Consider the following 115,343-nt stretch of genomic DNA (forward strand, 5'->3'; position numbering starts at 1 on the left):
AGGTGATCTTATTCAGATTATCCAGCGTGGTCTGCACGTGCTGCATCGTCTTCTCGCTCTGCGCCAGGGTGCTGGTCGCCTGCTCCAGCAGCGGATTAATCGGCAGGTTATTAATCTTATCCAGCGCATCCATCAGACGCTGCTGGATCTGTGCCAGTCCACCGCTGATGGTCGGGATAATCGGATAGCCGTTAAACTCCTGTATTTTCCCGCGCGGGGGCGCCTTCGGATAGAAGTCGAGATCGATATACAGCGCGCCGGTCACCAGGTTACCGGTTTTCAGCGAGCCGCGCAGTCCGCGGTTGATCAGATCGTCAATGTGGGCGCGAATATTCGGATCGCCGCCAAGCTGATTAATCAGCCGTTGCGGTTCAACCCGCACTTCCACTGGAATACGATAGTCATCGTTCAAACGCTGCTTCAGCCCCGGAATAAAGAACGGCACTTTGCCGACGGTGCCCAGACGGATACCGCGGAACTCCACCGGCGCGCCCGGCTGCAGGCCGCGAACCGAGTCTTTGAAGAACATGACGTAATCGATATGCTCGGTAAAGACTGAATCCTGGATGCTCTTCTGATCGTCAAACAGATGGTATTCCGTTTTATTCGCCACCGGCTCGCCGAGGTCCAGTCCTTCAGGAATATCGAAGCTCACCCCGCCGCCAAACAGCGTCGACAGCGAGCCCATCTCGACGCGCATCCCCGCCGAGGTCAAATCTACAGCGATCCCGCTGTCCTTCCAGAAACGAACGTTGGTGGTCACCAGGCGATCGTTCGGCGCATTGATGAACAGCTGGTAAGTTATACGACGTTTCTGCGTGTCGAAGGTGCTGGTTTCCACTGACCCCACGCGATAGCCGCGGAACAACACCGGATCGCCCGGCGACAGCTGGCCCGCCTTGCTGCTTTCCAGCAGAATACGGATCCCCTTGGCATCCGGCGAGGCCAGCGGCGGAGAATCCAGTAGCGGATACTGCGCTGGCACCGAACCTTTCGTTCCCGGCTGCAGTTCAATATAGGCCCCGGACAACAATGTCCCAAGACCGCTGATCCCCTCGCGCCCAACCTGCGGCTTTACCACCCAGAAGACGGAATCGTTGTGCAGCAGCTTCTGCATCCCGGAATTGAGGCGGGCTTTGATTTCCACGTGGGTGAGATCGTCGGTCAGCGTCGCGCTCTCCACCACCCCAACGTCTACGCTGCGGCTCTTGATCCGGGTTTTTCCCCCTTCAATCCCTTCCGCATTGGTGGTGATCAGCGTGACCTCAGGCCCCTGATGGCTGTAATGATAAAACAGGATCCATGCCCCGATCAGCGCAGTGACGATAGGGAAGATCCACACCGGTGACCAGTTCTTCACCTTCTGCACTTTCGCTTCTCCGCTCTTATTTTCCATGTTGTTGTATTTCCTCATGGCTTGAATCTGGCTCACGATCCCACAGTAAACGGGGATCAAATGTCATGGCTGAAAACATGGTCATCACCACCACCAGCGCAAACATGACCGCGCCGATGGCTGGATAGATATTCATTAACCCTCCCATGCGGACCAGCGCAGAGAGCACGGCGATGACAAAAACGTCAATCATTGACCAGCGGCCAACAAATTCCACCACCTCATAGATCAGATGCATGCGCTCCGAATCTCGCGCGCCGTTGCCGTTGGCGTTCCAGCACAACCAGGCGATAGCGATCATCTTCAGCGTCGGCACCATAATACTGGCGATAAAGATCACCAGCGCCACCGGATAAGAACCTTCGCTCCACAGTAAAATCACCCCGGCCATAATGGTCGATGGCATTTTATCGCCCAACAGATCGGTGATCATGATCGGCATAATGTTGGCAGGGAGATAAAGGATAAATGACGTCACCAGCAGCGCCAGCGTCCACTGCAGGCTATTTTTGCGCCGCGCCGTTCCTTTACTGTTACAGCGCGGGCAGACGGTCTGATCGACCGGCAACACCGCCGTACAGCAGGCACAGGAGCGCAGCCCCTGACGGATACCGGTCACCCCGACCTTCAGCGGCTGGGTAATGGCCGGCATGGGGGCAATATCATCCCATAGCCAGCGGCGGTCGACGCACTGAAAAGTACGTAACTGCAGCAGGCAAAACATACACCAGGGAACAAAGCTCAGACCGATGCCGATATCACCGTAGGCCATCAGCTTGACGAAGCTCACCAGTACGCCGGCAAGAAAGATCTCCGCCATGCCCCAGGTTTTCAGTTGAAAGAGAATTCGCGCAAGGAACGTCTTCAGGCCGGCAGGCATTCTGACCCGATTAACCAGCAGCAAAATGGTGACCAGGCAAAACGCCGGCACTAATTGAACAAAGAGTAAAAAGAAAGTCCCGAGACTGGCGTAATCCTCGGTAAACAGTACGTTGGGAATTTCCAGCAGCTCTATTTCGCTACTGATGCCGCCCACTTTCATATAGATAAAAGGGAACAGGTTGGCCAGCAGCAGCATAAACAGCGCGACCAGCGCATACGCCGTGGGACGCTGGCGAGGCGCGTCCCACGTGGTGGTTAACGTTGTACCGCAGCGCGGGCAGGCGGCTTTCTGGCGATGCTCAAGCTGCGGCAAAGCCACCAGCAAATCACATTGGGGACATAGAATATGTCGCGCAGCATGATGATGATCGCACATGACAACTCCTCGGCTCAGGCGCCGTTCTTTAATCCTTCGAGATATTCCCAGCGTTCAAAGGCCGCTTCCAGCGCCTGCTCCGCTTCGGCCAGCTGCGCCAGCACCTGCTGCGTGCGATCGTGCGGTTGCCCGAAGAAATCGGGATCGGCAACCTGATCCTGCAGCGTCTGCAGTTCGGCCTCGAGAGCCTCCAGCTTCTGCGGCAGTTGTTCCAGCTCGCGCTGCAGGTTATAGCTTAGTTTGTTCCCGCCGCGTTTGACAGTTTCTGCTTTTGGCTGAGCGACTTCCGTCGTTTTTTTAACGACCGTCTGCTTTTGCGCCAAAGACTGGGCCTGCTGACCGCGGGCGTCGTGATAGCCGCCGACGTACTGGCCAATACGACCGCCGCCTTCGAAGATCCAGCACTCGGTCACGGTATTGTCGACAAACTGACGATCGTGGCTCACCAGCATCACGGTCCCCTGATAACCATCGATCAGCTCTTCCAGCAGCTCCAGCGTTTCAACATCGAGGTCGTTAGTCGGTTCATCAAGGATCAGCAGATTGCTGGGTTTCAGGAACAGCCGGGCCAGCAGCAGGCGGTTACGTTCCCCTCCGGAAAGCGCACGTACCGGGGTCATCGCTCGTTTCGGATGGAACAGGAAGTCCTGTAGATAACCCAGCACATGGCGTGGCTTACCGTTAACCATTACCTCCTGTTTGCCTTCCGCCAGGTTGTCCATCACCGTTTTATCCGGATCCAACTCCGCGCGGTGCTGGTCGAAGTAGGCGACCTCCAGCTTGGTGCCAACATGGATCCGCCCGCTGTCGGCCTGCAGCTGGCCGAGCATCAGCTTCAGCAACGTGGTTTTCCCGCAGCCGTTGGGGCCGATCAGGGCGATCTTGTCGCCGCGCTGGATCTGTGCGGAGAAATCCTTCACCAGCACTTTGCCGTCAACCTGATAGTTGACGTTTTCCATCTCAAAGACGATTTTGCCGGAACGGGAAGCCTCCTCAACCTGCATCTTCGCGCTGCCCATCACTTCCCGACGCTCACCGCGCTCGCGGCGCATCGCCTTCAGCGCGCGGACTCGGCCTTCGTTACGGGTCCGGCGCGCTTTGATACCCTGACGGATCCACACCTCTTCCTGGGCCAGCTTGCGGTCAAATTCTGCATTCTGCAGTTCTTCGACCCGCAGGGCTTCTTCTTTATCGAGGAGATACTGATCGTAATTTCCCGGATAGGTCACCAGCTTGCCACGATCGAGGTCGACAATGCGCGTCGCCATATTGCGGATAAAGGAACGGTCATGCGAAATAAAGATAATCGTGCCTTTAAAGGTTTTCAGGAAACCTTCCAGCCAGTCGATGGTTTCGATATCGAGGTGGTTAGTGGGCTCATCCAGCAGCAGCACGCGCGGCCCACTGACCAGGGCGCGGCCCAGCGCCGCTTTACGTAGCCAGCCACCGGACAGCGACGCCAGCTGCGCATTGGCGTCAAGGCCCAGCTGCTCAATCACTTCGTTAATGCGGCTGTCCAGCTGCCATAGTCCCAGGTTATCGAGCTGCTCCTGCAGGCGCGCCAGTTCATTTAAATTTTTGTCGCTCGGATCGGTCATCACCTGATGCGACACGTCATGGTAGGCTTTCAGATAAGCCGCCTGCTCGGCGATCCCTTCGGCGACAAAATCGTACACCGTACCAGCAACGTTCCGCGGCGGATCCTGCTGCAGACGCGCCACGATCAGGTCCTGTTCATAAATGATGCGTCCGTCATCCAGCCCCTGTTCGCGGTTGAGGATCTTCATCAGGGTAGATTTACCGGCGCCGTTGCGTCCGACGAGGCAGACGCGTTCGTTATCTTCAATATGCAGCTCGGCATTATCCAGCAGCGGCGCATCGCTGAAGGAAAGCCAGGCGCCGTGCATACTAATCAGTGACATTATTTATTCCTTTCAGGCTGCGGTAATCAGCCAGCAGTTGTGGATCTGACGGTTGCGGGCAAAATCCTGCGACAGCGTTTTTTGCGAAATCTCTTGCGCCTTCAGGCCAAGCGCCGCCAGCCCGTCATGATCCATACGGAAACCGCGTTTGTTATTCGAGAACATAATGGTGCCGCCTTTACGCAGCAGACGTTTTAGATCGGTCATCAGGCGAATGTGATCGCGCTGGACGTCAAACGCATCTTCCATTCGTTTGGAGTTGGAAAAGGTCGGCGGATCGATAAAGATCAGATCGAACTGCTCGGTGCTCTCCCGCAGCCAACCCAGCACGTCCGCCTGCATCAGGCGATGCGCGCGGCCGGTCAGGCCATTGAGACGCAGGTTGCGTTCCGCCCACTCCAGGTAGGTGCGTGACATATCCACCGTGGTGGTGGATCGCGCACCGCCGAGGCCTGCGTGGACGCTGGCGCTGCCGGTATAGGAGAACAGGTTCAGGAAGTCCTTACCTTTACTCATCTGGCCGAGCATGCGACGGGCGATACGGTGGTCGAGGAACAGACCGGTATCCAGGTAGTCGGTGAGGTTGACCCACAGGCGCGCGTTATACTCCTGTACCTCAATAAAGTCGCCCTTCTCCGCCATCTTCTGATACTGGTTTTTCCCCTTCTGCCGTTCACGGGTTTTCAGCACCAGCTTGTTAGGCGCCATGTCCAGTACGGCGATAGTCGCAGCGATGATGTCGAACAGACGCTGGCGCGCCTTATGCGCGTCGACGGTTTTCGGCGGGGCATACTCCTGGACCACCACCCAGTCGGCATAGCGGTCAATGGCCACGTTGTATTCCGGTAGATCAGCATCGTACAGGCGATAGCATTCGATTCCTTCCTGGCGGGCCCATTTTTCAAACTTCTTCAGGTTTTTACGCAGACGGTTAGCAAAATCCTCCGCCAGCATCGCCGGCTTGCCGCCTTCGCTCTCCGCCAGGTGATAATTCTTCTGCACGCAGTCCAGCGGGCCGTTCTTGGCTTTAAACTGCTTGTCGGCACGCAGCTGCAGGCAACTCAGCAGCTCCGGCGAAGCGCTGAATACCGACAGGTTCCAGCCGCCGAACTGACTTTTCATTATCCGGCCAAGCAGGCTGTGCAGAGCGATCAGCGCTGGCTCGCTTTCCAGACGTTCGCCGTACGGCGGGTTACTGATCACCGTCCCGTACGGGCCTTTCGGCAGCGGGTTGTTCAGTTGGGCGACGTCTTTCACGTCAAAATCGATCAGCTCGCCAATGCCGGCGCGGCGGGCGTTGCGGCGCGCGCGCTCGATTACGCGCGCGTCGACGTCTGAGCCGTAGAAGCGTGACTCATACGCTGCCAATCCCTGACGAGCGCGGGTTTGCGCTTCCGCCTTCACCTCTTTCCAGATGGCGTCATCGTGCTGCGCCCAGCCGCCAAAGCCCCAGTGGCCGCGGTGCAGGCCCGGCGCGCGGTCGGTCGCCAGCATCGCCGCTTCAATCAGCAGGGTACCGGAGCCGCACATCGGATCGAGCAGCGGCGTACCCGGTACCCAGCCAGAGCGCATGACGATCGCCGCCGCGAGATTTTCTTTGATCGGCGCCATTCCGGTACCATCGCGATAGCCGCGCAGGTGCAGGCCTTCGCCGCTCAGATCCAGCGAGATGTGCGCCGTCTCTTTGTTCAGCCAGACGTTGATCCGCAGATCGGGCGACTCACGATCGACGTTCGGGCGCGGTAGATTCTTACGGGTGAAGCTGTCGACAATGGCGTCTTTAACCTTCAGCGCGCCGTACTGGCTGTTACGGATCTCGTCATTGAGGCCGCTAAAATGCACCGCGAAGGTGGCGCCAGGGTTGAACATCTCCGTCCACGGAATGGCCTGTACGCCGAGGTACAGATCCAGATCGCTGTATACGCGACATTCGCCCAGCGGCAGCATGATGCGCGAAGCCAGCCGGCTCCACATCAGGCTTTGATACAGCAGGCGCGTATCCCCCTGAAAATGGACCCCGCCCTGGACTACCTGGCAGTCCGTCGCGCCAAGCCCTTCCAGTTCAGTTTTTAACAGCTCTTCCAGCCCACGAGCCGTACTGGCAAACAGAGAATTCATATCGTCACTTTTACTTAAAGAAAATTGGTGCGCATTATAGCCAATATGTGCCCTATGTCATAAAGTTATAGGCTTATTTTTGGAACCCGGAGGCAGCGTATGGTAACGCTATCGCGACTTTTTATTCATCCTGTTAAATCCATGCGCGGCATAGGCCTGACCCACGCCTTTGCTGATATCAGCGGCCTGGCCTTCGATCGCCTGTTTATGGTCACCGAAACCGACGGGACCTTTATTACCGCTCGCCAGTTTCCGCAAATGGTGAAATTTATTCCGGCGCCGCTGCATGATGGCCTTCACCTGACCGCACCGGACGGCAGCAGCGCCGTGGTGCGTTTTAGCGATTTCGCCACGCAGGCCGAGCCGACCGAAGTCTGGGGCAACCATTTTACCGCCCTCATCGCGCCCGCCGCCGTTAACCAGTGGCTCAGCGGCTTTTTCAAGCGCGATGTCCAGCTGCGCTGGCTGGGGCCGCAGCTAACCCGCCGGGTAAAGCGCCATGATGCGGTGCCGCTCTCCTTCGCCGACGGCTACCCTTACCTGCTGGCTAACGAGGCCTCCCTGCGCGATCTGCAACAGCGCTGCCCGGCCAGCGTAAGCATAGAACAGTTTCGCCCTAACCTTGTGGTCACCGGCGCGGCGGCCTGGGATGAAGATAGCTGGAAAGTGATCCGCATCGGTGAGGTGGTGTTTGATGTCGCTAAGCCGTGCAGCCGCTGCATTTTTACCACCGTCAGCCCGGAGCGCGGTCAGAAGCATCCCGCCAGGGAGCCGCTGGAAACCTTAAAGCGTTTTCGTACCGCGCTGGACAATGGCGATGTCGATTTTGGCCAGAACCTGATTGCCCGCAACAGCGGGGTGATCCGGGTGGGAGATGAAGTGGAAATCCTTACCCGCGGCCCGGCGAAAGCCTACGGGGCAGGTGAAAGCGACGATACCCCGGCTCCCGAGGCGCAGCAGCAGGCTACGGTTGCCATCGAATGGCAGGGTCAACAGTTTACCGGCAATAACCAGCAGGTGCTGCTGGAGCAACTGGAACAACAGGGCATTCGCGTACCCTATTCGTGTCGGGCGGGGATCTGCGGCAGCTGCCGCATCCGGCTGGAAGAGGGAGAAGTGAGTCCGTTAAAGAAAAACGCGGTTGCCGGGGATGGCACTATTCTCGCCTGCAGCTGTGTACCGAAAACAGCGCTACGCCTGGCGCCTTAAACCGCCTGCCCCAGACTGTAGCTGACCGCGCTCTGCGCCGGCTGCAGTCTGTCATTCATGATTTTAATGACATCGCCCAGCTGCATGACGCGGCCGGCAAGGGTGAGACCCGGCTGAGCCAACAGACAGAGCGCGGCGTTATCGCCCGGCTCCACCACCAGTAAATTCACCTGCTCGCCGGTATCGCTCAGCCAAACGCAGGCGGCGTCGCCGCCGCTCGGCTGCCAGTGATGGGTATGAGCGATAAAGTGCCAGCTTTTCGGCATCTGCGGTTTGAGAAAACGGATGGCGGTGAGCGCGTTAAGGACTAATTCCGCCCGCTGCTCTTTCGATAGCTCGAGATCGCGACATTTTTCTTCAAAAGAGAAATAGAGCGCGGCGTCATCAACGCAAAATCCCGAAGGGGCAAAGGCATCCGGAGTCAGCATGCGCCGGGCGAAGCGCGAGCGAAATAACATGCCATTGGCCAGATCGAGCATCATGCGGTCGTGCTCTTCATCGTAATACCAACGCCAGTTATCGTCAGGTTTAATCCGCATTTTTCCCCCTGTCCCCTTTCATACGCCTCTGCAAAGTTGTTGCGACTTACCGCAGAATATTTTCTAAAATTAAGAAAAGTCTAAAATGTTTAAATAAGCAACAGTGAGGGAATATAAAACAACCAGGGCCGGAAATAAAGCCCTGGGTGGGATTCAGAGGAGGAAAAGATTAGATGTGGGTAACAATTTCTTTAATCAGCGGCGGACCTTTAAAAATAAATCCAGAATAGATCTGCACCAGCGATGCCCCGGCGGCAATCTTTTCCCGCGCGGCAATCACCGAATCAATGCCGCCCACGCCGATGATAGGCAAACGGCCATTCAGCTCAGCGGAGAGCATACGGATAATTTCAGTGCTTTTTAATTGTAATGGACGACCGCTAAGCCCGCCGGTCTCATCGCAATGTTTCATTCCCTGAACCAGGGAACGATCGAGGGTGGTATTGGTTGCAATCACGCCATCAATATTATGACGCACGAGGCTATCGGCAACCTGGATCAATTCCTCAGGCAAAAGATCCGGCGCGATCTTTACGGCGACCGGGACATATTTTTGATGCTTCTGCTGCAGCTCGAGCTGCTTATTTTTAATACCGGAGAGTAAATCATCCAGCGCTTCGCCGTATTGCAGCGTGCGCAGCCCTGGGGTATTCGGCGAGGAGATATTAATGGCGATATACCCGGCGTACGGATAGACTTTTTCCATACAAATCAGGTAATCATCTTTCCCGTGCTCAACCGGCGTATCTTTATTTTTGCCGATATTGATACCCAGCACGCCGTCAAAATGCGCCTTTTTCACATTCTCAACCAGGTTATCGACGCCATGGTTATTAAAGCCCATGCGGTTGATCAATCCCTCGGCATCAACCAGACGGAAGATCCTTGGCTTATCGTTGCCCGGCTGCGGACGCGGCGTCACGGTGCCGATCTCAATCGAACCAAACCCCATCGCGCCCAGCGCGTCAATGCATTCCCCATTTTTATCCAGCCCGGCCGCCAGACCCAGCGGGTTTTTAAAGGTTAGCCCCATGCAGGTGACAGGCCTGGCCGGTACCTTCTGGCGAACCAGCATTTCCAGCGGCGTCCCGGTGACACGGCGTAATTGTTGAAAGGTAACTTCATGAGCGCGCTCAGGATCGAGCTGAAAAAGGGCTTTACGAACGAAGGGGTAGTACATGAACTCTCCTGGATTCCCGGTGTGCAAACCGGGGGCGTATTATGTGCGATCTGTTGCGGAAAGGGAATTGACCTGCGACAAAAAATCCCCCATCAGCGCAAACGATTACCTACCCCGCGCGCCATTATGCGCTTTTCGGCTATCTAACCGCGGATAAATCATTTAGGGAAATAATGGCCCTCTGTCACACTCACTATAAATGTTATCAATTATAGATAAATGCAAACATTTAGTTATAAGGAGAGAGAGATGCGCGTCATTACGCTTGCGGGCAGCCCGCGTTACCCTTCCCGTTCCAGCGCTTTGCTGGAATACGCCAGAGAGACGCTCACCGCCGCCGATATCGAAGTCTGCCACTGGCATCTGCAGAACTTTGCCCCGGAAGACCTCCTGTACGCTCGTTTTGACAACCCGGCGCTGCAGACGCTCAACGAACAGCTGGCCGGGGCTGATGGCCTGATCATCGCCACGCCGGTGTATAAAGCCTCGTTCTCCGGCGCGCTGAAAACGCTGCTCGACCTGCTGCCTGAGCGAGCGCTGGAGGGCAAAATTGTGCTGCCGCTGGCCACCGGCGGCACCATCGCTCACATGCTGGCGGTGGACTATGCGCTGAAGCCAGTGCTGAATGCCCTCAAGGCCCAGGAGATCCTCCATGGCGTCTTCGCTGATGACAGCCAGGTGACCGATTACCAGCATAAGCCGCAGTTTACCGCGAATCTGCAGCGGCGCCTTGATGACGCCCTGGAGACCTTCTGGCAGGCGCTGCATCGCCCCAGCAGCCGTGCGCCGTCGTTAACATCTCTGCGTGGGGTGGAGCATGCTTAATCCTCTCCGCGCCCTGACTCTGGGCGGACTGCTGCTATTCTCTATGCTGGGTCACGCCGCCCCGGCGGCGCCTGACGCTCTGCGCATCGGCTACCAGAAAGGCAGCGTCAGCATGGTGCTGGCGAAGAGCCATCAGCTGCTGGAGCAGCGCTATCCGCAAACCCATATCTCGTGGATTGAGTTCCCGGCCGGTCCGCAGATGCTGGAGGCGCTGAACGTCGGCAGCATTGATATCGGCAGTACCGGCGATATTCCGCCTATCTTTGCCCAGGCGGCTGGCGCCGATTTGGTCTATATCGGCGCGGAGCCGCCCAAGCCCAAGGCGGAGGTGATCCTGGTGGCGCAGGGCAGCCCGATTCATAACGTTGCTGAGTTAAAAGGGAAAAAGGTCGCTTTCCAGAAAGGCTCCAGCTCTCACAATCTGCTGCTGCGCGCCCTACAGCTCGCAGGTCTGAAATTTAGCGATATTCAGCCGGTTTACCTTGCTCCCGCCGATGCGCGCGCCGCCTTCCAGCAGGGCAATGTCGACGCATGGGCCATCTGGGATCCGTACTACTCCGCCGCGCTGCTGCAGGGCGGCGCCCGGGTACTCACTGACGGAACCGATCTGAAACAGACGGGATCCTTCTATCTTGCTTCCCGGCCCTACGCTGAACGCAATGGCGCTTTCATTGAAGGCGTACTCGACACCTTTACTCAGGCCGATGCCCTGACCCACAGCCAACGCGCGCAAAGCATTACGCTGCTGGCGAAAACGATGGGCTTACCGGAGGCGGTGATCGCCAGCTATCTGGACCATCGTCCCCCCACCGCGGTTACCCCGGTGAGCGCCGAAACCGCCGCTCGCCAGCAGCAGACGGCAGACCTGTTCTACGAGAACAAGCTGGTGCCAAAAAAAGTTGATATCCGGGCCCGCATCTGGCAGCCCACCGCCACACAAGGAGCGAAATCATGAGTCTGAATATGTTCTGGTTTTTACCGACCCATGGTGATGGTCGTTATCTGGGTACCGAAGAGGGTGCCCGTCCGGTCGATTATGGCTATCTGCAGCAAATCGCGCAGACGGCGGATCGGCTGGGCTTCACCGGCGTGCTGATCCCGACCGGACGCTCTTGTGAGGATGCGTGGCTGGTCGCGGCCTCAATGATCCCGGTGACGCAGCGGCTGAAGTTCCTTGTCGCCCTCAGGCCAAGCGTGGTATCGCCGACGGTGGCCGCGCGTCAGGCGGCGACCCTGGACCGGCTGTCAAACGGCCGGGCGCTGTTCAATCTGGTCACCGGCAGCGATCCTGCCGAACTGGCAGGCGACGGCGTCTTCCTCGACCACACCGAGCGCTATGAGGCCTCGGCTGAATTTACCCACATCTGGCGCAAGCTGATGGAGGGAGAAACCGTCACCTTTAACGGCAAGCATCAGCGCGTTCGCGACGCCAAACTGCTGTTTCCGCCACTGCAGCAGCCGCGTCCACCGCTCTATTTCGGCGGCTCGTCTGAGGTAGCGCAGGAGCTGGCCGCTGAGCAGGTCGATCTTTATCTTACCTGGGGAGAACCGCCGGCCCAGGTGGCAGAGAAAATAGCTCAGGTGCGAGAGAAAGCCGCCCGGCATGGTCGCCAGGTGCGTTTTGGCATCCGTCTGCACGTGATCGTCAGGGAAACCAACGAGGAAGCGTGGCAGGCGGCGGACAGCCTTATCTCCCATCTTGACGACGAGACGATCGCCCGCGCCCAGGCGGCTTTCGCCAGAACCGACTCCGTTGGCCAGCAAAGGATGGCGGCCCTGCACAACGGGCGACGCGATAAGCTGGAAATCAGCCCCAACCTGTGGGCTGGCGTGGGTTTAGCGCGCGGCGGCGCCGGGACCGCACTGGTGGGCGATGCCGCCACCGTTGCCGAAAGGATCAATGAATACGCCGCGCTGGGTATCGATAGCTTTATCTTTTCCGGCTATCCGCATCTGGAAGAGGCGTACCGGGTCGGAGAGCTGCTGTTCCCCCTGCTTGACGTCGCGGTGCCGTCCATCCCGCAGCCGCAAGGCCTGCGCCTGCAGGGGGAAGCGGTCGCCAACGAGTTTATTCCGCGTAAAGTAGCGCAAAGCTGAGGAGACCGTGATGGCAAAATCAACCCATCCCCTGTTGTTACGCCTCGCCCCCTGGCTGCTGCCGGTAGGGACGGTCATTGTCTGGCAGCTGGCCTCGTCCGTCGGCTGGCTGTCGACGCGGGTGCTGCCCTCGCCGGAGGGGGTATTGAAAGCGTTCTGGACCCTCTCGGCCAGCGGTGAGCTGTGGCAGCATCTGGCCATCAGCTCATGGCGGGCGCTGGTCGGCTTCGCCATCGGCGGCTCGATCGGGCTAATACTCGGCCTGATCAGCGGCCTGTCTCGCTGGGGCGAGCGTCTGCTGGATACCTCGATCCAGATGCTGCGCAATGTCCCGCATCTGGCGCTGATCCCGCTGGTGATCTTGTGGTTCGGCATCGATGAGACCGCCAAGATCTTCCTTGTCTCGCTGGGCACCCTGTTCCCGATCTATATCAACACCTGGCACGGGATCCGCAATATTGACCGTGGGCTGGTTGAGATGGCGCGCAGCTATGGCTTATCCGGCTTCGCCCTGTTCCGTCACGTGATATTACCCGGTGCCCTGCCCTCAGTTATGGTCGGCGTGCGTTTTGCCCTTGGTCTGATGTGGCTGACGCTTATTGTCGCCGAAACTATCTCGGCGAATGCCGGCATCGGTTATCTGGCGATGAACGCGCGTGAATTTCTGCAAACCGACGTGGTGGTAGTGGCGATCATTCTTTACGCCATCCTTGGCAAACTGGCCGACGTCTGCGCCCAGCTGCTGGAACGGCTCTGGCTGCGCTGGAATCCGGCGTATCATCTTCAGGAGGCTAACGCATGAACACTGCCCGTCTCAACCCAGGTATCCCGCTGCTGCTGAACGGGGTGACGAAACGCTATGGCGACAACACCATTCTTAACGAGCTGGATCTGCATATTCCCAGCGGCCAGTTTGTGGCGGTGGTGGGCCGCAGCGGCGGCGGCAAAAGTACCCTGCTGCGCCTGCTGGCAGGTCTGGAAAAACCAAACGCCGGCGAACTGCTGGCTGGCGCGACGCCCCTGGCGGCGATCCAGGACGACACCCGGATGATGTTTCAGGATGCGCGCCTGCTGCCGTGGAAAACAGTGATTGATAACGTGGGGCTGGGGCTAAAAGGCGCCTGGCGCGACGCCGCCCTGCAGGCGTTGGCCAGCGTCGGACTTGAAAGCCGCGCACAGGAGTGGCCGGCCGCGCTGTCGGGTGGGCAGAAGCAGCGCGTTGCGCTGGCCCGCGCGCTGATCCATCGCCCGCGCCTGCTGCTGCTGGACGAACCGCTGGGGGCGCTGGATGCCCTCACCCGTCTGGAGATGCAGGAGCTGATCGTCTCCCTGTGGCAGGAGCATGGCTTTACGGTCCTGCTGGTCACGCACGACGTCAGTGAAGCGGTGGCCATGGCCGATCGGGTGCTGTTAATTGAAGAGAAGAAGATTGGCCTCGATTTAAGCGTGGATATCCCGCGACCGCGGCGCACCGGTTCGGCGAAGCTGGCCGAGCTGGAGGCTGAAGTACTGGATCGGGTGATGAAACGCGGCGACAGCGAGCGTGCGCCGCGTTTGTTTAGTCATGGCTGACCGGCGTAACTGTCTGCTGTCTGAACGGGGGCATATCGTCATCCGACATGTCCCCGGCTCGCGCGTTGCACAGCCGGGCTACCAACGCCAAATCAGCCGTGTATTCCAGGTCGGGTAAGCATCGCGCCGCCCGACAACATCACCGCGCTAACGGGTAACCCGGACAGGGCGCAAGGCGCGCCGCAGCCCGGGGTTATGCCACCGTTACGCCAGCGCCTTACTGATTTTCTCGAACAGGTCGCCAGAGAGATTTTCCAGCCCCTTCAGCTGCTCCAGCGCGGCGCGCATCAGCGCCTGTCGCTTCTCATCATAACGCTTCAGACGAATCAACGGCTCAATCAGGCGCGACGCCACCTGCGGGTTACGCTGGTTAAGCTCGGTCAGCATCTCCACCAGGAACTGATAGCCGCTGCCATCTTCAGCATGGAACGCCGCCGGGTTGCTGCTGGCGAAAGCGCCGATTAACGAGCGCACACGGTTCGGGTTGCTCATGCTGAACGAACGGTGGTTCAGCAGACCGCGCACGGTTTCCACCACGTTGGCTGCCGGGCTGGTGGACTGCAGGATAAACCACTTATCCATCACCAGACCGTCCTGATGCCATTTGTCATCGTACTCCTGCATCAGCGCATCGCGGCACGGCAACTCAGCGGCAACCGCCGCCGACAGGGCGGCCAGCGCGTCGGTCATGTTATCTGCCTGGTGATACTGCGTCGCCACCAGCTTATCGCCCAGCGTCGGTTCCGCAAACGCCAGATAGCGCAGGCAGGTATTGCGCAGAGCACGTTTACCAATATCGGCGTGCTCCACCCGATAGCTGTCGAGCTTATTGGCGTTATAAACCGCGAGGAATTCGTCCGCCAGTTCGTTCGCCAGGGTGCGGGTGAGCGCTTCGCGCACGGCGGCGATGGCGATCGGATCGATAATCGCGAACATCTCGGCGATTTCGTTGGCTGACGGCAGGGTTAAGATCTCAGCGGCCAGCGCCGGATCAATCTTCTCATCCAGCAGGATGGCGCGGAAGGCATCCGCTACGTGCACCGGCAGCGACAGCGGCTGCCCCTGCTGATGGCGGTTGACGTTCAGCTTGATGTAAGTCGCCAGCAGGCTCTGCGCCGCATCCCAGCGCGAGAAATCATTCCGCGCGTGACGCATCAGGAAGGTCAGCTGCTGATCGCTCCACTTGTATTCCAGTTTCACAGGCGCTGAAAATTCGCACAGCAGCGCCGGCACCGGCTGGAAATAAACGTTATCGAAGACAAACGTCTGCTCGGCCTGGGTCACATTAAGCACCGGGTGTACCGGGTGACCGCCCTTCTGCAGGGGGATCACCTTGCCCTCGTTATCGTACAGCTCAATGGCAAACGGGATATGCAGCGGCTGCTTCTCGGCCTGCTCGGCGGTCGGCGGCGTACGCTGGCTGATGGTCAACGTATACTGCTCGGTCTCCGGATTATAGTCGTCATGCACGGTGACGATTGGCGTACCGGACTGGCTGTACCAGAGGCGGAAGTGCGACAGGTCGACGTTAGAAGCATCTTCCATCGCCTGCACGAAATCGTCGCAGGTGGCGGCGCTGCCGTCATGGCGTTCAAAGTACAGCTGCATCCCTTTCTGGAAGTTTTCTTCACCCAGCAGGGTGTGCAACATGCGGATCACTTCGGCACCCTTTTCATAGACCGTCAGGGTGTAGAAGTTGTTCATCTCGATAACCATATCCGGACGGATCGGGTGCGCCATCGGGCTGGCGTCTTCGGCAAACTGCAGCCCACGCATGGTGCGCACGTTGTTGATGCGGTTCACCGCCCGTGAGCCGAGGTCGGAACTGAACTCCTGATCGCGGAACACGGTCAGCCCCTCTTTCAGGCTGAGCTGGAACCAGTCACGACAGGTGACGCGGTTGCCGGTCCAGTTATGGAAATATTCATGACCAATCACGCGCTCAATATCGAGGTAGTCTTTATCGGTGGCGGTATCGGTACGGGCCAGAACATATTTGGAGTTAAAGACGTTGAGTCCTTTGTTCTCCATGGCACCCATATTAAAGAAGTCGACGGCGACAATCATATAGATATCGAGGTCGTACTCGAGGCCAAAGCGCTCCTCATCCCACTTCATAGAGTTTTTCAGCGAGGTCATCGCCCAGGGCGCGCGATCGAGGTTGCCGCGATCGACGTACAGCTCCAGCGCCACTTCGCGGCCAGAGCGGGTGCGGAATGAATCGCGCAGGACGTCAAAATCACCGGCCACCAGCGCAAACAGATAGCACGGCTTCGGGAACGGATCCTGCCACTGTACCCAGTGACGACCGTTCTCCAGCTCCCCTTCCGCCATACGGTTGCCGTTGGAAAGCAGGAACGGGTATTTAGCTTTATCGGCGATAATTTTGGTGGTAAAGCGCGCCAGCACATCCGGACGGTCCAGATACCAGGTGATATGGCGGAAACCTTCCGCTTCGCACTGGGTGCACAGCGCTTCGCCTGACTGATACAGGCCTTCCAGCGCGGTGTTCGCCGCCGGGCTGATCTCATTGACGATGGTCAGGATGAAATGCTCCGGCAGGCCGCCGATCACCAGCTGATTGTTTTCTTCTTTATAGTCACTCCACGGCTGGCCGTTCACCTGCAGAGCGATCAGGGTCAGATCTTCGCCGTCCAGGCGCAATGGCACATCAGACGCAGCCGCGTGGCGGGAGACCTTGCTCTCGGCCGTAACAACGGTTTTTGCGGCATCCAGGTCAAAGGTCAAATCGATATCGCTAATCAGATACTCCGGCGCACGATAGTCGTGGCGGTATTTGGCTTGGGGCTGTTGTGTCATAAAAAACCTTTAGCATCTTCGGTAAAGTGTCGTCCCAGTCTATTCCTGTTGTGTCAATCGCGCTATGCAGAATCTTCATCTTTTCAACGTGAAACACGGAAATCGCTACATTTTGTTAACACTCGCGGCACGAAATGCCCTCGACCCGACGCAAAGCTTGTGGTGTGATCCATGTTCAATATATTAAACTAGGCCTCGCAAATGACCGTCAGCGTCACCATTGCTCGCCATCGCGGGACAGAGTCGGGTAATAAAGGTATACTCCGCCTCCATTTTCCGCGTTGGTTTCGATGGAACGCTCCAGTGAGAGGATGCTACTGCGCACCATGACACAATTCACTTCTCCTGTACTGCACTCGCTGCTTGATACGGATGCCTATAAGCTGCACATGCAGCAGGCTGTCTTCCACCGCTACGGCGATGTGCATGTGGCGGCGGAGTTTCGCTGCCGCGGAGACGACCTGCTCGGCATCTATGCCGACGCGATCCGCGAGCAGGTGGAGTCCATGCGCGACCTGAGGCTGCGGGATGATGAATATCGCTGGCTGTCCACCCTTCCCTTTTTTCGCCAGGATTACCTCAACTGGCTGCGCGATTTTCGCTATGACCCGAGCCAGGTCACGGTCAGCAATGACAATGGTAAGCTGAACATTCGCCTTACCGGCCCATGGCGGGAAGCCATCATGTGGGAAGTCCCGCTGCTGGCGGTGATAAGCGAGTTGGTCCATCGCTATCGTTCACCAGAGATGGGCGTCGATCAGGCGCTCAACACGCTGGAACATAAGCTAGGCGACTTCGCCACCATGACCGCTGACCTCGACATGAGCGCCTTCCGTCTGATGGACTTCGGCACCCGCCGTCGTTTCTCACGCGAGGTGCAGGAAGGTATTGTGCGGCGTCTGCAGCAGGAACCATGGTTTGTCGGCACCAGCAATTACGATCTGGCGCGCCGTCTGAATTTAACCCCGATGGGTACCCAGGCCCATGAGTGGTTCCAGGCCCACCAGCAGATCAGCCCCAGCCTTGCCAGCAGCCAGCGGGCGGCCCTTGCCGCCTGGCTGGAAGAGTATCCCGACCAGCTGGGGATCGCGCTGACCGACTGCATCACTATGGATGCGTTCCTGCGCGATTTCGGTCCGGAATTCGCCACCCGCTATCAGGGGTTGCGCCACGATTCCGGCGACCCGGTGGAATGGGGAGAAAAAGCTATCGCCCATTATCAGAAGCTGGGTATCGATCCGCTGAGCAAAGTGCTGGTCTTCTCCGATAATCTCGACCTGGCGAAAGCCGTCGATCTGTATCGCCACTTCGCCTCGCGGGTGAAGCTCAGCTTTGGGATCGGCACCCGTTTAACCTGCGATCTGCCGCAGGTTAAACCGCTCAATATCGTGATTAAGCTGGTGGAATGTAACGGCAAGCCGGTGGCGAAACTCTCCGACAGCCCGGGGAAAACCATCTGCCACGATAAGGCCTTCGTCCGCGCCCTGCGCGAGGCTTTCGACCTGCCGCCGATTAAAAAGGCAAGCTAAAAAACATGGCCCGACGGCATTCTGCTATCGGGCCAATCAATATCACTCCTGCGGCAAACGGGCTCTGACGACCTCGGCAAAATACTCCGCGCCAGTTAGCAATATCTCATCATTAAAGTCGTAGCAGGCATTATGCAACGGTGTATTGCCCTGAGCATCTGAACTATCGCCGTTGCCTAAAAAGATGAAACAGCCGGGGATTTTTTGCAGAAAAGCGCCAAAATCCTCCGAAATCATCATCTGTGCGACGTTGCCGTCCACCTTCTCAGCCCCTACCACGTTAATCGCAGCGGTGACCGCTACATCAACGCATTGCTGCCAGTTCACCGTTGGCGCAAATTCATGGGTATAGCTGAACTGGCACGTCGCACCGTGCATCGCGCAAATCGCTTCGCTAATGGTACGCATTCGTTCTTCGAGCAGCATCTGCACCTCCGGTGCAAAGCTGCGCGTATCCCCTTTGATTTCGACGTGCGTCGGAATCGCATTGCGGATGCCATCGGTGTGCAGTTCAGTACAGGAAATGACCGCTGGCACGTTCGGATCAACATTTCGCGAAACAATTGTCTGCAAAGCCAGGATGATTTCCGCCGCAATGACCAGCGGATCTTTCGCCATATGCGGCCGCGCCGCATGCGCTCCCTGCCCTTTAATACGAATAATAAAGTTATCTTCACTGGCCATAATGCCACCGACTCGCGTGGCGATAGTCCCGGCTTTCATACCCGGCATATTATGCAGACCGTAGATTTCCTCTATGCCAAAGCGTTCAATAACGCCATCGTCCATCATCGCTCTGGCGCCATAGCCAGGTTCCTCAGCAGGCTGAAAAACAAAGCAGACCGTGCCGTTAAAATTCTGCCGCTGCAATAGCAACTGCGCCGCGCCCAGCGCAATGCAGGTATGACCATCATGTCCGCAGCCGTGCATCCGCTCGGCGGTCATGGAGCGGTAAGACCAGTCTCCCTGTTCGGTCAATTGAATGGCATCGATATCGGCACGAATAGCGATAACGCCCTTCCCGTCGCCGCATTTCAATCTCCCCACCACCCCGGTTTTGCCAATATCGCGGTGCACCTCAATGCCCATAGCTTCGAGCTTTTCGGCAATAAACCGTGAAGTATTCTGCTCCTCGAAGGCGCTTTCCGGATGGGCATGCAAATAGTGACGCCAGGCGATAAGCTGCTGCTTTAGCTGTTGCTGATTCATTCTCTGCTCCTGTAAACATTAGTCCATACGCTGGGCGCGCTGTAAAACCACCTGCAGCAGCACATTGGCGCCAGCAATCAGATCTTTGGCTGCGCTATGTTCTTTGACGTTATGGCTAATGCCATCGACGCAGGGGACAAAAATCATCCCGGCGGGACATACCGACGCCATAAATTGTGCATCGTGTCCGGCGCCGCTTGGCAAACGTCGGTAACTGAGCGCCTGACGCTCCGCCTCGGCTTCCACCGCATTGACGATCTCATCGGCAAAAATGACCGGATTAAAGCGCACCAGTGAGCGGCTGGTTATCTCCACGCCCTCTTCCTGCGACGTTTTCGCGACAAATTCGGCCAATTGCTGCTCCGCCAGACATAAGATCGCATTATCGGTATTGCGGAGATCCACTGACATGACGACATGGTTGGGAATGACGTTGATCAGATTAGGCTTCACGCTGAAATGTCCAACGGTAGCTACTTGATCGCCACCAAGGCTTAGCGCCAGCTCACGGGCAAAAACAGCGATTTTCGCAGCCGCCAGCCCGGCATCACGTCTCATGGACATTGGGGTAGTACCCGCATGATTCGATACGCCTCTCAGGGTAAATTCCTGCCACGAAATACCCTGTACGCCGGTAACCACGCCAATATCAATCTGCTCTTTATCAAGAATTGGTCCCTGTTCGATATGCAGCTCAACGTAGCTATCTACCGCCATATCTCCCGGCTGACGTTCGCCTTTATAACCAATGTTACGCAGCGCTTCATCGAGCGTGATACCGTCGAGATCTTTTGCCGCGAGCGCCTGCGCCAACGGATACTCGCCGGCAAACACCACGCTGCCCATCATATCGGGCTGAAATCGCACCCCCTCCTCGTTAGTAAAGAAGGTTACCGCCAACGGTCGTCGGGTGCGGATCCCGGCATCCTGGAGGGTGGCAATCACCTCAAGGCCGGCCATAACGCCGTAGTTGCCATCGTATAACCCACCGGTGGCGACGGTATCGATATGTGACCCCATCATCACCATCGGCAACGTCTCCTCGCCGTGATAAACGCCGGTGACATTGCCGATAGCATCAATTGACACGCTCAGGCCCAGCGCCTTCATGCGGGCTACAACAAAGTCCCTGCCGGCTTTATCTTCGGCAGTCGCTGCCAGGCGGCATACGCCGCCGCCTGGCAGCGCACCATGTTCGCCAAGTGCATACAGGGAATCGATAAGCCGTTGGCCGTTAATCTGCAGATAATGACTCATATAACATCTCGCTAATAATGGTGGTTAGTGGAACATGCCGTAAAAAATGGCAGATACGGTGATAAGACCGATCAGGGTGACGAAAACGTTGCTCGCTTTACCGCGCCAGGGGGCAAGCACCGGTAATTTATGAATGGCGTACATAGGCAACAGCAGCAGAATTGCCGCCCCGGTGGGACCGCTGATGCATTCGATAATACCGAGGATACTGGGGTTCTTGTACGCGGCGAACCAGCAGGTAAGCACCATAAACACCAGGATGACCGCGTCGACGAGGCGAATACCAGGTTTTTTCCCGCGTGCGGCGGCGGCCTCCAGAATCAGGTCGCGCAGCGATTCATAGGCGCCGATGTAGTGGCCAAGAAATGATTTAGTAATAGCGACAAAGGCGATAATCGGCGATAGCCAGGCAATAATCGGTGTATGGTACTGATTGGCCAGATAGGACAAAATCGACAGATTCTGGGCTTTGGCTTCCGCCAGTTGCTGCGGCGACAGGCTTAACACGCAGCTGAGAACAAAAAACAGCACCACCACCGTCATGAGCAGGATACCGTAGCGCTGGATCTGCGCACATTTACCCTCAGCGAGCGCCAGACCGTAACGCTGCTTCTGGCGCACCACCATCGGCGAAATGATGGGATAGTGGTTAAACGACATCACCAGTACCGGGAAGGTCATCCACAGGGATAACATGATCCCCTGCCCATCGCCCGTGGCGCTGAAGCTTACGGTTTGCAAAATTGCGCCGTTCCAGTGCGGAATCAGAAAAAGTGCCATAAAAATAAGCGAGATGATGAAGGGATAAACCAGGGTGCTCATCACCCGCATTATCAAACGCTGTCCGAAACGGACGATAAACATCAGCCCGAGGATCAGAACGATGGCCACCAGCGACCGGGGAGGCTCGGCCATCGCCAACTGGTGGGTGATAAAGCTCTGCGCGGTGTTGGTGATAGCCACCGCATACATAATCAGAATGGTATAGACGGCGAAGAAATAGATGACGGTAAATACTTTTCCCGCCAGCGCGCCAAAATGCTCGCCAATAACATCGGTAATACTGCTTTCCGGCGTATTGGAAGAGTAAATGAATCTCGCCAGACCGCGGTGAGCCAGATAAGTAATAGGAAAAGCGAGGACAAAAACAATCAGCAGCGGCCAGAAGCCGCCAATTCCGGCATTAATCGGCAGAAACAGCACCCCAGCGCCAATGGCGGTACCGAACAGGCCAAGGACCCAAACGGTATCTTCGCTATGCCACTTTGCGGGATCGGAATATCCTTTATTGATAATTATATTTTCAGTATTCATCGGTCAGGTTCTCTCTATGCATGACGCGAAAGCGCGTATGTTTTCGTTATGAGTCAGAACGCTTGTCATACCGAGGGCTTGTAGGGTAGGTAAGATGGCCCCCTTGTTATTGTCGATAGCGCTCAACCATTACGGCCAAACCAGACGATGTCTTCATAGACATCGGGTGATGTATCTCCTTCCGTGCTGATTAACAGAACCTGTGCATCGGCATTCAGGCGCAGCGATTCGGCAAGCTCGCGATACGCCGGTTGAGTCATCAGCGCATAAAGCACTCCTGTGCCAATAGCGCCGGATTCCCCGGAGACAAAAGGTTCGTCAGTACCTGGACGCGGAGCGGCCAACAGGCGCATGCCATTGGCCGCCAGACAATCGTCGGCGGAAATAAAACAGGTGGCATGGTCGCGGAGCATTGGCCAGCTGGTGATGTTAGGTTCACCACAGGCAAGCCCGGCCATCAGAGTTGACATATCCCCGCCGACGCTGTGCGGCAGTCCGTCATTAATGGTTGCCGAGCGATACAGGCAGTTCGCCTTGTGCGGCTCAACGATGATGATGGTGGGAGCCTGCTGCTGCATCTTTTCGATGAAATATCCCATGATGCTACCGGCAAACGACCCGACCCCGGCTTGTAAAAACAGATGCGTCGGCATCGACGCTCCGCTTTCTGCCAGCTGCTGCCAGATTTCAACAGCGAGGGTCATATAGCCTTGCATGATCCATGTGGGGATCTGCTCGTAGCCCTGCCAGGCGGTATCCTGGAGTAGAACCCATCCCTGCTCGCGCGCGGTTTTGGCCGCCAGCCGAACTGTGTCGTCGTAGTTCAGTTCAGTAATCGTGCATTCGGCGCCATGCCGGCGAATATTCTGCGCGCGTACCGGCGACGAGCCCTTTGGCATATACACCACCGCACGCAGCCCAAGCTGCTCAGCCGCCCACGCCACGCCACGTCCGTGGTTACCGTCGGTAGCAGTCACAAATACGATGTCCTTGATACGCGCCTTAATCACTGGTGAATTAAGCTCGGCAAAGCTCAACGTATTAATATCTCGCTCAAGCAGAGCGGCGAGATATTTCCCCATCGCATAAGATCCGCCTAATCCTTTAAACGCATTCAAACCGAATCGCTGCGCTTCATCTTTTATATGGATCGATCCCAGCCCCAGCCGCTGGCTTAAAAATTCCAGCTTACGCAGCGGCGTGACCCGGTAATCAGGAAATTTTTGATGGAATGCCAGCACTTCGTTCCCCACGCTTTCATTCAGCAGACTCAAGTCTGCTCCCTGGCCATAGGGCTGCCGCCGGGCGTTAAGTTGAAATTTAATTGTGTCCACTATTCAGGCACCTCTATTTTCATATCGTCCTGCGACGATAACGTTATTTGCGACCATTCCGCCTAAACGACGGGTGCACGGATCCGTGCGGCCTGAGACAGGACGGTCGCTTTAAATTGGTTAAGTCAGAATGTGAGAGGCTTTTTGTCGCGATATACCGCTTTCCCACTGTCTGTGATGGTACACTGCGCCAGGCGGTTAATTGGCGCAAAGTTGCCCATCGCGCCGCAATTTTCACTCTGTTTTATCATTCTCACGCAACAACGTTGCATTAGTGAGGTTGATCACAGGCTTGCAGGACGAGATATATGATGAAACTTGACGCATGGGATAAAAAAATTCTTACGCTCTTGCAGCGTAATAATCGCTTGTCGCAACGGGAGATCGCCGATCGGATCAGCCTGTCTCCTTCGGCAGTCAATCGGCGTATCGCTGCACTGGAGGATGCAGGGGTGATTAAAGGCAGTGTTAGCTTAGTGGACGCCAGTAAAGTGGGAAGACCAATCACCATTATGGTGCAGGTGACCATTGAGAATGAACGTCTCGATCTGCTTGAGGAGGATAAACAGCGTTTCGTAACCTGTCCGCAAGTGCAGCAGGTCTACTATGTCACTGGCGACTTCGATTTCCTGCTCGTGATCAACGTCCGTGATATGGCGGAATACGAAGCGCTAACCCGTGAACTCTTTTTTGCCTCGGGAAATATCAAGTCTTTCCGGACCATCGTGTCGATGCAAAATGCGAAGCAGGAAATGACGGTCATTATCGAGTAAGTCGTGTAAAAGTCGAAATGGGGAGCCAAAGAACGCCCCGGAGGTGTATTTATTTCCGAAATCCACCCTTCCCTGTGCGAAATCTACTTGTCTGATGGAAGATGACAGGTAACATAGATATCCCCCCGCTGTTGGGGGAAGAGACTTTTTTATTGGACTACATAGAGAGATTATTATGAGCGTTGTGCCTGTAGCCGACGTACTCCAGGGCCGCGTTGCCGTTGACAGCGAAGTCACGGTCCGCGGATGGGTGCGTACCCGCCGAGATTCTAAAGCTGGCTTTTCTTTCCTCGCCGTCTATGACGGTTCCTGCTTTGATCCTGTACAGGCCGTTATTAATAATTCTCTGCCCAATTACAATCAGGAAGTGCTGCGTCTGACCACCGGATGCTCGGTGATTGTCACCGGTAAAGTCGTGGCTTCTCAGGGTCAGGGTCAAAGCTTTGAGATCCAGGCGACCAGCGTGGAAGTGACCGGCTGGGTGGAAGACCCGGACACCTACCCGATGGCAGCCAAGCGCCACAGCATCGAGTATCTGCGTGAAGTAGCGCACCTGCGTCCGCGCACCAACCTGATTGGCGCGGTAGCCCGCGTGCGTCACACCCTGGCGCAGGCGCTGCACCGCTTCTTCAACGAACAGGGCTTCTTCTGGGTTTCCACCCCGCTGATCACCGCCTCCGATACCGAAGGCGCCGGCGAAATGTTCCGCGTGTCGACGCTGGATCTGGAAAACCTGCCGCGTAACGATCAGGGCAAAGTCGATTTCGACAAAGACTTCTTCGGTAAAGAGTCGTTCCTGACCGTTTCCGGCCAGCTGAACGGCGAGACCTACGCCTGTGCGCTGTCGAAGATTTATACCTTCGGCCCGACCTTCCGCGCCGAGAACTCCAACACCAGCCGCCACCTGGCGGAATTCTGGATGCTGGAGCCGGAAGTGGCCTTCGCCAACCTGAACGACGTTGCCGGCCTGGCGGAAGCGATGCTCAAGTACGTCTTCAAAGCGGTACTGGAAGAGCGTGCGGACGACATGCAGTTCTTCGCCGAGCGCGTGGATAAAGACGCTATCGACCGTCTGCAGCGCTTTATCACCGCTGATTTTGCCCAGGTGGATTACACCGACGCCGTCACCATTCTGGAAAACTGCGGCAAACAGTTCGAGAACCCGGTGTACTGGGGCGTGGATCTCTCCTCTGAGCACGAACGTTACCTGGCCGAAGAGCACTTCAAAGCGCCGGTGGTGGTGAAAAACTACCCGAAAGACATTAAAGCGTTCTATATGCGCCTTAACGAAGACGGTAAAACCGTCGCGGCAATGGACGTTCTGGCGCCGGGCATCGGCGAGATTATCGGCGGTTCCCAGCGTGAAGAGCGTCTCGACGTGCTTGACGCGCGTATGGCAGAGATGGGTCTTAACAAAGAAGACTACTGGTGGTATCGCGACCTGCGTCGCTACGGCACCGTGCCGCATTCCGGCTTCGGTCTGGGCTTCGAACGCCTCATCGCTTACGTCACCGGCGTGCAGAACGTCCGCGATGTTATTCCGTTCCCGCGGACGCCGCGCAACGCGACATTCTAAATTTTTCTGACATCAATCTGAAAGGCCAGCGCAAGCTGGCCTTTTTTTATGTCAATTACTGTTAGTAAAATTCAACAACCTTAAACATCAAGACCCGGAAATCACAATTATGTTACGCACTGTTTCGGTGCATCCTGGTGATGTAGATCGCACTTTATGTTCATAACTGAGCAAAACCGCTGATAAATTTGCTCATTTTTTGACCTTTACCCGCACATCTTGCAAAGACAGAGACTGAATAAAAAGAATACGAATTCAATACACAAAATGAACGAATTGCCGCTTAGCCAAATTAATCATAAATAATTCATATAGATAGATAAGTAATGGCGTTTGCCCTTATCCGGTGGAACGGAATTTTGATTAAGTTCACAAAGTTCCGTTAAATACACATTTAGTTACATGATTTTTCGTTTTGTTACTCATATGAGATATTCGTAGCATTTTCCGGCTAGCGAAACGTTGTCGCGGATGGAAAGATGCCTTCAGACACCAAACTCTCATCAATGGTTCTGTAAGTTTTTATTGACAGAACTTATTGACGGCAGTGGCACGTGTTCATATAAAAAATATTAATGAGGGTAATAAATAATGATGAAGCGCAATATTCTGGCAGTGGTGATCCCTGCCCTGCTGGTAGCCGGTGCAGCCAACGCTGCAGAAATCTATAACAAAAACGGCAACAAACTGGACTTCTATGGAAAAATGGTCGGCGAGCACGTCTGGACCACCAATGGCGACACCAGCAGCGACGATACCACCTATGCCCGTATCGGCCTGAAAGGCGAAACTCAGATCAACGATCAGCTGATCGGCTACGGCCAGTGGGAATACAACATGGACGCGTCCAATGTTGAAGGTTCCCAGACCACAAAAACCCGTCTGGCGTTCGCAGGCCTGAAAGCGGGCGAATACGGTTCATTCGACTATGGCCGTAACTACGGCGCGATCTACGACGTCGAAGCGGCAACCGATATGCTGGTTGAATGGGGCGGTGACGGCTGGAACTATACCGACAACTACATGACCGGTCGTACCAACGGCGTCGCAACCTACCGTAACTCCGACTTCTTCGGTCTGGTTGACGGTCTGAGCTTCGCGCTGCAGTACCAGGGTAAAAACGACCATGACCGTGCGATTCGCAAGCAGAATGGCGACGGCTTCAGCACCGCAGCCACCTACGCGTTCGACAACGGTATCGCACTGTCTGCAGGCTACTCCAGCTCTAACCGTAGCGTCGATCAGAAAGCTGACGGCAATGGCGACAAAGCCGAAGCCTGGGCGACCTCTGCAAAATATGACGCTAACAACATCTATGCGGCCGTCATGTACTCCCAGACTTACAACATGACTCCGGAAGAAGATAACCACTTCGCTGGTAAAACTCAGAACTTTGAAGCAGTTGTACAGTATCAGTTTGACTTCGGCCTGCGTCCGTCCATCGGCTACGTACAGACCAAAGGCAAGGACCTGCAGTCGCGTGCTGGCTTCTCCGGCGGCGATGCGGATCTGGTTAAATACATCGAAGTGGGTACCTGGTACTACTTTAACAAGAACATGAACGTCTACGCTGCGTATAAATTCAACCAGCTGGACGACAACGATTACACCAAAGCGGCTGGTGTCGCCACTGACGACCAGGCGGCCGTGGGTATCGTTTACCAGTTCTAATCTGCAGTACACCCCTTCGTGATATGCCTTCAAAGCAGGACTTCGGTCCTGCTTTTCTGTATTCGTGAGACAAAGATCGTCTCTTTCGAAAACCTTCGCGCTTTTTGTCGCAAACGGTTGGCAATTCGTTATTCTCCCGTTAACCTGATAGCGGATTTCCCTTCAGTAATCACAATGGAACCTCGTCATGTTTGAGAACATTACCGCCGCCCCAGCCGACCCGATTTTAGGTCTGGCCGATCTGTTTCGTGCCGATGACCGCCCTGAAAAAATTAACCTCGGAATTGGTGTTTACAAGGATGAAACCGGTAAAACGCCCGTTCTGACCAGCGTCAAAAAAGCAGAGCAGTATCTGCTGGAAAATGAAACGACTAAAAACTATCTGGGCATCGATGGTATTCCTGAATTTGGTCGCTGCACCCAGGAGCTGCTGTTCGGTAAAGGCAATGCGATTATCGCTGATAAACGCGCCCGCACCGCGCAGACACCGGGCGGTACCGGTGCGCTGCGTGTCGCCGCAGACTTCCTCGCCAAAAACACCGACGTGAAACGTGTGTGGGTAAGTAATCCGAGCTGGCCGAACCATAAAAGCGTATTCACCTCTGCCGGGCTGGAAGTGCGCGAATACGCTTACTATGACGCGGCTAACCACGCGCTGGACTTTGATGGTCTGCTGGCCAGCCTGAACGAAGCCCAGGCGGGCGACGTGGTACTGTTCCACGGCTGCTGCCACAACCCGACCGGTATCGATCCGACGCTCGATCAGTGGCAGCAGCTGGCGCAGCTGTCGGTGGAAAAAGGCTGGCTACCGCTGTTCGATTTCGCCTACCAGGGCTTCGCCCGCGGTCTGGAAGAAGATGCTGAAGGGCTACGCGCTTTTGCTGCTCTACATAAAGAGCTGCTGGTCGCCAGCTCCTACTCGAAAAACTTTGGCCTGTACAACGAGCGCGTCGGCGCCTGCACTCTGGTCGCCGCGGATCAAGAGACTGTAGACCGCGCCTTCAGTCAGATGAAGTCGGTGATCCGCGCCAACTACTCGAACCCGCCTGCGCATGGCGCCTCCGTGGTCGCCACCATTCTGAGCAACGATGCGCTGCGGGCAATCTGGGAGCAGGAACTGACCGATATGCGTCAGCGCATCCAGCGTATGCGTCTGCTGTTCGTCAATACCCTGCAGGAGAAAGGCGCGAGCCGCGACTTCAGCTTTATCAGCCAGCAGAACGGCATGTTCTCATTCAGCGGCCTGACTAAAGAGCAGGTGCTGCGCCTGCGCGAAGAGTTCGCCATCTATGCGGTCGCTTCCGGACGTATCAACGTGGCCGGGATGACGCCTGACAATATGGCGCCGCTGTGCGAAGCCATCGTCGCCGTACTGTAAGCGATAGTATTCGGTATAAAGAAAAAGGCCGCGAATGCGGCCTTTTTTATGTGTTCGCGTCATGTCTGTTACCAGACCGGCATCTCATCCTGCAGAAACGGGTTATTACGGCGTTCCTCACCCAGCGTCGACAGCGGACCATGGCCGGGAATAAAGGTCACATCATCGCCCAGCGGCAACAGCTTTTCCTTGATAGCCGCAATCAGCTGCCCATGGTCGCCGCGCGGAAAATCGCTGCGTCCCACCCCGCCTTTGAAAATCACGTCTCCGGAGATCAGCAGTCGGGAGGCGTCATCAAAAAAGACCACATGGCCCGGCGTATGGCCCGGGCAGTGCAGCACCTGCAGCGCCACATTCCCCACATTGACCACATCGCCTTCATTAAGCCAGCGATCCGGACGCAGCGGTTGGCAATCCTCCAGGCCGAACATCCGGCTTTGCGCCGGTAATCCTTCCAGCCAGAACTCATCCTCTTTTTCCGGACCAATAACCGGTACGCCATAATGCTGCGCCAGTTCAGCCGCGGCGCCAACGTGATCGAGGTGGCCATGCGTCAGCAGGATCTGCATCAGCGTGACGCCAGCCTCCGCCACCACCGCTTTGATACGTTCAGCATCGCCGCCAGGATCGACCAGCGCCGCCAGCCGGGTTTGCCCGCACCAGATAAGAGAACAGTTCTGCGCGAACGCGGTAACCGGAATAATACGATAGTTCATGACGCTCCTTTCGTTACCAGTGCCTTACGGGACCGGTATCAATATGCACAAAGTTACTACGTGGGTAATATCCTACACCACCTGCGCGCATAGATAACGCCGCTTTGCGAATATTGCTTAACGAAATACCTTCAATATGGAAATCCATCGCCTGCCCCTTGGTGTGATAGCTGTGTTTCGCTACACCACGGCTTCGTGCGCGAAGCTCATCGTTGGTATCAAGGGAACGATAGCCAGAGATAAGCTGGACAGGTTTGTTGGTGCCAAGTAGTCCCTGCAACCGATAAAGATGATCGAACAGATTTGGATCGATGGACTTAATTTTATTCGCGCGATAGTCACGGAAAAAATGGTTAAGTCTTGCTAATTCATCCTGAATATAGCCTCTGCCATCGAAAAACTCCGCCCTGAGCGATTCACCGGTATGCAGGTTATTCAGCGTCAAAATACGCGGACGGGGGGTCGAGAGGGTGGCAAATGCCGGCGCAGGGAGAATGGCGGCAGCACCCAGCGCAGCGCCACCCAACGCCAGCAATCTGCGGCGATTAGCGTCAAATTTGTCCATGATAATCAGGTCTACAGTCAATGAATCGTTATATACTTTTTCCGCTTTGCGCGATGCCAGGATCAGCTCGCTATCGCTCGCCACGACCGAGATGTTGCCCGGCAAAGGAGAGCGTTCGCGCTAACCGCGCTACGCATTGAGCGGAATGATATGTATATGCACTTCTGGCGCACGAAAGGCACCTTACCGGGCATTATTGCCAACGTCAAGGCAGCCTCACCCCAGGAAAATCGGGCGCTGCAGAGGTGCAGCGCCCTTTTTTACCCAGTGCTAGGACAACAAAATCCATTGAACTACTTCATTTACCTGATTAATTGTTCCGCTTTCGTCAGAATTTGTGCGCTGGATCGCGCGGTGATATCGTAATTGTAAATATCTGTTCGATATTGTGTACGTCCATCAGCGTCCACAAACGCCGTTAAGTAATATAAATTCACCGGTATATTTTGCCGAATATTGACATAGCGCGTATCCCCCTGCTTCAGGGCGTCGGAAATGCGCGTGTCATTCCAGCCCGCGTCCTGCAGCAGCATATTGGCCAGCTCCGAGGCTTTATTGACCCTGACGCAGCCGGAACTGAGCGCACGGACATCCTTCTGAAACAGATTATGATTCGGCGTATCGTGCAGATAGATAGCATCCGAACTCGGCATATTAAACTTGTAACGCCCCAGTGAATTACGTGCCCCAGGCGCCTGCTGAAAACGGAACGGTAAATTGTTCTCGGTGATGGTTGACCAGTCAACCCGGTAAGGATCGATGGTCTCTTTACTGTTCCAGCCGCGCATCACGGTGTAGCCATGCTGCTCCAGATAGCCAGGATTATTACGCACCTTCGGCAGAATATCTTTGCGCGCCAGGGTGGGCGGTACGTTCCACGGCGGATTGACCACTACGTTGTTCAGCGCGCTGCTCATCATCGGCGTCTTGCGGTCCGGACGTCCGACGATCACCCGCGAGGCCAGCACCTGACTGCCGTCCTGGTAATAGACCAGCGAAAACGCGGGAATATTCACCATGATACCGGTCGATAGTTTGCCTGGCAGCAGACGTAGACGCTGAATGTTCAGCGCCAGCACGCCAGCGCGCTGCGCCGATGAGACATTGAGCCAGTCACGGGTGGATTGGCCGATGACCCCATCCGCCCCCAGCCCCTGCATGGCCTGAAAGCGCTTAACGCCCTCCACCAGTTGGCGATCGTACACACCGCGCGCCGCGGGCTTGCTCTTTTTCTTCGCCGAAGGACTCACCACGTCGCCGGGCAGAACGATATTGGCGGAATTTTCCAACATCCCGGTACGCTGGAGGATCTCGCGCAGCGCGCCGATATCATTGCTCCATTCTCCCGGGCGCAGCGAGCCGCTGCCGGTCATCTGCGGCCATGGACGTGAATCAGCCACCAGCGCCAGCAGCGACTGGTGCATGGCCTCATACTGCGGATGACGCGGCGCCAGGCCGGCGATAAACGCCGGCAGGGAGCCATTATCCAGCGCCAGCTGCCACTGGTTAATCACCGACAGCGGCGGGGTCGCCATCTTGTACGGTGTCGAGCTATATAACCAGCGGGTCCCCTGGGTGGGGATGCCGCTGATAAAGTGCAGATAGCCCATCATGGCATCAGACAACACCACATCGCGCGCCATGCCGCTGACGGCAGGATCGGTCAGCAGACTGACCCAGGTGGTAAACTGCGGCTGAAAACCGGCGATGGCGATCTCCGCCAGCTGCTGCTGGAACGCCTGCACCGCCTCGCGGTTTTCCCACATCGGTTTCATATCCCTGGCGGCGTATAGCGAGACCAGCGGATTCATAAAGACGGGTTTGTAGCCAGCCGGCAATAGCGCTTCGATCTGGGCGCGACTGTTCGCCGCGGCTTCCATCGACAGCGGCTGCTCACCGGCCAGCTTCGCGACCGCCGGCGATTGCCCGTCGCTTTGCGACAGCGCGACGGAAAGCTCTCCAGGCGTAGCGGAGCTATCACCTGGTACGACTTCAGGCTCTGCGGCCTGGACATTGAACAGCGGAGCAAATGCCATTGCCAGGCTCAGACTGAGCGCTGACAATGGACGACCATACCGTTTCTTAAGCAACATCCCTTGCCCCCTGTTGTCACACATTGCCGCCCACAAATTCGTGGGCTTTAACACAGTATATAAAGACGAAAAGGCTTTTGCCTTACCTAATGTAAAGAAGCTTAAAGATTATACCACCCTGGCATAGCAAGCTGGATAGCAAAAAGGGCAACTTAACGTTGCCCTTTTCAGCGCTTACCCGCCAGTAGTGAGCTGCATCGTCAGGAGGCGTCGGCCGTTCCCGGCAGCGCTTCCGGCAGCGGCGCGGCAAACCCGCGCAGCCCCACGACGTGCACATGTTCGTGATTATTGAACACCTTACGCACCAGTTTATAGGTAGTGCCTTTTTCCGGACTGATGTTCTCCGGCGCTGCGATAATCAGCTGCATCTCCAGACGTTCGCACAGCTCGAAAAGGGTGGCGATGGAGCGGGCGTCGAGACGCGCCGCTTCATCGAGGAACAGCAGACGGCAAGGCGAGATATCCTTGCCGCGCAGGCGACGGGATTCATCTTCCCAACTCTGCACCACCATCACCAGAATCGACATCCCGGTACCGATAGCTTCCCCGGTAGACAGCGCGCCGGACTCCGCGCGCAGCCAGCCGTCGGAGCCGCGGTTAACTTCCACTTCCATCTCCAGATAGTTGCGGTAGTCGAGCAGCTCTTCACCGATGGTTTGCGGCGTGCGCTGCCCCATGTCGATCTGTGGGTTGAGACGCTGATAGAGCTTGGCCAGCGCCTCAGAGAAGGTCAGACGATTGCTGTTAAACAGATCCTGGTGCTGCTCATGCTGCTCGGAGAGCACGTCGAGCAGCATCGAGTGGGTCTCACGCACATTGACGTTCAGACGCACGCTGTTGACCTGGCCGAAGGAGACGCTCTGCAGACCCTGGTTGAGCATCCGGATACGGTTCTGCTCGCGCTGAATGGTTTTGCGAATAATGTTGGCCACGCTGCGGGAACTGATCGCCAGCTTCTGTTCACGGTTGGTCAGCTCTTCGGTCAGGCGGCTGAGCTCGATCTCCATCTGCTCGATCGCTTCCACCGGATCATCGGTGCGAATAATATCCTGACGAATACGCTCGCGCAGATGCTGGTATACGGCAACGAAGAACTGAATTTTGCGCTCCGGACGCTTCGGATCTTCCGAGATACGCAGCACGTCACGCAGATGTTCGTTATCGGCGACCGCCAGACGCAGCGCCCCCAGCGCCTTATCCGACATTGAGCGCAGCTCATCGGCGGAGAGATAGGCCAGCTCGCGGCGATGCAGACGACGTTCGACGCCGTTGTCTTTCACCAGACGCATCACCGCGCACCAGCCCGCCTTGGCGGTCACCACCTGCTCGCGCATTTCGCAGTAATCGCGCTCCAGCTTGCGCAGTTTACGGGTCAGGTTGTCCATTTCCGCTTCGCAGAAGGTCAACGCTTTCTCCAGCTGATTGCGTCGGGAGCGGTTATTGCTCAGCTGCATGTGCAGCTCATCGCGACGCGCGCGAGCACGCTCTTCCGCGCCGGCGTCGGCGCGCACGCCAATGTCCTGCAACTCTTTATACAGATCGTTGAGCAGCTCTTTCTTGGTGTCATACGAGCTCTTCAGCGAGGCCAGCACCTGATTGTACTGACTAAGCTGCGCCGCATGGGCACGCATCGCGTCGCGCGCGCGGCTGCGTTCGGACTCCGCCTGCTCCAGACGCTGGCGCAGCTTCTCGTTGAGATCGCTGTTGCCGCTGAGCATTTCCGCCGAATCGGAGTAGCTGAAGTGGGCCCTGCGCTGCACAACTTCCGCCAGGGCAAAAGCCTGCTGACGCGCATCGCGCTGGGTTTGCTGCGCATAGGCGTAATCTTCTTTCAGCTGCTCAAACTGCTCCGGATCGCTCTGCAGCACCGAAACAATAGGCTCCAGCTTCGCCAGCTGGTTACCGTGCTGCTGAATAAAGCGCGCGGCCTCCTGCGCTTCGTCCAGACGTTCCTGGATCTCGTCCACGCGGTCGGCCAGCGTATCATCCGCCAGCAGGTTCAGGCGCGGCAGCAGGCGGTTGAGCGCCGACACGCCCTCTTTCGCCTGCTCGTACTGCACACGGTTCTGTTGGTTATCGCTTTCATGGGCGCTCAGCGCACGCTCCAGCTCGCCGCGGCGGCTGTTGAGTTTGCGGATCTCTTCTTCCGGATCGTCCTCGAAAGCCACCGCCAGATGGCTGCCGATAAAGCGGCTGAAGGCCTGGTGCAGGCGCTGGGTTTTCTGCACATCGAACGACAGGGTCGCAAAACGCTCTGACAGCGATTCACGCTCGGCATGCAGGGTTTCAATGCGGTTTTCACGTGCCGCGCGGCCAAACAGCGGCAGCGACGGGAAGCGCGAATAACGCCACTGGCGATCGGCAATCTTCACCACCACCGCTTTTTCCAGCTCGTCGACGCTGAATACGCTGTCATCGAAGGACTGCGGATCGCCTTCGATCAGATAGAGATCTTCCGGGCAATCTTCCAGTCCCTCAAGCTGCTCGGCTACCCGCGACAGATCCGGTACCACGATCGCATGGCGCGACGGACCGTACAGCGCGGAGAAGTACGGCGCATCGTCCAGGCTAACATCATCGTAGATCTCGGACAGCAGAACGCCGCCGAACCGTTCCGCCAGGGCGTTGAGGCGCGGATCTTCCGAACCGCCCGGCTGGCTAAGACGCTCGATTTCTTCGTCGATGGCGCGCTTGCGGGCGCCGACCTCGTCACGTTCAACGATAGCCTCTCGTTCACGCTCCAGCAGCTGCTGCAGGTATTCGGTGACCTCCTGGCCGGACGCAAACTGCTCGCCGCTTTGCTCGCACAGCTGGTTAAGGCTGTTCTGCGCCGCCAGCCAGACCGGCGCCCGACGCATCAGCGTCTGGGTACGCGACTGCAGTTGCTCCAGCTCCTGACGCAGCGCCATGCGCTGCTCCTGAGCATTGGAGACGCTGTCGGCCAGCGACGCGATGCGCGCTTCCAGCTCCTGATGCAGCGTTTCCAGATCGTCGATATCGTAGCGTTTACCCTGGCGTTTGCAGAACTCGGCCAGCTGACGCTCAGCGTCCTGCTGCTCGCGCAGGCGCTGTTCAAGCTCGTTGAGGCGGCTGCGCAGCCCCTGCGCCTGCTCGGCCTGGTGGCGCTGGTTCACGCCGTCGCGCAGCAATTCGCGCGCTACGTCCCAGGCTTCATTGCGCGCCAGCGGGCCGTTAATCGCCGCCACCAACTGGTAAGCCTGTTCAAACTGGCTGTGCGCGGTTTGCGCCACGCTCATTTTCTGTTCCAGCGACAGCATTTTCTCCGTCGCTTCCTGCTCTTTCGCCTGGAAGGTTTCCAGCCACTCGTCGGCGCTCTCCGGGGTCAGATCCGGCAGATGGCACAGCGCCTTCGCGCGCTCCAGCGCCTGCAGCGCCTGGTTATACTGAATGGCGCGGGTCTGCTGCACATCGAGCGCCTGCTGATAGTCGGCGAGCTGGCTTTTCAGCTCATCCACTTCCAGCTCGGCGGCCTCAGCGCGGGCTTCGTTCTCTTCCTGACGATCGACGGCTTCCGCCACCACTTCATTCTGCTCTTCCAGACGGATCTGCAGCTCGTCGAGATCCGCTTCGTAGCGCTCGATTTTTTCCTGCTGACGCAGCGCAGTCTGCACCAGGTTCAGGTGATCGCTGGCGGCCTGGTAATCGGCTTCCAGATCGCCCTCCGCGCCGTTATGCTCCTGCAGTTCGCGCGCCATGTCGACGTGCTTATACTGCTCAGCCGCCAGCTGCGAACGCGAGGTGAAGAGATCGCGGCGATACTCCAGCGCCTTATCCAGGTGAATGCGCCTCTCGTTGGCGTGACGCATATAGTCCGCCGCCACGTAGTTGGTGGCTTCGCTGATCAGGTGTTTAAACAGATCGCGGTCGGACTGGGTAACGCGAATGGCTTCCAGCGTCATGCGGTTTTCCCGCAGCGCCGCTTCCATATCCTGGAACGCTTTACGCACGCCGCTGTTTTCCGGCAGCAGGTAGTCGCGCAGCGAGCGGGTAATGGTGCTGGAGATCCCGCCGTACAGCGAGGCCTCAATCAGGCGGTAGTACTTGCTACGATCGGAGGCGGAACGCAGGCGACGCGCCACCACGCCCAGATCGAACATTAGCGAGTGATATTCGGTGATCGAGTTGAACTGTTTAAACTGGACCCCTTCCATCGCCTCGAGTTTATCTTTCAGCTCGTTGAGGCTCACGACGCGCGCCTGGCGATCGTTCAGCGTTTCGGTCAACAGCTGGGTCGGCAGGATAGAGGTCGGCAGTCCCTGAATGGCGAAAGGTTTAATATCGACTTTACGATCGCGCCCGGCGACCTGCTGCAGGCGCACGCCGACCACCACGCGCTGGTGGCGGGAATTGATCACATCGAGTACCGAGTAACACACCCCGGCGCGCAGCTTACCGTGCAGGCCTTTATCGCGTGAGCCGCTGGTGGCCCCCGCTTCGGTGGTGTTACGGAAGTGCAGCAGGGTTAAATCCGGGATCAGCGCCGTGACGAAGGCCGCCATGGTCGTGGACTTACCCGCGCCGTTCCCCCCGGAGAGGGTGGTCACCAGTTCATCAAGATCAAAGGTCCGGGCAAAGAAGCCGTTCCAGTTAACCAGCGTTAGCGAGCGAAACTTACCGCGTTCAATCATTACTCTTCCTCCCCGCTATCCGGCTGGTTTTCTTCATTCTCATCATTGAGCTGCAGGTGATTTTCCAGGGCCATCGCTTCCCCGTCGCGGATCAGACGGCGCTGCGCTTCGCGCGGGTCGTCGCCGGCGCGCACATCGGCGCCAAAGCGGAATACCGATTCGGTAATGCGAAACTTGCTGCTATCGTGGCCCATAAACCACACCATCCCCAGACGGCGTAAGCGGTTAAGCGAGGCCCGCATTTTTTCCTGCAGCTTCTGGCGGTCCAGATCCGAACCGGTGGAACGGTTGTTCACCAGCTTCAGCAGCCTGGATTCATCGGCCAGGGTCAGCAGCTCGTCATAGAGCTCCTGCTGGGTAAAAATCCCTTCGTTCGCCAGGCGCTCCGGGCTGAGATAGAGATAGCAAAGAATTTTGCCCACCATCATATCCAGCTCGGACAGTACCGAGCGCGAAATCAGCGTGGTGGACCGCGGGCGCAGGTAGAAGAATCCCTCCGGCGCGCGGATCAGCTCGACGTTATAGCGAGCGTAAAACTCTTCCAGGTAATCCTGAAAATCCATCAAAAATGCGTGATTATCCAGCTCGTCGAGACCGATATGACGGCCCGCGCGCAGGGCGCTGTCCAGCGCCGGAAATAACGGATTGGCCAACGCCTGCGCCAGCTTAACCGGCATCACTTGTTCAATATTTGTCAATGACATGCGCCTGTACCTTGGCTCCGTAATCATTAATCGGCTGCCATTTTGCCGGCAGTCCGGTGAAATCTGCCTGGGCGACGCCCAGCTGTACCGCCTGATCCACGACGATCCGCGCCACGTCGAAGTGACGCCCGCGCGGATACTGCGCCAGGAACTCCCGTGCCACCAGGCCGAGATCCAGCGGTATTCCTTTCTCTTTATAGACCGCCAGCTGCGCTTCGATCAGCGCCGCCAGCTGCTCGCGAATTTCGTTAAACTCTTCAAATTCGAGGTCCGCCGGCAGCTCGCCGGTGACCTCTTCATCGCGCAGGGCCATCTCTTCATCGCGCATATCCAGCAGGCGGTCGGCGTTGGCGTAAGTTAGCGCCCACGGTTCATCAAAATAGGTCTGTACCGACTGGCGCAGACGCTGGGCGAAGACGCGGTTCTTATCCATATCGATAGCGGTACGGATAAACTTGTGCACATGGCGGTCGTAGCCGATCCACAGGTCAATCGCCTGCTGACCCCAGCTGACGATGCGGTCGAGCTTGCTTTGCAGATCGAACACCAGCCGATCGACAAAATGGAGATCGTCGCGCGCCATGGTCGAGTCCTGAATGCGCAGCAGGTTCGCCTGCAGCTTATCCCCTGCCGCATCCAGCGTATCCTGCAGTTCGCGCAGGGTGCCGGAGGTTTCCGACAGCAGCAGTTCACAGCTGGAAATCGCCGCGCGCCAGTCTTTATTCAACAACTGCGCGATATCGTCTTTCACCAGCTGCTGCTGCTCATCCATAATGCGCTGCGTCAGGTCGATGCTGTCGAAAATTTCCGCTACGGAATACTTCAGCGGCGCAAAAACGTTGCGATGCCAGTGGAATTCATCACCGCCCTCTTCCGCGGCGTCCGCCGCGCGCTTCAGCTCGCCGGCGACGATCGACAGCTGCATCGAGAGACGCAGCGTCGAGAATTCGCGCTGACGGATATAATAATCGGTGATCCCAATCCCCAACGGCGTCAGGCGATAGATCGCATTGCCTTCGGTAATTTCGCTGGTAAAGCGGTTCAGCAGACGCTGGCGCACCAAATCGTTGATCGCGTTATTGGCGCGCTGGCTGATGGTTTCGCTGGTCTGCTCAAACGCATCACTGACGTGGCGGAACGCATCCACCAGTTCACCCTCGCTCATTTCTCCTTCCAGTCGTTCACCATTCAGAGTGGCGATCGCCAGCAGGAAAGAGAGTCTGTCGACTGGTAGCGAGATTGAAAAATCATTTTTTCTGGCCCAGGCAACCAGTTCGGGGACTGTCTGGGAAAATTCACTCATACTTTATCCTTGCATCTGCGGCTATGAGCCTGGCTCTTAAGCGCGGTGACATGAATATAACGGCCCAGGCTGAGATACGGCTCCTGACGACAGTAGCGCGTCTCCAGCGCCAGCAGCGCCGCATAGCTGTCATGCTGTTGGCGTTTTTCACGCAGATAATCATGAAACACCCGCACGCCGGTTTTGCTGACGATCTGCCAGCCAATCTCTTCCAGCCAGTGATAAACCTGCTGTGGTTCACGCGGATAATCCGGCGACAGCGTGCGGTTTTTCTTTTTTGGCATGCCCAGTTGAACGTAATCAAAATTACCGGCAACCATATTGTGCATCAACAGGCCGTTAGCATTGTAGAACATCAATGACAGTCCACCGCCAGCACGCAGCGTCGACCACAGGGTATGCAGTATTTCCTGGGGCTCCGCCACCCACTCCAGCACCGCATGAAACAGTACCAGATCGACCGGGCTTTCCAAATGCTGCGCAATATCCTGAGCCGCGCATTGTACAAAATGCATGTTGTCGATCACACCTTTATCGGCGGCCGCCTGGCGGGCGCGAGCCACCATCTCAGCGGAGAGATCGCACAGCGTCACGTGATGGCCCAGTTGCGCGACTTTGATGGCCGTTTGTCCTTCGCCGCCGCCGGCATCCAGCACCCTCAGCGGTCCCGGCCCCAGCTGCGCCAACAGCGGTTCCAGATCCTGCCAGAGGATCGCCTGACGCAACTGGCCTTTTGTGGTGCCGTAAATATTGCGCGAAAACTTTTCAGCAATGTCATCGAAATTGCGATCCTGCACGAGTGACTCCACAAGCCAACACAAAACCGCTATTTTGTCATACCCGCGCCGAGAATGAAGCGATCTGTTATAAGATCCGAACATAACTTTGGTTATATGGTTAAAAAAGGAACCATCTGGCATGCTTTTCACGCTAAAAAAGATCGTCGGCGGCCTGCTGTTGCCGCTACCCGCCTTACTGTTGCTGATCGGTATCGGGATCGCGCTGTTATGGTTCAGCCGCTTTCAGCGTACCGGGAAGCTATGCGTGAGCCTCGGCTGGCTGCTGCTGACGCTGCTGAGCCTGCAGCCCGTAGCCGACAGCCTGCTGAAACCGATTGAAGATACCTACCCCACCTGGCGCGGCGAGCAGCCGGTGAACTACGTGGTGGTGCTGGGCGGCGGCTATACCTGGAATCCGGAGTGGGCGCCAAGCTCTAATCTTATCAATAACAGCCTGCCGCGCCTGACGGAGGGCATCCGCCTGTGGCAGGCGAATCCCGGTTCGAAAATGATCTTTACCGGCGCGGCGGCGAAAACGAACCCCGTCAGCACGGCGGAAGCCGGGGCGAGAGTGGCGGAGAGCCTTGGCGTACCTCGCAGCGATATCATTGTGCTCGATCGGCCGAAAGATACAGAAGAGGAAGCGCTGGCGGTGAAGCGCGCCATCGGCGACGCGCCCTTCCTGCTGGTCACCTCGGCGTCACACCTTCCGCGGGCGATGATATTCTTTCGCCATGCCGGCCTGGATCCGCTTCCCGCGCCGGCCAATCAGCTGGCGGTGACCTCGCCGCTCAATCCGTGGGAGCGGGCCATTCCTTCTCCAGTGTGGCTGATGCACAGCGACCGGGTCGGCTATGAAACCCTTGGTCGCGTCTGGCAATGGCTGAAAGGCAGCTCAGGCGAGCCAGGGCAGGAGTGATTTTGCAGCGAGGTCAAAACGGGCGCGATCAAAGCGCCCGGTGTTGACCAGACTATCCACCTCATCCCACAGCAGATAAAGCCAGCGACGCCAGACAAAGGCCTCGGAAACTGGCGCCTGCTGCAGGTAGCGCCACAGCAGCTGTTCCGCCTGGCCGCCTTCAGCAAGGCGGAACAGTTCATACTCGCGTGGCGCCCACAGCATCATCCCCGGCCCCACCATCGCCAGCAGCTGATCGCTGCGCGGATCTTTTAGCATGCTGCGCAGAGTGAAGTTGCCATGCACCAGCACAGCATTATCATTGAAATCGCGGAACAGCTCCGGAAGGCACTCGCGGGAGCGGAACAAAAGGCGCTTATCCTGCATGGTGAGACCGGTGTCCTGATACAGGTTCAGGGTGCTCCACAATATCTCTACCCGCTGGCGGTACCAGTTCGGCCACAGGTTTTCCTGGGTATTGTCGACCATTCCCACGCAGCCGCCACTGTCCTGCCGATGCCACGCCAGCAGCGCCTCGACGATTTGCTCCTGCAGTTGCTCCCAGCGCGCCGGGGTGCGCGTCGGCGCCTCCACCGGTACGCCGCGCAGGCGCTCAAGCAGCAGCACATCTGGTCCGGGATGTTCTTCGTGCGTCATGACGCCATAAACCACCGGCATACGCACCGTACCATTACGCGCCAGGGTCGAGATCTTCCATGCCAGCTGCCGCGCCACGCCGGGCGTGGTGAAACTTCGCGCCAGCAGCGGCATCGGGTTTCCCTGCGCATCGTACAGGAACCACAGCGCCGTAGCGGCTTGTTCACTGACACACTCCACCCGGCTTAGCTTTTCGCCAAGAAGATGACTGAGTTCGGTTCGCAACTGTTCCATTGTCGATTACCCCTATGAACACTACTGGTTTCATAATGAGCGCCCGCACCTGGGTTGTCATCGGATAAGATCAAAAAGGGGTAAAAAAAGCAAAAAACCGACGGGGATATCCCCTCCAGCAAGGAGGGGACAGAGGACTAACGCAGCTCAGCGCGGACGCGCTCCAGATCTTCCGGGGTATCCACGCCGGTGCCGGGCACTTCCGCCGCTACGGCGACATGGATTTTCTCGCCATACCACAGCACTCGCAGCTGCTCGAGCATTTCAATCTGCTCCAGCGGGCTCGGCGCCCAGCTGACATAGCGGCGGATAAAGCCGGCGCGATAGCCATAGATGCCGATGTGACGCAGCAGGGAGTCACCGATGGTCTCGCGGGATTGGGCAAAGCGATCGCGATCCCAGGGAATAGTCGCGCGGGAGAAATAGAGCGCGTAACCCTTGGCATCCATCACCACTTTCACCGCATTCGGGTTAAACGCCTCTTCCGCATCATGGATCGGTACCGCCAGCGTCGCCATTCCGCTGCTGCTGGCAGCCAGATTCTCCGCCACCTGGCGGACAATCGCCGGGGGGATCATCGGCTCATCGCCCTGAATATTGACGATAATGGTGTCATCGCTGAACGCGCACTTTTCCACCACTTCCGCCAGCCGTTCGGTGCCGGACTGATGGTCGGCGCGGGTCATACAGACCTCGCCGCCGGCGGCTTCAACCGCCCGGGCGACATCTTCGTGATCGGTGGCGACAATAATACGATCCGCGCCGGATTCGCGAGCGCGCTCCAGCACATGGACAATCATCGGCTTACCATTAATGTCCTGCAGTGGTTTTCCCGGCAGGCGCGTGGAGGCGAAACGCGCAGGAATAATGACCACGAAACTCATGAGTGACTCTCTTCTAGCGCCAGCGGACGCGCCTCTGTCTCCAGCAGCACCGGGATACCGTCGCGCAGCGGAAACGCCAGGCTATCAAGTTTGCAAATAAGTTCTTGCTTATCCTGACTGTAATACAGCTTGCCGTTACAGACCGGGCAGGCGATGATTTCAAGTAAACGGTGATCCATGTTTCCTCCTGATGGACCGGATAGATTTCTCAGCAGCATATCACAGGAAGGCAGGCGCCGGGATCAATCGGCGTCGATTTCCCACCCCTGCTCCTGGCCGACAAACAGCCCTTCCGGCAGGCGTCGGCACAGGATCCGCTCTGCCGATTGCCAGTGTGCGAAGTCGTTAATCGCCCGGCGCAGCCCCTGCTCCAGACCACGGGTGATCTTCACCCCCTCCTCCAGCCACAGAGCGAAGATCTCCAGCTCCCGGCTTTTGCGATGTATTTTACTGTCCATCCGCCCGACCAGTTTTCCCTGGTGCAGCAGAGGCAGTACGAAGTAGCCATACTGACGCTTCGGCGCCGGGGTATAACACTCCAGGCGATAGCTGAAGTTGAACAGCTGCTCAGCGCGTTTCCGATCCCAGACCACCGGGTCGAAGGGCGAGAGCACGGCGCTATGGCTGGCGGTCAGCTTACCGCCGGGCGCGGTCTCCAGCTGCGCCAGCGCCTCGTGATGCAGCCACATCTCGCCGAGTGCTTCCACGTTAACCGGCACCACCAGCCCCTCTTCCTGCCAGGCCGCCAGCAGACCCGGTAGCGCCGGCTGGCGCAAGCGATAGTAATCGGCCAGCCACTGGGCGCGGAAGATGCCGAGGCTACGGGCGCTATTGCGCAACATAATGGCCTCTGCGTCTTCGCGGGAGAGCGCGTCGCACTCGTCGTCCCAGTCCGGCATCACCCGCCGGGTTAGATCATACACGCGGTGAAAATTGCGCCGCTCCACCACCATCACTTCGCCGGCGGTAAACAGCCCTTCAAGGTGGCGCTTATGCGGTTTCCACTCCCACCAGCCGCTGGCGCCTTTGCGCGGGTGGGTAAAATCCGCCGAGCGAACCGGGCCGTTTTGCCCGATATGCGCCACCAGCTCGGCAATACTCCCGGCATGCTCCTCCATCCACGCGCGATGGTATTTCCAGCCCATATTGTCGGGATTCAACATGCGATGGCGCACCAGGGCGAAATCGCTGCGCGGCAGAAAGCAGGCTTCATGCGCCCAGTATTCCATTAGCTCGCCGTTGCGCAGCGACTCATCCAGCCAGTGCTGCGGATAGCTGCCAAGACGGCTGAACAGCACCAGGTAGGGGCTGCGGGCCACCACGTTGATGGTATCGATTTGCAGCAGCGACATCTGCTGGATGGTGGAAAGAATGTCTTTCGGGCGAGCGCGACGTCGGGGCTTCTTTAACAACCCCTGCGCCGCGAGATGGAGGTGGCGCGCCTCGTTAAGCGATAGTTGCAATACCGACATGCAGGTTCTCCGTCAGGAATTCCAGCACAGCGGCGAGCAAAGCCGGCGCGTCAGTTAACGTTGCGCCAACGTCGCTAAGTCCGCAAGCAACCGCTGTGCGCGTTCATCGGCCATTATGGCGTCGACCGGTAAATACCACCAGTTTGCAGCGGCGAAATCGCGACATTTCACGGCATCTTTCTCGGTCATCAGCAGCGTCTGATCGGCGGTCACCAGGGCGGCGACATCAGCCTGGCTCAGCGCCTGATGGTCCGCCAGCGCCACGGTTTTGACCGGCTGGACGCCGCAGCTTTCGATGGTGGCGAAGAAGCGCGGCGGATGGCCGATGCCGGCCATCGCCACCACGTTCGTGAAGGTGGAGACATCGCGACGTTCGCCGGTAAGCAGGTTAACCGCCATCCCTGGGCGCAGCCGCATCGGGATCTCACCCGGACGCGCCACGCCGCCGTTAACGATAACCGCATCAACGCTTTGCAAACGCGACGCCCGCTCGCGCATCGGCCCGGCAGGCAGCCACCAGCCGTTGCCAAAGCGGCGCACGCCGTCAATAACGACAATTTCTCTGTCCCGCGCGAGCTTATAGTGCTGCAACCCGTCGTCGGTCACAATCATCTGCAGATCGTGCGCGCTGAGCAACGCTTTTACCGCGTCGCTGCGCAGCGGAGCGACAGCGACCGGGGCACCGGTACGCTGATGGATCAACACCGGTTCATCACCCGCCTGCGCCGTACTGGTCCTGTCGTCCAACACCAGCGGATAGCGGTCGGCTTTACCGCCGTAGCCGCGAGACACGACGCCAACGCGAATACCGCGCTGCTGCAGCTGCTCCACCAGCCAGATCACCACCGGCGTTTTGCCATTGCCGCCAGCGGTCAGGTTACCAACCACCACCACCGGCACCGGCGCGCGCCAGGCTTTTTGCCACCCCAGCTGATAGCTGAGGCGAATCACCCCGCTCACCAGGCCATACAGCCAGGAGAGCGGCAGCAGCAGGCGCCACAGCGGCGATTCCCCGGACCAGATGCGCGCGATCATTCGCCGAATTGCATCTTATGCAGCTGGGCGTACACGCCCTTATGCTCCAGCAGGTCATGGTGCGTTCCGCGCTCCACGATCCGCCCGTCTTCAACCACCACGATTTCATCAGCCTGCTCAATGGTCGACAGACGGTGAGCGATAACCAGCGAGGTACGGTTTTTCTGCAGCTCATCCAGCGCCGCCTGAATGGCACGCTCGGACTCGGTATCCAGCGCCGAGGTGGCTTCATCAAGGATCAGGATCGGGCTGTTACGCAGCAGCGCGCGGGCAATAGCAATACGCTGGCGCTGGCCGCCGGACAGCATCACGCCATTCTCGCCGATGATGGTATCCAGACCATTATCCATCTTGTTAATGAAATCCATGGCGTAGGCCATGCGCGCGGCCTCTTCAATCTGCTCGCGGCTGTACTCTTCGGTACGGGCATAGGCGATATTGTTGGCGACGGTATCGTTGAACAGATGCACGTTCTGTGAAACCAGCGCCACCTGATCGCGCAGTGAGCTCAGCTTGTACTCGCGCAGGTCGTGGCCATCCAGCAGGATCTGCCCCTCGTCGACATCGTAGAAGCGGGTGATCAGGCTGGCAATGGTCGATTTACCCGACCCTGAGCGCCCCACCAGCGCCACGGTTTTCCCTTCCGGGATATCGAGATTGATATTGCGCAGCGCGGCCACTTCGCGACCCGGGTAGGTAAAGGTGACGTTCTCGAACTTGAGATTGCCTTTCGCCCGCTCAATGACCCGCGTACCTTCGTCTTTTTCCTGCTCGGAATCGAGGATCGCAAACAGCGTCTGGCACGCCGCCATCCCACGCTGGAACTGGGCATTGACGTTGGTCAGCGACTTCAGCGGACGCATCAGCGCAATCATCGAGGAGAAGACCACGGTAATGGTCCCGGCGGTCAGGGTGTCCATCACGCTCGGGAAGCTGGCGGCATACAGGACAAAGGCCAGCGCCAGGGAGGCGATAAGCTGAATGATCGGGTCGGAGATAGACGAGGCGGAAACCATCTTCATCCCCTGCAGACGCATTTTATTGCTGACTTTATCAAAACGTTTGGTTTCCACTTCCTGGCCGCCAAACATCAGCACCTCTTTGTGCCCTTTCAGCATCTGCTCGGCGCTGGTGGTGACCTGCCCCATCGTGTTCTGCATATTCTTACTGATATTGCGAAAACGCTTGGAGACCACGCGGATCGCCACCGACACAATCGGCGCCAGTACGATCAGGATCAGCGACAGCTGCCAGCTGTAATAGAACATCATCACGAACAGACCGATAATCGATGCCCCTTCGCGGACCACGGTGATCAGCGCGCTGGAAGAGGAGGAGGCGACCTGCTCAGAATCATAGGTGATGCGTGACAGCAGCGTTCCGGTAGACTGCTTGTCAAAGAAGGCCACCGGCATACCCATCATGTGGCCGAACAGGCGACGACGCATGGTCATCACCACTTTGCCGGAAACCCAGGAAATACAATAGCTCGAGATGTAGCTGGTGATCCCACGCAGCACCATCAGGCCGATAACCACCAGCGGCATCCATAGCAGCACTGAGCGATCCGTTTTACCAAAACCATCATCCAATAACGGTTTAAGAAGCGATAACATGAAGGTGTCACTGCCCGCGTTAAGCACCAACGCCACCGCCGCTACGATTAGCCCGGCTTTAAACGGCGCGATAATCGGCCAAAGTCGGCGGAAGGTCTGCCACGTGGAGAGATCTTTATCGTTCTGCATTCAATAAACCAGCTTGTGTTGAAATAGCCGCATATTCTACCCGTTATCGGCGGGCGCGCCAAACCACTGATGATACCAACGCGGTAAAACTTGATCCCGTAAGCTATGGATTTGCCACCCTTCTGCGGAAAAAACCACCGTTATCTGCCCCTGCTGCGGCGTGGCGAACCAGCGATAACCCCGCTGGCGGTAGCGCTGAACCACCTTGTACGAGGGCATCCGCCACGCATTGTAGCGCGAAGCGGAGGCCAGCGCGGCCGCGCCATCCACCCGGCGGATCAGCAGCGCGCTGGAGGAGGTATTGCTGCCGTGGTGGGGAACCTGAATAAGTGTAGACGTCAGATGCCGCCAGTAACGGCTGATCATCGCCTGCTCCGCCTGACGTTCTATATCGCCGGTGAGCAGGATGCTGGAGCGACCATCATCGATCCGCACCACACAGGAATGATTGTTACCCTTTGCCGTGCTGCCCGGCAGCGGCCACAGGGCCTGGAAGTTGAGTCCCTGCCATTGCCAGCGCTCACCGCGATGACACGGCAGATGATGCGCCCAGCCTAACGGGCTGCGCACCCAGGCCTGCGGCCATGCCTGCAGCACTGAATCAAGGCCGCCGCGATGATCCAGATGTTCATGGCTCAGCATAACCCCTTGCAGCTGCAGATGGTGCCAGCGCAACCACGGGATAATCACCTGTTGACCGCTATCACCCTGCGGCCAAGCCGGCCCGGTATCGTAAAGCAATGCCTTACCGTGACGCTCGATCACCATCGCCAGCCCCTGCCCGACATCCAGCATCGTCACCCGCCATTCGTCCGCAGGCGGTTGTCGGCTGAATGGCCGCGTCAGTAAAAACAGCACGCTGAGACACAGCGCCGGTGAATGCCGCCAGCTCTGAAAACGCCAGCCCATCACCAACAGCCACGGCAGGCTACTGATCCACAGCCAGCGAGCATCCAGCGTCAACCAGCCGTCCGGTAAACGTCTTAATCCCCAGAACAATACGGCCAGCACGCGATCGGCCGCCAGCCAGAGCAGCGACTCCACTATCTCCGGCCCCGAGAGATGCACCAGCATCGCGGTCAGAATAAGCGGCACCGCCAACAGGGTGACTAACGGTACCGCCAGCAAATTAGCCGCCATCGACGTCAGGCTGACTCCATGGAATAGCAACAACTGCAGCGGCAGCAGCAGCAGCGTCACGCCAGCCTGCAAATGAACAAGAGCAATTATGGTCTTCCACGGCCAGCGCCAGCGGCCGGCAGGCAACGGGAGCCACTGGAACCAGAAGATCAGCCCCGCCACGGCGAAGGCAGATAGCCACAGGCTTTGCGACAGGACCGCCAGCGGGTCGGCAACCAGTATCGCTCCCAGACAGCAGAGCCACACCTGCCACGCCGTCCATCGCTGGCCCGACAAGCGTAAGGCGCAGCACATGCCCAACCCTACGCAGGTGCGCAGCGCCGGCGGCTGCATACCGGTCAGCCAGGCATAGCCGACGGCGCCGGCCAGCCCGGCCAGCAGCGGCAACCGCCAGCCAATCCAGCGGCCCGGGAGAATATACTGCACGCCGCGCAGCAACAGCATGATAAGAGAAGCCGCGAGAGCGATATGCAGACCCGAGATAGCCATCAGATGGGAAGTGCCCGTGTTCTGCATCAGGACCTTTATCTCCGTCGGCAAAGACAGCCGCTCCCCCATTCCTAATCCCAACATCACCGCGCGCCAGGGATAAGTCTGCAGTCGCCGGGTCAGCGACGTCAGATAGCGGGCGCGCAGACTGCAGCGGGCATCCAGCGCGGAAGCGGCGACGATCCCTCCGCTCAGCGGTCGGTGCTGCGCCAGCGCATAGCGCTGGCTGTCGAAGCCCCCGTCATTGAGCTGCCCGTGCACCGGGCGCAGGCGCAGCGTCATCAGCCAGTGTTGACCCGCACAGGCTGGCGCAGGTGCAAGTTCCCCGTACAGCGTTACGCCTACCGGGGGAAACAGATAGCGGCCCCGCAGGCGCACCATCTGTCCACGGTGCAAGGTCTGGCCATCCGTCTCGCTAAGGATCACTTCCGCTTGCCGGATGGCGCCGGTAAGGTGCCGGGTCGGCCACAGCGCCTGATGCGCGCTCAATACTCCCCAGACCACCAGCAGAAGCGTCATCGCCACTCCGGCGACGGCCCTTCCATGCAGACGAATCAGCGCCAGCGCCAGTGCGCTCGCGCCCGCCAGACTGCACGGGCCCGGCAAGACGGGTAGCCAGAGAAGCGGCAGCATTGCAATGATGGCGCATCCGGCAAGCCATGGTAGACGCATAAACACCTCCCTGTGAGTGGGCAGTGTTACGCAAAGCGGTGCTGGCGTCCTGGCGGCGAATTCAGGTTTGCGCGGCGCATTCCAGACAATCGCCTCGCTTGCAGCCGGGCACGCTTTTTTTGTAAGGATGGCCGTAAATGGCGGGCACAAAAAAAGCACCCGAAGGTGCTTTCTTTATCGTCAGGCAGGCTGCACGTCGTGCAACTCACCCTTCATAAATATTGGCGCGGTCACGTAATTCTTTCCCGGGCTTAAAGTGCGGAACGTACTTACCTTCCAGTTCGACTTTATCACCAGTTTTCGGGTTACGTCCGGTGCGAGGTGCTCGATAGTGCAGAGAAAAGCTGCCGAAACCGCGGATTTCAATGCGCTCACCTTGAGCAAGCGTTGAGGCCATATGTTCCAGCATTTCTTTAACAGCATCTTCCACCGCTTTCGCCGGAATGTGAGATTGCTGGCTGGCAAGTCTTTCAATCAATTCTGACTTGGTCATTATTCCTCCGGTTTCCTTCAAGGCAAAAATTAGCTAACAGCTTAAACAAGGGCGGCCGTAGCCGCCCTTTGTGCTTGATTACAGGACGAATCCTGCAATCTGTCAAGTAAACTCGTCGCTATTCAGGTTGTTATTACCTGAATGACAAAGATTACTCGCCTTTCGCTGCTTTGAACGCTTCAGCCATAGCGTTGTTGGAGAAGTTCGCGTCTTCCTGCTTGTTCACGGTAGCGATAGCGTCTTTTTCTTCCGCTTCGTCTTTCGCACGTACAGACAGGCTCACTACGCGGTTCTTACGATCCACGCCGGTGAATTTCGCTTCAACTTCGTCGCCAACGCTCAGAACCAGAGTTGCGTCTTCAACGCGGTCACGGGATGCTTCAGAAGCACGCAGGTAACCTTCTACGCCGTCAGCCAGTTCTACGGTTGCGCCTTTAGCGTCAACTGCAGTCACTTTACCAACAACGATAGCGCCTTTCTTGTTCAGAGCAACGTAGTTGTTGAACGGATCTTCCGCGAGCTGTTTAACGCCCAGGGAGATACGCTCACGCTCTGCGTCAACCTGCAGAACAACTGCTGCGATTTCGTCGCCTTTTTTGTATTCACGAACTGCTTCTTCGCCTGCAACGTTCCAGGAGATGTCAGACAGGTGAACCAGGCCGTCGATGCCGCCGTCCAGGCCGATGAAGATACCGAAGTCAGTGATAGACTTGATTTTACCTTCAACACGGTCGCCCTTGTTGTGGGTTTCCGCGAACTGCTGCCATGGGTTAGATTTGCACTGCTTCAGACCCAGGGAGATACGACGACGCTCTTCGTCGATATCCAGAACCATTACTTCCACAACGTCGCCAACGTTAACAACTTTGGACGGGTGGATGTTTTTGTTGGTCCAATCCATTTCGGAAACGTGAACCAGGCCTTCAACGCCCTCTTCGATTTCAACGAAGCAGCCGTAGTCGGTCAGGTTGGTCACGCGACCGGTCAGTTTGGTACCTTCCGGATAACGTTTAGCGATAGCTACCCACGGATCTTCGCCCAGCTGTTTCAGGCCCAGGGATACACGGGTACGCTCGCGGTCGAACTTCAGCACTTTAACAGTGATTTCGTCGCCAACGTTTACGATTTCGCTCGGATGCTTAACGCGTTTCCAGGCCATATCGGTGATGTGCAGCAGGCCGTCAACGCCGCCCAGATCAACGAATGCACCGTAGTCAGTGAGGTTCTTAACGATACCTTTGACTTCCATGCCTTCCTGCAGGTTTTCCAGCAGCTGATCGCGCTCTGCGCTGTTTTCGGATTCGATAACGGCACGACGAGAAACAACAACGTTGTTACGCTTCTGGTCCAGCTTGATGACTTTGAACTCAAGCTCTTTGCCTTCCAGGTGCAGCGTGTCGCGCACCGGACGAACGTCTACCAGGGAACCCGGCAGGAACGCACGAATACCGTTCAGCTCAACAGTGAAGCCACCTTTAACTTTGCCGTTGATAACACCGGTAACAGTTTCAGCGTCTTCGTAAGCTTTTTCCAGCGTGATCCAAGCTTCGTGACGTTTAGCTTTCTCACGGGACAGCAGAGTTTCACCGAAGCCGTCTTCTACTGCATCCAGAGCAACGTCAACTTCGTCACCAACCTGGATTTCCAGCTCGCCCTGGGCGTTTTTGAACTGCTCAGCCGGGATGGCGGACTCAGATTTCAGACCGGCGTCAACCAGTACTACGTCTTTGTCGATAGCAACAACAACACCACGAACGATGGAACCCGGGCGGGTTTCGATTTCTTTTAAGGATTCTTCAAACAGTTGAGCAAAAGATTCAGTCATGTTTAATCTTCAGGTTAATATTAACGTCCACCTGGCTCCGTGCCGGATGGGGTTGTTTCACATACCCGCTGACCATCCATTGCCGCGGGGTACTGCTATAATTCGGAGGCTTCGGCGCGTTACCGGTTAAGGCCTACGCAACGGCCAATTTTTCGCGCGCATATTGTAGCGCTTTTTCAATCACTTGCTCAATGTTTAGTTCGGTTGAATCGAGAACTAATGCATCGGCAGCCGGGACAAGCGGCGCCACGGCGCGATTTCGGTCGCGATCGTCACGCTCTTTTATCTCGGACAAAAGACGTTCAAAGTTAACATCAAAGCCCTTTTCCTGCAACTGCCGCATGCGGCGATGCGCCCGCTCATCGGCCGAGGCATCGAGGAAAATTTTCACCGGCGCGTCCGGGAAAACTACCGTTCCCATATCGCGACCGTCGGCGATAAGCCCCGGCAGTTCGCGGAAGGCGCGCTGGCGGCGCAGCAGCGCTTCGCGAACGCGCGGAAAAGCCGCCACTTTCGAGGCCGCGTTCGCGACCTCCTGAGTGCGAATTTCGCTACTGACATCTTCCCCTTCCAGCACCACTTCCAGGTTGCCGTCAGTAGAAATAAAACGCACGTCAAGATGGGCAGCCAGGGGCACCAGCGCCTCTTCGGACTCCACGTCGACATGATGATGCAGCGCCGCCAGCGCCAGAACGCGGTAGATCGCGCCTGAATCTAACAGATGCCAGCCCAGCGCTTCCGCCATTGCCTTGCACAACGTACCTTTACCCGCACCGCCAGGCCCATCAATGGTGATTACCGGAATATTCGCCGTCATCTTTTTCTCCTTCAGCAAGGCGCATGGAATATAAACGCCGCGCATTATACGCATCAATACGCCGGAAAGTGAGCATTGCTTGTAAATTACGGACTACAGGAAATGAAAAGCAGAAGTTTTGCGCAATTATAGCGGGCTGACAGGACATCAGCCCGCGGGATGACAAAGTTTTACTCAGGCGAGGGTACTGATCCGCGCCAGCTGCTCAAAGTAGTCAGGGAACGTTTTGGCCGTACATTTGGGATCAAGGATGGTCACCGGCGTATCAGACAGCGCTACCAGCGAGAAGCACATCGCCATCCGGTGGTCGTTATAGGTGCCGATTTCTGCGTACTTCAACTTTGCCGGCGGGGTGATGCGGATATAATCTTCCCCCTCTTCCACCTCGGCGCCCACTTTACGCAGCTCGGTCGCCATGGCGAACAGACGGTCCGTCTCCTTGACCCGCCAGTTGTAGATATTGCGCAGGGTAGTGGTCCCTTGCGCGAACAGCGCGGCGGTGGCGATGGTCATCGCGGCGTCCGGGATATGGTTCATATCCATATCGACCGCCTTGAGCTCGCCGTGGGTGCAGGCGATGAAATCGTCGCCCCAGGTGACGGTGGCGCCCATTTTCTCCAGTACGTCGGCGAAACGAATGTCGCCCTGTACGCTGTTGCGGCCGATACCGGTGACTTTTACCGTGCCGCCCTTAATGGCGCCAGCGGCGAGGAAATACGAGGCCGAGGAAGCATCGCCTTCCACCAGGTAATCTCCCGGCGACTGATACTGCTGCTTGCCGCGCACCACAAATCGCTGATAAGACTGATTGTCCACCTCAACGCCGAAGGTTTTCATCAGGTGCAGCGTAATGTCGATATAGGGTTTCGACACCAGATCGCCCTTAATGACGATGACGGTATCCTGCGGCGCCAGCGGCGCGGTCATCAGCAGCGCGGTCAGGAACTGGCTGGAGACGCTGCCGTCAACCTCGACGTTGCCGCCCTGAAAACCGCCGCGCAGGCGCAGCGGTGGATAATTTTCCTGCTCCAGATAGTCGATCTGAGCGCCGCCCTGACGCAGGGCATCCACCAGATGGCCGATCGGACGCTCTTTCATCCGCGGTTCGCCGGTCAGCACGATATCGTTGCTGCCAAGGCACAGAGCCGCCGCCAGCGGACGCATCGCGGTACCGGCGTTGCCAAGGAACAGCTCCAGCGCCGCGGCAGAGCGCAACGGGCCCCCGTTGCCGGTCACTTCGCAGCGGGTGCGGTCGGCAGACAGGGTATATTGAACCCCCAGCGCACTCAGGGCATTCAGCATATGGCGCACATCGTCGCTGTCCAGCAGGTTGGTCAGCACCGTCGTGCCGCGGGCCAGGGCAGCCAGCAGCAGCGCGCGGTTGGAGACGCTTTTCGAACCTGGCAGGTTCACGGTGCCCTCTACGCGTGCGATGGGTTGTAACGTCAGGGATTCCATCAAACTTCACTCTCAAACAAACAGAATAAAAACCCCGCAGACAGGCCGCGGGGAGGAAGAAAGAAACAGGCGATTAACCGTGGCGGCGTTCGAAGTCCAGCATAAAGTCGGTTAACGCCTTCACGCCGTCCAGCGGCATGGCGTTGTAGATGGAAGCACGCATGCCGCCCACCACCCGGTGGCCCTTCAGCGCGTGCAGCCCGGCAGCAAACGACTCTTCGAGGAACAGTTTGTCCAGGGCGCTGTCCGCCAGCTGGAACGGTACGTTCATACGCGAACGGTTGGCCTGCGCCACATCGTTACGATAGAAGCCGCTGTTATCGATCACGCCGTAGAGCAGTTCGGCTTTCTGCTGGTTGATTTTATCCATCGCGGCAACCCCGCCCTGCTGTTTCAGCCACTTAAACACCAGTCCAGCCAGATACCATGCGAACGTCGGCGGTGTGTTAAACATCGAGTCATTCTCGCTTAACACGGTGTAGTCAAGAATTGATGGGCAGGCCACGCTGGCTTTGCCCAGCAGATCTTCACGCACGATGACCAGCGTCAGCCCAGCCGGACCGATATTCTTCTGCGCGCCGGCGTAGATTACGCCGAAGCGGTTGACGTCAATTTCGCGGGAAAGAATGGTGGAGGAGAAATCGGCGGTCACGATGACGTCGTCGCCGAAGTTCGGCGTCTCATCAATCGCGATACCATCAATGGTTTCGTTCGGGCAGTAGTGCAGATAGGCCGCTCCCGGGGTCAGCTGCCACTCGCTCATCGGCTTCACAGCGCGCTTGCCGTCGACGGTGATTTTCGCGTCGATAACGTTCGGCGTGCAGTATTTCTTCGCCTCTTTGACCGCGCTGGCCGCCCAGTAGCCGGCGTCCACATAGTCAGCGACCTTTTTATCGCCGAGGATGTTCAGCGGGATCCCGGCGAACTGGCCGCGGCCGCCGCCGTGGCAGAATAAAACTTTATAGTTGGAAGGGATGTTCAGCAGAGCGCGGAAGTCCTGTTCTGCCTCTTCTGCCACCTGGATAAACTCCTTACCACGGTGACTGATCTCCATGACCGACGTCCCCAGACCGTGCCAGTCGCACAGTTCCTGCTGCGCCAGTTTGAGTACTTCCGCCGGCAGCATTGCCGGGCCCGAACTGAAGTTATAGACCTGAGCCATTTCCCCTCACCACGTTGCTATGTTGTTTTGCCCGCGAACCGCCGCGGGCATAAGTTATTCCTGTGGCTATCGGTTTTATCATTCAGTGACACGGTCCGCAATGGCTAAAACTCGCCGACGGTAAAACGCGGCCGCCGTCACACAACAGAATCTATCGGCTTGACGTAATAAAACCGACATATTTGCTGTCAGGTAAGCCGTTTCGCCCGGCTGGCCTTCGACCATTCTGCATTTGCGCAGCGCGGACATATTCGTTTTTCTCCCGCCTGCATCGCCATTACGATGCTGCAGCGCACGCAGGCATAGATCCCCTCTTGCGGAATGGTGGTATAGCGTGTGGTACAATGCGCTGGAAGGATCGATAATCCGGCCCTCACCTCTTCATCGGGATAATAAAACACGCTGATCTGCCCGTTGGTTTCGAGGATTGCCAGCCGGACCTGGCCAAGCTGCTCGACGCTGTTGACCCGCAGCTCCATAAAAAATTCGAATTCGGTCATGTTTTCCGCATGCAGCTTCTCCCAGGCCAACTGTCCCTCTTCCACCACTACGATAGGTTTCCCCTCCAGTAGATCCTCCAGCTTTTCGCTATGCCCCATCAGCCACATAATGCCGCGATACAGTAGCGCCAGCGTAACGAAGACCACCAGCACCGGCAGCAGCGGCACATCGTCATAAAACGCCACGTCACCCGCCGCCGAGCCGAGGGTCAAAATAATCAGCACCTCGAACAGCGACATCTGCCGCACGCCGCGCCGTCCGGTAATCTTGAGGAAAATAAAGACCAGAACGAAGGTATAGAGGCTGCGCAACGCCACCTCCGCCAGGAATTCCACCGGTACTTTATCGAGCGCCATCCGCTGCCAGTCAAAGGCTTTCATTTTCCATCTCCCTGTGTATTAAAGATGCCTCTAAGCATAGCCAGATGATGGAGATAGCACCTGTCAGATAAAAGCCGTATCATTGCGCGCTTTCCGTACGACAAAAGTGATCGCCATGACCCAAACGTTTATTCCCGGCAAAGATGCCGCCCTGGAAGATTCCATCGCTCGCTTCCAGCAGAAATTGCTCGACCTCGGATTTGATATCGAAGAGGCCTCGTGGCTGAACCCGGTGCCGCACGTGTGGTCCGTTCACATTCGCGATAAAGCGTGCGCGCTGTGCTTTACCAATGGTAAAGGCGCCACCAAAAAGGCAGCCCTGGCCTCCGCGCTGGGCGAATATTTCGAACGTCTGTCCACTAACTATTTCTTCGCCGACTTCTGGTTAGGCGACACTATCGCTAACGGCCCGTTTGTTCACTACCCGAACGAAAAGTGGTTCCCGCTGACTGAGGATGATGAAGTCCCGGAAGGTCTGCTGGATGCCCGCCTGCGCGCGTTCTACGATCCTGACGATCAGTTAACGGCCAGTATGCTGGTGGATCTGCAGTCGGGTAACGATGAGCGCGGCGTGTGCGGTCTGCCTTTTACCCGCCAGTCCGACGGCGAAACCGTCTATATTCCGATGAATATTGTCGGCAACCTGTACGTCTCCAACGGCATGTCCGCCGGTAACACCCGCAACGAAGCGCGGGTACAGGGTCTGTCAGAGGTCTTTGAACGTCACATTAAAAACCGCATCATCGCTGAAAGCATCAGCCTGCCGGAGATCCCGGCGGAAGTCATGGCGCGCTATCCGGGCGTCGTGGAGTCGATCGCCAAACTGGAAGCTGAAGGTTTCCCGATCTTTGCCTATGATGGCTCGCTGGGCGGCAAATATCCGGTTATCTGCGTCGTGCTGTTTAACCCGGCTAACGGCACCTGCTTCGCCTCCTTCGGCGCCCACCCGGACTTTGGCGTGGCGCTGGAGCGAACCGTCACCGAACTGCTGCAGGGCCGCAGCCTGAAAGACCTCGACGTCTTCACGCCGCCAACCTTCGATGACGAAGAGGTCGCCGAGCACGCGAACCTCGAAACCCACTTTATCGACTCCAGCGGCCTGATCTCCTGGGATATGTTCAAGCAGGACGCCGACTATCCATTCGTTGACTGGAGCTTCTCTGGTACTACCGAAGAAGAGTTCGCCACCCTGATGGCCATCTTCAAGGCCGAAGATAAAGAAGTGTACATCGCCGACTACGAGCACCTGGGCGTTTACGCCTGCCGTATCATCGTCCCGGGGATGTCGGACATATACCCGGCGGAAGACCTGTGGCTGGCGAACAACAGCATGGGCGCTCATCTGCGGGACACCATTCTGTCCCTGCCGGGCAGCGAGTGGGATAAAGAAGATTACCTGGCGCTGATCGAGCAGATGGACGATGAGGGTCTGGATGATTTCACCCGCGTTCGCGAACTGCTGGGGCTCGCCACCGGAAAAGACAACGGCTGGTATACCCTGCGCGTCGGCGAGCTGAAAGCGATGCTGGCCCTGGCCGGCGGCGATCTGGAACAGGCGCTGATCTGGACCGAGTGGACCATGGAATTTAATGCTTCGGTCTTCAGCGCGGAGCGCGCGAACTACTATCGCTGTCTGCAAACCCTGCTGCTGCTGAGCCAGGAAGAAGAGCGTCAGCCGCTGCAGTACCTGAACGCCTTCATCCGTATGTACGGCGCAGACGCGGTCGAAGCCGCCAGCGCGGCGCTGAGCGGGGAAGCGCCGTTCTATGGTCTCCAGGCGGTCGATAGCGATCTGCAGGCCTTCCCGGCCCATCAGTCGCTGCTGAAAGCCTATGAAAAACTGCAGCGGGCGAAAGCGGCGTTTTGGGCAAAATAAGCCCAGCTTGCGCCATCGTTCATGCTTACAACGGAGCCATCAGCGGCTCCGTTATTTAACCCTAAGAAAGCGCCTCCTATAATTTGTAGTTGTAAAGTTAATTAATGTTAAATAACGCCATTTCATCATTTATCAATTGTTAAATTTAATAAAAATACTCCATTTTAATTAACTCAAAAATGGGGGTAAAAAAGAAAAAATTCAACATTATTTATAAAATTTAAAAATTATTTTCTCTATATATTTCATGAGCTTACGGATAATTTCAATAAAAACCACACACTAAAAAGGCATATAGTTCCGGTGAGATATGATCTATATCAATTTCCCTTCTATAATGCTTTGTTAGTATCTCACCGCCAACTTATATAAAGAGAGAGTTAGTGTGAAAGCTGACAACCCTTTTGATCTTTTGCTCCCTGCCGCGATGGCGAAAGTCGCCGAAGAAGCAGGTGTCTATAAAGCAACGAAGCATCCGATGAAGACGTTTTATCTGGCGATCACCGCTGGCGTTTTCATCTCCATCGCTTTCGTATTCTATATCACCGCGACCACCGGCACTGCCGCGATGCCTTATGGGATTGCCAAACTTATCGGTGGGATCTGTTTTTCTCTGGGTCTGATTCTGTGCGTTATCTGCGGCGCTGACCTCTTTACCTCTACGGTACTGATCGTGGTGGCCAAAGCCAGCGGTCGAATTACCTGGGGGCAACTGGCAAAAAACTGGCTCAACGTCTATTTTGGTAACCTGGTGGGCGCGCTGCTGTTTGTGCTGCTGATGTGGTTATCAGGCGAATATATGACTGCCAACGGCGGCTGGGGGCTAAACGTTCTGCAGACCGCCGACCACAAAATGCACCATACTTTTGTGGAGGCCGTGAGCCTGGGTATCCTCGCTAACCTGATGGTTTGTCTCGCCGTATGGATGAGCTATTCCGGTCGTAGCCTGATGGATAAAGCGATGATCATGGTCCTGCCGGTAGCGATGTTCGTTGCCAGCGGCTTTGAGCACAGCATCGCCAACATGTTTATGATCCCGATGGGTATCGTAATCCGCAACTTTGCAAGCCCGGAATTCTGGACCGCCATCGGTTCGACTCCGGAAAGTTTCTCTCACTTGACCGTTATGAACTTCATCACTGATAACCTGATTCCGGTAACTATCGGGAACATTATCGGCGGGGGTCTGCTGGTCGGGTTGACATACTGGGTCATTTACCTGCGTGGCAACGACCATCACTAAGGGTTGTTTCAGGCAGTAAATAAAAAATCCACTTAAGAAGGTAGGTGTTACATGTCCGAGCTTAATGAAAAGTTAGCCACAGCCTGGGAAGGTTTTGCGAAAGGTGACTGGCAGAATGAAGTCAACGTCCGTGACTTTATTCAGAAAAACTACACCCCATATGAAGGCGACGAATCCTTCCTGGCTGGCGCGACTGAAGCGACCACCAAGCTGTGGGACACCGTAATGGAAGGTGTAAAACAGGAAAACCGCACTCACGCGCCTGTTGATTTTGACACTGCCCTGGCTTCCACCATCACCTCTCACGACGCGGGCTATATCGAGAAAGGTCTGGAAAAAATCGTTGGTCTGCAGACCGAAGCGCCGCTGAAACGTGCGATCATCCCGTTCGGTGGTATCAAAATGGTTGAAGGTTCCTGCAAAGCGTATAATCGCGAGCTGGACCCGATGCTGAAAAAAATCTTCACAGAGTACCGTAAAACTCACAACCAGGGCGTTTTCGACGTCTATACCCCGGACATTCTGCGCTGCCGTAAATCCGGCGTGCTGACGGGTCTGCCGGATGCTTACGGTCGTGGTCGTATCATCGGTGACTACCGTCGCGTTGCGCTGTACGGTATCGACTTCCTGATGAAAGACAAATTCGCCCAGTTCAACTCTCTGCAAGCGAAACTGGAAAGCGGCGAAGACCTGGAAGCGACCATCCGTCTGCGTGAAGAAATCGCTGAACAACACCGCGCACTGGGCCAGATCAAAGAGATGGCCGCTAAATATGGCTATGACATCTCTGGTCCGGCGACCACCGCTCAGGAAGCGATTCAGTGGACCTACTTCGGTTACCTGGCTGCCGTGAAATCTCAGAACGGCGCGGCAATGTCCTTCGGTCGTACCTCCAGCTTCCTGGATATCTACATCGAGCGTGACCTGCAGGCGGGTAAAATCACCGAGCAAGACGCGCAGGAAATGGTTGACCACCTGGTCATGAAACTGCGTATGGTTCGCTTCCTGCGTACCCCGGAATATGATGAACTGTTCTCCGGCGACCCGATTTGGGCAACGGAATCCATCGGCGGTATGGGCGTTGACGGCCGTACTCTGGTGACCAAAAACAGCTTCCGCTTCCTGAACACCCTGTACACCATGGGGCCGTCTCCGGAGCCGAACATTACTATCCTGTGGTCTGAAAAACTGCCGCTGAGCTTCAAGAAATTCGCCGCTAAAGTGTCCATCGATACCTCTTCTCTGCAGTATGAGAACGATGACCTGATGCGTCCGGACTTCAACAACGACGACTACGCTATCGCATGCTGCGTAAGCCCGATGGTTGTTGGTAAGCAAATGCAGTTCTTCGGCGCTCGCGCTAACCTCGCGAAAACCATGCTGTACGCTATCAACGGCGGCGTGGATGAAAAACTGAAAATGCAGGTTGGTCCGAAATCTGAACCGATCAAAGGCGACGTCCTGAACTTCGACGAAGTAATGGATCGCATGGATCACTTCATGGACTGGCTGGCTAAACAGTACGTCACCGCGCTGAACATCATCCACTACATGCACGACAAGTACAGCTACGAAGCCTCTCTGATGGCGCTGCACGACCGTGACGTTATCCGCACCATGGCGTGTGGTATCGCTGGTCTGTCCGTTGCTGCTGACTCCCTGTCTGCAATCAAATATGCGAAAGTTAAACCGATTCGTGACGAAGACGGTCTGGCTATCGACTTCGAAATCGAAGGCGAATACCCGCAGTTTGGTAACAACGACCCTCGCGTCGATGACATGGCCGTTGACCTGGTTGAACGTTTCATGAAGAAAATTCAGAAACTGCACACCTACCGCAACGCTATCCCGACTCAGTCTGTTCTGACCATCACCTCTAACGTGGTGTACGGTAAGAAAACCGGTAATACCCCAGACGGTCGTCGCGCTGGCGCGCCGTTCGGTCCAGGTGCTAACCCGATGCACGGCCGTGACCAGAAAGGCGCAGTAGCCTCTCTGACCTCCGTCGCTAAACTGCCGTTTGCTTACGCGAAAGATGGTATCTCTTATACCTTCTCTATCGTGCCGAACGCGCTGGGTAAAGACGACGAAGTTCGTAAGACCAACCTGGCGGGTCTGATGGATGGTTACTTCCATCACGAAGCGTCCATCGAAGGTGGTCAGCACCTGAACGTGAACGTCATGAACCGCGAAATGCTGCTCGACGCGATGGAAAACCCGGAAAAATATCCGCAGCTGACCATCCGTGTATCTGGCTACGCCGTACGTTTTAACTCCCTGACCAAAGAACAGCAGCAGGATGTTATTACCCGTACCTTCACTCAGACCATGTAATTCCCTGTCTGACTGAAAAGGCGTACAATAAAGGCCCCACATCAGTGGGGCCTTTTTAACAAGCATTCCCCGCCCCAGCCTGCTTTGCCAGTTATCTATACTTTGGGTACCTGTCAAAACAGACTCGACGCAGCCGCTGAGCTGCGCACCAACACGGCCCCGGATGGGCCACATCTGGAGAAAACACCGCAATGTCAGTTATTGGTCGCATTCACTCCTTTGAATCCTGTGGCACCGTTGATGGCCCGGGCATCCGCTTTATTACCTTTTTCCAGGGCTGCCTGATGCGCTGCCTGTACTGCCATAACCGTGACACCTGGGATACCCACGGCGGCAAAGAAATCACCGTTGAAGAATTAATGAAAGAGGTGGTGACCTATCGTCACTTTATGAATGCTTCCGGCGGCGGCGTCACCGCCTCGGGCGGTGAGGCGATCCTGCAGGCGGAGTTTGTTCGCGACTGGTTCCGCGCGTGTAAGAAAGAAGGCATCCACACCTGCCTGGATACCAACGGCTTCGTACGTCGCTACGATCCGGTTATCGACGAGCTGCTGGAGGTAACAGACCTGGTGATGCTGGATCTCAAGCAGATGAACGATGAGATTCACCAGAACCTGGTCGGCGTCTCTAACCATCGTACGCTGGAATTCGCCCAGTATCTGGCGAAGAAGAATATCAATGTCTGGATCCGCTACGTGGTGGTTCCCGGCTGGTCAGACGATGATGATTCCGCGCACCGCCTGGGCGAATTTACCCGCGATATGGGCAATGTCGAAAAAATCGAGCTGCTGCCCTACCATGAGCTGGGTAAACACAAATGGGTAGCGATGGGCGAAGAGTACAAGCTGGACGGCGTCCATCCGCCGAAGAAAGAGACCATGGAGCGGGTAAAAGGCATCCTTGAGCAGTATGGTCACAAAGTAATGTACTAATCCCGCCCGGGCCGGTGATGCGCTTATGCCGGCCTGCAACGGCGTGGGAAGCTGTGTCCGCCCCGCCGTTTCATTCTCATGAAAAACGACTTGTCCTCTCTGCGGCAGAAAGCCTATGCGATTGCAGCAGATGACGCGCAGCATGCGCTGCGCGTTGCAGGGTCAGGCGTGCGCCACCGGCGTCGGATGATGCCCGGCTTTGCGCAGCAGGGTCAGCAGATAGATAAACGACACGCTGGCGATCATGATAAACAGCAGGTTGTCTGAGAAGTTCTGCATCAGCATCGCCGTCAGGGTCGGGCCCAGCAGGCTGCCGATGGTATAGCTCATCAGCAGCGCCTGATTCATCGCCACCAGCTGATGGTGCTCCACTTTTTCACAGGCCCAGGCCATCGCCACCGGATACAGCGTGAAACCAGATGCCCCAAGCACAAACAGCGCCGGAGCCATTGCCGCCTGACTAAGCATCGCCAGACATCCCAGAATGACCACAAAGACCTGTACCCGCAGCACCAGCAGGCGACCGTAGCGGTCTGCCAGGCGCCCTACCGGCCACTGGCCGAGGATCCCCGCACTCACCATCACCGCCATCCAGAAGCCGATGCCGGAGTCGCTGACGCCCTGATGGTTCAGCCACAGCGGCATCAGGCCATACAGCGAGCCGAGGACAATCCCCGAAATAATACAGCCATTGACCCCGTGGCGCGCCTGGCGCAGCTTCAGCATCGGCCAGATACGTACCGTTTCATGCGGTTCTTCTGCCTGCCCCATAATGCGGGTAAACAGCAACGGCAGGATCGCCGCCAGCGCCAGGCCGGTCACCCACGGCAGGACGCTCATTAAATCGGTGGGTAATTTACTGACCATCAGCTGGCCCAGTACGGTACCGACGTAATAGACCATCATGTACGCCGCCAGCAGACGACCGCGACTGCGGGAAGTGCCGCTGCAAACCAGCGCGCTTTCCACCACCACCCAGATCATCGCGCAACCTACGCCGGCGATAAAACGCCAGCTCAGCCATGTCCAGAAGCCAACGGTGATCCCCAGCCCTACGCAGCCGACGGCGAAAATTAACGATGCGAGATAATAGCTACGGTTAAACCCCAGGCGCTTGATCACCCAGCCGGCCAGCAACGTACCGGCCAGGTTGCCGGTAAAATAGGATGACCCCACCATGCCGACCTGCCAGGTTGGCATGTTTTCATGGGCGAGCCAGAGCGGGACGAGCGTATTCAGCACCGCTATCGCCAGGGTCAATAAAAGCAGGCCACAGAGCAGCATTTGCACTGGCCGGGTGTAGATGGTCATGGGTAAAAACCGTGAGGAATGTTCAGATCGCGAGCGCATCATGCCACTGCTAAAAACATTGTCAATCCACCTGAAATCAGGCGTGACGCGGTTTTGTCGGCTACGATAGAAGTTTTTTATCCAGAGGATGGAAAAAGGTGAGACAACAGATAATACGCTATTGTTTTTGCTGGTTTATTAATAAATGCCGAAGTTAATTTCAGTTGAAAAATTTCATCTATCGACAGCACGTTTTCATCATGCCGGTGGTTAGGCACCGGCATGATGGAGGTGGTTAACTGGCGACAGCCATCCCAACGGTCATATGCAGGCCATAGAATACGCCGCGGCCGATCATCTCTCCCGCCAGTATCAGAACAAAGGCCAGGCCGAGCAGCGAGACCGCCGGTTTGCGGCCGCGAATCTGCGGCACGCACCAGCAGGCCAGGGCCAGCGCCAGCAGCACTACGCGCCAGGCCATAAGCAACCCGTAATCCGGCACCAGGGCGGAGGCCTGCTGAACTGAGCTGCGGATGGTGGCAAGTTCACTTCCCTGCATCACGACCACCATAATACTGACCAGCAGCGCCAGCAAACTAACCACCGGCAGCAGGCGCAGCGCCCAACCATCGACGCCTGCGACGCGCAGCAGCAGGTAGCCCAGCAGTGGACCGCCGATAAACAGCGTCAGGAAGAAGCTCAGCGGCGTCCAAACGGTGTACCAGGTCGGCACCGTGTCGATGGTGTTGTATACCCGCACCATCATCCACACGAAAATCACGCCCAGCACCATGGTCACCACCAGCCACAGGCTCCGCAGGCCGGCAGGCAGCTTTTTGCACACGGCCAGCAGCCAGCCAATTCCGCCGACGGCGAAGAAGATCGCCCCGCTGGCGATTTCATTACTCAGCGACGAGGCTCCCACGCGATTCAGCGAATTAAAGGCCCGCAGCGGCGAGCCAAGGTGCATCGTCGAGGCAATAAACCCGATCCCCATCAATACCCACAGTCCGAACATGCTGCCCACCACGCGCTGCTCCTGCTCACGGGAAAGCTTGCCTGTCATCAGCGCCAGCGCCAGAACAATAAAGCCGCCTACGACGCACTGGCCGAATACCGTAAAGACCATCAGCGGCCATTCATGCCATCCGTTTCCCATCTCACACCTCCTTCGGGTTCGCCAGGTAACCGGTGGTATCGCCACACGGCCGGGCATTGGCGTTAGGTTTGATAACGATACTCGGCCGGGTAAAGTGCGCCGACGGCAGCGGCGCTACCGCGGCCAGCTGGCCGTGCTTAGCGCGCAGTTCGGCAATCGGCCCGAAATCCAACGCCCGCAGCGGGCAGGACTCGACGCAGATCGGCTTTTTCCCCTCGGCGACGCGCTCGTGACAGCCATCGCACTTGGTCATATGGCCTTTGTCGGCATTGTACTGTGGGGCGCCGTACGGGCAGGCCATATGGCAGTAGCGGCAGCCAATGCATACCTCTTCGTTGACCACCACAAAACCGTCTTCGCGCTTATGCATCGCGCCGCTCGGACAGACCTTGGTGCAGGCCGGATCTTCACAGTGGTTACAGGCGATGGAGAGGTAATAGGCAAACACGTTCTGCTGCCAGACGCCGTTGTCCTCCTGCCAGTCGCCGCCGGCATATTCATAGATGCGGCGGAAGCTGACCTCCGGGGTCAGGTTCTTGTAGTCCTTACAGGCCAGTTCGCAGGTTTTGCAACCGGTGCAACGGGCGGAATCAATAAAAAATCCATACTGAGTTGTCATCGGTTACTCCTTACAGCTTCTCAACCTGAACAAGGTTGGTATGCGACGGGTTTCCCTTCGCCAGCGGCGACGGACGCTGGGTGGTCAGCACGTTGATGCTGCCCGCCTGATCCACACGCGAGGCGTCCGGGTTGTACCAGGCCCCTTCCCCCAGCGCGACGACGCCCGGCATCATGCGCGGCGTCACCTTCGCTTCGATATGCACTTCACCCCGATCGTTGAAGATGCGAATACGATCGCCGTTGGCAATGCCGCGCTTGCGGGCGTCGATCGGGTTAATCCACATCTCCTGCCGACAGGCGGCCTTCAGCACATCGACGTTGCCGTAGGTCGAGTGGACGCGAGATTTATAGTGGAAGCCGGTGAGCTGTAGCGGGTATTTCTCTGTCAGCGGATCGTTGTAGTTTTCGAAACCCGGGGTGTAGATCGGCAGCGGATCGATAACATCCCCTTCCGGCAGCTCCCAGGTAGCCGCGATTTTCGCCAGATCCTGCGAGTAAATTTCGATCTTGCCCGAAGGCGTGGTCAGCGGATTAGCCTGCGGATCCTCACGGAAGGCTTTGTAGGCCACATGATGACCTTGCGGATCGCGCTGCTTATAGATGCCCTGCTGACGGAAGGTGTCGAAATCCGGCAGGTCGGGAATCGCTTTGCGCGACTGCTCATACAGATAGCGCATCCAGCCTTCCTGGGTACGGCCCTCGGTAAACTGCTCTTCGACGCCCAGACGCTTTGCCAGTTCGCTGGTCATCTCATAGATGGTTTTGCATTCAAAGCGCGGCTTGATGGCCTGATCGGCAAAGATAACGTAGGACATGTTGCCGCAGGAGGCATCCAGCGCGAAATCCATCTGCTCGGAGGCGGTACAGTCCGGCAGCAGAATATCAGCGTATTTCGCCGAGGAGGTCATATGGCAGTCAATGACCACAATCATCTCGCATTTCTTGTCGTCCTGCAGGATTTCGTGGGTCCGGTTGATCTCAGAATGCTGGTTAATCAGACAGTTGCCCGCATAGTTCCAGATCATTTTGATCGGCACGTCGAGCTTATCTTTACCGCGTACGCCGTCGCGCAGAGCGGTCATTTCCGGGCCGCGCTCAATCGCATCGGTCCACATAAACATCGAGATACTGGTCTCAACCGGATTCTCCAGCGTCGGCATACGCTCAAAAGGCAGACTATACGAGCCCTCGCGCGCCCCGCTATTGCCGCCGTTGATCCCGACGTTACCCGTCAGAATGGCGAGCATTGAGATGGCGCGGGTGGCGATCTCACCGTTGGCGTGACGCTGCGGACCCCAGCCCTGGCTAATATAGGCCGGTTTGGCGGTGGCAATTTCGCGCGCCAGTTTAACAATGCGTTCGCGCGGAATACCGGTAATCGTCGAGGCCCACTCCGGCGTTTTGGCGATACCGTCAGTGCCCTGGCCAAGAATGTAAGCTTTGTAATGACCATTGGCTGGCGCACCGGCGGGCAGCGTTTTCTCGTCGTATCCCACGCAGTATTTATCGAGGAAAGGCTGGTCGACCAGATTCTCGGTGATCATCACCCACGCGAGGCCCGAAACCAGTGCCGCATCGGTCCCCGGACGAATCGGGATCCATTCATCTTCACGCCCGGCGCCGGTGTCGGTATAGCGCGGATCGATGATTATCATCCGGGCATTGGATTTCTGCCGCGCCTGTTCAAGGTAGTACGTTACCCCGCCGCCGCTCATCCGCGTTTCGCCGGGGTTATTGCCGAACAGCACCACCAGCTGACTGTTTTCAATATCCGATGGGCTGTTGCCGTCCGCCCAGCCGCCGTAGGTGTAATTCAGACCGGCAGCAATCTGCGCTGATGAATAGTCGCCATAATGGTTGAGATAGCCGCCGCAGCAGTTCATCAGACGGGCAATCAGCGTTTTCCCCGGCGGCCAGGAGCGGGTCAGCGTCCCGCCGAGCGTGCCGGTGCCGTAGTTCAGATAGATGGATTCATTGCCGTACTCTTTAATCAGCCGCTGCATATTGCTGGCGATGGTATCCAACGCCTCTTCCCAGCTGATTTGCTCGAACTTGCCCTCACCGCGTTTACCAACGCGCTTCATCGGGTACTTCAGACGGTCCGGATTATAGACCCGGCGGCGCATTGAACGCCCACGCAGGCAGGCGCGGACCTGGTGCAAACCGTCATAGTTATCATCACCGGTATTATCGGTTTCGACGTATTTAATCGCGCCATCCACCACGTGCATGCGCAGCGGGCAACGGCTACCGCAGTTGACGGTGCAGGCGCTCCAGACCACCTTCTCACTGGCGGGCGCCGGCGTATCGGCAGCATGCGACAGTCGGGTAAAAGGTAACGTTAGTGCGTTGCTGGCCAGCGCCAGGCCGCCTATTGCCGTGGTTTTCATCAGACCACGGCGGCTTACCTCAGCAGCCAGTAAAGCATCAGGGGCTTTAATTTTCATGGATACTCGCTTTGGTTGCTCACAATAAACTGACAAGCGTTATATAGACATATATATAATGCTTTGCGATATTATTGGTTTTTTATGCTGGTTTAATCCAAAGGGAGTATCACTGCATTCGCGACAAGGATTATTGCCCGGTATCAATAAGGGCGTAAAAAAAGCGCCCGCAGGCGCTTTTAAAAGAAGGAGTGAGAAGTTTAGCCGATATATTCGAGGCCGCGCATATACGGGCGCAGCACTTCCGGGATCTCGATACGGCCATCAGCCTGCTGATAGTTTTCCATCAGCGCCACCAGGGTACGACCTACTGCCAGGCCAGAACCATTCAGGGTATGAACGAGACGGGTCTTCTTATCGGACTTGCTGCGGCAGCGAGCCTGCATACGACGCGCCTGGAAATCCCAGACGTTGGAGCAGGAGGAGATCTCACGATAAGTGTTTTGCGCCGGAACCCATACTTCGAGGTCATAGGTTTTGCAGGCGCTGAAGCCCATATCGCCGGTGCACAACGCGACCTTACGGTACGGCAGGCCCAGCAGCTGCAGCACTTTCTCGGCGTGACCGGTCATCTCTTCCAGCGCGGCCATAGAGTCTTCCGGGCGGACGATCTGCACCATTTCAACTTTATCGAACTGGTGCATACGGATCAGACCGCGGGTGTCGCGGCCATAGGAACCGGCTTCAGAGCGGAAGCACGGCGTATGGGCGGTCATTTTGATCGGCAGATCGTCCTCGTCGATGATTTCATCGCGCACCAGGTTGGTCAGCGGCACTTCCGCCGTCGGGATCAGCGCGTAGTTGCTGCTGTCAGCCTCTTCTTCCAGCGGACGGGTATGGAACAGGTCGCCGGCGAATTTCGGCAGCTGGCCAGTGCCATACAGGGTGTCCTGGTTTACCAGGTACGGGACATAGTTTTCGCTGTAGCCATGCTGTTCGGTGTGCAGATCCAGCATGAACTGCGCCAGGGCGCGGTGCAGACGGGCCAGCTGCCCTTTCATCACCACGAAGCGCGAGCCGGTGAGCTTAACGGCGGCGGCAAAATCCAGCCCCCCGTGCATTTCACCCAGCGTCACATGATCGCGCACCTCAAAATCGAACTGACGCGGCGTACCCCAGCGGCTAACTTCAACGTTGTCGTTTTCGTCGCGGCCAACCGGCACATCATCATGAGGAATATTCGGGATCGCCAGCGCGATATCGCGAATTTCCGCCAGCAGCGTTTCCAGCTCGGATTTTGCAGCATCCAGTTGTTCGCCAAGCTTGTTAACTTCCAGGCGTAATGGCTCGATGTCTTCCCCGCGCGCTTTCGCCTGGCCAATGGATTTCGATCGGGAGTTACGCTCCGCCTGCAGGTTTTCCGTTTGCACCTGCAGAACTTTACGACGCTCTTCAAGCGCGCGAAGTTTATCTACATCCAGCTTAAAGCCCCGGCGTGCCAGTTTTTCTGCGACTGCGTCTGGCTCGGTACGCAGCAGATTGGGATCGAGCATGCTTATCCTGTGCTTATCGAATTAAAAAAGAAAAGTGGCCGCAGACTACGACCACGGAAATAGTGTAATAACCTTACCGCAACGCCTCAATTAGCGGTAGCGTTTTATCGGGCTATTTTGATCCTGTTCAGCGAGCCAGGCGAGCTTTTCGCCAATTTTGCCCTCAAGCCCCCGGTTTGTCGGGTGATAATAGCGCGTTTGCGCCATTTCCTGCGGGAAGTACTGCTCGCCGGCGGCGTAGGCGTTGGGTTCGTCATGAGCGTAACGATACTCCTGGCCGTAGCCCATCTCTTTCATCAGCTTCGTCGGCGCATTGCGCAGATGCACCGGAACGTCGTAGTCAGGACGATCCCGCGCGTCGGCCAGCGCCGCTTTGAAGGCGGTGTACACCGCGTTGCTTTTCGGCGCGCAGGCCAGATAGACAATGGCCTGGGCAATCGCCCGTTCGCCTTCCGCCGGCCCGACGCGGGTAAAGCAATCCCACGCCGAAATAGCGACCTGCATCGCCCGTGGGTCGGCGTTGCCGACATCTTCCGAGGCAATCGCCAGGCAGCGGCGGGCAACGTACAGCGGATCGCCGCCGGCGGTGATGATCCGCGCATACCAGTAAAGTGCCGCATCCGGCGCGCTACCGCGCACCGACTTATGCAGAGCAGAAATCAAATCGTAGAACCGGTCGCCTTTGTTATCAAAGCGCGCGCTGCGCTCGCCAGCGATCTCGGTCAGCAGTTCCGCCTTCAGCACCCGCTTGCCCGAGTCATCGCTTTCGGCCATATCGGCCATCATTTCCAGGGTATTCAGCGCTCGCCGCGCGTCGCCGTTCACTAGCTCGGCAATAGCCCTGCGGGTCTCATCCGGCAAAATGATATCCTGGCCGCCGTAGCCGCGGGTTTTATCGTTCATCGCCTGGTCAAGCACCCGCTCGATATCGTCGGTGGTGAGCGATTTCAGTAAGTAGACGCGAGCGCGGGAGAGCAGCGCCGAGTTAAGCTCAAAGGAGGGGTTTTCGGTGGTCGCGCCAATAAAAGTGATGGTGCCGTCTTCAATATGCGGCAGAAAGGCATCCTGCTGGCTTTTATTAAAGCGATGCACTTCGTCAACAAACAGGATGGTCCGCCGGCCGGCGTTGCGATTTTGCCGCGCGCGCTCAATAGCCTCGCGAATCTCTTTCACCCCGGAGGTTACCGCTGAGATCCGTTCGACATCGGCGCTGGCGTAGCGGGCAATCACTTCCGCCAGAGTGGTCTTGCCGGTACCCGGCGGCCCCCAGAGGATCATCGAATGCAGGTGCCCGGCCTCAATGGCCCGCGGCAGGGGTTTACCCGGCGCCAGCAGGTGCTGCTGGCCAATATACTGCGCTAAATTTTCTGGCCGCATGCGAGCGGCCAGAGGTTGAAACGCGTTGTCGGAAAAATCGAGCGACAGATTGCTCACTTTCGCCTCTACTTACGTTGATCGTCCACCGTCACCCCTTTCGGCGGCGTAAAGGTGAACTTAGCTGCGTCGACGGCGCCGTTCTGCTGCGATTTCAGCTGATAGCTGCTGCGCTGATCATCCTGCTCGACGGCGCTGAACTGATGGATAGTGCCGTCCCGACCGACGTTGATCGTGAACTGCTTGAGGTTGCCGCTGCCGCTTTTTGGCGTCAGCACAAAATCATCGCCATTTTGCTTGATATTATATTGCTGCCAGTCGCTGGACTGGTTGCGGGCAATCAGCATAAACGGCGTGTTGCTGGTAGCGTCTTTCAGCCAGGTCGCCGTGGCCTGCTCGACGAACGGGTTATAGAACCACAGCGTTTTACCATCCGAAACGAGGACGCTCTCATCCGGCTGGGTCATATGCCAGTTAAACAGGTTCGGGCGTTTCACCCACAGGTCTCCCTGCCCGTCCTGCACGGCGTTACCGCTGCCGTCGGTAACTTTTTGCGTGAAGCTGGCATGGAAGCTGCTCACTTTATCAAGACGGCTTTTTAAGTCGCTGGCCGCATCTGCCCAGACCTGGCTGACGACCATACCAGACAGTAATGCACAGGTGATTGCGAGTTTTTTCATTGTTCTTCCTTAATGTGCGTCACTCCCGACGCGGGAGCCTCTTCTGCCCCTACTGTAGGACCGCCGGCGGCGGCGGGACAGAAGAATTGGCTGATTTTGCGCTTATTTACCCAACTTTGCACTCATTCAAAGGGCGGCGGCGCCAGCACTTCGCGGTTACCGTTATGGCCCTGCTCGCTGACGATACCCTGCGCTTCCATCTGTTCGATAATACGCGCGGCACGGTTATAGCCGATGCGGAACTGACGCTGAACCCCGGAAATCGACGCTTTGCGCTTCTCGGTCACAAAGTTGACTGCCTGATCGAACAACGGATCCAGCTCTTCCCCGCCGTCGAAGCCGCCACCGCCGCCTTCGCTTTCGCTGTCGGAGGTAATGCCATCCACATATTGCGGGCGACCGCGGGCTTTCCAGTCCTGAACCACGGCGTGGACTTCCTGGTCGCGCACAAACGCCCCGTGGACACGCACCGGCGTGGTAGAGTTCGGCCCGGAGTAAAGCATATCCCCCATACCCAGCAGCGATTCCGCGCCGCCCTGATCGAGAATGGTACGTGAGTCAATTTTACTCGACACGGTAAAGGCGATGCGCGTCGGGATGTTGGCCTTTATCAGGCCGGTAATAACATCTACCGACGGACGCTGTGTCGCCAGCACCAGGTGGATCCCCGCCGCGCGCGCTTTCTGCGCCAGGCGAGCGATCAGCTCTTCCACCTTTTTGCCGACGGTCATCATCAGATCGGCGAATTCATCCACCAGCACCACGATGTACGGCAGTTTTTCCAGCACCGGATGTACGGCGTCCATGCTGTCGCCAGGCTTCCAGTACGGATCCGGGATCGGACGTCCCATGCGCGCGGCTTCGGCGATCTTCTCGTTGTAGCCCGCGAGGTTACGCACGCCCAGCGCCGACATCAGCTTGTAGCGGCGCTCCATCTCATTGACGCTCCAGCGCAGCGCATTGGCGGCGTCTTTCATGTCGGTGACCACTTCCGTCAGCAGGTGCGGAATTCCTTCGTAGACCGACAGCTCGAGCATTTTCGGGTCGATCATAATGAAACGCACATCTTCCGGCTGCGCCTTGTAGAGCATGCTGAGGATCATGGCGTTGACGCCAACAGACTTACCGGAACCGGTGGTACCGGCCACCAGCAGATGCGGCATTTTCGCCAGATCGGCTACTACCGGATCGCCAGCGATGTCTTTGCCCAGCACCACGGTGAGCGGAGATGGGTTATCACGGAACTTGGCGTTGTCGAGCACTTCACGCAGGTAGACGGTCTGGCGTTTTTTATTCGGCAGCTCAAGCCCGACATACGGTTTGCCCGGGATCACCTCCACCACGCGCACGGCGACCGTTGACAGCGATCGCGCCAGGTCCCGTGACAGGTTAGAGATCCGTGCGGCCTTAACGCCAGGCGCCAGATTCAGTTCGAAGCGGGTGATCACCGGCCCCGGTGAGTAGTTCACCACATCCGCTTTAATGCGGAAATCGGCGAGTCGCGCTTCCACCAGGCGTGCCATCTGCTCGAGAGCAAAGGTATCCACCGGCTCGACTTCACTCGGCGGCGGGGTAAGCAGATCCAGCGACGGCAGTGGCGTGGTCGGCTTTTGCAGCGGTCGACTATCGCCATTGCGCATCAGCAGCGGGTGGATCAGGCTCTCCTGCGGCGCAGGGGCGGCAGGCTGATGCCCCTGAGGGGCAACCGGTTGTTGCGGCTGCACGGGCTGCGACGCAGTCGGATAGGACTGCGGCTGCGGCGGCACAGGCTGATGGTGTATCGGCTGATGCTGCGCAGGTTGATAACCCTGCTGCGGAGCGGCCGCCGGTTGTTGATAGCGCTGGGCCGGCTGCTGCGGCTGGACTTCCGGCGTCGGCGTAAACAGCGGTTCGCTCGGGCCGTCATTGACCAACGTTTTCATCGGCGAGAATTCATAATCTGCCGGCGAGAACGGGTTGGCGCCCGGCGGCTGCTCGGTAGCGTACCGCTGCTGCTGGGTAGCGGCAAACTGACGCGCCAGCTCCGCTTCCGCCGCGGCGTCGGCCTCATCGTCATCAGTCGCGTTATCGTCTTCCCAGCGATGACCGTAGCGCTGCTGCTGGGTGGCGGCGAACTGGCGAGCCAGTTCATCCTGCTCCATAGCATCCGCTTCCTCATCCGAGAGCAGCTCATCATCATAATGCGGATCGCGCTCCGCCTGCCGCGCGCGCTGTTCCGCCTCCCGCTGCGACGGTAGCTTGATGCCGTAGGAGGCCAGTTCCCGACGCGTAGGAACACGCACGCGATTGGGACGCGGTAGTTTTGGACCGATGCCCTCTTTCACCTGAACCCGTGGGCCGCTGGACGCCGGGCTGAACAATGGCGTAGCCGCAGCGGATGCGGCAGTGGACGAGGTTGTTGCCGCCGCGCCGCCGCTGGCGGCGGTAGCCTGATGCACCCCAGCCGCTACCGCAGAGACTACGGTTGTCTCCACTGGCGGTTTGGACGCAGTGGTCGGCGGCGTCAGCGGTTTAGTGGCAATCGGACTTTCCGGCTCAGGAATTGGCTGATACCAGGAGGCCAACAGCTCGCGTTCGCGCGCCCGCTTCTCTTCCACTTCCTCGAAATAATAGAGCGGCGGACGTTTCACTTCCTCCTGCACGACCTCGGGCTCTGGCTCCGGTGGGGGAACTGGCGCGCTTTGCGGCTGATACGCCGCTGGCTCCGGCTGATACGGCTGCGGCGCGGGCTGGCCGGCATGCGGATCGTAAGCTGGCTGCTGATAGGTCTGAGGCGCAGGCTGACCGGCATAGGGATCGTAAGTTGGCTGCTGATACGGCGCTGGCTCAGACTGATAGGCCTGCGGCGCAGGTTGACCGGCATACGGATCGTAAGCCGGCTGCTGATACGGCGCTGGCTCAGGCTGATAGGCCTGCGGTGCAGGTTGACCGGCATGCGGATCGTAAGCCGGCTGCTGATACGGCGCTGGCTCCGGCTGATAGACCTGCGGCGCAGGTTGACCGGCACGCGGATCGTAAGCCGGCTGCTGATACGGCGCTGGCTCAGGCTGATAGGCCTGCGGCGCAGGTTGACCGGCATACGGATCGTAAGCCGGCTGCTGATACGGCGCTGGCTCAGGCTGATAGGCCTGCGGCGCAGGTTGACCGGCACGCGGATCGTAAACCGGCTGTTGATACGGCGCTGGCTCAGGCTGATACGCCTGCGGTGCGGTTTGCCCCGCTGGCGGCTGATAAGCAGCCTGCTGGAACGGAGCGGGTTCAGGCTGATAGGCCTGCTGCGGCGGATAGCTGGCTTCCGGCTGATAAGCTGGCGCAGCGCCGTGATGGCCCACCGGTGATTCTGCCCACGCCTGCGGCGCGGCAGTAGCCGCCGCCGCTGCGCTTACCGGCTCAGCGATACTGTGGCCATTCAACAACGGATCGTAAGGGTCGAAATCGCCCGGGCGCACGGCGCTGGCGCCGGAGAACAGCACATCATCCTCTGCGGGACGCGCGGCGCTGGCGCCGGAAAACAGTACATCGTCGGCGGCAACAGGCGCCCCGCTGGCGCTGTATTGCACCACCTCTTCGCCGTCATCCATCCGTTTGCCGGAGAAAAGCGCAGCGTCGGTTTTACGCCCCATAGGGTTGGTAAACTTCTCGGCCAGACGCTTACGCCGCGCCAGCGCGCTGCGTAAGATACGGGCGCGACGCGATTCCTGCGGCCTGGCCGCCTCTTCGTCGTCGTACTCTTCCTCGTCGTCTTCGTATTCGCCTTCATCGACCCAGGTATCATCCCGACGGGTACGGTTGCTGGCAAAGGTGAGAACGGACAGGATGCCGCCGCCCAGCTTTTCCGCAATGCTGACCCACGACCAGCCGGTGAACAGCGTCAGCCCGGCCGCCCAGATACACAACAGGGCGATGGTGCCGCCGCTGCTGTGCAGCAGGGGTTGCAGCGTGGTGCTCAGCAGGCTGCCGATCACCCCGCCGGAGGCGAAGTACCAGATATCATCGGCGTTAATCGCCGCCAGACCACAGGAGGTCAGGATCAGGGCTAACGCACCGATGAGGCGAAGGGAAACGGCAAAATAATCAATGTATTCGTCGTTTTCCTGATGCCGCCAGGCAAACCAGCATCCGCCGATGATGATCACCGGGATGGTGTAGGCCATGACGCCAAAAATGAAAAAGAGGGTATCGGCAAGCCACGCGCCGGGGGCGCCGCCTAAATTATGAATAGGCTCATGCCATGCCGTTTGCGACCAGCTGGGGTCCGAGGGGTTAAAGCTCAGTAGTGCCGCCATCAGCCAGATGGCGAAGAGGGAGCAAAGGATGAGCATCGCCTCAAGGAGTCGGCGCCCGCTGCTGAGTTTGGTTAGTTTGACTTCTTTGTCTTCGGTGTATTCCTGGCTCAAGAAAGGCTCTCCAGGTATCAGGCTGTTTCCTGCCTGCTGCTAAAACGGACAACAGCGCCGGGTCTCCCCGGCACTGTTGCTGTATGGATTAACAGGAGTGTAATCAAACTACGTCGAGTTTGCACCTGTTCCGTGTTAGCGCGTCTTAATAACCAGACGATTACTTTGCTTGACTTCTTCCATTACCACGTAGGTACGGGTGTCGTTAACGCCCGGCAGGCGCAGCAAGGTCTCGCCCAGTAATTTACGATACGCTGACATATCCGGTACACGGGTTTTCAACAGATAGTCGAAATCACCGGAAACCAGATGACACTCTTGAATTTCTTCAAGTTTTTGTACTGCGGCGTTAAATTGCTCAAACACATCCGGTGCGCCACGATTCAGAGTAATCTCAACAAATACCAGAAGTGATGCATCCAGATAATGCGGGTTGAGCAGCGCCGTATAGCCCTGAATAAAACCCTGTCTTTCAAGACGACGCACACGCTCAAGGCAAGGCGTCGGAGAAAGTCCCACCCGTTTAGAAAGCTCGACGTTAGAAATTCGCCCATCTTTTTGCAATTCATTCAGGATGTTACGATCAATGCGGTCGAGATCTTTGCCAGGGCGCTTCTTGCTATCTACCATTATTATTGTCTCTCTGTATTCCTTCCCTACTCCTGTTCCGGCTCTGAGCCTTCACTGCCAGAGCCCATCCTGTTATCACCCGTACGACATTGGGTAACCCAGGGGTACGTGAGAAGCCCGTTGCCTGACGGCAGTCACCGACATCACGCATGGCGTCTGTCCACACCATGCGTAGATTTCGTTAACCCGGATAAAAATGGCATTTGCGTGCATGAAAATTCGCCGCACGCTAAATACTGCTTTTCTTCTTCCTTGAATGTTTTCGCAAAAGCACAGGTGATTGTCAAAGCAAAACATCGATTTTTAGTACAAGATGCCAGATATTCATCATCCGCCCTGGTTGATTCTCATTTTTTCGTCTTATAATTGTCCCGCCGACAGTAGAAATAGTTATATTCCTTGCCGGGAAAATCACCAATTCATTGGCAGCTTCTATTGCACACATCGTTAACAAAATCGCTGTGCTCTTTTTTTACGACAACAAATTCCCTACAATCCCAGCCCAATGTATGCCAATTATTATGGGGATCTCATGGGCACAGCCAAACACAGTAAACTGCTTATCCTTGGTTCTGGACCTGCGGGATACACCGCGGCGGTCTATGCCGCACGCGCCAACCTGCAGCCGGTGCTGATCACCGGGATGGAAAAAGGCGGTCAGCTGACCACCACGACGGAAGTGGAAAACTGGCCAGGCGATCCGAACGATCTCACCGGTCCGCTGCTGATGGAGCGCATGCACGAGCATGCCGCAAAATTTGAAACCGAGATCATTTTCGACCATATCAGCCGCGTCGATTTGCAAAACCGCCCGTTCCGTCTGACAGGCGACAGCGGCGAGTACACCTGTGACGCGCTGATCATCGCCACCGGCGCTTCCGCCCGTTACCTGGGCCTGCCTTCCGAAGAAGCCTTCAAAGGCCGCGGCGTTTCCGCGTGCGCTACCTGCGACGGATTCTTCTATCGCAACCAGAAAGTGGCGGTGATCGGCGGCGGCAACACCGCAGTGGAAGAGGCTCTGTATCTGTCGAATATCGCCTCTGAGGTACACCTGATCCACCGTCGCGATTCCTTCCGTGCGGAAAAAATCCTCATTAAACGCCTGATGGATAAAGTGGCAAGCGGCAACATCGTGCTGCATACCGATCGTACCCTCGAAGAGGTGACCGGCGACCAGATGGGCGTCAGCGGCCTGCGCCTGCGCGATACCAAAAACAGCGACAATGTCGAGTCCCTGGAAGTGGCTGGTTTATTTGTCGCCATCGGCCACAGCCCGAACACCGCCATCTTTGAGGGCCAGCTGGAGCTGGAGAACGGCTACATCAAAGTGCAGTCCGGTATCCACGGCAATGCGACCCAGACCAGCATCCCGGGCGTGTTCGCCGCCGGCGATGTCATGGACCATATCTATCGTCAGGCCATCACTTCTGCGGGCACCGGCTGCATGGCGGCGCTGGATGCGGAGCGTTACCTCGACGGTTTGGCTGACGCTTGCAAATAATCTTTACAAGTCAGTAACAAAGGTAAAGAAGGCGACGAAAAGTCGCCTTTATTTTTGCTGCGATGTAACATTGCCGTGCCCAATACTCCGATAACGACACCTGCAAAGCGCGCAATGAATAAAACCCGTCAACAAGAGTTAACCCGCTGGTTAAAACAGCAAAGCATTATCTCCCGTCGCTGGTTGATGATTTCCCGCCTGCTTGGCGTGGCGAGCGGTCTGCTGATCGTGGCGCAGGCCTGGTTCCTGGCGCGGATCCTGCACCGGATGGTAATGGAGAATATTCCAGCGACCGCCCTGCTGCTGCCGCTCACGCTGCTGGTGCTGATCTTTATACTACGCGCCTGGGTGGTCTGGCTGCGTGAGCGGGTCGGCTTTCAGGCCGGGCAGCATATTCGCTATGAAATTCGCCGCCAGGTTCTTGACCGCCTCCAGCAGGCAGGCCCGGCGTGGATCCAGGGCAAACCGGCCGGCAGCTGGGCAACGCTTATTCTTGAGCAAATCGACGACATGCACGACTATTATGCCCGCTACCTGCCCCAGATGACGCTGGCGGCCTGCGTACCGCTGCTGATCGTTATTACTATTTTTCCGATTAACTGGGCCGCCGCGCTGATCCTTCTCGGCACCGCCCCGCTGATCCCGCTTTTCATGGCGCTGGTCGGGATGGGCGCCGCCGACGCCAACCGGCGTAACTTCCAGGCGCTGGCCCGCCTCAGCGGCCACTTCCTCGACCGCCTGCGCGGCATGGAAACCCTGCGTATTTTTCATCGCGGTCAGGCAGAAACCGATAATATTCGCGACGCTTCGCAGGATTTTCGCCAACGCACCATGGAAGTCCTGCGTCTGGCCTTCCTCTCCTCCGGGGTTCTGGAGTTTTTCACCTCCCTCTCCATTGCGCTGGTAGCGGTGTATTTTGGCTTTTCTTACCTTGGCGAGCTGAACTTCGGCCACTATGGCGCGGGCGTCACGCTGATGGCGGGATTCCTGACGCTGATCCTCGCCCCGGAATTTTTCCAGCCGTTACGTGACCTGGGTACCTTCTACCATGCCAAAGCTCAGGCCGTGGGCGCCGCAGACAGCCTGAAAACGTTTATGGAAACGCCGCTGACCCAGGTAGAGCGTGGCGAGAAAACGTTAAATGACAACGATCTGATTAGCGTGGAAGCGCGCGACCTGGTGATCAAATCTCCGGAAGGTAAAGTTCTGGCGGGGCCGCTTAATTTTGCGCTGCCCGCCGGCGCTCGCGTGGTGCTGGTCGGCCAGAGCGGATCCGGGAAAAGCTCTTTGCTGAATACACTGCTCGGCTTTCTGCCCTATGAGGGGTCGCTGATGGTCAACGGCGTAGAGCTGCGCGAGCTGGACGCTGAGCGCTGGCGCCGCCTGCTGAGCTGGGTAGGACAGAATCCGCAGTTACCTGCCGCCACGCTGCGGGAAAACGTGCTGCTGGCGTGGCCCGAAGCTAGCGAAGCACAGCTTAGGCTGGCGCTGGACAAGGCCTGGGTCAGCGAGTTTATCGCCCTGCTGCCGCAGGGGATCCATACCGCCGTAGGCGATCAGGCGGGGCGTCTGTCGGTAGGCCAGGCGCAGCGTATCGCGGTCGCCCGCGCGCTGTTGGTGCCGTGCCGCCTGCTGCTGCTGGATGAACCTGCCGCCAGCCTTGACGCCCATAGCGAACAGCGAGTCATGCAGGCCCTGATCCACGCCTCCAGTGAGCAAACCACGCTGCTGGTCACCCATCAGCTCGAGGGGCTGGCCGACTGGGACGACGTCTGGGTGATGCAGGACGGACAGATTATCGAACAAGGCGACTACGCCACGCTGGCCCGTGCTGGTGGGGTCTTCTCGGCGCTGCTGGCCCATCGTCAGGAGGAGATTTAAATGCGCGCACTTTTACCCTATCTGGCGCTCTATAAGCGCCATAAATGGATGCTGCTGCTTGGCGTCGTGCTGGCCATTGTGACCCTGCTGGCCAGCATCGGCCTGCTGACGCTCTCCGGCTGGTTCCTCTCCGCTTCAGCGGTGGTGGGCGTCGCCGGGATCTACAGTTTTAACTATATGCTGCCTGCCGCGGGCGTTCGCGGCGCGGCAATTATCCGTACCGCCGGGCGCTACTTTGAGCGCCTGGTCAGCCACGACGCTACCTTTCGCGTGCTGCAGCACCTGCGCGTTTTCACCTTCAGCAAACTGCTTCCCCTCTCTCCGGCGGGGCTGGCGCGCTTTCGCCAGGGTGAGCTGCTCAACCGGGTGGTAGCCGACGTTGACACCCTGGATCATCTCTACCTGCGGGTCATTTCGCCGCTGGTCGGCGCGCTGGTGGTGATTGTGGTCGTCACCTGCGGATTAAGTCTGCTCGACGTCCCCCTCGCGCTGACGCTCGGCGGTATCATGCTGGCGACCCTGCTGGTTATGCCGCCGCTGTTCTATCGCGCAGGTAAGCCAGCCGGCGAAATTATGACGCAGCTGCGCGGCCAGTATCGCCAACAGCTCACCGCCTGGCTACAGGGCCAGGCGGAGCTGATGGTATTTAACGCCAGCGACCGCTACCGCGCACAAATGGAAAAGACCGAGCTGAGCTGGCAGGATGCACAGCGGCGCCAGGCCGAGCTGACCGCGCTTTCGCAGGCGGTAATGCTGTTAATCGGTGGCATCGCCGTGGTGGCCATGCTCTGGCTGGCCTCAGACGGCGTCGGCGGCAATAGTCAGCCCGGGGCGCTGATCGCGCTATTCGTATTCTGCGCGCTGGCGGCTTTTGAAGCCCTGGCGCCAGTCACTGGCGCTTTCCAGCATTTAGGCCAGGTGATCGCCTCCGCGCGGCGGATCTCGCAGATTACCGACCAGCAGCCGGAGGTCACCTTTGTCGAAGATGAAGCCAGTCCGCCAGCGCAGGTGGCCCTAACGCTTCGGGAGGTCACCTTCCGCTATCCTCAGCAGCCCTCCCCTGCCCTGGAGAATATTTCCCTGCAGATTGCCGCCGGAGAGCACATCGCCATTCTTGGCCGGACCGGCTGCGGAAAATCGACGCTGTTGCAGTTGCTTACCCGCGCCTGGGACCCGTCACAGGGAGAGATTCTGCTCAACAATCAGCCGCTCTCCGACCTCAGCGAAGCCACTCTGCGGCAGGCAATGAGCGTAGTGCCGCAGCGCGTGCACCTGTTCAGCGCCACCCTGCGCGACAACCTGCTGCTGGCGGCGCCTGAAGCGGATGACGCTCATCTCAGCGCTACCCTTGAGAAGGTGGGCCTCGAAAAACTGCTGCAAGATGGTGGTCTTAACGGCTGGCTGGGCGAAGGCGGGCGTCAGCTCTCCGGCGGCGAACTGCGCCGACTGGCCATTGCCCGCGCGCTGCTCCACGATGCGCCGCTGATGCTGCTCGATGAACCGACAGAAGGTCTGGATGCGGCCACCGAAAGCCAGATCCTGCATCTGTTGGCAGATGTCATGCGCGACAAAACCGTGCTGATGGTGACCCATCGCCTGCGGGGCCTGGCGGGTTTTAATCAGATAATAGTCATGGACAACGGCCAGATAATTGAGCAAGGTAGTCACGCGGAGCTGCTCGCTAAACAGGGCCGGTACTTCCAGTTTAAACAGCGTCTGTAGGCTATTCTATTATCTAATTTTTGCTGATGCGTATTGAGGTTAAAATGCGTCTGGTTCAGCTCTCCCGGCACTCTATCGCCTTCCCCTCTCCGGAAGGCGCCTTGCGAGAACCTAATGGCCTGCTGGCGCTCGGCGGCGATCTGAGCCCCGCGCGGCTGCTGATGGCCTATCAGCGTGGTATTTTCCCCTGGTTTTCCCCTGGCGACCCGATCCTCTGGTGGTCGCCCGACCCCCGGGCGGTACTTTGGCCAGAGCAATTCCATCTCAGCCGCAGCATGAAGCGCTTTCATCAGCGTTCGCCCTACCGGGTCACGCTCAACCACGCCTTTGGCGAAGTGATTGAGGGCTGCGCCAGCGATCGTGACGAAGGCACCTGGATAACCAGCAGTATCGTTCGCGCCTATCACCAGCTGCATGAGCTGGGTCATGCCCACTCCATTGAAGTCTGGCAGGAGAATACCCTGGTGGGAGGAATGTACGGCGTAGCGCAGGGAGCGCTGTTTTGCGGCGAATCGATGTTTAGCCGGGCGGAAAATGCCTCCAAAACCGCGCTGCTGGTATTTTGCCAGGACTTTGCGCACAGCGGCGGTAAATTAATTGACTGCCAGGTACTGAACAACCATACCGCGTCATTAGGCGCAGTGGATATTCCCCGCCGCGATTATCTGGACTATCTGTCGGTATTACGCGGCTACCGACTGCCCGAGCGATTTTGGGTGCCGCGGGTGCTATTTCCTGGCGGATAATAAAATGTTTTCAGCACATTTTGCGTCAGGATGGTATAATTGCGCGGTAGAGTAGCTTCTGCCTGTTGCCCCGCCGCCGTTTGGGAATAATAAGAGTCAGATAACGCCCATCGTTCTGTCACTCCCCTTTACGTTTGCGCCTGTCACGCGGCATGGCCGTGTGTGTCCCGGGCAATGCGCCAAAACTACTTCGGCGATTCATACCCGTCATATTTCCGTAGCCGCTGCGCTGACTATGCGCCTTGCGGCAAGGTGAATGATTCAGGGTAGATACGTAAAACTTTACTTACATGATGAACTTCGGCATTATCTTGCCGGTTCAAAACTACGGTAGTGATACCCCAGAGGACTAGATGGCCAAAGAAGACAATATTGAAATGCAGGGCACCGTACTTGAAACGTTGCCTAACACTATGTTCCGCGTAGAACTGGAAAACGGTCACGTGGTAACCGCGCATATCTCCGGTAAAATGCGTAAAAACTACATCCGCATTCTGACGGGCGACAAAGTGACTGTTGAGCTGACCCCGTACGACCTGAGCAAAGGCCGCATTGTCTTCCGTAGTCGCTGATTGTTTTCGCCCTTAAGGCGTCAGATGCTGAAGGCCGGGATAATTCCCGGTCTTTTCATTTCTGCCGTCAGCAAAAAAAAAACCGGCCCCTGGCCGGTTTTTTTACATTGAAGATATCGCCTTAGTGGGCCGCTTCCGGTTTGTGCTTCGGCGCGCTCTGGAAGTCGTAAGTCAGCGTATTTTTGTCGCTGTCCAGAGAGACAGTGACCTGACCACCGTCGACCAGCGAGCCAAACAGCAGTTCGTTCGCCAGCGGTTTTTTCAGGTTGTCCTGAATGACGCGTCCCATTGGACGTGCCCCCATCGCCCGATCGTAGCCTTTCGTCGCCAGCCAGTCGCGCGCTTCCTGACTCACTTCCAGGGAGACGCCTTTCTGGTCCAGCTGGACCTGCAGCTCGACGATAAACTTGTCGACAACCTGATGGATCACCGTGGTAGACAAATGATCGAACCAGATGATGTTGTCGAGGCGGTTACGGAACTCCGGCGTAAAGATCTTTTTGATCTCATCCATCGCATCCGGACTGTTGTCCTGCTGAATAAGGCCAATCGATTTACGCTCGGTTTCCCGCACCCCGGCGTTGGTGGTCATCACCAGCACCACGTTGCGGAAGTCCGCTTTACGGCCGTTATTATCGGTCAGCGTCCCGTTATCCATCACCTGCAGCAGCAGGTTGAACACGTCCGGATGCGCTTTTTCGATCTCATCAAGCAGCAATACCGCGTGCGGATGTTTAATCACCGCATCGGTCAGCAGCCCGCCCTGATCGAAGCCGACGTAGCCCGGAGGCGCCCCGATCAAACGGCTGACGGTATGACGTTCCATATATTCGGACATGTCAAAGCGCAGCAGCTCAATCCCTAACGCCTTCGCCAGCTGGACGGTCACTTCGGTTTTCCCGACCCCGGTCGGCCCGGCGAACAGGAACGATCCCACCGGCTTGTGCTCATGGCCCAGCCCGGCGCGCGCCATTTTAATAGCCTCGGTCAGCGCCTCGATGGCTTTATCCTGTCCAAAGACCAGCATTTTCAGACGGTCGCCCAGGTTTTTCAGCGTGTCGCGATCGCTGCGGGAGACGCTCTTCTCAGGGATCCGCGCAATGCGCGCCACCACTGATTCGATATCCGCCACGTTAACCGTTTTCTTACGCTTGCTGACCGGCATTAAGCGCGCCCGCGCGCCCGCTTCGTCAATGACGTCAATCGCCTTATCCGGCAGATGACGATCGTTAATGTATTTCACCGCCAGTTCTACCGCCGCACGCACCGCTTTGGCGGTATAACGCACATCATGGTGCGCTTCGTACTTCGGCTTCAGGCCGTTGATAATCTGGACCGTCTCTTCCACCGACGGTTCGGTAATATCGATCTTCTGGAAACGGCGGGCCAGCGCACGATCTTTTTCAAAGATGTTGCTGAACTCCTGGTAAGTGGTGGAGCCGATCACCCGGATCTTGCCGCTGGAAAGCAGCGGTTTGATCAGGTTAGCCGCATCGACCTGGCCGCCAGACGCCGCCCCCGCACCGATAATGGTGTGGATTTCATCAATAAACAGGATGCTGTTTGTATCCTGCTCCAGCTGTTTGAGCAACGCTTTGAAGCGTTTTTCAAAATCGCCACGATATTTGGTCCCTGCCAGCAAAGAGCCAATGTCGAGCGAGTAGATAGTGCAGTCGGCCATCACTTCCGGCACATCGCCCTGCACAATACGCCAGGCAAGGCCTTCGGCGATCGCGGTTTTACCGACGCCGGATTCCCCCACCAGCAGCGGGTTATTTTTCCGCCGACGGCACAGGACCTGAATCGCGCGCTCCAGCTCTTTTTCACGGCCGATCAGGGGATCAATACCGCCGACGCGAGCAAGCTGATTGAGGTTGGTGGTGAAGTTTTCCATACGTTCCTCCCCGCCGGCTTGCTCTTCATTGCCAGGCTGGCTTCCGCTGTTATCGGAAGACTGGCTCGGCTCGTCTTTGCGTGTACCATGAGAAATGAAGTTCACCACATCAAGACGGCTCACTTCATGTTTACGCAGCAGGTAGGCGGCCTGCGACTCCTGCTCGCTGAAAATCGCCACCAGCACGTTGGCGCCGGTCACTTCGCTGCGGCCAGAAGATTGTACGTGGAAGACGGCGCGCTGCAGCACACGCTGGAAGCTTAGCGTCGGCTGGGTGTCGCGCTCTTCTTCCGTGGCTGGCAGAACGGGTGTGGTTTGTTCGATGAAGGCTTCAAGTTCCTGACGCAATGCCACCAGGTCCACTGAACACGCTTCCAGGGCCTCACGGGCCGAGGGGTTGCTTAGCAGAGCCAGCAGCAAGTGCTCGACGGTCATAAACTCATGACGGTGCTCGCGCGCTCTGGCGAAAGCCATATTTAAACTGAGTTCCAGTTCTTGATTGAGCATAGGCACCTCCCCCAATTTTCATGCCTGTATTCAGGCTTTTTCCAGCGTACACAGCAATGGATGCTCGTTCTCCCTCGCGTACTGATTCACCATAGCGACTTTGGTCTCCGCCACTTCCGCGGTAAACACGCCACAAATCGCCTTACCTTCATAGTGAACCGTGAGCATCAGTTGCGTTGCACGTTCAACATCATAAGAAAAGAATTTTTGTAACACGTCAATAACAAACTCCATCGGAGTGTAGTCATCATTGACCAATATCACTTTATACATAGATGGCGGTTTAATCGCATCACGAACTTCGTCGTCAACCAGGTGCTCGAAGTCCAGCCAATCTCTCTTACTCATCGTCAGTGTTCATCATCGGTTGCTGTTGCCAACAGGCGGAGGCCTGTCGATGACCAGAGGTTATGCTCATCACAAATCTACAATAGATCATAGATAACTATCATCTATCGCTTCTATCCGCGACGGCTGTCACATTCCCCGGCAATAGCGTTAACTGCTTCAAATTTTGACGCATTTTTCGCCGTTCCCCCTCCTCAATCGCTTGACGCGTTTTCGTATTTCTCTAAATTGTAGTGGCGAGAGTTGGCGAGCAATTGAACAACTCGTCACTCCACCACCGGTTCATTCCATCTTACTAATAAAGATTTACGAAGGATGTCGAAGTATGGAAATGGGTACTGTTAAGTGGTTCAACAATGCCAAAGGGTTCGGTTTTATCTGCCCTGAGGGCGGCGGCGAAGACATTTTCGCCCATTACTCCACCATCCAGATGGATGGTTACAGAACGCTAAAAGCCGGACAAGCCGTTCGGTTTGATGTTCACCAGGGGCCAAAAGGCAATCACGCCAGCGTGATCGTCCCTGTGGAAGCGGAAACGGCTGCATAACTCTTTTGCTTCATTGTGTACATCCTGCTAATAAAATGCCAGTCCTTCTGACTGGCATTTTTATTTCTCGCCCCGCCTATTCTCGCGCCAGGGCATCCACCGGATCGAGCCGCGCCGCGTTGCGCGCAGGCAGCCAACCAAACAGCACCCCGGTCAGCGTCGAACAGAGAAACGCCGTCAGCAGCGCCAGCGGAGAAAAACCAATCTCCCAGCCGGGGAGAAACAGCTGTAAAATAAAGGCGATCATCAGCGACAATGCTACGCCCAGCGCGCCACCGACCAGGCAAACCAGCACCGCTTCAATGAGAAACTGCTGCAGCACATCGCTGGCCCGGGCGCCAACCGCCATGCGAATGCCGATCTCCCGGGTTCGTTCGGTCACCGACACCAGCATAATATTCATTACGCCAATCCCGCCGACCACCAGGGCAATCACCGCCACCAATGTCAGGAACAGCTGTAAGGTATGTGTGGTCCTTTCGGCGGTTTTCAAGACGCTGTCCATATTCCAGGTGAATACATCTTTTTTACCATGCCGCAGCTCCAGCAGACGCAGCAGCTGTTTCTCTGCGGTTTCACTGTCGTAGCCTTCATGAACGCGCACAGTGATGGAGTTCAGCCACGACTGGCCCATTACTCTTCCCGCCATGGTGGTGTAGGGCAACCAGACGCGGAGAATTTTGCTGCTGCCGAACATCGACTGTTTTTCATCCGCAACGCCAATCACCGTGGCCGGCATATTGCCCACCAGAATCACCTCTCCCACCACTTTCGCTTTATTGGGAAACAGCTGCCGACGGGTATTGCTGTCGAGCACTACCACCTGTGCCCGACTGTTGAGCTGCAGTTCATTGAAGGTATTGCCTTCGCTAAAGGTCATGCCGTAGACATTAAAATACTGTGGACCGACCCCCTCCGCACTGGCGGCAACGTCAATATTGTTGGCGCGCAGGCGCAGGCTTTTTGAAACCGCCGGCGTGGCGGAGCGCACCCACGGCTGCTTCTGGATCGCCAGCAAATCGTCATACTTCAGCGCCTGCTGATAGCGCGGGTCGTCGTCGCCAAAATCCTTACCAGGATACACATCAATGGTATTGGTGCCGATGGCGCGAATATCCGCCAGCACCATCTGCTTGGCGGCATCCCCCACCACCACGATCGACACCACCGAGGCAATACCGATAATAATCCCGAGCATGGTAAGCAGGGTACGCATTTTATTCGCCGCCATCGCTCGCCAGGCCATCACCAGCGCTTCGCGAAAGCCGCTGGTAAACTGACGCCACGCCGAAGGCTCCGCCTGCGGACGGGCGCGCAGTCCGCCGCCCTGGCGACTGGCGGGCGGGTTGCGGACGATCTCGCCATCGCGGATCTCGACGATCCGCTCCGCCTGAGCGGCGACCTGCGGATCGTGGGTCACAATGATGACCGTGTGCCCCTGCGCTTTTAGCTGGTGCAGGATCGCCATCACCTCTTCGCCGGAATGGCTGTCCAGCGCGCCGGTCGGTTCATCAGCGAGGATCACCTCCCCGCCATTCATCAGGGCGCGGGCGATACTGACCCGCTGCTGCTGACCGCCGGACAACTGTGACGGTTGATAGTCGGCGCGCTCGCCCAGCCCCAGCCGCACCAGCAGCTCATGAGCGCGCGCCAGGCGCGCGCGCCGTTCACTGCCGGCATACACCGCCGGCACTTCGACATTCTGCGCGGCGGTCAGATGGGACAGCAAATGGTAGCGTTGAAAGATAAAGCCAAAGTGTTCCCGCCGCAGACGGGCCAGCGCATCGCCATCCAGCTGCGCGATATCGCTTCCCGCCACCCGATAGGTGCCGCTGGTGGGTTTGTCGAGGCAGCCAAGGATATTCATCAGCGTCGATTTTCCCGAGCCGGAGGCCCCGACGATCGCCACCATCTCACCCGCATGGATGCTGAGGGTGATCCCCTTCAGGACCTCAACGCTGCCGTCGCCGGAAGGATAGCTGCGACGTATATCTCGCAGCTCAAGCAGCGCCGTCATTTTGCCGCCCCGCTCGCGCTCTCGCCGACGATCACTTCGTCGCCCTCTTCCAGACCTTGCACCACTGCGACGTCGGTATCATTGCGGGCGCCAATGATAACCTCACGCTCTTTGACCTCACCGGTGCGCAACAGTCGAACGTGGTAGCGGTTATCGCCTACCGCGTCGCCCAGGGCGCTCAGCGGGATAGTAATCACGTTCTTCACCTCAGCCAGCTGAATGTGCACCTGCGCGGTCATGTCGAGGCGCAGGATCCCCTGCGGGTTCGGTACCTCGAAGCGGGCATAATAGAAGATGGCGTCATTCACTTTTTCCGGCGTCGGCAGAATGTCTTTCAGTTTACCTTCATAACGGGTAAGCGGGTCGCCCAGCACGGTAAACCACGCTTTTTGCCCCGGTCTGAGGTGGATGACATCCGCTTCAGAGACCTGCGCTTTAACCAGCATGGTGCTGAGATCCGCCAGCGTCAGAATGTTAGGCGCCTGCTGGGCGGCGATCACTGTCTGTCCCTGCAGGGTGGTAATTTGCGTCACTTCGCCGGCCATCGGCGCCAGGATCCGCGTGTAATCGAGGTTGGTCTTCGCCGTATCGAGCGTCGCCTGGTTACGCTTTATTTGCGCTTCAATAGTGCCGATCTGCGCCTGTTTCACCGCCAAATCGGTGGCCGCGGTATCAAGGTCCTGCCGCGAGACCAGCTGGCGCTGCGCCAGCTGCTGCTGACGGGCCAGAGTCACTTGCGCCAGTTTGCTCTCCGCGCGCGCCTGATTGAGCTGGGCGCGCAGCTCCATGAGCGTCGCTTCCACCTCTTTAATCTGGTTTTGCGCCTGCTCCGGATCGATAACCCCCAGCAACTGATCTTTTTTAACCTTATCGCCAATATTGACGTGCAGCGTTTTCAGCTGTCCGCTGACCTGGGCGCCGACGTCAACTTTTCGCAGGGCATCCAGTTTGCCGGTGGCCAGCACGCTCTGCTGAAGATCCCCTTTGCGAACTACCAGCGTCTGGTAGTTCGGCAGCGGCGCATTGAGGATCCGCCATCCCCAGATAGCCAGCCCCAGCACAACGATCGCCAACAGCCACCAGACGGTCCTGCGTTTTCCCTTCACTTTCATATTCCGATTCCTGCTGTTTCCCTGCCGCTCCAGGCGGTGATTCTATCGAAACCCGTTGGCAACAGGACACCCATTTTTCGCGTCAATGAGGTTTTGTTTAGCTGCCGGAGAGCTTTGTGCCGCCGTAAATGACGACGGCGGTGAGATTAATCGGCACGACCGCGGGCTAGCCACAGCACCCGTGAGAACATTTTCTTCAGCAGCGTCGGCACAGCGTCCACGCCACGGCGGCCGGCCTCCATCGCCACCTCAATCGCCAGGTCCGGCTTGGATGAGCGATGGATGGCTTTGGTGATCACCCGCCGCATATTCATCGGGACATTATCCGGGATCTGCGCCACCCGATGATAAACGTCATCAAATCCCTGACGATACATAAAGTGTTCCATATCCAGCGCCGGCAGACTGGTCAGATGGTCGCGCTCCAGCTCGCGATCGTTATTGAGCAGACCTCGTACCGTCGCGGCATATTTTTTCCCCGCCTCATCGCCGTCCACCAGCACGTGCCACTGGATCCCCATCCGGCGGGCAAATTTGATCAATGGCTTCAGGCCGGACTGGGCGAACTCGATCACCTTAACCCCTTCAGCATCAAAATGATGACCGCACTGCCGGGCCAGTTCGTTGATAACCCAGGTTTCCGTCTCTCCCTCCACCAGCAACCAGCAGCGGGCGAAGAGCGATGAGGCGCGATTGAAGCGGATGTGAAAAGCAATGCGCCGGCTCTCTTCGGCATTCATTCCGCCCGGCCCCAACCGCCACGCCGATACCCGCGTCGACTCACGCACCAGCCGGCAGACCTGCTCTACCGGCGTCAGGGACAGCAGCTCTCCGGAGTTGGTGGTGGTCACACGCTGCAGCGGCAACAAATTCAGCAGGTGCCAGGCGACGGAAAGCATGATCGGATGCAGACGGGTCTCGGGATCTTCAATCAACAGCAGCGGTCGCGCGTCGCGATCGAGGCGCACCGTCCCTTTCGCCTGCAGGAGGGTGGCAAAAAGCCCCAGCAGGATCACCCGATGGCTGCGCCCGCCGGGCTTGTCGATCATCCGGTTGATAATATCCAGATAACGCCAACTGCGCTGTTCATCATGGGAGCGCCGCCGCATCAGGCGATGCCGCGTCTGAGCGCTGCTTTGCTCGGCAAAGTAATGCTCAAGCAGTTGCACCATGGCCGATAGCCCCTGACGGATCTGACCGTCCGATAAATTTTGCGGATGGCTGACCAGTTCGCGGGAGAGAAAATCCAGCTGACGGGCGGTGATCTCTATCTGCGGCGAGTGCGGTACCGTCCCGTTATGGATGCGGCGCATAAAGCGCGCATCGCGCAGGCGCAGCACCGGCATCAAACGCACCAGGTGTCGGGCCAGCTCATCAATCTCCTCCAGCACCAACGCTTCGCCTTCACCATCGATAAAGCTCCGCAGGGTCATCACGCTGTCATCTTCGGCGAGCTCGCCCTCCAGGCGATAGAACACCCGGTGATACCCGTCATCGCAAGGCACCCAGCAGCGCTGAAGCGGACGGAAACGCCGGACCCGATGGCGGCCTGGCTCCGTTTCGCGGAAGGTCAGGATAATATGCAAATGGTGTTCGCGCCCCTGGATGTCGCCCGGGGGAAACCAGAAATCATCGCGAACAAAGTGATAAAGATCGAACTCCGGCGACAAAAGCAGGGTCAGCGCATCAAGCAGACTGGACTTCCCCCACGCGTTCTCCCCGATCAGGACGTTATTTTGCTCCAGCATCAACGACAAACGATTGATACCGCGAAAACCGACGATTTCTACGCGCTCAAGAAGCATATCCCCTCCGCTACACCACCACTCTCCTTCAGTAATCAACAGTATAGCGAGGGCGGAGGCAAGATGACACTCTGCTTAATCGCATCCGTGGCTCATATTCAGCGGATTAAATATATTCATAAAATTACTCACTTATCGCCTATTACCGGCCGTTGATTATTCATCAAACAAAATAGTTTTATTTCAGGCGTTATGATCTACACTATTGATAATCTTCCATGGATAAAGGAAAGGCTAAACTGGCAAAAGGAATCCACTCACCTTGCCCTAAATCAAATAATATCAATATATTTAACTGGCTCCGGGATGGCGATTATCTCTAGAATAACGCCGCTTTATTTTTATCGTCATCCCTTATCACGATAAATAAAGACCGGCACGGTCCGCTCGTGCGCGTAAACAATTTAATTGAGGTGGTTATGTTCAGAAAATTAGCAGCCGAATGCTTCGGCACCTTCTGGCTTGTATTTGGCGGCTGCGGTAGCGCCGTGCTCGCCGCGGCTTTCCCCGAGCTGGGTATTGGTTTTGCCGGCGTCGCGCTGGCATTTGGCTTAACGGTATTAACCATGGCGTTTGCGGTCGGCCATATTTCCGGGGGGCATTTCAACCCGGCGGTCACCTTAGGCCTGTGGGCCGGCGGCCGTTTTCCGGCAAAAGAGGTCATTGGCTATATTATCGCTCAGGTGGTCGGCGGAATTATTGCCGCGGCGGTGCTGTACGTGGTTGCCAGCGGTAAAGCCGGCTTTGATGCCGCCGCCAGCGGCTTCGCCTCCAACGGCTATGGCGAACACTCCCCGGGCGGCTTCTCCATGCTGTCGGCTATCGTCATTGAAATTGTCCTGACCTGCGGCTTCCTGCTGGTTATTCATGGCGCGACCGATAAACATGCGCCGGCGGGCTTTGCCCCCATCGCCATCGGCCTGGCGCTGACCCTCATCCATTTGATCAGCATTCCAGTCACCAATACCTCGGTCAACCCGGCGCGCAGCACCGCGGTGGCAATTTTCCAGGGCGGCTGGGCGCTGCAGCAGCTGTGGCTGTTCTGGGTCATGCCAATCGTCGGTGGGATCCTCGGCGGCGTGCTGTATCGCACCCTGCTGGAAAAACGCGATTAACGCTTTTCAAAGCCCGGGTCTCCGGGCTTTTTCTTTCTGGCGACAGCTTTACTCGGCCCGGTGATTTGGGTAGTGTCATGGGCGCTATTCTCATCATGCAAGGGCTGCATCGTTCATGTTTTCGGGACTCTTTATTATTCTGTTGCCGCTGGTCGTCGGCTATTTACTGCCTCTTCGTCACTCCTCCGCGCTAAAGCTGATAAACCGCATGCTCAGCTGGATTGTCTATGTAATCCTTTTTTTTATGGGTATCAGCCTGGCGTTCCTCGACAATCTGGCCAGCAACCTGCTGGCAATATTGCATTACGCCGCGGTGAGCGTGGTTATCATTTTACTGTGTAATATCGCCGCCCTGCTGTGGCTGGAAAGTAAAATGCCATGGCGCAGTCAGCATCGTCAGGAGAAATTACCCTCGCGCCTGGCCATGGCCCTGGAATCGCTGCAGCTGTGCGGTGTGGTCGTGCTCGGTTTTCTGCTCGGTCTGACCAGACTGCCTTTTTTACAGCACGCGACAGAAGCCAGCGAATATACGTTGATTTTTCTCCTGTTCCTCGTTGGTATCCAATTACGCAATAATGGAATGAGTCTGCGACAAATAGTCCTTAACCGCCGGGGAATGATCGTCGCCGTGGTGGTTACGGCCAGTTCATTACTCGGCGGGATACTTAACGCCTTTATTCTCGGTCTGCCGTTAAAGACCGGTCTGGCAATGGCCAGCGGTTTCGGCTGGTATTCGCTCTCCGGTATTTTACTCACCGAATCCTTTGGCCCGGTCATCGGTAGCGCGGCGTTCTTTAACGATCTCTGTCGCGAGCTGGTGGCCATCATGTTAATTCCGGGCCTTATTCGCCGCAGCCGCTCCACGGCGCTGGGGCTATGCGGCGCCACCTCGATGGACTTCACCTTACCGGTACTGCAGCGTTCCGGCGGCGTCGAAATCGTCCCTGCCGCCATCGTGCACGGTTTTCTGCTTAGTTTGCTGGTCCCGATCCTGATCGCCTTTTTTACCGCCTGAGCACCCGCTGGCGGCAGCCCTCCTGCCGCCAAATTTGCGCTAAATCAATCTCCCTTTAAGTTGTCTTAGAAATACCTTTTCACCCGTTGCCGCGCGGCATAACCTTAAACATGTATATCAAATATAACTTTAAAGGTGTGACTATGTTTTGTGTGCAATGTGAACAAACCATTCGTACCCCAGCCGGCAACGGCTGCTCTTACGCGCAGGGGATGTGCGGTAAAACAGCGGAAACCTCGGACCTGCAGGATCTGCTGATTGCGTCACTGCAAGGCCTGTCCGCCTGGGCGCTTAAAGCGCGCGAATATGGCATTATCGATCATCAGGTCGACAGCTTTGCCCCCCGCGCCTTCTTCTCCACCCTGACTAACGTTAACTTCGATTCCCCGCGCATCGTCGGCTACGCCCGCCAGGCAATTGCCCTGCGTGAGGCGCTGAAAGCGCAATGCCTAGCGATCGATGCCAGCGCCGCGGTCGACAGCCCGGTCGCCGACCTGCAGCTGGTCAGCGACGATCTGGGCGAGCTGCAGCGTCAGGCGGCGGACTATACCCCGAATAAAGATAAAGCCGCCATCGGCGAAAATATTCTCGGTCTGCGCCTGCTGTGCCTGTACGGTCTGAAGGGTGCGGCGGCCTATATGGAGCACGCCCACGTGCTCGGCCAGTACGACAACGCTATCTATGCCCAGTACCATAAAATCATGGCATGGCTGGGCACCTGGCCTGCGGATATGAATGCGCTGCTCGAATGTTCGATGGAAATCGGCCAGATGAACTTCAAAGTGATGAGCATCCTCGACGCCGGTGAAACGACCAAATACGGCCATCCGACGCCGACTCAGGTCAACGTTAAAGCCACCGAAGGGAAGTGCATCCTGATCTCCGGCCACGATCTGAAGGATCTGTATAACCTGCTGGAGCAGACGGAAGGCACCGGCGTCAACGTCTATACTCATGGCGAAATGCTGCCGGCTCACGGCTATCCGGAGCTGCGTAAATTCAAACATCTGATTGGCAACTACGGCAGCGGCTGGCAAAACCAGCAGGTGGAGTTCGCCCGCTTCCCGGGCCCCATCGTGATGACCTCTAACTGCATCATCGACCCGACCGTCGGCGCCTACGACGACCGCATCTGGACTCGCAGCATCGTCGGCTGGCCGGGTGTGAACCATCTGGAAGGTGAAGACTTCTCCCCGGTCATTGCCCAGGCGCAGCAGATGGCGGGCTTCCCGTACAGCGAAATCCCGCATCTGATCACCGTCGGCTTTGGCCGTCAGACCCTGCTTGGCGCGGCGGATACGCTGATCGATCTGGTCAGTCGTGAAAAACTGCGCCATATCTTCCTCGTCGGCGGCTGCGACGGCGCCCGCGGGGAGCGTAACTACTTCACCGATTTCGCCACCAGCGTGCCGGATGACTGCCTGATCCTGACCCTGGCCTGTGGCAAATACCGCTTCAACAAACTGGACTTTGGCGATATCGAAGGGCTGCCGCGCCTGGTCGACGCCGGGCAGTGTAATGACGCTTACTCGGCGATTATTCTGGCGGTCACGCTGGCGGAGAAACTGGGCTGTGGCGTCAACGATCTGCCACTGTCGCTGGTGCTCTCCTGGTTCGAACAGAAAGCGATCGTCATCCTGCTGACGCTACTGTCGCTGGGTGTGAAAAACATCGTCACCGGTCCGACGGCGCCTGGTTTCTTCACCCCGGATCTGCTGGCGGTCCTCAATGAGAAGTTTGGTCTGCGTTCCGTGACCACCGTGGAACAAGATATGCAGCAGCTGCTGAGCGCTTAAGGAGTCCCTGATGACTATGCCAACCTCCCAGTGCCCGTGGCGGATGCAGGTTCACCACATTCACCAGGAAACCCCGGACGTGTGGACCCTTTCGCTGCTGTGCCACGATTACTATCCGTACCGCGCTGGCCAGTACGCTCTGGTTAGCGTGCGTAACTCGGCGGAAACGCTGCGCGCCTATACCCTCTCCTCGACGCCGGGGGTCAGCGAATACATTACGCTGACCGTTCGCCGTATTGACGAGGGTACGGGTTCGCAGTGGTTGACCCGCGAGGTCAAACGCGGCGATTACCTTTGGCTGTCCGATGCGATGGGCGAGTTTACCTGCGACGATAAAGCGGAAGATAAATTCCTGCTGCTGGCCGCCGGTTGCGGCGTGACACCGATCATGGCGATGCGCCGCTGGCTGGCTAAGCATCGACCGCAGGCCGACGTACAGGTGATTTATAACGTGCGTTCGCCGGAAGATGTAATCTTTGCCGAAGAGTGGCGCAACTACCCGGTCACCCTGGTAGCGGAGCACAACGCGACGCACGGTTTTGTCGCCGGCCGTCTGACCCGGGAGCTGCTGCAGAGCGTGCCGGATTTAGCCAGCCGCACCGTGATGACCTGCGGCCCGGCGCCTTATATGGAGAAGGTCGAGCAGGATGTTGCCGCCCTGGGCGTCACCCGCTTCTTTAAGGAAAAATTCTTCACCCCGGTGGCTGAGGCCGCCACCAGCGGGCTGAAATTTACTAAACTGCAGCCGGCGCGCGAGTTTTACGCGCCGGTGGGCACCACGCTGCTCGACGCGCTGGAGAGCAATAAAGTGCCGGTGACCGTCGCCTGCCGCGCCGGCGTCTGCGGCTGCTGCAAAACCAAAGTGGTTTCCGGGAAGTACAGCGTCACCAGCACCATGACGCTGACCGACGCCGAAATCGCCGACGGCTATGTGCTGGCCTGCTCCTGTCATCCGCAGAGCGATCTGGTTCTCGCCTGAGGTCAAAATCCCCGGTGGCGCTACCGCTTACCGGGGCTACCGCGCTGTGCGATTTGGTAGCCCGGAGAAGGCGCAATGCGCCGCCTCCGGGAAAATCCCTGGCGACAATAAACGCTCAGGCGACATGAGATAAACGCTTTCCCGGACTGAAAAAATTGCAAATCGCCAACAGTATCGACTTTACGCCCCAGGACGAATGAGGCATTTTTACCGCCAGGCCGACTGACCGGCCAGCGAATAACGCCCCGCGCCGAGTAGCGCAATCGCCAGTGCGCCAACAAAGAAATAGACCAGATTCTCAATGGCCCACGCTCCCACCGTATCAAGCGCAAACGTCTTATCTAAGCCGACCATCAGCCACGCCACCACCATGGTGAACGCCAGCACCAACGCCGCCGGGCGGGTCAGGACGCCGAGAATTAACAAGCAGGGAGCGACCACTTCCCCCACCAGCACACCGTAGGCGATAAACCCGGGCAATCCCTGCGCCGCCAGCATCCCGCTAATGCCATCCACACCATCTATCAGCTTATGGATTCCATGGAAAAGCATTAAGCCGCCGACGGCAAGTCGTAACAAGAGTTTACCGGCGTCATCATGCGACAGCCTGCGATTTACTGTGTTTAACAATCCTTTAACCATTTGATGTGCATCCTGTTTTGCATCCTGTGTACTTCCAGAGTATGCGCAGCCGGAGAGGAATAAAACCAGCAAAAAATCAGGGGTAATCGGTTACATTGCGGTCAGTTTCATCTAAGCTTGAAGGCGTTATCAAAAAAAGGAGATGGAGATCATGAAACAGACCGTGGCGGCATACATTGCCAAAACGCTGGAACAGGCCGGCGTGAAACGTATCTGGGGCGTCACCGGAGATTCCCTCAATGGATTGAGCGATAGCCTTAACCGCATGGGCACCATCGACTGGATGCCCACCCGGCACGAAGAGGTCGCCGCTTTCGCCGCTGGCGCGGAAGCGCAGCTGACCGGCGAGCTGGCGGTCTGCGCCGGCTCCTGCGGACCGGGCAACCTGCACCTGATTAACGGTTTGTTTGACTGTCATCGCAACCATGTCCCGGTGCTGGCCATCGCCGCCCACATCCCATCCAGCGAAATCGGCAGCGGCTATTTTCAGGAAACCCATCCTCAGGAGCTGTTCCGCGAGTGCAGCCATTACTGCGAACTGGTCTCCACGCCGGAGCAGATCCCGCAGGTGCTGGCAGTGGCGATGCGTAAGGCAGTGATTAACCGCGGCGTCTCGGTGGTGGTGCTACCCGGCGATGTGGCGCTGAAGGCCGCCCCGGAAAGCGCCAGCAGCCACTGGTATCATGCGCCGCTGCCGACGGTCACCCCGGCGGAAGAAGAGCTGCGCAAGCTGGCGCAGCTTATTCGCTACTCCAGCAATATCGCGCTCATGTGCGGCAGCGGTTGCGCCGGCGCCCACCAGGAACTGGTAGAGTTCGCAGCCAAAATTAAAGCCCCCATCGTCCACGCCCTGCGCGGCAAAGAGCACGTGGAGTACGACAACCCGTACGATGTGGGCATGACCGGGCTGATTGGCTTCTCTTCTGGCTTCCACACCATGATGAACGCCGATACCCTGATCCTGCTGGGCACCCAGTTCCCCTATCGCGCCTTCTACCCAACCGACGCGAAAATTATCCAGATCGACATCAACCCCGGCAGCATCGGCGCACACAGTAAGGTCGACATGGCGCTGGTGGGCGATATTAAATCGACGCTGAAGGCGCTGCTGCCGCTGCTGGAAGAGAAAACCGATCGCCACTTCCTCGATAAGGCGCTGGAGCACTATCGCGACGCGCGAAAAGGGCTCGACGATCTGGCTAAACCCAGCGATAAAGCCATTCACCCGCAATATCTGGCGCAGCAGATCAGTCATTTTGCCGATGAAGATGCCATTTTCACCTGCGATGTCGGCACCCCGACCGTCTGGGCGGCACGCTATCTCAAAATGAATGGTAAACGCCGCCTGCTGGGCTCGTTCAACCACGGCTCAATGGCCAACGCCATGCCGCAGGCCATCGGCGCCAAGGCCACTGCGCCGGAGCGGCAGGTAGTGGCCATGTGCGGCGACGGCGGGTTCAGCATGCTGATGGGCGATTTTCTGTCGCTGGCGCAGATGAAGCTGCCGGTGAAGATTGTCATCTTTAACAACAGCGTGCTGGGCTTCGTGGCGATGGAAATGAAGGCCGGGGGCTATCTCACCGACGGTACGGAGCTCCACGATACCAACTTCGCCCGCATCGCTGAGGCCTGCGGTATCAAAGGTATACGCGTTGAAAAAGCCTCCGAGGTGGATGAAGCGCTGCAGACCGCCTTCCGCACCGACGGTCCGGTGCTGGTCGACGTCGTCGTCGCCAAAGAGGAACTGGCGATCCCGCCGCAGATCAAGCTGGAGCAGGCCAAAGGCTTTAGCCTGTATATGCTGCGGGCGATCATCAGCGGGCGCGGCGATGAGGTCATCGAACTGGCGAAAACCAACTGGCTCAGGTAAAACAGAAGCAATACGTTGAAGCAGACCAAGGAAAAGCCGTGATCGATTTACGCAGTGATACCGTTACCCGTCCCGGGCGCGCCATGCTGGAGGCCATGATGGCCGCCCCGGTCGGGGACGATGTGTATGGCGGCGACCCTACCGTCAATGAACTGCAGCGCTATGCCGCCGACCTGGCCGGCAAAGAAGCGGCGCTATTTCTACCCACTGGCACCCAGGCCAACCTCGTTGGCCTGCTCAGCCATTGCCAGCGCGGCGAAGAGTATATCGTCGGCCAGGGGGCGCATAACTATCTGTACGAAGCCGGCGGCGCGGCGGTCCTCGGCAGTATTCAGCCGCAGCCGATCGACGCCGCGGCGGATGGTTCGCTGCCGCTGGATAAAGTGGCGGCGAAAATCAAACCCGACGATATCCATTTTGCCCCCACCCGCCTGCTGAGCCTGGAAAACACCCATAACGGTAAGGTGCTGCCGCGCGACTATCTGCAGGAAGCCTGGGCGTTTACCCGCCAGCGCAATCTGGCGCTGCACGTCGACGGCGCACGCATCTTTAACGCCGTGGTGGCCTACGGCTGCGAGTTACGCGATATCGCCCAATACTGCGACTCCTTCACCGTCTGCCTGTCAAAGGGGCTTGGCGCTCCGGTAGGCTCGCTGCTGCTCGGCAGCGAGGCGTACATTCGCCGCGCCGTCCGCTGGCGGAAAATGGTCGGCGGCGGGATGCGCCAGGCGGGCATCCTGGCCGCCGCCGGGCTGTACGCGCTGAAAAATAACGTGCAGCGCCTGCAGGAGGATCATGACAACGCCGCGTGGATGGCGGAGCAGCTGCGCGCTATCGGCGCCGACGTCACCCGTCACGATACCAACATGCTGTTCGTTCGCGTCGGCGAAGAGCAGGCCCCGGCGCTCGGCAAGTTTATGCAGGCGCAGGGGGTATTGATTAACGCCTCGCCTGTTGTCCGTCTGGTCACTCACCTGGATGTCAACCGTCAGCAGCTGAGCGAGGTGGTCGCCCACTGGCAGGCTTTTTTACAACGCTAAGGAGTCAGGCGTGTCGCAATCAGTTCTGGTGCTCGGCGCCAGCGGCTATATTGGCCAGCATTTAGTGCGCGCATTAAGCGCGCGGGGCTATCCGGTGCTGGCGGCGGCACGCCATATCGACCGATTGCAAAAACTCGCTTTGCCCGGCGTTACCTGCCGGTCAGTCGATCTCAATCAGCCGCAGGACCTGCCTGCGCTACTCACCGGTATCGATACCCTTTATTATCTGGTCCACGGCATGGGCGAAGGCGGTGATTTTATCGCCCATGAGCGGCGGGTGGCGACGTATGTGCGCGATGCCCTGCGTCAGTCATCAGTGCGCCAGGTGATATTTCTCAGTTCGCTGCAGGCCCCGGCGCAGGAGCAGTCCGACCATCTGCGCGCTCGTCAGATTACCGGCGATCTCCTGCGTGAGTCGGGCGTGCCGGTGACCGAGCTGCGGGCCGGGATTATCGTCGGCGCCGGCTCCGCCGCCTTCGAGGTGATGCGCGACATGGTTTATAACCTGCCGGTGCTAACCCCTCCGCGCTGGGTACGTTCGCGTACCACCCCTGTCGCGCTGGAAAACCTGCTCGTTGACCTGGTTGAGCTGCTGAATCATCCCTCCGACATGCACCGCGTCTTCGAAGCCGCCGGTCCGGAGGTGTTAAGCTATCAGCAGCAGTTCATTCGCTTTATGGCCGTCAGCGGTAAACATCGCCCGCTCATTCCCATTCCCCTGCCGACGCGCTGGATCTCGGTGTGGTTCCTCAATGTCATCACCTCGGTGCCGCCGACCATCGCCAAGGCGCTGATTCAGGGGCTGAAGCACGATCTAATCGCTGACGATCGGGCGCTGCGGGCGCTGATCCCGCAAACGCTGATCCCCTTCGATCAGGCGGTTCGCCGCACGCTGAAAGAAGAAGAGCAGTTAGTAAACTCCAGCGACTGGGGCTACGACGCTCAGGCTTTCGCCCGCTGGCGACCGGAGTACGGCTACTATCCGAAGCAGGCAGGTTGCACCGTCGCCACTCAGGCAAGCCGCCAGGCCCTGTGGCAGGTCGTTAACCAAATCGGCGGGGAAGAGGGGTATTTTTTCGGCAATCTGCTGTGGAAAACCCGCGGCGCGATGGATCTGCTGGTCGGCCACCGGCTGGCCAAAGGGCGGCCGCAGCGCGCTTATCTGCAAACCGGCGATACGGTCGACAGCTGGAAGGTAATTATCGTGGAGGAAGAAAAACAGCTCACCCTGCTATTCGGTATGAAAGCGCCCGGGCTGGGCCGATTAAGCTTTACCATTAACGATAAAGGCGATCGTCGTGAACTGGACGTGCGCGCCTGGTGGCACCCGCACGGTATGCCAGGCCTGATCTACTGGCTGCTGATGATCCCGGCGCACCTGTTTATTTTCCGCGGTATGGCGCAACGCATCGCCCGGCTGGCCGAACAAATCTCAGGCAGAGTCGAAGGATAAGCGTTATTCTTTCATGATTCTCATTGCATAGTCGGGAGAATCACGGAAAAATGCGCACGAAATTCTTTTCTGGGACAGTAGAGTGATATGAAGGTACTGGTTACCGGTGCGACCAGCGGATTAGGCCGCAACGCAGTGGAATATCTGCGCAACAAGGGCATCAGCGTGCGAGCGACCGGGCGCAACGAAGCGATGGGCAAGCTTCTGAGCAAAATGGGGGCGGAATTCATCCCGGCAGATTTAACCGAGCTGGTCTCTTCGCAGGCTAAAGTGATGCTCGCCGGTATCGATACCCTATGGCACTGCTCCAGCTTTACCTCGCCATGGGGCACTCAGCAGGCTTTCGATCTCGCTAACGTCCGCGCCACCCGTCGTCTGGGCGAATGGTCAGTGGCATGGGGAGTGCGCAATTTCGTCCATATCTCTTCGCCATCGCTCTATTTTGATTATCACCATCATCGTGATATCCAGGAAGATTTCCGTCCACACCGCTTCGCCAACGAGTTTGCCCGCAGCAAGGCGGCCAGCGAGGAGGTGATCAACCTGCTGGCGCAGGCTAACCCGCATACCCGTTTTACCATTCTGCGGCCGCAGAGCCTGTTTGGGCCGCACGACAAAGTCTTTATCCCCCGGCTGGCGCAAATGATGCAGCATTATGGCAGCGTCCTGCTCCCGCGCGGCGGCAGCGCGCTGGTCGACATGACCTATTATGAAAACGCCGTACATGCGATGTGGCTGGCGAGCCAGCCGGCCTGCGATCATCTTCCCTCCGCCCGCGCGTGGAATATCAGCAACGGCGAACCGCGCACCTTGCGGAGCATCGTGCAGAAATTGATCGACGAGCTCGGCATCAAATGCCGGATCCGCTCAGTTCCCTATCCGATGCTGGATATTATCGCCCGCAGCATGGAGCGCTTTGGCGATAAAACCGCCAAAGAACCCGCGTTTACCCACTACGGCGTCTCCAAGCTTAACTTTGATTTTACGCTCGATATCACCCGCGCGCAGGACGAGCTGGGCTATCAGCCGGTGGTGACGCTTGACGACGGCATCGTGCGCACCGCCGCCTGGCTTCGCGACCACGGTAAACTACACCGCTAACCCTGGCCATATTTTTCTAACAGCGCCTCGGCTATCGCTTCGGTTTGCGCATCCGCTACCCCATCCCAGCGCTGCGGACGGAAGTGCATCTGGAAGGCGATAATCACCCGCTTCTTCTGCGCGGGGGTCATCTCCGGCGTCACCTGATAGCCATAGCGCGAGAGCAAATCCAGTACGATTTCGGGGTCCACTGGCTCGCTGGCCGGCCGCCCGTTGAGATAAAAGGCCACCCGTTGCTCGTCAGGCCAGGCGCCGATCCCCTGCTGCGCCAGCTGTTGCCAGGGGAATAACGGCCCCGGATCGTCTTTGCGCTGCGGGGCGATATCCGCATGGGCGACCACATTCTGCGGCGCGATGTGGTAGCGGGCGATGATATCGCGCGCCAGCGGGATCAGAGCCGCAATCTGTTCCGGATGAAAGGGGGTAAAACTTTTGACGCCCGCCGTCTTCTGCCAGCCGCGGTTCTCCAGCTCAATGCCAATGGAGGTATCGTTAATGCGCGTACTGCCGCGCCAGTAGCTTACCCCGGCGTGCCAGGCTAAATCCTCTTCCGGCACCAGCTGCCAGATCCGCGGTTTATGCTGATAACGCGGGGGCTGTTCAGGAATTAAATAGTGGGAGCTGACCTCTTTATCGGTCAACGTGGCCAGCGAGACATCAAAATTGTCAGCCGTATAGTGGATCACTAACACCTTTATTCGCGGATAGGCAGCCTGCGCCGGATGACGGGTGTCCAGCTGGTATCCGTCGCGATCGATAATGCCCTTTTCCCCAGCGCAGCCGGTTAGCAGCAGCGCCAGCAGCACGATCCGCATCATCCGTTTCATCCCTTCTCCCTTGCCCGGCAGCGTCTCCGGGTTAATAAGACCATTGATTACGTCCTTTATTTTTCGCCTGATACAGCGCACTGTCCGCCCGGGCGATCAGCGTCTCTATCGGGACCGTGCCATCGGAGGCGACGATCCCGATACTCACGGTGACCTCCGACGCCACCGCCGAAGCGGCGTGCGGTAGGCCTGCCTCGCGGATCTTCTGCTGAATACGCTCGGCAATAGCGGTGGCATGCGCTAAGGACACCCCGGGCAACACGACGACAAACTCTTCGCCGCCGTAGCGAGCCACCAGATCGCCCTCAGCCCGGACCGCCATTTTAAGCACCTGCGCGACAGAAGATAAGCACTCATCACCAGCCTGATGGCCATAGCGATCGTTATAGCGCTTAAAATAATCGACATCGATCATCATCAGCGCCAACGGCGTTTTTTGCTGCCAGATCGCCGCCAGGTAAGCATTGAGCGCCCGACGGTTAGCGGTTCCGGTTAAGGCATCCTGGTTGGCGATACTTTCCAGCCGCTGAATAAGCTGCATATTCTCCTGGTGGGTATCCCAGGCTTCGTCATACCAGCGCTGCAAAATACGTCGGCCATACAGCAAAATCGCGGTAAAAATGGCCCAGAGGATCAAAAAGCGGATCTCGGTGTGATAGTGGAGCTGTATTCCCGCCAGCAAGGCGGTCACCCATAGCGGCAGCATAAAAGCGGTTATGCCGGGCCAATGGTGATACAGCGCGGTGAGGCCGGTAGTCATTAATATCACCAGCAGCGGCCAGGCAAAGGGCAAGGTCCAGAAAAAAATAAAACAATAATTACTCAGGGACCAGCACAGACTGAGCGCCAGCAGCAGCCCGGTGATGATATTCAACGTATATCGTCCCTGCGCCAGTCGCGGCGTGAGGGCAATAATCACTAAAATGGCCGAAATGATAATAACCGCAATCAACGCCGCTTCGATATAAGGAATAACCGCCCGGTGCGTCAGTAGCCTCTTATCAAAATAGGTAAAGATAAAATTGCGGAAGAAAATCATTAACGCAAAAGCGATATTGACAAAGGCCAGCCAGGGCATACTCATGGACAGCGCATGGCGCTGGACATTATCTCTGGTGGCCCACAACGCGGCTCGCTGCTGCCGGGCGCGCTCTCGCTTATTTGTTAACATCTTAACTCCCTGGTGACCTGCATGACCATGGGCGCAGCCCCTGCTTTTCTATATGATAAACCATGTTACCGGGAATGTCTGTCAGCGCCCTATCCCCTCAGCTCCGGCCTCTCAGGGTGATTTTCAGCTAACGACCGAAGAAAATAGCCTGGTCCGCTCCCGATGGGTAACCGGCTCAAAAAACAAGCATCAGCACTGCGAAATACGTCATCTTTTCGCTAAAAAGCGTTAACTAACCGTCATTAAATTGCAGCATTTTGCTTACAAAAAGCAGTGTGAGTTCAATCTGAATCATTCATTGGTGAATGCAAACAAGAGCATGATGATAGCGAGATAAACAATAGGGGCTAAGAATATTAAATATGCAGCTTTAGTGGCAGGTACAGCATTGTTTTAAGCGGCCAATGCCGTCTCCGCAGAAATTTTAACAAAACAGCTTTTGATAAAGTCCATACGCAATATACCAAAATCGGCGCCATTTCCTCTACTGGTCAAACCGCATCCAACGATGCCCGTGAAGAGCTGATTAAAAAAACAAATGAACAAGGGGGGCGTCATTGTCCCGTCCTTCGGTAATACGGATAAAAAAATGCACGTCGCCACTCGCATCTATAAGAAGAAATAATTACCCTTATCTTTCAAGAGCCATTTCCCTATTTTACGGGGTAATATTTCTTGTTCACGGGAAAATTAAGTTTATTTTTATACTGCCCTGCCTTTTAGCGCCTGACGGAATTCTGTCATCCCCGTGCCGATTTCCCGCCCTAAGGCTGTAGCCACATCAAGGTCTTAGCTCTTTGCGTCAAGTACAATCCGCACGCTATACGCTATGCTTTAACGGAAACTGAAAACGTAGTTCGCTTATAAGGAAATCATCATGCGCTACAAACTTTTTGCTGTACTTCTCCCTTGCGCGCTGGCGCTCAGCGCCTGTACGACCGTCACCCCGGCCTATAAAGATAATGGCACCCGCAGCGGCCCCTGCGTCGAAGGCGGCCCTGACGACGTAGCGCAAAAATTCTACGACACCCAGATCCAGAATCGTACTCAGGATCCGGCGGCGCTGCGCCCCTATCTGAGCGACGGCCTGGCGCAGTTACTCAATGACGCCCGCCAGGATCCCGCCAACAGCAAATTACTGCAGGCTAATCCGTTCTCCAGCAGCAGCACCCCGGCAGACAGCGCCGTGGTCGCCAGCGCCTCCACCATCCCGAACCGCGATGCGCGCAATATTCCGCTGCGCGTCGATCTGAAACAGGGCACCCAGAGCTGGAAAGATGAAGTGCTGATGATCCAGGAAGGCCAGTGCTGGGCCGTCGATGACGTTCGCTATCTCGGCAACAACAGCCATGCGCCAGCCGGGACGCTGCGACAGAGTCTGGAGAAACGCTGATTCCGGAGTTGAAGCGACGCCGCTGAAACGATAACCCCGGTAAAATGTCGGTATTCGCCCCAGGAATGCCGACATTTGCGCCCCCCTCACCCACCAGGCCATATTTTGTGCTAACTTTAAAGCTAAACGTGGTTTAGATTTAACTTTTAACGCATAAATATTGCATAACTATTCTGCCAAAGGTAGTATTTGCGGCCTCAATAGCTATTCGTATCAGACTGCCCAGATGAGTATTAAACTAAACGGCATTAATTGCTTCTACGGCGCACACCAGGCGCTGTTCGACATCACGCTGGATTGCCCGCAGGGGGAAACGCTGGTGCTGCTCGGCCCCAGCGGTGCCGGGAAGAGCTCGCTGCTGCGCGTACTCAACCTGCTGGAGATGCCGCGGTCCGGTTCGTTATCCATCGCCGGTAACCAATTCGACTTCACCAGAGCGCCGTCCGATAAAGCGATTCGCGAGCTGCGTCAGAACGTCGGCATGGTCTTTCAGCAATACAACCTGTGGCCGCACCTGACGGTACAGCAGAACCTGATCGAGGCCCCCTGCCGCGTACTGGGGTTAAGCAAGGATCAGGCGCTGGCTCGCGCAGAGAAGCTGCTGGAGCGCCTGCGTCTGAAGCCGTACAGCGATCGTTACCCGCTGCATTTATCCGGCGGCCAGCAGCAGCGGGTGGCCATCGCCCGCGCGCTGATGATGGAGCCGCAGGTTCTGCTGTTCGATGAGCCTACCGCGGCGCTCGACCCGGAAATCACTGCCCAGATCGTCAGCATCATCCGCGAGCTGGCTGAAACCGGCATTACCCAGGTTATCGTCACCCACGAAGTTGAAGTGGCGCGCAAGACGGCCAGCCGGGTGGTGTATATGGAAAATGGCCATATCGTCGAGCAAGGGGATGCCTCCTGCTTCACGCATCCGCAAACTGACGCGTTTAAAAACTATCTTTCACATTGATGTTTTTCGGGGAAATGACGATGAAAAAAGTACTGATTGCCGCCCTGCTCGCAGGCATGAGCCTCTCCGCTTCCGCCGCGCAGACCATTCGTTTCGCCACCGAGGCCTCTTACCCTCCGTTTGAGCTGGTGGACGCCAACAACCAGATCGTCGGTTTCGATGTCGATCTGGCGAACGCGTTGTGTAAAGAGATCGACGCCACCTGTACCTTCACCAACCAGGCCTTTGACAGCCTGATCCCGGGACTGAAATTCCGCCGTTTCGACGCGGTCATGGCCGGGATGGACATCACGCCGGAGCGTGAAAAGCAGGTGCTGTTCTCTACCCCGTATTATGACAACTCGGCGCTGTTCGTCGGCCAGCAGGGTAAGTTCACCAGCATTGACCAGCTGAAGGGCAAAAAAGTGGGCGTGCAGAACGGCACCACCCACCAGAAATTCATCACCGATAAACATCCGGAAATCACTACCGTGCCTTACGACAGCTACCAGAATGCGAAGCTGGACCTGCAGAACGGTCGTATCGACGCGGTCTTTGGTGACACCGCCGTGGTGACCGAATGGCTGAAGAGCAATCCGAAGCTGGCGGCCGTGGGCGATAAAGTGACCGACAAAGCCTATTTCGGCACCGGGCTGGGCATTGCCGTACGTCAGGGCAACACCGACCTGCAGCAGAAATTTAACGCTGCGCTGGAAAAAGTGAAGAAAGACGGCACTTACCAGACCATCTATAACAAATGGTTCCAGAAGTAAGACTGAATGAACGCAATTTTTCCATTAGCAAGCGCCGCCGGGATGACCGTCGGCCTTGCCGTTTGCGCGCTCGTCATCGGCCTGGTCCTGGCGATGCTCTTTGCGGTACTGGAGTCAGTGAAATGGCGCCCGGTAGCCTGGCTTGCAACCGGCATAGTGACCATCCTGCGCGGGCTACCGGAAATTCTGGTGGTGCTGTTTATCTATTTCGGCTCTTCCCAGCTGCTGCTGACGCTCTCTGACGGTTTCACCATCCCGCTCGGGTTCACGCAGATCCCGGTCCAGATGCAGATTGAGAACTTTGACGTCAGCCCGTTCCTCTGCGGGGCGATCGCCCTGTCGCTGCTGTATGCCGCTTACGCCTCGCAAACGCTGCGCGGCGCGCTAAAAGCGGTTCCGCAGGGCCAGTGGGAGTCCGGCCAGGCGCTGGGGCTGTCGAAAGCGGCCATATTCTTCCGTCTGGTGATGCCGCAGATGTGGCGCCATGCCCTGCCCGGCCTCGGTAACCAGTGGCTGGTGCTGCTGAAGGACACCGCGCTGGTGAGCCTGATCAGCGTCAACGATCTGATGCTGCAGACCAAAAGCATCGCCACCCGCACTCAGGAACCCTTTAACTGGTATATCATTGCGGCGGCAATCTATCTCGTCATCACCCTGTTGAGTCAATACATCCTTAAGCGGATTGACCAGCGTGCGACGCGCTTCGAACGGAGACCAGGCTGATGCTCGACTATTTACCCGAACTGCTGAAAGGACTGCATACCAGCCTGACACTGACCGTGGCGTCGATTATCGTGGCGCTGATCCTGTCGCTGATCTTCACCATTATCCTGACCCTGAAGACGCCGGGGCTGGTATGGATAGTTCGCGGCTATATCACCTTGTTTACCGGTACGCCGCTGCTGGTGCAGATCTTCCTGATCTACTACGGCCCGGGACAGTTCCCTTCGCTGCAGGAGTATCCGTGGCTGTGGCATCTTATCTCCGAGCCGTGGCTGTGCGCCCTGATCGCTCTGTCGCTCAACAGCGCCGCCTACACCACTCAGCTGTTTTATGGCGCCATCCGGGCGATCCCCGACGGGCAATGGCAGTCCTGCAGCGCGCTGGGGATGAGTAAAAAGGATACTCTGGCGATCCTGCTGCCGTACGCCTTTAAGCGTGCGCTATCGTCCTATTCCAACGAAGTGGTGCTGGTTTTCAAGAGTACCTCTCTGGCCTACACCATCACGCTGATGGAAGTGATGGGCCACGGCCAGCTGCTGTACGGACGCACCTACGACGTGATGGTGTTCGGCGCCGCCGGGATTATCTATCTCATCGTTAATGGACTGCTGACGCTGCTGATGCGCCTGGTGGAACGCAAAGCGCTGGCCTTCGAGCGACGTAGCTAGCACCAGAGCATATTGCATAAAAAGCAAACAGCAAGGCGGACAAGTCTAACACCTGTCCGTCTTTTTTTATGCCTATAAAAATATTTAATCAAATTTATTGCATATAAATTCATTTAATGGCATTGTCACTCTATGCCGCAGACACGGTGAATAATCATAAGATAGACAGACGGGAGTTCCACGATGAAAAAGTTAGTTCTGGCTGCACTGCTCACCTCTTTCGCGTTCGGCGCCGCTGCCGCGGAAAAAATCAGTTTTGGCGTCTCCGCAACCTATCCGCCGTTTGAATCGATGGACGCTAATAACCAGATTGTCGGCTTTGATATCGATCTGGCCCACGCGCTGTGCAAACAAATGCAGGCAGAATGTACCTTTACCAACCACGCGTTTGACAGCCTGATCCCGGCGCTGAAGTTCAAGAAATATGATGCGGTGATTTCCGGAATGGATATTACGCCGGAGCGGAGCAAGCAGGTGGCCTTCACCGACCCGTACTACGCCAACTCGGCGCTGGTGATCGCCAAAAAAGATGCGTTCCATTCTTTCGATGACCTGAAAGGCAAACGGATCGGCATGGAAAACGGCACCACCCACCAGAAATATCTGCAGGATAAGCATCCTGAGGTGAAGACCGTCGCCTATGACAGCTACCAGAATGCGATTATCGATTTGAAAAATGGCCGTATCGACGGCGTGTTCGGCGACACCGCGGTGGTCAACGAATGGCTGAAAACTAACCCGCAGCTGGGGGCAGCCACGCCGAAAGTGACCGACCCGCAATACTTCGGCACCGGACTCGGCATTGCCGTGCGCCCGGATAACAAGGCGCTGCTGGAGAAACTGAACGCCGCGCTGAAAGCGATTAAGGCCGACGGTACCTACCAGAAAATTAGCAACCAGTGGTTCCCGGAGTAACTTTTTTCGCCGGGTGGCGCTGCGTTTACCCGGCCACCGCTCTTCCCCGTTGGCCGGGTAAGGCGTAGCCGCCACCCGGCGATTTCTCAAAGTGGCACGAAGAACCTGAACCGCGCCCCGCTTACCGACTCCACCAGTCTGATATCGCCCCCGTGCAGCTCCAGCATTCGTTTCACAATCAGCAGTCCTAACCCGCCGCGATCCTCCCGCGATGCCTGGGTTGACAACGCCGACGGCCGCTGGAACAGATCGTCGCGCAGCGCGGCATCGACGCCCGCTCCGTTGTCTGCCACTTCGACCTGAAGCTGTTGATTCTCCTGCCAGACCGCCAGACGGATCTCCCCGCCGATGGGAGTATGCCGCATCGCGTTATCGAGCAGGTTGGTCACCACCCTCTCAATCATCGACACATCGGCGTTAATCAGCGGCAGCGGTCCCGGTACATCAATATGCAGGTTCACCTCGCGCGTGCGGGCAGTTAATTCAAACTTCTGCGCCACGTCGGAAATCAGCTCCCCCATCGCGAAACGCTCGCGCTGCGGCTTAATGCCTCCATGCTCCAGTCGCGCCAGCTCAAACAGCTGCTGCGAGAGATGGCGCACTTTGTTCCCCTGGCGCAGGGCGATGGTGAGATACTGCCTGCGCTCCTCGGCGGTCAGCCATTCATCCTTCAGGGTCAGCGTTTCCAGATACCCCAGCAGCGAAGTCAGCGGCGTGCGCAAATCGTGAGAGATATTGGCCACAAATTCACGGCGCTGGCGATCGCTGTCGGCCAGCCGATCCCACTGATCGGCAATCTGCCGGGCAAGGTCAATAAAGCGGTTCTCGAGCACCGCCACCTCGTTACCAGGCCGGGGCTCCGGCCTGCGGGCCGCCAGGGTTTTGATGGCGCTGATGCTGTCCTGGCCGCTCGCCGCCACCTGGGCGGTGAGCAGGCGGACCGGCCGGGTGACCCAGAACCATGCCAGCCCCCCTGCCAGCAGGCCAAACAGGGCCACCAGCAGCAGCGTCCACAGAACAATGCTCCACAGCGTTTTTTGCCAGGCGTCGGCCGCCAGCTGATTAAACGTCTCCCCCTGCAAAATGATATACAGGTAGCCGCGCAGTTGGCCGTCGACGCGCAGCGGGGCGGCGCTGAAGACTTTTCGTCCGTCGGGACTGCGCGGATCGTCGCCATACACCGGCGACGCACTGCCGGTGAGAAAAGCCTGCACCGGCGCCATGTCGATACGCTGGCGCTGGATATGGCCCGGCGGCGCCGCATCGGCCAGCAGGTCGCCATCCGGCGACAGCAGATAGAGCTCCACGCTGGGATTAAAGGTCATCAGTCGGTCAAACAGCGATTTCAGGGTTTGCCGGTTGACCTCGCCGTGGGCGTCCAGCAACGGCTCGCGGGCGACAATCTGTTGAGCCAGCCCGGACGACAGACGCTGCACCATGGCGTTGCCATACTGCGCGCTGCTGTGTAACTGGACGGCGCATACCGCCACCGCGCATAGCATCAGCAGGGAAACCACCACCAGCGCCAGCCGCTGGCTGAGGCTCAGGCGGCGGATCACGGGACGGCCTCTTGCGTCACCGGGGCGAACTTATAGCCTTTTCCCCAGACGGTAAGAATGATGTCCGGCTCGGCCGGGTCACGTTCGATTTTACTGCGCAGGCGGTTGATATGGGTATTGACGGTATGCTCATAGCCCTCGTGCTGATATCCCCAGACCTGCTCCAGCAGCGCCAGCCGGGAAAACACTTCCCCGGGGTGGCGGGCGAAGTAATACAGCAGGTCGAATTCACGCGGCGTGAGGTCCACCGTCTCGCCGCGCAGCTTCACTTCGCGCGACAGCGGGTCGATGCTCAGGCCATGGCAGGACAGGCGCCCGGCGTCCATCAGCAGATTCTGCCCCATCGCCTCCTGGCGACGAAACAGCGCTTTGACGCGGGCGATAAGCTCCAGCAATGAAAAGGGCTTCGCCAGATAGTCGTCGGCGCCCATCTCCAGGCCCAGCACGCGGTGCATTTCGCTGGTGCGAGCGCTGATGATAATCACCGGCAGGTAGCGGGTCATCTGGCGGATACGCCGGCAGATCTCCAGACCATCGACGCCGGGCAGCATCAAATCGAGGATCACCGCATCCCAGACCTGCGTCTCCAGCCGGGCGAGGGCCTGGCCGCCGTCGGCTTCATGGACGATCTGATAGCCCTCATCCTGAAGATTGAGCCGCAGCAGCGTGGCTATATCCTCGTCATCTTCCACCAGCAGAATGGTTTTGGCCATTAGATTCCCCCCACCAATAACAAAACATGCTGCCTCAAGCTTACCCGATTTCAGCGGCGCAAAGCCTTCACATTTTGTTTAAACTTCGCGGACCAGCAGGGTCAGCACTTCGTAGTGGGCGGTGTGGGGGAACATATCAAACAGCTGGACCCGCTCAACGCGATAGCCGCTAAGACGAGCGATATCGGTCGCCATGGTGCGGGCGTTACAGCTGGAATAGATAATATAGGGCGGCGCCATGCGGCTTAAATAGTCGCATAGTTCAGCGCCAATACCGCGGCGCGGCGGGTTAACCAGCACCAGCTGCGGGGCATCCGCTTCGTGAGTGGCGAACTGCGTGGAGTCCAGCGCCTGAAAATGCAGATTGCTGAGCCCCAGCTGCGCGGCTGACTGTCTGGCGCAGGCGATGGCTTCCGGGGCGATCTCGATACCGGTCAGGCGCATCGTCGGCGTCGCGCAGTGCAGGCCAAATCCCCCAACGCCGCAAAACAGATCCCACATATGCTGGACCGGCAGCGCGCGCACCCAGTCGCGGGCCGTGGCGTACAGCCGGCTGGCTACCGCCGGATTGGTCTGAAAGAAGCTTTGCGGGCGGATCCACAGCGGCACCCCATTAAAGACCTCCCCCAGCGCCTGCTGTTCGGTGAAGAAGATCTCCTGCTCACCTTCCATGATTGCCATATGCACCGGCTGGATATTCGCCGTGATCACGCTGAGCTGCGGCAGCTGTGCCTGTAGCCACGGCAGCGCGGCGCGCAGCTGAGCTACCTTGGCCTCTGAGCGCAGCACGAAGCGCAGCATCATCTCCCCCTGCTGGCTGGCGGTCAGCAGCAGGTATTTCAGCTCCCCGCGTTTGCGCGCGACGTTGTAAGGTGTTAACCCGGCGCGGGCGATAAAGGGCTTCAGGGCAGCAAAAACCGGGGCAAATTCGGCGGGATAGAGCGGGCAGTCGGTGAGGTCCACCGGAGTGCCATCGCGGTGCAGCATCCCCAGCAGCGGACGCTCAACGCTGCCGCTGACCACCATTTTAGCCTTGTTACGGAAAGCCGCCTCCGGCCCGCTGACCGGCTCGCCCCAGGCTGCGACCGGGATCGCCGCCAGCAGCGTGCGCAGATCGGCCATTTTATCGGCGAGCTGTTGCGGGACCGGCCGCTCCAGCCATTGACAGGAGCGGCAACGGCCGGCGTCGTAGAGTGCGCAATGCATAATTGACCTTCAAAAATCCAGGGGCGGGGATTGTATCACCGTTATTGCAGGCGGAAAAAGCGACGGCAGTTCGCCGGCACGAACAGCAGCGTCAGAACCAGCAGATCCGGCAGTTTTTGCATCACCAGCGAGTGGAAAATTTCTCGTTTTGATTCCCCGGGAATGCTGAACAGCTCCGGATACCCGTAGCCCAGCGATGCCGCCCACAGGTAGCCGGCAGCGATAATCTGCGTCAGCAGATAGATCCAGCGCGCCCAGTTGCGCCCTTTCACCAGCGAGAAGGCGCACCAGATCTCGATAAACACCAGCGCCAGGCTGCCGAGGAAGACCAGCGTCAGGTTCCAGGTCTGAACGCTGCGGTGTATGAATTCGTTCAGCCCCTGCAGGCCCAACAGATTGAGGATCATCAGCAGATCCAGGCCGCGAATCAAAATAATAGCAAAGGCCGCCACCTGCACCAGCGCAGGGACGTTAAGGCGGGCATGCGATGAGCGAGTTTTCGTAAACAATCCCAACGTAATGTCTTCCATGAAAACGGCGCCACAGGGTGGCGCCGACCGGAGGCTGCTGTACCGATTTTAGGTGGTTCAGCCTTGTCTTGCACGCTGGATATCGCGCACTCGCTGCTTTTCTGCGCGGGCCATCAAATACCAGGCGATAAAACCAACAATACCGACCACGCCGAGGATGAGCGTCGCCAGGGCGTTGATCTCCGGGTTGACCCCCATGCGCACGCTGGAGAAGACCAGCATCGGCAAGGTCGTGGCCCCGGGACCGGAGACAAAGCTGGCGATCACCAGGTCATCCAGCGACAGCGTGAAGGCCAGCAGCCAGCCGGAGATCACCGCCGGCATAATCATCGGCAGCGTGATGACGAAGAAGACCTTCAGCGGCGCGGCGCCAAGATCCATCGCCGCCTCTTCAATAGAGTGGTCCAGCTCGCGCAGGCGCGAGGAGATCACCACCGCCACGTAGGCGGTACAGAAGGTGACATGCGCCAGCCAGATGGTCAACATGCCGCGGTCCGACGGCCAGCCGATGGCATGTCCCAGCGCCACGAACAGCAGCAGCAGCGAGAGACCGGTGATCACGTCCGGCATGACCAGCGGCGCGGTGATCATAAACGCGAAGCCGTTGGAGCCGCGAAAACGCCCAAAGCGCACCATCACCACCGCGGCGATGGTACCGAGGATCGCCGCCGCCGTCGCCGCGCAGGCGGCGATGGTCAGGCTCAATCCTACCGCGCTCATCATCGCATCATCGTGGAACAGTTCGCTATACCAGCGCGTCGACCATCCGGCCCAGACCGTTACCAGCTTCGAGCTGTTGAACGAGTAGATCACCAGCATAAGCATCGGGGCGTAGAGGAAGGTGAACCCGAGCACGAGGATCAGAATGCGCCACGGCGAGCGTACTACCGGCAAGTCGTTCATCCCTGCTCTCCCATCTGTTTTTGCTGGTGCTTGTGGAACCACATGATCGGCACGATCAGCAACAGCAGCATGACAATCGCCACCGCCGAGGCGACCGGCCAGTCGCGGTTGTTAAAGAACTCCTGCCACAGCACGCGGCCAATCATGATGCTGTCCGGCCCGCCCAGCAGTTCCGGGATCACGAACTCGCCTACCGCCGGGATAAACACCAGCATGGAGCCGGCGATAATGCCGCCTTTGGTGAGCGGGACGATCACCTGGAAGAAGGTCTTCAGCGGCCGGGCGCCGAGATCCAGCGAGGCCTCCACCAGCGAATAGTCGATGCGGGTCAGCGCGGTGTAGATAGGCAGCACCATAAACGGCAGATAGGCATACACGATACCGATGTACACCGCCAGGTTGGTGTGCAGGATCTCCAGCGGCTGATCGATAACCCCTAACCACAGCAGGAAGTTATTCAACACCCCGTTGCTCTTCAGCAGCCCCATCCAGGCATAGACGCGGATCAAAAACGAGGTCCAAGACGGGAGGATCACCAACAGCAGCAGAATATTACGCGTCGACGGCTTGCTGTGCGCCACCGCCCAGGCCAGCGGATAGCCCAGCAGCAGGCAGCAGATCGTCGAGATACCCGCCACCTGCAGCGACTGGAGATAAGCTTCAAAATAGAGCGGATCGTCAGTCAACTGCAGGAAGTTGGCAAAGTTAAGCGTCAGCGTCAGCTGGCCGTCCGCCCACTCCATCAGCTCGGTGTAGGGAGGGATCGCCCGCGCCATCTCGGCAAGACTTATCTTGAACACGATCAGGAACGGTAGCATAAACAACAGGATCAGCCACAGATAGGGCAGCGCAATCACCAGCTTGCGGCCATGCGCCATCTGCAGGCGCGCCGCCCACAGCGCGAAGCCGCCCGGTTTTTTCGCCCCTGACGGGGATTCAACGGTATTCATCGCCCTCTCCTCACACCGTCAGCACAACGCAGCTGTCAGCATCCCAGCATAAACGCACCTCATCGCCCCAGGTGGGCGTCCCTTTCCGATGGCGGTGTTCATTCTGCAGCTGGGCGCTGATCATCTGCCCGCTTTGCAGGCGCACATGATAGATAGAGAGATCCCCCAGATAGGCGATATGAATCACCTCGCCGACGGCAAAATTGTAGCCGTCCGCCGGCGGTTCATCGCACAGCATGATCTTCTCCGGACGCAGCGCCACCCAGACCGGCACGTTGTCCACCACCGAGG

General features: G+C 57.6%; 91 protein-coding genes (2 of these 91 cut by a window edge). 36 read left to right on the plus strand and 55 right to left on the minus strand.

The features are described from left to right. The 4 genes in view from pqiB to rlmKL are tightly spaced (at most 14 nt apart) and all read right to left on the minus strand, a layout consistent with a single transcriptional unit that may run on beyond the window. Positions 1–1,396, minus strand: partial view of an intermembrane transport protein PqiB gene (gene pqiB / locus OHJ17_RS16505; protein WP_004179201.1) — the 5' portion only. The gene continues 245 nt to the left of window position 1, outside the view; 1,396 of the gene's 1,641 nt are visible here — the first part of the coding sequence; it begins with the start codon at positions 1,394–1,396; its stop codon lies beyond the left edge, outside the window. Continuing rightward, complete coding sequence (gene pqiA, locus OHJ17_RS16510; protein ID WP_004147849.1) at positions 1,386–2,654, minus strand: membrane integrity-associated transporter subunit PqiA; 1,269 nt, start codon at positions 2,652–2,654, stop codon at positions 1,386–1,388. Before pqiA ends, pqiB begins: the two co-directional genes overlap by 11 nt. A 14-nt stretch (positions 2,655–2,668) precedes the next feature. Continuing rightward, entirely contained in the window at positions 2,669–4,576 is a 1,908-nt protein-coding gene (locus tag OHJ17_RS16515) for an ABC transporter ATP-binding protein (protein ID WP_004147848.1), read from the minus strand. Positions 4,577–4,588: 12 nt separating this feature from the next. Further along, complete coding sequence (rlmKL, locus tag OHJ17_RS16520) at positions 4,589–6,694, minus strand: bifunctional 23S rRNA (guanine(2069)-N(7))-methyltransferase RlmK/23S rRNA (guanine(2445)-N(2))-methyltransferase RlmL (protein WP_004147847.1); 2,106 nt, start codon at positions 6,692–6,694, stop codon at positions 4,589–4,591. A gap of 99 nt (positions 6,695–6,793) precedes the next feature. On the opposite strand from rlmKL, the gene OHJ17_RS16525 reads away from it, so the two are divergent. Then, a complete protein-coding gene (locus OHJ17_RS16525) occupies positions 6,794–7,903 on the plus strand; it encodes a YcbX family protein (RefSeq protein ID WP_114504150.1) in 1,110 nt (369 codons plus the stop codon). Here OHJ17_RS16525 and zapC read toward each other — a convergent pair. Together zapC and pyrD are read right to left on the minus strand one after the other, a co-directional pair. Then, the gene (zapC, locus tag OHJ17_RS16530) at positions 7,900–8,442 is read right to left on the minus strand and encodes a cell division protein ZapC (protein WP_002898308.1); all 543 of its coding nucleotides are present in this window, start codon (positions 8,440–8,442) and stop codon (positions 7,900–7,902) included. The two genes, OHJ17_RS16525 and zapC, sit on opposite strands and share 4 nt — an antisense overlap. Before the next feature lie 169 nt (positions 8,443–8,611). Further along, positions 8,612–9,622 carry a quinone-dependent dihydroorotate dehydrogenase gene (pyrD, locus tag OHJ17_RS16535; RefSeq protein ID WP_002898303.1) on the minus strand — a complete coding sequence of 337 codons (1,011 nt, stop codon included), beginning with the start codon at positions 9,620–9,622 and terminating at the stop codon, positions 8,612–8,614. Positions 9,623–9,871: 249 nt separating this feature from the next. On the opposite strand from pyrD, the gene ssuE reads away from it, so the two are divergent. From ssuE to ssuB, 5 genes are read left to right on the plus strand one after another with little or no spacing between them, the layout of a single operon-like run. After that, entirely contained in the window at positions 9,872–10,447 is a 576-nt protein-coding gene (gene ssuE / locus OHJ17_RS16540) for an NADPH-dependent FMN reductase (RefSeq protein ID WP_002898296.1), read from the plus strand. Continuing rightward, on the plus strand, positions 10,440–11,402 hold the full coding sequence (locus OHJ17_RS16545) for a sulfonate ABC transporter substrate-binding protein (protein WP_029602743.1): 963 nt from the start codon (positions 10,440–10,442) through the stop codon (positions 11,400–11,402). Before ssuE ends, OHJ17_RS16545 begins: the two co-directional genes overlap by 8 nt. Then, the gene (gene ssuD, locus OHJ17_RS16550; protein ID WP_016946985.1) at positions 11,399–12,544 is read left to right on the plus strand and encodes an FMNH2-dependent alkanesulfonate monooxygenase; all 1,146 of its coding nucleotides are present in this window, start codon (positions 11,399–11,401) and stop codon (positions 12,542–12,544) included. Before OHJ17_RS16545 ends, ssuD begins: the two co-directional genes overlap by 4 nt. A 10-nt stretch (positions 12,545–12,554) precedes the next feature. Next, a complete protein-coding gene (ssuC, locus tag OHJ17_RS16555) occupies positions 12,555–13,346 on the plus strand; it encodes an aliphatic sulfonate ABC transporter permease SsuC (RefSeq protein ID WP_004141755.1) in 792 nt (263 codons plus the stop codon). Beyond that, positions 13,343–14,116, plus strand: coding sequence for an aliphatic sulfonates ABC transporter ATP-binding protein (gene ssuB / locus OHJ17_RS16560; RefSeq protein WP_004150838.1), 774 nt, complete (start codon positions 13,343–13,345; stop codon positions 14,114–14,116). The genes ssuC and ssuB overlap by 4 nt, the downstream gene beginning before the upstream one ends. A gap of 204 nt (positions 14,117–14,320) precedes the next feature. Here ssuB and pepN read toward each other — a convergent pair whose 3' ends face one another. After that, positions 14,321–16,936 (minus strand): aminopeptidase N, encoded by a 2,616-nt coding sequence (gene pepN, locus OHJ17_RS16565; protein WP_032424761.1) that lies wholly within the window; start codon positions 16,934–16,936, stop codon positions 14,321–14,323. A gap of 326 nt (positions 16,937–17,262) precedes the next feature. Between pepN and pncB the strand changes: the two genes are divergently transcribed. Beyond that, positions 17,263–18,465, plus strand: a complete 1,203-nt coding sequence (pncB, locus tag OHJ17_RS16570) for a nicotinate phosphoribosyltransferase (protein ID WP_002898217.1) — start codon at positions 17,263–17,265, stop codon at positions 18,463–18,465. A gap of 42 nt (positions 18,466–18,507) precedes the next feature. Here the strand turns inward: pncB and OHJ17_RS16575 are convergent, their stop codons facing one another. The 4 genes from OHJ17_RS16575 to dpaL form a co-directional block, all read right to left on the minus strand. Beyond that, entirely contained in the window at positions 18,508–19,674 is a 1,167-nt protein-coding gene (locus tag OHJ17_RS16575; protein WP_004147828.1) for a M20 aminoacylase family protein, read from the minus strand. An 18-nt stretch (positions 19,675–19,692) separates the two neighbouring features. Then, positions 19,693–20,931, minus strand: coding sequence for a Zn-dependent hydrolase (locus tag OHJ17_RS16580; RefSeq protein ID WP_004191117.1), 1,239 nt, complete (start codon positions 20,929–20,931; stop codon positions 19,693–19,695). A gap of 24 nt (positions 20,932–20,955) precedes the next feature. Next, positions 20,956–22,245, minus strand: a complete 1,290-nt coding sequence (locus OHJ17_RS16585; RefSeq protein ID WP_032432863.1) for an aromatic amino acid transport family protein — start codon at positions 22,243–22,245, stop codon at positions 20,956–20,958. A 122-nt stretch (positions 22,246–22,367) separates the two neighbouring features. Further along, positions 22,368–23,519, minus strand: coding sequence for a diaminopropionate ammonia-lyase (gene dpaL, locus OHJ17_RS16590; protein WP_004893162.1), 1,152 nt, complete (start codon positions 23,517–23,519; stop codon positions 22,368–22,370). Between the two features lie 371 nt (positions 23,520–23,890). On the opposite strand from dpaL, the gene OHJ17_RS16595 reads away from it, so the two are divergent. The 4 genes from OHJ17_RS16595 to OHJ17_RS16610 all read left to right on the plus strand — a co-directional run bounded on the left by OHJ17_RS16595 (position 23,891) and on the right by OHJ17_RS16610 (position 28,977). Then, entirely contained in the window at positions 23,891–24,352 is a 462-nt protein-coding gene (locus OHJ17_RS16595; protein WP_002898209.1) for an Lrp/AsnC family transcriptional regulator, read from the plus strand. Positions 24,353–24,527: 175 nt separating this feature from the next. Beyond that, a complete protein-coding gene (gene asnS, locus OHJ17_RS16600; RefSeq protein ID WP_002898206.1) occupies positions 24,528–25,928 on the plus strand; it encodes an asparagine--tRNA ligase in 1,401 nt (466 codons plus the stop codon). A gap of 591 nt (positions 25,929–26,519) precedes the next feature. Then, positions 26,520–27,599, plus strand: a complete 1,080-nt coding sequence (gene ompK35 / locus OHJ17_RS16605; RefSeq protein ID WP_004141771.1) for a porin OmpK35 — start codon at positions 26,520–26,522, stop codon at positions 27,597–27,599. Between the two features lie 187 nt (positions 27,600–27,786). Beyond that, positions 27,787–28,977 (plus strand): amino acid aminotransferase, encoded by a 1,191-nt coding sequence (locus OHJ17_RS16610; protein WP_002898202.1) that lies wholly within the window; start codon positions 27,787–27,789, stop codon positions 28,975–28,977. A 68-nt stretch (positions 28,978–29,045) separates the two neighbouring features. Here the strand turns inward: OHJ17_RS16610 and OHJ17_RS16615 are convergent, their stop codons facing one another. From OHJ17_RS16615 to cmoM, 7 genes are all read right to left on the minus strand, one after another. Beyond that, positions 29,046–29,693 (minus strand): MBL fold metallo-hydrolase, encoded by a 648-nt coding sequence (locus OHJ17_RS16615; RefSeq protein WP_002898200.1) that lies wholly within the window; start codon positions 29,691–29,693, stop codon positions 29,046–29,048. A gap of 13 nt (positions 29,694–29,706) precedes the next feature. After that, a complete protein-coding gene (locus OHJ17_RS16620; RefSeq protein ID WP_002898198.1) occupies positions 29,707–30,258 on the minus strand; it encodes a YcbK family protein in 552 nt (183 codons plus the stop codon). A 302-nt stretch (positions 30,259–30,560) separates the two neighbouring features. After that, positions 30,561–32,351 carry a L,D-transpeptidase gene (gene ldtD / locus OHJ17_RS16625; RefSeq protein ID WP_004211429.1) on the minus strand — a complete coding sequence of 597 codons (1,791 nt, stop codon included), beginning with the start codon at positions 32,349–32,351 and terminating at the stop codon, positions 30,561–30,563. A gap of 200 nt (positions 32,352–32,551) precedes the next feature. Continuing rightward, the gene (gene mukB / locus OHJ17_RS16630; protein ID WP_004176682.1) at positions 32,552–37,000 is read right to left on the minus strand and encodes a chromosome partition protein MukB; all 4,449 of its coding nucleotides are present in this window, start codon (positions 36,998–37,000) and stop codon (positions 32,552–32,554) included. Further along, entirely contained in the window at positions 37,000–37,704 is a 705-nt protein-coding gene (gene mukE, locus OHJ17_RS16635; RefSeq protein WP_004150840.1) for a chromosome partition protein MukE, read from the minus strand. The genes mukB and mukE overlap by 1 nt, the downstream gene beginning before the upstream one ends. After that, positions 37,685–39,007, minus strand: coding sequence for a chromosome partition protein MukF (gene mukF / locus OHJ17_RS16640; protein ID WP_002898189.1), 1,323 nt, complete (start codon positions 39,005–39,007; stop codon positions 37,685–37,687). Before mukF ends, mukE begins: the two co-directional genes overlap by 20 nt. Then, positions 39,004–39,804, minus strand: coding sequence for a tRNA uridine 5-oxyacetic acid(34) methyltransferase CmoM (cmoM, locus tag OHJ17_RS16645; protein ID WP_016946990.1), 801 nt, complete (start codon positions 39,802–39,804; stop codon positions 39,004–39,006). Before cmoM ends, mukF begins: the two co-directional genes overlap by 4 nt. Positions 39,805–39,925: 121 nt before the next feature. Here cmoM and elyC point away from each other — a divergent pair, with 121 nt between their 5' ends. Then, complete coding sequence (elyC, locus tag OHJ17_RS16650; RefSeq protein ID WP_004141786.1) at positions 39,926–40,705, plus strand: envelope biogenesis factor ElyC; 780 nt, start codon at positions 39,926–39,928, stop codon at positions 40,703–40,705. Here the strand turns inward: elyC and OHJ17_RS16655 are convergent. The 13 genes from OHJ17_RS16655 to OHJ17_RS16715 form a co-directional block, all read right to left on the minus strand. Then, entirely contained in the window at positions 40,682–41,575 is an 894-nt protein-coding gene (locus tag OHJ17_RS16655; protein WP_002898182.1) for a YcbJ family phosphotransferase, read from the minus strand. The two genes, elyC and OHJ17_RS16655, sit on opposite strands and share 24 nt — an antisense overlap. Positions 41,576–41,712: 137 nt before the next feature. Then, positions 41,713–42,459 carry a 3-deoxy-manno-octulosonate cytidylyltransferase gene (gene kdsB / locus OHJ17_RS16660; RefSeq protein ID WP_002898180.1) on the minus strand — a complete coding sequence of 249 codons (747 nt, stop codon included), beginning with the start codon at positions 42,457–42,459 and terminating at the stop codon, positions 41,713–41,715. Beyond that, entirely contained in the window at positions 42,456–42,638 is a 183-nt protein-coding gene (ycaR, locus tag OHJ17_RS16665) for a protein YcaR (RefSeq protein WP_002898177.1), read from the minus strand. Before ycaR ends, kdsB begins: the two co-directional genes overlap by 4 nt. Before the next feature lie 63 nt (positions 42,639–42,701). Next, a complete protein-coding gene (locus OHJ17_RS16670) occupies positions 42,702–43,931 on the minus strand; it encodes a winged helix-turn-helix domain-containing protein (protein ID WP_032432861.1) in 1,230 nt (409 codons plus the stop codon). A 54-nt stretch (positions 43,932–43,985) separates the two neighbouring features. Then, a complete protein-coding gene (gene lpxK, locus OHJ17_RS16675; protein WP_032432859.1) occupies positions 43,986–44,966 on the minus strand; it encodes a tetraacyldisaccharide 4'-kinase in 981 nt (326 codons plus the stop codon). After that, complete coding sequence (msbA, locus tag OHJ17_RS16680) at positions 44,963–46,711, minus strand: lipid A ABC transporter ATP-binding protein/permease MsbA (RefSeq protein ID WP_002898170.1); 1,749 nt, start codon at positions 46,709–46,711, stop codon at positions 44,963–44,965. The genes lpxK and msbA overlap by 4 nt, the downstream gene beginning before the upstream one ends. Positions 46,712–46,747: 36 nt before the next feature. Further along, a complete protein-coding gene (locus tag OHJ17_RS16685) occupies positions 46,748–49,012 on the minus strand; it encodes a ComEC family protein (protein ID WP_032432857.1) in 2,265 nt (754 codons plus the stop codon). Positions 49,013–49,217: 205 nt separating this feature from the next. Then, entirely contained in the window at positions 49,218–49,505 is a 288-nt protein-coding gene (ihfB, locus tag OHJ17_RS16690; protein WP_002898165.1) for an integration host factor subunit beta, read from the minus strand. Positions 49,506–49,656: 151 nt separating this feature from the next. Then, on the minus strand, positions 49,657–51,330 hold the full coding sequence (gene rpsA, locus OHJ17_RS16695) for a 30S ribosomal protein S1 (RefSeq protein WP_002898162.1): 1,674 nt from the start codon (positions 51,328–51,330) through the stop codon (positions 49,657–49,659). A gap of 133 nt (positions 51,331–51,463) precedes the next feature. Next, the gene (gene cmk / locus OHJ17_RS16700) at positions 51,464–52,147 is read right to left on the minus strand and encodes a (d)CMP kinase (protein ID WP_002898160.1); all 684 of its coding nucleotides are present in this window, start codon (positions 52,145–52,147) and stop codon (positions 51,464–51,466) included. A gap of 174 nt (positions 52,148–52,321) precedes the next feature. Continuing rightward, positions 52,322–53,605, minus strand: coding sequence for a 3-phosphoshikimate 1-carboxyvinyltransferase (gene aroA / locus OHJ17_RS16705; RefSeq protein WP_002898157.1), 1,284 nt, complete (start codon positions 53,603–53,605; stop codon positions 52,322–52,324). Between the two features lie 73 nt (positions 53,606–53,678). Then, the gene (serC, locus tag OHJ17_RS16710) at positions 53,679–54,767 is read right to left on the minus strand and encodes a 3-phosphoserine/phosphohydroxythreonine transaminase (protein WP_002898155.1); all 1,089 of its coding nucleotides are present in this window, start codon (positions 54,765–54,767) and stop codon (positions 53,679–53,681) included. Between the two features lie 188 nt (positions 54,768–54,955). Continuing rightward, complete coding sequence (locus tag OHJ17_RS16715; protein WP_002898152.1) at positions 54,956–55,648, minus strand: DUF421 domain-containing protein; 693 nt, start codon at positions 55,646–55,648, stop codon at positions 54,956–54,958. Between the two features lie 115 nt (positions 55,649–55,763). Between OHJ17_RS16715 and ycaO the strand changes: the two genes are divergently transcribed. The 4 genes from ycaO to pflA all read left to right on the plus strand — a co-directional run bounded on the left by ycaO (position 55,764) and on the right by pflA (position 62,033). Next, on the plus strand, positions 55,764–57,524 hold the full coding sequence (gene ycaO / locus OHJ17_RS16720; RefSeq protein WP_004150842.1) for a 30S ribosomal protein S12 methylthiotransferase accessory factor YcaO: 1,761 nt from the start codon (positions 55,764–55,766) through the stop codon (positions 57,522–57,524). A gap of 385 nt (positions 57,525–57,909) precedes the next feature. Next, positions 57,910–58,767, plus strand: a complete 858-nt coding sequence (gene focA, locus OHJ17_RS16725; protein ID WP_002898150.1) for a formate transporter FocA — start codon at positions 57,910–57,912, stop codon at positions 58,765–58,767. Positions 58,768–58,818: 51 nt separating this feature from the next. Further along, on the plus strand, positions 58,819–61,101 hold the full coding sequence (pflB, locus tag OHJ17_RS16730; RefSeq protein ID WP_002898148.1) for a formate C-acetyltransferase: 2,283 nt from the start codon (positions 58,819–58,821) through the stop codon (positions 61,099–61,101). 191 nt (positions 61,102–61,292) lie between these two features. Next, entirely contained in the window at positions 61,293–62,033 is a 741-nt protein-coding gene (pflA, locus tag OHJ17_RS16735) for a pyruvate formate lyase 1-activating protein (RefSeq protein ID WP_002898145.1), read from the plus strand. Positions 62,034–62,195: 162 nt separating this feature from the next. On the opposite strand, the gene OHJ17_RS16740 is transcribed toward pflA, so the two are convergent. The 9 genes from OHJ17_RS16740 to lrp form a co-directional block, all read right to left on the minus strand. Then, positions 62,196–63,344, minus strand: a complete 1,149-nt coding sequence (locus OHJ17_RS16740) for an MFS transporter (protein WP_004150843.1) — start codon at positions 63,342–63,344, stop codon at positions 62,196–62,198. A 274-nt stretch (positions 63,345–63,618) separates the two neighbouring features. Continuing rightward, complete coding sequence (locus tag OHJ17_RS16745; protein WP_004150844.1) at positions 63,619–64,482, minus strand: dimethyl sulfoxide reductase anchor subunit family protein; 864 nt, start codon at positions 64,480–64,482, stop codon at positions 63,619–63,621. Position 64,483: 1 nt separating this feature from the next. Next, on the minus strand, positions 64,484–65,101 hold the full coding sequence (locus OHJ17_RS16750; RefSeq protein ID WP_004150845.1) for a DMSO/selenate family reductase complex B subunit: 618 nt from the start codon (positions 65,099–65,101) through the stop codon (positions 64,484–64,486). 10 nt (positions 65,102–65,111) lie between these two features. Continuing rightward, on the minus strand, positions 65,112–67,550 hold the full coding sequence (gene dmsA / locus OHJ17_RS16755; RefSeq protein ID WP_016831267.1) for a dimethylsulfoxide reductase subunit A: 2,439 nt from the start codon (positions 67,548–67,550) through the stop codon (positions 65,112–65,114). Between the two features lie 200 nt (positions 67,551–67,750). Beyond that, positions 67,751–69,043, minus strand: coding sequence for a serine--tRNA ligase (serS, locus tag OHJ17_RS16760; protein ID WP_002898139.1), 1,293 nt, complete (start codon positions 69,041–69,043; stop codon positions 67,751–67,753). A 90-nt stretch (positions 69,044–69,133) separates the two neighbouring features. Continuing rightward, positions 69,134–70,477, minus strand: coding sequence for a replication-associated recombination protein RarA (gene rarA / locus OHJ17_RS16765; protein WP_002898137.1), 1,344 nt, complete (start codon positions 70,475–70,477; stop codon positions 69,134–69,136). An 8-nt stretch (positions 70,478–70,485) separates the two neighbouring features. Then, the gene (gene lolA / locus OHJ17_RS16770) at positions 70,486–71,097 is read right to left on the minus strand and encodes an outer membrane lipoprotein periplasmic chaperone LolA (RefSeq protein ID WP_002898132.1); all 612 of its coding nucleotides are present in this window, start codon (positions 71,095–71,097) and stop codon (positions 70,486–70,488) included. Between the two features lie 122 nt (positions 71,098–71,219). Continuing rightward, positions 71,220–75,494, minus strand: coding sequence for a DNA translocase FtsK (gene ftsK, locus OHJ17_RS16775; RefSeq protein ID WP_038434908.1), 4,275 nt, complete (start codon positions 75,492–75,494; stop codon positions 71,220–71,222). A 135-nt stretch (positions 75,495–75,629) separates the two neighbouring features. Further along, the gene (gene lrp / locus OHJ17_RS16780; RefSeq protein WP_000228469.1) at positions 75,630–76,124 is read right to left on the minus strand and encodes a leucine-responsive transcriptional regulator Lrp; all 495 of its coding nucleotides are present in this window, start codon (positions 76,122–76,124) and stop codon (positions 75,630–75,632) included. A gap of 532 nt (positions 76,125–76,656) precedes the next feature. On the opposite strand from lrp, the gene trxB reads away from it, so the two are divergent. The 5 genes from trxB (at position 76,657) to infA (ending at position 82,546) form a co-directional block, all read left to right on the plus strand. Continuing rightward, entirely contained in the window at positions 76,657–77,625 is a 969-nt protein-coding gene (trxB, locus tag OHJ17_RS16785) for a thioredoxin-disulfide reductase (protein WP_002898019.1), read from the plus strand. A gap of 114 nt (positions 77,626–77,739) precedes the next feature. Then, positions 77,740–79,506: a heme ABC transporter permease/ATP-binding protein CydD gene (gene cydD / locus OHJ17_RS16790; RefSeq protein WP_032432852.1), complete on the plus strand. Its 1,767-nt coding sequence runs from the start codon at positions 77,740–77,742 to the stop codon at positions 79,504–79,506. Continuing rightward, a complete protein-coding gene (gene cydC, locus OHJ17_RS16795) occupies positions 79,507–81,228 on the plus strand; it encodes a heme ABC transporter ATP-binding protein/permease CydC (protein ID WP_032432850.1) in 1,722 nt (573 codons plus the stop codon). Positions 81,229–81,272: 44 nt separating this feature from the next. Further along, entirely contained in the window at positions 81,273–81,974 is a 702-nt protein-coding gene (gene aat, locus OHJ17_RS16800) for a leucyl/phenylalanyl-tRNA--protein transferase (protein ID WP_002898014.1), read from the plus strand. Between the two features lie 353 nt (positions 81,975–82,327). Beyond that, positions 82,328–82,546, plus strand: coding sequence for a translation initiation factor IF-1 (gene infA, locus OHJ17_RS16805; RefSeq protein WP_001040187.1), 219 nt, complete (start codon positions 82,328–82,330; stop codon positions 82,544–82,546). 121 nt (positions 82,547–82,667) lie between these two features. Here the strand turns inward: infA and clpA are convergent, their stop codons facing one another. After that, positions 82,668–84,947, minus strand: a complete 2,280-nt coding sequence (gene clpA, locus OHJ17_RS16810) for an ATP-dependent Clp protease ATP-binding subunit ClpA (RefSeq protein ID WP_002896522.1) — start codon at positions 84,945–84,947, stop codon at positions 82,668–82,670. A 30-nt stretch (positions 84,948–84,977) separates the two neighbouring features. Beyond that, complete coding sequence (gene clpS / locus OHJ17_RS16815; protein WP_002896520.1) at positions 84,978–85,295, minus strand: ATP-dependent Clp protease adapter ClpS; 318 nt, start codon at positions 85,293–85,295, stop codon at positions 84,978–84,980. 325 nt (positions 85,296–85,620) lie between these two features. Between clpS and cspD the strand changes: the two genes are divergently transcribed. Then, positions 85,621–85,842, plus strand: a complete 222-nt coding sequence (gene cspD / locus OHJ17_RS16820) for a cold shock-like protein CspD (RefSeq protein ID WP_002896516.1) — start codon at positions 85,621–85,623, stop codon at positions 85,840–85,842. A 76-nt stretch (positions 85,843–85,918) separates the two neighbouring features. On the opposite strand, the gene macB is transcribed toward cspD, so the two are convergent. The 3 genes from macB to OHJ17_RS16835 form a co-directional block, all read right to left on the minus strand. Further along, on the minus strand, positions 85,919–87,859 hold the full coding sequence (gene macB, locus OHJ17_RS16825) for a macrolide ABC transporter ATP-binding protein/permease MacB (protein ID WP_004209695.1): 1,941 nt from the start codon (positions 87,857–87,859) through the stop codon (positions 85,919–85,921). Continuing rightward, entirely contained in the window at positions 87,856–88,971 is a 1,116-nt protein-coding gene (gene macA, locus OHJ17_RS16830) for a macrolide transporter subunit MacA (protein WP_002896440.1), read from the minus strand. The genes macB and macA overlap by 4 nt, the downstream gene beginning before the upstream one ends. A gap of 146 nt (positions 88,972–89,117) precedes the next feature. Then, positions 89,118–90,776: an ATP-dependent endonuclease gene (locus OHJ17_RS16835; RefSeq protein WP_004176693.1), complete on the minus strand. Its 1,659-nt coding sequence runs from the start codon at positions 90,774–90,776 to the stop codon at positions 89,118–89,120. Positions 90,777–91,195: 419 nt separating this feature from the next. Here OHJ17_RS16835 and aqpZ point away from each other — a divergent pair, with 419 nt between their 5' ends. From aqpZ to hcr, 4 genes are all read left to right on the plus strand, one after another. After that, positions 91,196–91,891: an aquaporin Z gene (gene aqpZ, locus OHJ17_RS16840; RefSeq protein WP_002896434.1), complete on the plus strand. Its 696-nt coding sequence runs from the start codon at positions 91,196–91,198 to the stop codon at positions 91,889–91,891. A 115-nt stretch (positions 91,892–92,006) separates the two neighbouring features. Then, positions 92,007–92,906, plus strand: a complete 900-nt coding sequence (locus OHJ17_RS16845) for a LysO family transporter (protein WP_032432848.1) — start codon at positions 92,007–92,009, stop codon at positions 92,904–92,906. A gap of 143 nt (positions 92,907–93,049) precedes the next feature. Continuing rightward, a complete protein-coding gene (gene hcp / locus OHJ17_RS16850) occupies positions 93,050–94,702 on the plus strand; it encodes a hydroxylamine reductase (RefSeq protein WP_004183528.1) in 1,653 nt (550 codons plus the stop codon). Positions 94,703–94,712: 10 nt separating this feature from the next. After that, positions 94,713–95,681 (plus strand): NADH oxidoreductase, encoded by a 969-nt coding sequence (hcr, locus tag OHJ17_RS16855; RefSeq protein WP_004147771.1) that lies wholly within the window; start codon positions 94,713–94,715, stop codon positions 95,679–95,681. Between the two features lie 207 nt (positions 95,682–95,888). Here the strand turns inward: hcr and OHJ17_RS16860 are convergent, their stop codons facing one another. Next, on the minus strand, positions 95,889–96,323 hold the full coding sequence (locus OHJ17_RS16860) for a DoxX family protein (protein WP_004179154.1): 435 nt from the start codon (positions 96,321–96,323) through the stop codon (positions 95,889–95,891). A 151-nt stretch (positions 96,324–96,474) separates the two neighbouring features. Here OHJ17_RS16860 and poxB point away from each other — a divergent pair, with 151 nt between their 5' ends. The 4 genes from poxB (at position 96,475) to OHJ17_RS16880 (ending at position 101,787) form a co-directional block, all read left to right on the plus strand. Then, positions 96,475–98,193 carry a ubiquinone-dependent pyruvate dehydrogenase gene (gene poxB / locus OHJ17_RS16865; RefSeq protein WP_004176700.1) on the plus strand — a complete coding sequence of 573 codons (1,719 nt, stop codon included), beginning with the start codon at positions 96,475–96,477 and terminating at the stop codon, positions 98,191–98,193. A gap of 38 nt (positions 98,194–98,231) precedes the next feature. After that, complete coding sequence (gene ltaE / locus OHJ17_RS16870; RefSeq protein ID WP_267302435.1) at positions 98,232–99,233, plus strand: low-specificity L-threonine aldolase; 1,002 nt, start codon at positions 98,232–98,234, stop codon at positions 99,231–99,233. Positions 99,234–99,243: 10 nt separating this feature from the next. Further along, the gene (locus OHJ17_RS16875) at positions 99,244–100,686 is read left to right on the plus strand and encodes an SDR family oxidoreductase (RefSeq protein WP_004183514.1); all 1,443 of its coding nucleotides are present in this window, start codon (positions 99,244–99,246) and stop codon (positions 100,684–100,686) included. 87 nt (positions 100,687–100,773) lie between these two features. Continuing rightward, positions 100,774–101,787 carry an NAD-dependent epimerase/dehydratase family protein gene (locus OHJ17_RS16880; protein ID WP_002896399.1) on the plus strand — a complete coding sequence of 338 codons (1,014 nt, stop codon included), beginning with the start codon at positions 100,774–100,776 and terminating at the stop codon, positions 101,785–101,787. Here the strand turns inward: OHJ17_RS16880 and OHJ17_RS16885 are convergent. Together OHJ17_RS16885 and OHJ17_RS16890 are read right to left on the minus strand one after the other, a co-directional pair. Then, positions 101,784–102,614: an N-acetylmuramoyl-L-alanine amidase gene (locus OHJ17_RS16885; protein ID WP_004209681.1), complete on the minus strand. Its 831-nt coding sequence runs from the start codon at positions 102,612–102,614 to the stop codon at positions 101,784–101,786. The genes OHJ17_RS16880 and OHJ17_RS16885 overlap by 4 nt on opposite strands. Positions 102,615–102,645: 31 nt before the next feature. Continuing rightward, on the minus strand, positions 102,646–103,785 hold the full coding sequence (locus OHJ17_RS16890; RefSeq protein ID WP_004176708.1) for a GGDEF domain-containing protein: 1,140 nt from the start codon (positions 103,783–103,785) through the stop codon (positions 102,646–102,648). An 877-nt stretch (positions 103,786–104,662) separates the two neighbouring features. Here OHJ17_RS16890 and OHJ17_RS16895 point away from each other — a divergent pair. The 6 genes from OHJ17_RS16895 (at position 104,663) to artJ (ending at position 109,191) form a co-directional block, all read left to right on the plus strand. Then, positions 104,663–105,178, plus strand: coding sequence for a lipoprotein (locus OHJ17_RS16895; protein ID WP_002896394.1), 516 nt, complete (start codon positions 104,663–104,665; stop codon positions 105,176–105,178). Between the two features lie 226 nt (positions 105,179–105,404). Then, positions 105,405–106,133 carry an arginine ABC transporter ATP-binding protein ArtP gene (gene artP, locus OHJ17_RS16900; protein WP_002896392.1) on the plus strand — a complete coding sequence of 243 codons (729 nt, stop codon included), beginning with the start codon at positions 105,405–105,407 and terminating at the stop codon, positions 106,131–106,133. Positions 106,134–106,153: 20 nt separating this feature from the next. Next, the gene (gene artI, locus OHJ17_RS16905) at positions 106,154–106,885 is read left to right on the plus strand and encodes an arginine ABC transporter substrate-binding protein ArtI (RefSeq protein ID WP_002896390.1); all 732 of its coding nucleotides are present in this window, start codon (positions 106,154–106,156) and stop codon (positions 106,883–106,885) included. A 6-nt stretch (positions 106,886–106,891) separates the two neighbouring features. Next, on the plus strand, positions 106,892–107,608 hold the full coding sequence (gene artQ, locus OHJ17_RS16910) for an arginine ABC transporter permease ArtQ (RefSeq protein WP_032432846.1): 717 nt from the start codon (positions 106,892–106,894) through the stop codon (positions 107,606–107,608). After that, a complete protein-coding gene (artM, locus tag OHJ17_RS16915; protein ID WP_004141917.1) occupies positions 107,608–108,276 on the plus strand; it encodes an arginine ABC transporter permease ArtM in 669 nt (222 codons plus the stop codon). Before artQ ends, artM begins: the two co-directional genes overlap by 1 nt. Positions 108,277–108,459: 183 nt before the next feature. Then, positions 108,460–109,191, plus strand: coding sequence for an arginine ABC transporter substrate-binding protein ArtJ (artJ, locus tag OHJ17_RS16920; RefSeq protein WP_002896384.1), 732 nt, complete (start codon positions 108,460–108,462; stop codon positions 109,189–109,191). 86 nt (positions 109,192–109,277) lie between these two features. On the opposite strand, the gene OHJ17_RS16925 is transcribed toward artJ, so the two are convergent. From OHJ17_RS16925 to potG, 7 genes are all read right to left on the minus strand, one after another. After that, on the minus strand, positions 109,278–110,750 hold the full coding sequence (locus tag OHJ17_RS16925; RefSeq protein WP_032432844.1) for a sensor histidine kinase: 1,473 nt from the start codon (positions 110,748–110,750) through the stop codon (positions 109,278–109,280). Beyond that, positions 110,747–111,463 (minus strand): response regulator transcription factor, encoded by a 717-nt coding sequence (locus OHJ17_RS16930; protein WP_004183506.1) that lies wholly within the window; start codon positions 111,461–111,463, stop codon positions 110,747–110,749. The genes OHJ17_RS16925 and OHJ17_RS16930 overlap by 4 nt, the downstream gene beginning before the upstream one ends. Positions 111,464–111,541: 78 nt before the next feature. Continuing rightward, complete coding sequence (gene rlmC, locus OHJ17_RS16935; RefSeq protein WP_002896378.1) at positions 111,542–112,669, minus strand: 23S rRNA (uracil(747)-C(5))-methyltransferase RlmC; 1,128 nt, start codon at positions 112,667–112,669, stop codon at positions 111,542–111,544. A 41-nt stretch (positions 112,670–112,710) separates the two neighbouring features. After that, on the minus strand, positions 112,711–113,199 hold the full coding sequence (locus tag OHJ17_RS16940; RefSeq protein WP_002896376.1) for a YbjO family protein: 489 nt from the start codon (positions 113,197–113,199) through the stop codon (positions 112,711–112,713). A 57-nt stretch (positions 113,200–113,256) separates the two neighbouring features. Beyond that, positions 113,257–114,102: a putrescine ABC transporter permease PotI gene (potI, locus tag OHJ17_RS16945; RefSeq protein WP_002896372.1), complete on the minus strand. Its 846-nt coding sequence runs from the start codon at positions 114,100–114,102 to the stop codon at positions 113,257–113,259. Further along, positions 114,099–115,052: a putrescine ABC transporter permease PotH gene (potH, locus tag OHJ17_RS16950; RefSeq protein ID WP_002896371.1), complete on the minus strand. Its 954-nt coding sequence runs from the start codon at positions 115,050–115,052 to the stop codon at positions 114,099–114,101. The genes potI and potH overlap by 4 nt, the downstream gene beginning before the upstream one ends. A gap of 10 nt (positions 115,053–115,062) precedes the next feature. Next, on the minus strand, positions 115,063–115,343 hold the 3' end of the coding sequence (gene potG / locus OHJ17_RS16955) for a putrescine ABC transporter ATP-binding subunit PotG (protein WP_002896370.1). Its footprint extends 853 nt past the window's final position; 281 of the gene's 1,134 nt are visible here — the last part of the coding sequence; the start codon falls outside the window, past its right edge; it ends in the stop codon at positions 115,063–115,065.

This window comes from Klebsiella sp. KP20-425-1 (genome assembly GCF_025813515.1).
In the GTDB taxonomy this organism is placed as follows: domain Bacteria; phylum Pseudomonadota; class Gammaproteobacteria; order Enterobacterales; family Enterobacteriaceae; genus Klebsiella; species Klebsiella pneumoniae.

Excerpts from the sequence above, each read along its gene's own strand:
- macB (WP_004209695.1), bottom strand. The coding sequence starts at position 87,859 with ATGACGGCGCTGCTTGAGCTGCGAGATATACGTCGCAGCTATCCTTCC.
- OHJ17_RS16545 (WP_029602743.1), top strand. The coding sequence starts at position 10,440 with ATGCTTAATCCTCTCCGCGCCCTGACTCTGGGCGGACTGCTGCTATTC.
- aroA (WP_002898157.1), bottom strand. The coding sequence starts at position 53,605 with ATGGAATCCCTGACGTTACAACCCATCGCACGCGTAGAGGGCACCGTG.
- asnS (WP_002898206.1), top strand. The coding sequence starts at position 24,528 with ATGAGCGTTGTGCCTGTAGCCGACGTACTCCAGGGCCGCGTTGCCGTT.
- OHJ17_RS16580 (WP_004191117.1), bottom strand. The coding sequence starts at position 20,931 with ATGAGTCATTATCTGCAGATTAACGGCCAACGGCTTATCGATTCCCTG.
- OHJ17_RS16740 (WP_004150843.1), bottom strand. The coding sequence starts at position 63,344 with ATGACCATCTACACCCGGCCAGTGCAAATGCTGCTCTGTGGCCTGCTT.
- artI (WP_002896390.1), top strand. The coding sequence starts at position 106,154 with ATGAAAAAAGTACTGATTGCCGCCCTGCTCGCAGGCATGAGCCTCTCC.
- zapC (WP_002898308.1), bottom strand. The coding sequence starts at position 8,442 with ATGCGGATTAAACCTGACGATAACTGGCGTTGGTATTACGATGAAGAG.
- ihfB (WP_002898165.1), bottom strand. The coding sequence starts at position 49,505 with ATGACCAAGTCAGAATTGATTGAAAGACTTGCCAGCCAGCAATCTCAC.
- dmsA (WP_016831267.1), bottom strand. The coding sequence starts at position 67,550 with ATGAAAATTAAAGCCCCTGATGCTTTACTGGCTGCTGAGGTAAGCCGC.
- rlmC (WP_002896378.1), bottom strand. The coding sequence starts at position 112,669 with ATGCATTGCGCACTCTACGACGCCGGCCGTTGCCGCTCCTGTCAATGG.
- ssuB (WP_004150838.1), top strand. The coding sequence starts at position 13,343 with ATGAACACTGCCCGTCTCAACCCAGGTATCCCGCTGCTGCTGAACGGG.
- potI (WP_002896372.1), bottom strand. The coding sequence starts at position 114,102 with ATGAACGACTTGCCGGTAGTACGCTCGCCGTGGCGCATTCTGATCCTC.
- potH (WP_002896371.1), bottom strand. The coding sequence starts at position 115,052 with ATGAATACCGTTGAATCCCCGTCAGGGGCGAAAAAACCGGGCGGCTTC.
- artM (WP_004141917.1), top strand. The coding sequence starts at position 107,608 with ATGCTCGACTATTTACCCGAACTGCTGAAAGGACTGCATACCAGCCTG.
- lrp (WP_000228469.1), bottom strand. The coding sequence starts at position 76,124 with ATGGTAGATAGCAAGAAGCGCCCTGGCAAAGATCTCGACCGCATTGAT.
- cydC (WP_032432850.1), top strand. The coding sequence starts at position 79,507 with ATGCGCGCACTTTTACCCTATCTGGCGCTCTATAAGCGCCATAAATGG.
- artQ (WP_032432846.1), top strand. The coding sequence starts at position 106,892 with ATGAACGCAATTTTTCCATTAGCAAGCGCCGCCGGGATGACCGTCGGC.
- OHJ17_RS16615 (WP_002898200.1), bottom strand. The coding sequence starts at position 29,693 with ATGAACTATCGTATTATTCCGGTTACCGCGTTCGCGCAGAACTGTTCT.
- OHJ17_RS16585 (WP_032432863.1), bottom strand. The coding sequence starts at position 22,245 with ATGAATACTGAAAATATAATTATCAATAAAGGATATTCCGATCCCGCA.
- OHJ17_RS16940 (WP_002896376.1), bottom strand. The coding sequence starts at position 113,199 with ATGGAAGACATTACGTTGGGATTGTTTACGAAAACTCGCTCATCGCAT.
- OHJ17_RS16930 (WP_004183506.1), bottom strand. The coding sequence starts at position 111,463 with ATGGCCAAAACCATTCTGCTGGTGGAAGATGACGAGGATATAGCCACG.
- ssuD (WP_016946985.1), top strand. The coding sequence starts at position 11,399 with ATGAGTCTGAATATGTTCTGGTTTTTACCGACCCATGGTGATGGTCGT.
- lolA (WP_002898132.1), bottom strand. The coding sequence starts at position 71,097 with ATGAAAAAACTCGCAATCACCTGTGCATTACTGTCTGGTATGGTCGTC.
- artP (WP_002896392.1), top strand. The coding sequence starts at position 105,405 with ATGAGTATTAAACTAAACGGCATTAATTGCTTCTACGGCGCACACCAG.
- OHJ17_RS16895 (WP_002896394.1), top strand. The coding sequence starts at position 104,663 with ATGCGCTACAAACTTTTTGCTGTACTTCTCCCTTGCGCGCTGGCGCTC.
- cspD (WP_002896516.1), top strand. The coding sequence starts at position 85,621 with ATGGAAATGGGTACTGTTAAGTGGTTCAACAATGCCAAAGGGTTCGGT.
- msbA (WP_002898170.1), bottom strand. The coding sequence starts at position 46,711 with ATGCAGAACGATAAAGATCTCTCCACGTGGCAGACCTTCCGCCGACTT.
- OHJ17_RS16620 (WP_002898198.1), bottom strand. The coding sequence starts at position 30,258 with ATGGACAAATTTGACGCTAATCGCCGCAGATTGCTGGCGTTGGGTGGC.
- mukB (WP_004176682.1), bottom strand. The coding sequence starts at position 37,000 with ATGATTGAACGCGGTAAGTTTCGCTCGCTAACGCTGGTTAACTGGAAC.
- ompK35 (WP_004141771.1), top strand. The coding sequence starts at position 26,520 with ATGATGAAGCGCAATATTCTGGCAGTGGTGATCCCTGCCCTGCTGGTA.
- OHJ17_RS16880 (WP_002896399.1), top strand. The coding sequence starts at position 100,774 with ATGAAGGTACTGGTTACCGGTGCGACCAGCGGATTAGGCCGCAACGCA.
- rlmKL (WP_004147847.1), bottom strand. The coding sequence starts at position 6,694 with ATGAATTCTCTGTTTGCCAGTACGGCTCGTGGGCTGGAAGAGCTGTTA.
- aat (WP_002898014.1), top strand. The coding sequence starts at position 81,273 with ATGCGTCTGGTTCAGCTCTCCCGGCACTCTATCGCCTTCCCCTCTCCG.
- pflA (WP_002898145.1), top strand. The coding sequence starts at position 61,293 with ATGTCAGTTATTGGTCGCATTCACTCCTTTGAATCCTGTGGCACCGTT.
- elyC (WP_004141786.1), top strand. The coding sequence starts at position 39,926 with ATGCTTTTCACGCTAAAAAAGATCGTCGGCGGCCTGCTGTTGCCGCTA.
- cydD (WP_032432852.1), top strand. The coding sequence starts at position 77,740 with ATGAATAAAACCCGTCAACAAGAGTTAACCCGCTGGTTAAAACAGCAA.
- OHJ17_RS16655 (WP_002898182.1), bottom strand. The coding sequence starts at position 41,575 with ATGGAACAGTTGCGAACCGAACTCAGTCATCTTCTTGGCGAAAAGCTA.
- hcr (WP_004147771.1), top strand. The coding sequence starts at position 94,713 with ATGACTATGCCAACCTCCCAGTGCCCGTGGCGGATGCAGGTTCACCAC.
- pncB (WP_002898217.1), top strand. The coding sequence starts at position 17,263 with ATGACACAATTCACTTCTCCTGTACTGCACTCGCTGCTTGATACGGAT.
- OHJ17_RS16860 (WP_004179154.1), bottom strand. The coding sequence starts at position 96,323 with ATGGTTAAAGGATTGTTAAACACAGTAAATCGCAGGCTGTCGCATGAT.
- artJ (WP_002896384.1), top strand. The coding sequence starts at position 108,460 with ATGAAAAAGTTAGTTCTGGCTGCACTGCTCACCTCTTTCGCGTTCGGC.
- OHJ17_RS16835 (WP_004176693.1), bottom strand. The coding sequence starts at position 90,776 with ATGCTTCTTGAGCGCGTAGAAATCGTCGGTTTTCGCGGTATCAATCGT.
- pflB (WP_002898148.1), top strand. The coding sequence starts at position 58,819 with ATGTCCGAGCTTAATGAAAAGTTAGCCACAGCCTGGGAAGGTTTTGCG.
- OHJ17_RS16885 (WP_004209681.1), bottom strand. The coding sequence starts at position 102,614 with ATGAAACGGATGATGCGGATCGTGCTGCTGGCGCTGCTGCTAACCGGC.
- trxB (WP_002898019.1), top strand. The coding sequence starts at position 76,657 with ATGGGCACAGCCAAACACAGTAAACTGCTTATCCTTGGTTCTGGACCT.
- ssuC (WP_004141755.1), top strand. The coding sequence starts at position 12,555 with ATGGCAAAATCAACCCATCCCCTGTTGTTACGCCTCGCCCCCTGGCTG.
- hcp (WP_004183528.1), top strand. The coding sequence starts at position 93,050 with ATGTTTTGTGTGCAATGTGAACAAACCATTCGTACCCCAGCCGGCAAC.
- poxB (WP_004176700.1), top strand. The coding sequence starts at position 96,475 with ATGAAACAGACCGTGGCGGCATACATTGCCAAAACGCTGGAACAGGCC.
- ycaR (WP_002898177.1), bottom strand. The coding sequence starts at position 42,638 with ATGGATCACCGTTTACTTGAAATCATCGCCTGCCCGGTCTGTAACGGC.
- ycaO (WP_004150842.1), top strand. The coding sequence starts at position 55,764 with ATGACCCAAACGTTTATTCCCGGCAAAGATGCCGCCCTGGAAGATTCC.
- kdsB (WP_002898180.1), bottom strand. The coding sequence starts at position 42,459 with ATGAGTTTCGTGGTCATTATTCCTGCGCGTTTCGCCTCCACGCGCCTG.
- OHJ17_RS16595 (WP_002898209.1), top strand. The coding sequence starts at position 23,891 with ATGAAACTTGACGCATGGGATAAAAAAATTCTTACGCTCTTGCAGCGT.
- OHJ17_RS16890 (WP_004176708.1), bottom strand. The coding sequence starts at position 103,785 with ATGTTAACAAATAAGCGAGAGCGCGCCCGGCAGCAGCGAGCCGCGTTG.
- ssuE (WP_002898296.1), top strand. The coding sequence starts at position 9,872 with ATGCGCGTCATTACGCTTGCGGGCAGCCCGCGTTACCCTTCCCGTTCC.
- pepN (WP_032424761.1), bottom strand. The coding sequence starts at position 16,936 with ATGACACAACAGCCCCAAGCCAAATACCGCCACGACTATCGTGCGCCG.
- OHJ17_RS16670 (WP_032432861.1), bottom strand. The coding sequence starts at position 43,931 with ATGTCGGTATTGCAACTATCGCTTAACGAGGCGCGCCACCTCCATCTC.
- OHJ17_RS16715 (WP_002898152.1), bottom strand. The coding sequence starts at position 55,648 with ATGAAAGCCTTTGACTGGCAGCGGATGGCGCTCGATAAAGTACCGGTG.
- OHJ17_RS16685 (WP_032432857.1), bottom strand. The coding sequence starts at position 49,012 with ATGCGTCTACCATGGCTTGCCGGATGCGCCATCATTGCAATGCTGCCG.
- macA (WP_002896440.1), bottom strand. The coding sequence starts at position 88,971 with ATGAAAGTGAAGGGAAAACGCAGGACCGTCTGGTGGCTGTTGGCGATC.
- rpsA (WP_002898162.1), bottom strand. The coding sequence starts at position 51,330 with ATGACTGAATCTTTTGCTCAACTGTTTGAAGAATCCTTAAAAGAAATC.
- OHJ17_RS16845 (WP_032432848.1), top strand. The coding sequence starts at position 92,007 with ATGTTTTCGGGACTCTTTATTATTCTGTTGCCGCTGGTCGTCGGCTAT.
- aqpZ (WP_002896434.1), top strand. The coding sequence starts at position 91,196 with ATGTTCAGAAAATTAGCAGCCGAATGCTTCGGCACCTTCTGGCTTGTA.
- OHJ17_RS16750 (WP_004150845.1), bottom strand. The coding sequence starts at position 65,101 with ATGACAACTCAGTATGGATTTTTTATTGATTCCGCCCGTTGCACCGGT.
- OHJ17_RS16575 (WP_004147828.1), bottom strand. The coding sequence starts at position 19,674 with ATGAATCAGCAACAGCTAAAGCAGCAGCTTATCGCCTGGCGTCACTAT.
- mukF (WP_002898189.1), bottom strand. The coding sequence starts at position 39,007 with ATGAGTGAATTTTCCCAGACAGTCCCCGAACTGGTTGCCTGGGCCAGA.
- OHJ17_RS16525 (WP_114504150.1), top strand. The coding sequence starts at position 6,794 with ATGGTAACGCTATCGCGACTTTTTATTCATCCTGTTAAATCCATGCGC.
- mukE (WP_004150840.1), bottom strand. The coding sequence starts at position 37,704 with ATGTCATTGACAAATATTGAACAAGTGATGCCGGTTAAGCTGGCGCAG.
- lpxK (WP_032432859.1), bottom strand. The coding sequence starts at position 44,966 with ATGATCGCGCGCATCTGGTCCGGGGAATCGCCGCTGTGGCGCCTGCTG.
- pyrD (WP_002898303.1), bottom strand. The coding sequence starts at position 9,622 with ATGTACTACCCCTTCGTTCGTAAAGCCCTTTTTCAGCTCGATCCTGAG.
- cmk (WP_002898160.1), bottom strand. The coding sequence starts at position 52,147 with ATGACGGCGAATATTCCGGTAATCACCATTGATGGGCCTGGCGGTGCG.
- OHJ17_RS16745 (WP_004150844.1), bottom strand. The coding sequence starts at position 64,482 with ATGGGAAACGGATGGCATGAATGGCCGCTGATGGTCTTTACGGTATTC.
- ldtD (WP_004211429.1), bottom strand. The coding sequence starts at position 32,351 with ATGTTGCTTAAGAAACGGTATGGTCGTCCATTGTCAGCGCTCAGTCTG.
- clpA (WP_002896522.1), bottom strand. The coding sequence starts at position 84,947 with ATGCTCAATCAAGAACTGGAACTCAGTTTAAATATGGCTTTCGCCAGA.
- serS (WP_002898139.1), bottom strand. The coding sequence starts at position 69,043 with ATGCTCGATCCCAATCTGCTGCGTACCGAGCCAGACGCAGTCGCAGAA.
- OHJ17_RS16515 (WP_004147848.1), bottom strand. The coding sequence starts at position 4,576 with ATGTCACTGATTAGTATGCACGGCGCCTGGCTTTCCTTCAGCGATGCG.
- infA (WP_001040187.1), top strand. The coding sequence starts at position 82,328 with ATGGCCAAAGAAGACAATATTGAAATGCAGGGCACCGTACTTGAAACG.
- clpS (WP_002896520.1), bottom strand. The coding sequence starts at position 85,295 with ATGAGTAAGAGAGATTGGCTGGACTTCGAGCACCTGGTTGACGACGAA.
- OHJ17_RS16610 (WP_002898202.1), top strand. The coding sequence starts at position 27,787 with ATGTTTGAGAACATTACCGCCGCCCCAGCCGACCCGATTTTAGGTCTG.
- pqiA (WP_004147849.1), bottom strand. The coding sequence starts at position 2,654 with ATGTGCGATCATCATCATGCTGCGCGACATATTCTATGTCCCCAATGT.
- serC (WP_002898155.1), bottom strand. The coding sequence starts at position 54,767 with ATGGCTCAGGTCTATAACTTCAGTTCGGGCCCGGCAATGCTGCCGGCG.